This window comes from Streptomyces sp. NBC_01717, from assembly GCF_036248255.1.
In the GTDB taxonomy this organism is placed as follows: Bacteria; Actinomycetota; Actinomycetes; order Streptomycetales; family Streptomycetaceae; genus Streptomyces.
The window spans coordinates 6,774,308-6,889,650 of the sequence record NZ_CP109178.1; the positions used below are offsets into that span (position 1 = coordinate 6,774,308).

The 115,343-nt window shown below is 70.7% G+C and carries 107 protein-coding genes (1 of these 107 cut by a window edge); 76 read left to right on the forward strand and 31 right to left on the reverse strand.

The features are described 5' to 3' along the window. The first annotated feature begins 97 nt into the window (after window positions 1-97). From rsmH to OHB49_RS30745, 16 genes are all read left to right on the forward strand, one after another. Entirely contained in the window at window positions 98-1,063 is a 966-nt protein-coding gene (gene rsmH, locus OHB49_RS30670) for a 16S rRNA (cytosine(1402)-N(4))-methyltransferase RsmH (protein WP_329164167.1), read from the forward strand. A gap of 40 nt (window positions 1,064-1,103) precedes the next feature. Further along, window positions 1,104-1,724: an FtsB family cell division protein gene (locus OHB49_RS30675; RefSeq protein ID WP_030972910.1), complete on the forward strand. Its 621-nt coding sequence runs from the start codon at window positions 1,104-1,106 to the stop codon at window positions 1,722-1,724. A gap of 4 nt (window positions 1,725-1,728) precedes the next feature. After that, window positions 1,729-3,714 (forward strand): peptidoglycan D,D-transpeptidase FtsI family protein, encoded by a 1,986-nt coding sequence (locus tag OHB49_RS30680; RefSeq protein WP_329164168.1) that lies wholly within the window; start codon window positions 1,729-1,731, stop codon window positions 3,712-3,714. Between the two features lie 18 nt (window positions 3,715-3,732). Then, a complete protein-coding gene (locus tag OHB49_RS30685; protein WP_329164170.1) occupies window positions 3,733-5,472 on the forward strand; it encodes a UDP-N-acetylmuramoyl-L-alanyl-D-glutamate--2,6-diaminopimelate ligase in 1,740 nt (579 codons plus the stop codon). Window positions 5,473-5,476: 4 nt separating this feature from the next. Further along, complete coding sequence (locus OHB49_RS30690) at window positions 5,477-6,883, forward strand: UDP-N-acetylmuramoyl-tripeptide--D-alanyl-D-alanine ligase (RefSeq protein WP_329164172.1); 1,407 nt, start codon at window positions 5,477-5,479, stop codon at window positions 6,881-6,883. Further along, the gene (gene mraY, locus OHB49_RS30695) at window positions 6,880-7,950 is read left to right on the forward strand and encodes a phospho-N-acetylmuramoyl-pentapeptide-transferase (protein WP_030972903.1); all 1,071 of its coding nucleotides are present in this window, start codon (window positions 6,880-6,882) and stop codon (window positions 7,948-7,950) included. The genes OHB49_RS30690 and mraY overlap by 4 nt, the downstream gene beginning before the upstream one ends. After that, window positions 7,947-9,374 carry a UDP-N-acetylmuramoyl-L-alanine--D-glutamate ligase gene (gene murD, locus OHB49_RS30700; protein ID WP_329164173.1) on the forward strand — a complete coding sequence of 476 codons (1,428 nt, stop codon included), beginning with the start codon at window positions 7,947-7,949 and terminating at the stop codon, window positions 9,372-9,374. The genes mraY and murD overlap by 4 nt, the downstream gene beginning before the upstream one ends. A gap of 113 nt (window positions 9,375-9,487) precedes the next feature. Further along, window positions 9,488-10,951 carry a putative lipid II flippase FtsW gene (gene ftsW, locus OHB49_RS30705; RefSeq protein ID WP_329164175.1) on the forward strand — a complete coding sequence of 488 codons (1,464 nt, stop codon included), beginning with the start codon at window positions 9,488-9,490 and terminating at the stop codon, window positions 10,949-10,951. Window positions 10,952-10,957: 6 nt separating this feature from the next. After that, window positions 10,958-12,052, forward strand: coding sequence for an undecaprenyldiphospho-muramoylpentapeptide beta-N-acetylglucosaminyltransferase (murG, locus tag OHB49_RS30710; protein WP_329164176.1), 1,095 nt, complete (start codon window positions 10,958-10,960; stop codon window positions 12,050-12,052). 50 nt (window positions 12,053-12,102) lie between these two features. Then, on the forward strand, window positions 12,103-12,891 hold the full coding sequence (locus OHB49_RS30715) for a cell division protein FtsQ/DivIB (RefSeq protein ID WP_329164177.1): 789 nt from the start codon (window positions 12,103-12,105) through the stop codon (window positions 12,889-12,891). 275 nt (window positions 12,892-13,166) lie between these two features. Beyond that, the gene (ftsZ, locus tag OHB49_RS30720; protein ID WP_030972891.1) at window positions 13,167-14,384 is read left to right on the forward strand and encodes a cell division protein FtsZ; all 1,218 of its coding nucleotides are present in this window, start codon (window positions 13,167-13,169) and stop codon (window positions 14,382-14,384) included. After that, a complete protein-coding gene (pgeF, locus tag OHB49_RS30725) occupies window positions 14,381-15,139 on the forward strand; it encodes a peptidoglycan editing factor PgeF (RefSeq protein WP_329164179.1) in 759 nt (252 codons plus the stop codon). Before ftsZ ends, pgeF begins: the two co-directional genes overlap by 4 nt. A 6-nt stretch (window positions 15,140-15,145) precedes the next feature. Next, window positions 15,146-15,865, forward strand: a complete 720-nt coding sequence (locus OHB49_RS30730; RefSeq protein WP_329164180.1) for a YggS family pyridoxal phosphate-dependent enzyme — start codon at window positions 15,146-15,148, stop codon at window positions 15,863-15,865. Window positions 15,866-15,990: 125 nt separating this feature from the next. Next, on the forward strand, window positions 15,991-16,596 hold the full coding sequence (locus tag OHB49_RS30735) for a cell division protein SepF (RefSeq protein ID WP_329164181.1): 606 nt from the start codon (window positions 15,991-15,993) through the stop codon (window positions 16,594-16,596). A gap of 71 nt (window positions 16,597-16,667) precedes the next feature. Further along, complete coding sequence (locus OHB49_RS30740) at window positions 16,668-16,952, forward strand: YggT family protein (protein ID WP_030919359.1); 285 nt, start codon at window positions 16,668-16,670, stop codon at window positions 16,950-16,952. A 49-nt stretch (window positions 16,953-17,001) separates the two neighbouring features. Beyond that, window positions 17,002-18,126 carry a DivIVA domain-containing protein gene (locus OHB49_RS30745; protein ID WP_030972884.1) on the forward strand — a complete coding sequence of 375 codons (1,125 nt, stop codon included), beginning with the start codon at window positions 17,002-17,004 and terminating at the stop codon, window positions 18,124-18,126. 278 nt (window positions 18,127-18,404) lie between these two features. Here the strand turns inward: OHB49_RS30745 and ileS are convergent, their stop codons facing one another. After that, entirely contained in the window at window positions 18,405-21,554 is a 3,150-nt protein-coding gene (gene ileS / locus OHB49_RS30750; RefSeq protein WP_329164182.1) for an isoleucine--tRNA ligase, read from the reverse strand. Between the two features lie 538 nt (window positions 21,555-22,092). On the opposite strand from ileS, the gene OHB49_RS30755 reads away from it, so the two are divergent. From OHB49_RS30755 to OHB49_RS30780, 6 genes are all read left to right on the forward strand, one after another. Beyond that, complete coding sequence (locus tag OHB49_RS30755; protein WP_329164183.1) at window positions 22,093-22,872, forward strand: TraR/DksA family transcriptional regulator; 780 nt, start codon at window positions 22,093-22,095, stop codon at window positions 22,870-22,872. 59 nt (window positions 22,873-22,931) lie between these two features. After that, entirely contained in the window at window positions 22,932-23,516 is a 585-nt protein-coding gene (lspA, locus tag OHB49_RS30760) for a signal peptidase II (RefSeq protein WP_327124466.1), read from the forward strand. 23 nt (window positions 23,517-23,539) lie between these two features. Then, window positions 23,540-24,481 (forward strand): RluA family pseudouridine synthase, encoded by a 942-nt coding sequence (locus OHB49_RS30765; RefSeq protein ID WP_313936854.1) that lies wholly within the window; start codon window positions 23,540-23,542, stop codon window positions 24,479-24,481. After that, on the forward strand, window positions 24,478-24,957 hold the full coding sequence (locus OHB49_RS30770; RefSeq protein ID WP_329164187.1) for a GNAT family N-acetyltransferase: 480 nt from the start codon (window positions 24,478-24,480) through the stop codon (window positions 24,955-24,957). Before OHB49_RS30765 ends, OHB49_RS30770 begins: the two co-directional genes overlap by 4 nt. Before the next feature lie 115 nt (window positions 24,958-25,072). After that, a complete protein-coding gene (locus OHB49_RS30775) occupies window positions 25,073-26,659 on the forward strand; it encodes a Na+/H+ antiporter (RefSeq protein WP_329164189.1) in 1,587 nt (528 codons plus the stop codon). A gap of 87 nt (window positions 26,660-26,746) precedes the next feature. Continuing rightward, on the forward strand, window positions 26,747-27,316 hold the full coding sequence (locus OHB49_RS30780) for a dienelactone hydrolase family protein (RefSeq protein WP_313936851.1): 570 nt from the start codon (window positions 26,747-26,749) through the stop codon (window positions 27,314-27,316). A gap of 60 nt (window positions 27,317-27,376) precedes the next feature. On the opposite strand, the gene OHB49_RS30785 is transcribed toward OHB49_RS30780, so the two are convergent. The 5 genes from OHB49_RS30785 to OHB49_RS30805 all read right to left on the reverse strand — a co-directional run bounded on the left by OHB49_RS30785 (window position 27,377) and on the right by OHB49_RS30805 (window position 33,439). After that, on the reverse strand, window positions 27,377-28,360 hold the full coding sequence (locus OHB49_RS30785) for a zinc metalloprotease (protein WP_329164191.1): 984 nt from the start codon (window positions 28,358-28,360) through the stop codon (window positions 27,377-27,379). A 286-nt stretch (window positions 28,361-28,646) separates the two neighbouring features. After that, window positions 28,647-30,308: an alkaline phosphatase D family protein gene (locus OHB49_RS30790; RefSeq protein WP_329164193.1), complete on the reverse strand. Its 1,662-nt coding sequence runs from the start codon at window positions 30,306-30,308 to the stop codon at window positions 28,647-28,649. Window positions 30,309-30,448: 140 nt separating this feature from the next. Further along, entirely contained in the window at window positions 30,449-31,264 is an 816-nt protein-coding gene (locus OHB49_RS30795) for a DsbA family protein (RefSeq protein ID WP_329164195.1), read from the reverse strand. 51 nt (window positions 31,265-31,315) lie between these two features. Continuing rightward, the gene (locus OHB49_RS30800) at window positions 31,316-32,047 is read right to left on the reverse strand and encodes a hypothetical protein (protein ID WP_329164197.1); all 732 of its coding nucleotides are present in this window, start codon (window positions 32,045-32,047) and stop codon (window positions 31,316-31,318) included. Window positions 32,048-32,113: 66 nt separating this feature from the next. Continuing rightward, window positions 32,114-33,439: a DUF2252 domain-containing protein gene (locus OHB49_RS30805; RefSeq protein ID WP_326603158.1), complete on the reverse strand. Its 1,326-nt coding sequence runs from the start codon at window positions 33,437-33,439 to the stop codon at window positions 32,114-32,116. A 169-nt stretch (window positions 33,440-33,608) separates the two neighbouring features. Between OHB49_RS30805 and dnaE the strand changes: the two genes are divergently transcribed. After that, window positions 33,609-37,145 carry a DNA polymerase III subunit alpha gene (dnaE, locus tag OHB49_RS30810; RefSeq protein WP_329164199.1) on the forward strand — a complete coding sequence of 1,179 codons (3,537 nt, stop codon included), beginning with the start codon at window positions 33,609-33,611 and terminating at the stop codon, window positions 37,143-37,145. A gap of 102 nt (window positions 37,146-37,247) precedes the next feature. Here the strand turns inward: dnaE and OHB49_RS30815 are convergent, their stop codons facing one another. Beyond that, window positions 37,248-37,427: a hypothetical protein gene (locus OHB49_RS30815; protein ID WP_030972857.1), complete on the reverse strand. Its 180-nt coding sequence runs from the start codon at window positions 37,425-37,427 to the stop codon at window positions 37,248-37,250. Between the two features lie 223 nt (window positions 37,428-37,650). On the opposite strand from OHB49_RS30815, the gene OHB49_RS30820 reads away from it, so the two are divergent. The 4 genes from OHB49_RS30820 (at window position 37,651) to OHB49_RS30835 (ending at window position 41,581) form a co-directional block, all read left to right on the forward strand. Beyond that, window positions 37,651-38,907 carry an NYN domain-containing protein gene (locus OHB49_RS30820; RefSeq protein ID WP_030972855.1) on the forward strand — a complete coding sequence of 419 codons (1,257 nt, stop codon included), beginning with the start codon at window positions 37,651-37,653 and terminating at the stop codon, window positions 38,905-38,907. 95 nt (window positions 38,908-39,002) lie between these two features. Next, window positions 39,003-39,977: an ABC transporter ATP-binding protein gene (locus OHB49_RS30825; protein ID WP_030972853.1), complete on the forward strand. Its 975-nt coding sequence runs from the start codon at window positions 39,003-39,005 to the stop codon at window positions 39,975-39,977. Between the two features lie 58 nt (window positions 39,978-40,035). Beyond that, entirely contained in the window at window positions 40,036-40,878 is an 843-nt protein-coding gene (locus tag OHB49_RS30830; RefSeq protein ID WP_443079582.1) for an ABC transporter permease, read from the forward strand. Window positions 40,879-40,912: 34 nt separating this feature from the next. Then, on the forward strand, window positions 40,913-41,581 hold the full coding sequence (locus OHB49_RS30835) for a hypothetical protein (protein WP_030972849.1): 669 nt from the start codon (window positions 40,913-40,915) through the stop codon (window positions 41,579-41,581). Window positions 41,582-41,670: 89 nt separating this feature from the next. On the opposite strand, the gene ybaK is transcribed toward OHB49_RS30835, so the two are convergent. From ybaK to OHB49_RS30855, 4 genes are all read right to left on the reverse strand, one after another. After that, window positions 41,671-42,177, reverse strand: coding sequence for a Cys-tRNA(Pro) deacylase (ybaK, locus tag OHB49_RS30840; protein ID WP_329164204.1), 507 nt, complete (start codon window positions 42,175-42,177; stop codon window positions 41,671-41,673). A 26-nt stretch (window positions 42,178-42,203) separates the two neighbouring features. Then, window positions 42,204-42,953 (reverse strand): LON peptidase substrate-binding domain-containing protein, encoded by a 750-nt coding sequence (locus tag OHB49_RS30845; protein WP_030972845.1) that lies wholly within the window; start codon window positions 42,951-42,953, stop codon window positions 42,204-42,206. A 5-nt stretch (window positions 42,954-42,958) separates the two neighbouring features. Next, entirely contained in the window at window positions 42,959-43,996 is a 1,038-nt protein-coding gene (locus OHB49_RS30850; RefSeq protein ID WP_329164208.1) for a hypothetical protein, read from the reverse strand. A gap of 278 nt (window positions 43,997-44,274) precedes the next feature. After that, complete coding sequence (locus OHB49_RS30855) at window positions 44,275-45,876, reverse strand: oxidoreductase (RefSeq protein WP_329164211.1); 1,602 nt, start codon at window positions 45,874-45,876, stop codon at window positions 44,275-44,277. A gap of 169 nt (window positions 45,877-46,045) precedes the next feature. Here OHB49_RS30855 and hisD point away from each other — a divergent pair, with 169 nt between their 5' ends. The 10 genes from hisD to OHB49_RS30905 all read left to right on the forward strand — a co-directional run bounded on the left by hisD (window position 46,046) and on the right by OHB49_RS30905 (window position 53,825). Next, a complete protein-coding gene (hisD, locus tag OHB49_RS30860) occupies window positions 46,046-47,395 on the forward strand; it encodes a histidinol dehydrogenase (RefSeq protein WP_030972839.1) in 1,350 nt (449 codons plus the stop codon). Next, on the forward strand, window positions 47,392-48,513 hold the full coding sequence (locus OHB49_RS30865; RefSeq protein ID WP_030972837.1) for a histidinol-phosphate transaminase: 1,122 nt from the start codon (window positions 47,392-47,394) through the stop codon (window positions 48,511-48,513). The genes hisD and OHB49_RS30865 overlap by 4 nt, the downstream gene beginning before the upstream one ends. Continuing rightward, window positions 48,510-49,106: an imidazoleglycerol-phosphate dehydratase HisB gene (gene hisB / locus OHB49_RS30870; protein WP_030919430.1), complete on the forward strand. Its 597-nt coding sequence runs from the start codon at window positions 48,510-48,512 to the stop codon at window positions 49,104-49,106. Before OHB49_RS30865 ends, hisB begins: the two co-directional genes overlap by 4 nt. Next, a complete protein-coding gene (locus OHB49_RS30875; RefSeq protein WP_030919433.1) occupies window positions 49,103-49,270 on the forward strand; it encodes a hypothetical protein in 168 nt (55 codons plus the stop codon). The genes hisB and OHB49_RS30875 overlap by 4 nt, the downstream gene beginning before the upstream one ends. A gap of 11 nt (window positions 49,271-49,281) precedes the next feature. Continuing rightward, window positions 49,282-49,923 carry an imidazole glycerol phosphate synthase subunit HisH gene (gene hisH, locus OHB49_RS30880; RefSeq protein WP_329164216.1) on the forward strand — a complete coding sequence of 214 codons (642 nt, stop codon included), beginning with the start codon at window positions 49,282-49,284 and terminating at the stop codon, window positions 49,921-49,923. Next, a complete protein-coding gene (gene priA, locus OHB49_RS30885) occupies window positions 49,923-50,651 on the forward strand; it encodes a bifunctional 1-(5-phosphoribosyl)-5-((5-phosphoribosylamino)methylideneamino)imidazole-4-carboxamide isomerase/phosphoribosylanthranilate isomerase PriA (RefSeq protein ID WP_030972833.1) in 729 nt (242 codons plus the stop codon). Before hisH ends, priA begins: the two co-directional genes overlap by 1 nt. Beyond that, the gene (locus OHB49_RS30890; RefSeq protein WP_030919442.1) at window positions 50,648-51,046 is read left to right on the forward strand and encodes a RidA family protein; all 399 of its coding nucleotides are present in this window, start codon (window positions 50,648-50,650) and stop codon (window positions 51,044-51,046) included. Before priA ends, OHB49_RS30890 begins: the two co-directional genes overlap by 4 nt. Beyond that, window positions 51,043-51,798: an imidazole glycerol phosphate synthase subunit HisF gene (gene hisF / locus OHB49_RS30895; protein ID WP_030972831.1), complete on the forward strand. Its 756-nt coding sequence runs from the start codon at window positions 51,043-51,045 to the stop codon at window positions 51,796-51,798. Before OHB49_RS30890 ends, hisF begins: the two co-directional genes overlap by 4 nt. A 168-nt stretch (window positions 51,799-51,966) precedes the next feature. Continuing rightward, on the forward strand, window positions 51,967-52,554 hold the full coding sequence (locus tag OHB49_RS30900; RefSeq protein WP_329164219.1) for a helix-turn-helix domain-containing protein: 588 nt from the start codon (window positions 51,967-51,969) through the stop codon (window positions 52,552-52,554). Window positions 52,555-52,580: 26 nt separating this feature from the next. Further along, window positions 52,581-53,825 carry an MFS transporter gene (locus OHB49_RS30905; protein ID WP_030972827.1) on the forward strand — a complete coding sequence of 415 codons (1,245 nt, stop codon included), beginning with the start codon at window positions 52,581-52,583 and terminating at the stop codon, window positions 53,823-53,825. A gap of 16 nt (window positions 53,826-53,841) precedes the next feature. Here the strand turns inward: OHB49_RS30905 and OHB49_RS30910 are convergent, their stop codons facing one another. Then, on the reverse strand, window positions 53,842-54,474 hold the full coding sequence (locus OHB49_RS30910; protein WP_030972824.1) for a TIGR03085 family metal-binding protein: 633 nt from the start codon (window positions 54,472-54,474) through the stop codon (window positions 53,842-53,844). A gap of 84 nt (window positions 54,475-54,558) precedes the next feature. On the opposite strand from OHB49_RS30910, the gene hisI reads away from it, so the two are divergent. From hisI to lgt, 11 genes are all read left to right on the forward strand, one after another. Further along, window positions 54,559-54,939, forward strand: a complete 381-nt coding sequence (hisI, locus tag OHB49_RS30915) for a phosphoribosyl-AMP cyclohydrolase (protein ID WP_030972822.1) — start codon at window positions 54,559-54,561, stop codon at window positions 54,937-54,939. An 11-nt stretch (window positions 54,940-54,950) separates the two neighbouring features. Then, window positions 54,951-56,438: an anthranilate synthase component I gene (locus OHB49_RS30920; RefSeq protein WP_030972820.1), complete on the forward strand. Its 1,488-nt coding sequence runs from the start codon at window positions 54,951-54,953 to the stop codon at window positions 56,436-56,438. Window positions 56,439-56,452: 14 nt separating this feature from the next. After that, complete coding sequence (locus OHB49_RS30925; protein WP_329164224.1) at window positions 56,453-57,112, forward strand: TIGR02234 family membrane protein; 660 nt, start codon at window positions 56,453-56,455, stop codon at window positions 57,110-57,112. A 136-nt stretch (window positions 57,113-57,248) separates the two neighbouring features. After that, window positions 57,249-57,500, forward strand: coding sequence for an HGxxPAAW family protein (locus OHB49_RS30930; protein ID WP_030972817.1), 252 nt, complete (start codon window positions 57,249-57,251; stop codon window positions 57,498-57,500). Between the two features lie 76 nt (window positions 57,501-57,576). Further along, window positions 57,577-58,059, forward strand: coding sequence for a DUF2752 domain-containing protein (locus OHB49_RS30935; RefSeq protein WP_030972815.1), 483 nt, complete (start codon window positions 57,577-57,579; stop codon window positions 58,057-58,059). 115 nt (window positions 58,060-58,174) lie between these two features. Next, window positions 58,175-58,984, forward strand: coding sequence for an indole-3-glycerol phosphate synthase TrpC (gene trpC / locus OHB49_RS30940; RefSeq protein ID WP_030972813.1), 810 nt, complete (start codon window positions 58,175-58,177; stop codon window positions 58,982-58,984). Between the two features lie 26 nt (window positions 58,985-59,010). After that, a complete protein-coding gene (trpM, locus tag OHB49_RS30945) occupies window positions 59,011-59,211 on the forward strand; it encodes a tryptophan biosynthesis modulator TrpM (protein ID WP_356325647.1) in 201 nt (66 codons plus the stop codon). Window positions 59,212-59,346: 135 nt separating this feature from the next. Then, complete coding sequence (gene trpB, locus OHB49_RS30950; protein WP_329164228.1) at window positions 59,347-60,633, forward strand: tryptophan synthase subunit beta; 1,287 nt, start codon at window positions 59,347-59,349, stop codon at window positions 60,631-60,633. Beyond that, entirely contained in the window at window positions 60,630-61,442 is an 813-nt protein-coding gene (gene trpA, locus OHB49_RS30955) for a tryptophan synthase subunit alpha (RefSeq protein ID WP_030972807.1), read from the forward strand. Before trpB ends, trpA begins: the two co-directional genes overlap by 4 nt. Before the next feature lie 76 nt (window positions 61,443-61,518). Next, window positions 61,519-62,346, forward strand: a complete 828-nt coding sequence (locus tag OHB49_RS30960) for a DsbA family protein (RefSeq protein ID WP_329164231.1) — start codon at window positions 61,519-61,521, stop codon at window positions 62,344-62,346. A gap of 108 nt (window positions 62,347-62,454) precedes the next feature. Next, complete coding sequence (gene lgt / locus OHB49_RS30965; protein WP_329164232.1) at window positions 62,455-63,417, forward strand: prolipoprotein diacylglyceryl transferase; 963 nt, start codon at window positions 62,455-62,457, stop codon at window positions 63,415-63,417. A 165-nt stretch (window positions 63,418-63,582) separates the two neighbouring features. Here the strand turns inward: lgt and OHB49_RS30970 are convergent, their stop codons facing one another. The 7 genes from OHB49_RS30970 to OHB49_RS31000 are packed head-to-tail and all read right to left on the reverse strand — an operon-like array spanning window position 63,583 to window position 71,528. Next, on the reverse strand, window positions 63,583-64,401 hold the full coding sequence (locus tag OHB49_RS30970) for an HpcH/HpaI aldolase/citrate lyase family protein (protein ID WP_329164233.1): 819 nt from the start codon (window positions 64,399-64,401) through the stop codon (window positions 63,583-63,585). Then, window positions 64,398-65,597 (reverse strand): CaiB/BaiF CoA transferase family protein, encoded by a 1,200-nt coding sequence (locus tag OHB49_RS30975; protein ID WP_329164234.1) that lies wholly within the window; start codon window positions 65,595-65,597, stop codon window positions 64,398-64,400. Before OHB49_RS30975 ends, OHB49_RS30970 begins: the two co-directional genes overlap by 4 nt. Further along, window positions 65,594-66,478: a ribokinase gene (gene rbsK, locus OHB49_RS30980; RefSeq protein WP_329164235.1), complete on the reverse strand. Its 885-nt coding sequence runs from the start codon at window positions 66,476-66,478 to the stop codon at window positions 65,594-65,596. The genes OHB49_RS30975 and rbsK overlap by 4 nt, the downstream gene beginning before the upstream one ends. Further along, entirely contained in the window at window positions 66,475-67,839 is a 1,365-nt protein-coding gene (locus tag OHB49_RS30985) for an ADP-ribosylglycohydrolase family protein (protein WP_329164236.1), read from the reverse strand. The genes rbsK and OHB49_RS30985 overlap by 4 nt, the downstream gene beginning before the upstream one ends. Further along, window positions 67,836-69,011: an ADP-ribosylglycohydrolase family protein gene (locus OHB49_RS30990; RefSeq protein ID WP_329164239.1), complete on the reverse strand. Its 1,176-nt coding sequence runs from the start codon at window positions 69,009-69,011 to the stop codon at window positions 67,836-67,838. Before OHB49_RS30990 ends, OHB49_RS30985 begins: the two co-directional genes overlap by 4 nt. Then, on the reverse strand, window positions 68,965-70,230 hold the full coding sequence (locus tag OHB49_RS30995; protein WP_443079583.1) for an ADP-ribosylglycohydrolase family protein: 1,266 nt from the start codon (window positions 70,228-70,230) through the stop codon (window positions 68,965-68,967). The genes OHB49_RS30990 and OHB49_RS30995 overlap by 47 nt, the downstream gene beginning before the upstream one ends. Next, complete coding sequence (locus OHB49_RS31000) at window positions 70,227-71,528, reverse strand: ADP-ribosylglycohydrolase family protein (protein WP_329164241.1); 1,302 nt, start codon at window positions 71,526-71,528, stop codon at window positions 70,227-70,229. The genes OHB49_RS30995 and OHB49_RS31000 overlap by 4 nt, the downstream gene beginning before the upstream one ends. A 263-nt stretch (window positions 71,529-71,791) precedes the next feature. On the opposite strand from OHB49_RS31000, the gene OHB49_RS31005 reads away from it, so the two are divergent. From OHB49_RS31005 to OHB49_RS31015, 3 genes are all read left to right on the forward strand, one after another. Then, window positions 71,792-72,526, forward strand: coding sequence for a VIT1/CCC1 transporter family protein (locus OHB49_RS31005; protein WP_030972787.1), 735 nt, complete (start codon window positions 71,792-71,794; stop codon window positions 72,524-72,526). A gap of 400 nt (window positions 72,527-72,926) precedes the next feature. Beyond that, the gene (gene gltB / locus OHB49_RS31010) at window positions 72,927-77,486 is read left to right on the forward strand and encodes a glutamate synthase large subunit (RefSeq protein WP_030972785.1); all 4,560 of its coding nucleotides are present in this window, start codon (window positions 72,927-72,929) and stop codon (window positions 77,484-77,486) included. After that, the gene (locus OHB49_RS31015) at window positions 77,479-78,939 is read left to right on the forward strand and encodes a glutamate synthase subunit beta (RefSeq protein WP_329164243.1); all 1,461 of its coding nucleotides are present in this window, start codon (window positions 77,479-77,481) and stop codon (window positions 78,937-78,939) included. Before gltB ends, OHB49_RS31015 begins: the two co-directional genes overlap by 8 nt. Window positions 78,940-79,079: 140 nt before the next feature. Here OHB49_RS31015 and OHB49_RS31020 read toward each other — a convergent pair whose 3' ends face one another. Further along, complete coding sequence (locus OHB49_RS31020; protein ID WP_329164244.1) at window positions 79,080-80,015, reverse strand: rhomboid family intramembrane serine protease; 936 nt, start codon at window positions 80,013-80,015, stop codon at window positions 79,080-79,082. Between the two features lie 162 nt (window positions 80,016-80,177). On the opposite strand from OHB49_RS31020, the gene OHB49_RS31025 reads away from it, so the two are divergent. Then, entirely contained in the window at window positions 80,178-80,897 is a 720-nt protein-coding gene (locus tag OHB49_RS31025; RefSeq protein ID WP_329164245.1) for a VWA domain-containing protein, read from the forward strand. Continuing rightward, entirely contained in the window at window positions 80,894-81,457 is a 564-nt protein-coding gene (locus tag OHB49_RS31030) for a HutD/Ves family protein (RefSeq protein ID WP_030972775.1), read from the forward strand. Before OHB49_RS31025 ends, OHB49_RS31030 begins: the two co-directional genes overlap by 4 nt. Before the next feature lie 7 nt (window positions 81,458-81,464). On the opposite strand, the gene OHB49_RS31035 is transcribed toward OHB49_RS31030, so the two are convergent. After that, entirely contained in the window at window positions 81,465-81,752 is a 288-nt protein-coding gene (locus OHB49_RS31035) for a hypothetical protein (protein ID WP_030972774.1), read from the reverse strand. A 161-nt stretch (window positions 81,753-81,913) separates the two neighbouring features. Between OHB49_RS31035 and OHB49_RS31040 the strand changes: the two genes are divergently transcribed. Then, window positions 81,914-82,417, forward strand: coding sequence for a pyridoxamine 5'-phosphate oxidase family protein (locus OHB49_RS31040; protein WP_030972772.1), 504 nt, complete (start codon window positions 81,914-81,916; stop codon window positions 82,415-82,417). Between the two features lie 130 nt (window positions 82,418-82,547). Here OHB49_RS31040 and OHB49_RS31045 read toward each other — a convergent pair whose 3' ends face one another. After that, window positions 82,548-83,555, reverse strand: a complete 1,008-nt coding sequence (locus OHB49_RS31045; protein ID WP_329164246.1) for an acyl-CoA dehydrogenase — start codon at window positions 83,553-83,555, stop codon at window positions 82,548-82,550. Next, complete coding sequence (locus OHB49_RS31050) at window positions 83,555-84,736, reverse strand: acyl-CoA dehydrogenase family protein (RefSeq protein ID WP_329164248.1); 1,182 nt, start codon at window positions 84,734-84,736, stop codon at window positions 83,555-83,557. Before OHB49_RS31050 ends, OHB49_RS31045 begins: the two co-directional genes overlap by 1 nt. A gap of 114 nt (window positions 84,737-84,850) precedes the next feature. Here OHB49_RS31050 and OHB49_RS31055 point away from each other — a divergent pair, with 114 nt between their 5' ends. The 5 genes from OHB49_RS31055 (at window position 84,851) to OHB49_RS31075 (ending at window position 89,751) form a co-directional block, all read left to right on the forward strand. After that, complete coding sequence (locus OHB49_RS31055; protein ID WP_329164250.1) at window positions 84,851-85,633, forward strand: SDR family oxidoreductase; 783 nt, start codon at window positions 84,851-84,853, stop codon at window positions 85,631-85,633. Window positions 85,634-85,688: 55 nt separating this feature from the next. After that, window positions 85,689-86,300 carry a TetR/AcrR family transcriptional regulator gene (locus OHB49_RS31060; protein WP_313936804.1) on the forward strand — a complete coding sequence of 204 codons (612 nt, stop codon included), beginning with the start codon at window positions 85,689-85,691 and terminating at the stop codon, window positions 86,298-86,300. A gap of 31 nt (window positions 86,301-86,331) precedes the next feature. Continuing rightward, complete coding sequence (locus OHB49_RS31065; protein ID WP_329164251.1) at window positions 86,332-87,489, forward strand: acetyl-CoA C-acetyltransferase; 1,158 nt, start codon at window positions 86,332-86,334, stop codon at window positions 87,487-87,489. A gap of 248 nt (window positions 87,490-87,737) precedes the next feature. Next, a complete protein-coding gene (locus OHB49_RS31070; RefSeq protein ID WP_003969786.1) occupies window positions 87,738-87,941 on the forward strand; it encodes a cold-shock protein in 204 nt (67 codons plus the stop codon). A gap of 136 nt (window positions 87,942-88,077) precedes the next feature. After that, on the forward strand, window positions 88,078-89,751 hold the full coding sequence (locus tag OHB49_RS31075) for a DEAD/DEAH box helicase (protein WP_030972759.1): 1,674 nt from the start codon (window positions 88,078-88,080) through the stop codon (window positions 89,749-89,751). 70 nt (window positions 89,752-89,821) lie between these two features. Here the strand turns inward: OHB49_RS31075 and OHB49_RS31080 are convergent, their stop codons facing one another. The 4 genes from OHB49_RS31080 to OHB49_RS31095 are packed head-to-tail and all read right to left on the reverse strand — an operon-like array spanning window position 89,822 to window position 93,292. Next, on the reverse strand, window positions 89,822-90,904 hold the full coding sequence (locus tag OHB49_RS31080; RefSeq protein WP_329164252.1) for an NAD(P)H-dependent flavin oxidoreductase: 1,083 nt from the start codon (window positions 90,902-90,904) through the stop codon (window positions 89,822-89,824). 8 nt (window positions 90,905-90,912) lie between these two features. Continuing rightward, window positions 90,913-91,680, reverse strand: coding sequence for a CoA-transferase subunit beta (locus OHB49_RS31085; protein WP_030972754.1), 768 nt, complete (start codon window positions 91,678-91,680; stop codon window positions 90,913-90,915). Continuing rightward, the gene (locus OHB49_RS31090) at window positions 91,677-92,531 is read right to left on the reverse strand and encodes a CoA transferase subunit A (RefSeq protein WP_392757719.1); all 855 of its coding nucleotides are present in this window, start codon (window positions 92,529-92,531) and stop codon (window positions 91,677-91,679) included. The genes OHB49_RS31085 and OHB49_RS31090 overlap by 4 nt, the downstream gene beginning before the upstream one ends. 17 nt (window positions 92,532-92,548) lie before the next feature. Beyond that, window positions 92,549-93,292 (reverse strand): enoyl-CoA hydratase family protein, encoded by a 744-nt coding sequence (locus OHB49_RS31095; protein ID WP_329164256.1) that lies wholly within the window; start codon window positions 93,290-93,292, stop codon window positions 92,549-92,551. Between the two features lie 86 nt (window positions 93,293-93,378). Here OHB49_RS31095 and OHB49_RS31100 point away from each other — a divergent pair, with 86 nt between their 5' ends. Next, window positions 93,379-94,323: an SDR family oxidoreductase gene (locus OHB49_RS31100; RefSeq protein ID WP_329164257.1), complete on the forward strand. Its 945-nt coding sequence runs from the start codon at window positions 93,379-93,381 to the stop codon at window positions 94,321-94,323. A 144-nt stretch (window positions 94,324-94,467) separates the two neighbouring features. Here OHB49_RS31100 and OHB49_RS31105 read toward each other — a convergent pair whose 3' ends face one another. Next, entirely contained in the window at window positions 94,468-95,367 is a 900-nt protein-coding gene (locus OHB49_RS31105; RefSeq protein ID WP_329164258.1) for a hypothetical protein, read from the reverse strand. Between the two features lie 240 nt (window positions 95,368-95,607). On the opposite strand from OHB49_RS31105, the gene OHB49_RS31110 reads away from it, so the two are divergent. Beyond that, on the forward strand, window positions 95,608-96,384 hold the full coding sequence (locus tag OHB49_RS31110; RefSeq protein WP_329164260.1) for a S1 family peptidase: 777 nt from the start codon (window positions 95,608-95,610) through the stop codon (window positions 96,382-96,384). 10 nt (window positions 96,385-96,394) lie between these two features. Here the strand turns inward: OHB49_RS31110 and OHB49_RS31115 are convergent, their stop codons facing one another. Continuing rightward, window positions 96,395-98,197: a glycoside hydrolase family 35 protein gene (locus tag OHB49_RS31115; protein ID WP_329164261.1), complete on the reverse strand. Its 1,803-nt coding sequence runs from the start codon at window positions 98,195-98,197 to the stop codon at window positions 96,395-96,397. 217 nt (window positions 98,198-98,414) lie between these two features. Between OHB49_RS31115 and OHB49_RS31120 the strand changes: the two genes are divergently transcribed. The 3 genes from OHB49_RS31120 (at window position 98,415) to OHB49_RS31130 (ending at window position 100,533) form a co-directional block, all read left to right on the forward strand. Beyond that, window positions 98,415-99,299: a helix-turn-helix domain-containing protein gene (locus OHB49_RS31120; protein ID WP_030972741.1), complete on the forward strand. Its 885-nt coding sequence runs from the start codon at window positions 98,415-98,417 to the stop codon at window positions 99,297-99,299. Window positions 99,300-99,349: 50 nt separating this feature from the next. Then, window positions 99,350-99,685 (forward strand): chorismate mutase, encoded by a 336-nt coding sequence (locus OHB49_RS31125; protein ID WP_030972739.1) that lies wholly within the window; start codon window positions 99,350-99,352, stop codon window positions 99,683-99,685. A 263-nt stretch (window positions 99,686-99,948) separates the two neighbouring features. Beyond that, complete coding sequence (locus OHB49_RS31130) at window positions 99,949-100,533, forward strand: dihydrofolate reductase family protein (protein WP_030972737.1); 585 nt, start codon at window positions 99,949-99,951, stop codon at window positions 100,531-100,533. 124 nt (window positions 100,534-100,657) lie between these two features. Here the strand turns inward: OHB49_RS31130 and OHB49_RS31135 are convergent, their stop codons facing one another. Beyond that, entirely contained in the window at window positions 100,658-102,085 is a 1,428-nt protein-coding gene (locus OHB49_RS31135; RefSeq protein ID WP_329164264.1) for an MFS transporter, read from the reverse strand. A 322-nt stretch (window positions 102,086-102,407) separates the two neighbouring features. Between OHB49_RS31135 and OHB49_RS31140 the strand changes: the two genes are divergently transcribed. The 11 genes from OHB49_RS31140 (at window position 102,408) to OHB49_RS31190 (ending at window position 112,745) form a co-directional block, all read left to right on the forward strand. Beyond that, window positions 102,408-103,889: an aldehyde dehydrogenase gene (locus OHB49_RS31140; protein ID WP_329164265.1), complete on the forward strand. Its 1,482-nt coding sequence runs from the start codon at window positions 102,408-102,410 to the stop codon at window positions 103,887-103,889. 29 nt (window positions 103,890-103,918) lie between these two features. Further along, window positions 103,919-104,905, forward strand: a complete 987-nt coding sequence (locus OHB49_RS31145; protein ID WP_052189655.1) for a VOC family protein — start codon at window positions 103,919-103,921, stop codon at window positions 104,903-104,905. A gap of 38 nt (window positions 104,906-104,943) precedes the next feature. Beyond that, on the forward strand, window positions 104,944-105,738 hold the full coding sequence (locus tag OHB49_RS31150; RefSeq protein ID WP_392757720.1) for an aspartate dehydrogenase domain-containing protein: 795 nt from the start codon (window positions 104,944-104,946) through the stop codon (window positions 105,736-105,738). Then, complete coding sequence (locus OHB49_RS31155) at window positions 105,735-106,535, forward strand: alpha/beta fold hydrolase (RefSeq protein WP_329164267.1); 801 nt, start codon at window positions 105,735-105,737, stop codon at window positions 106,533-106,535. The genes OHB49_RS31150 and OHB49_RS31155 overlap by 4 nt, the downstream gene beginning before the upstream one ends. Before the next feature lie 44 nt (window positions 106,536-106,579). Continuing rightward, window positions 106,580-107,101 carry a cupin domain-containing protein gene (locus tag OHB49_RS31160; protein WP_392754410.1) on the forward strand — a complete coding sequence of 174 codons (522 nt, stop codon included), beginning with the start codon at window positions 106,580-106,582 and terminating at the stop codon, window positions 107,099-107,101. Beyond that, entirely contained in the window at window positions 107,101-107,877 is a 777-nt protein-coding gene (locus tag OHB49_RS31165; protein ID WP_329164269.1) for an SDR family NAD(P)-dependent oxidoreductase, read from the forward strand. The genes OHB49_RS31160 and OHB49_RS31165 overlap by 1 nt, the downstream gene beginning before the upstream one ends. Before the next feature lie 88 nt (window positions 107,878-107,965). After that, window positions 107,966-108,751, forward strand: a complete 786-nt coding sequence (locus OHB49_RS31170) for an SDR family oxidoreductase (protein ID WP_030972719.1) — start codon at window positions 107,966-107,968, stop codon at window positions 108,749-108,751. A 45-nt stretch (window positions 108,752-108,796) separates the two neighbouring features. Continuing rightward, complete coding sequence (locus OHB49_RS31175; protein ID WP_329164272.1) at window positions 108,797-110,458, forward strand: thiamine pyrophosphate-binding protein; 1,662 nt, start codon at window positions 108,797-108,799, stop codon at window positions 110,456-110,458. Next, window positions 110,455-111,420 (forward strand): PDR/VanB family oxidoreductase, encoded by a 966-nt coding sequence (locus tag OHB49_RS31180; RefSeq protein ID WP_329164273.1) that lies wholly within the window; start codon window positions 110,455-110,457, stop codon window positions 111,418-111,420. The genes OHB49_RS31175 and OHB49_RS31180 overlap by 4 nt, the downstream gene beginning before the upstream one ends. A gap of 22 nt (window positions 111,421-111,442) precedes the next feature. Beyond that, window positions 111,443-111,664 (forward strand): recombinase-like helix-turn-helix domain-containing protein, encoded by a 222-nt coding sequence (locus OHB49_RS31185; protein ID WP_030972714.1) that lies wholly within the window; start codon window positions 111,443-111,445, stop codon window positions 111,662-111,664. Window positions 111,665-111,671: 7 nt separating this feature from the next. Beyond that, window positions 111,672-112,745 (forward strand): aromatic ring-hydroxylating oxygenase subunit alpha, encoded by a 1,074-nt coding sequence (locus tag OHB49_RS31190; protein WP_030972713.1) that lies wholly within the window; start codon window positions 111,672-111,674, stop codon window positions 112,743-112,745. A gap of 165 nt (window positions 112,746-112,910) precedes the next feature. Here the strand turns inward: OHB49_RS31190 and OHB49_RS31195 are convergent, their stop codons facing one another. After that, on the reverse strand, window positions 112,911-113,453 hold the full coding sequence (locus OHB49_RS31195; RefSeq protein WP_030972712.1) for a MarR family winged helix-turn-helix transcriptional regulator: 543 nt from the start codon (window positions 113,451-113,453) through the stop codon (window positions 112,911-112,913). A 163-nt stretch (window positions 113,454-113,616) separates the two neighbouring features. Between OHB49_RS31195 and pepN the strand changes: the two genes are divergently transcribed. Beyond that, a protein-coding gene (gene pepN / locus OHB49_RS31200; RefSeq protein WP_329164277.1) for an aminopeptidase N crosses the window boundary here: on the forward strand, window positions 113,617-115,343 show its 5' portion. Its footprint extends 778 nt past the window's final position; 1,727 of the gene's 2,505 nt are visible here — the first part of the coding sequence; it begins with the start codon at window positions 113,617-113,619; the stop codon falls past the right edge of the window.

Here is a 115,343-nt window from a genome sequence, read left to right on the forward strand (position 1 = left end):
CCGACGCCACTTCCCCGGCGCCGGCGGACCTCCCCTTCCGAGCGGGCGGGGACCAGGCCGTACGTGCAGCCACACGGGACTGAGCCTGAGAGGGCGCATGAGCCAGACCCGACACGTCCCGGTGATGCTCCAGCGATGCCTGGACCTGTTGGCCCCGGCTCTGGAGGTGCCGAGTCCGCAACAGCCCGTGGTCGTCGACTGCACCCTCGGTCTCGGAGGCCACAGCGAGGCCCTCCTCGCCGCCTTCCCGTCGGCCCGGCTGATCGCGCTGGACCGGGACAAGGAGGCGCTGCGGCTCTCCGGCCAGCGGCTCGCCCCGTACGGTGACCGGGCCACACTGGTGCACGCCGTCTACGACGAGCTGCCCGAGGTGCTCGCCCGGCTCGGCGTCCCCAAGGTCCAGGGAGTCCTGTTCGACCTCGGTGTCTCCTCCATGCAGCTGGACGAGGCCGACCGCGGCTTCGCGTACGCCCAGGATGCCCCGCTCGACATGCGGATGGACCAGACGACCGGCATCAGCGCGGCCGAGGTCCTCAACACGTACCCGCCGGGCGAACTCGTCCGGATCCTGCGTGCGTACGGCGAGGAGAAGCAGGCCAAGCGGATCGTCTCCGCGATCGCGCGCGAGCGCGAGAAGGAACCGTTCAGCAACAGCGCCCGGCTGGTCGAGCTGATCCGTGACTCACTGCCGCAGGCGGCCAAGCGCACCGGCGGTAATCCCGCCAAACGGACCTTCCAGGCGCTGCGCATCGAGGTGAACGGCGAGCTCTCCGTCCTGGAGCGGGCGATCCCGGCCGCCGTGGAGGCCCTCGCCGTGGGCGGCCGGATCGCCGTCCTCTCGTACCACTCGTTGGAGGACCGGCTGGTCAAGCAGGTCTTCGCGGCAGGCGCGGCCAATACGGCGCCGCCCGGACTGCCCGTCGTCCCCGAGCGCTACCAGCCGCGGTTGAAGCTCCTGACCCGCGGCGCGGAGCTGCCCACGGAGGAGGAGGTCGCCGAGAACCGGCGCGCGGCCCCCGCCCGTCTGCGCGGTGCCCAGCGGATCCGCGAGGAGGAGCGATGAGCGCAGCCGGTACGGCACCGGGAGAGGCCGAGGTGACGCCGTGAGCGGACCGGCCGGACAGCTCAAGGGGCGGGCCGCGAGACTCGCCCGGCTGATGCCCTCCGGGTCCAGCAGTGCGGCCCGTACGCCCTTCGTCCTGCTGGTCGTGCTGCTCCTCGGCGGCGGCCTGATCACCCTGCTGCTGCTGAACTCCGCGCTCAACGAGGGATCGTTCAGGCTGAGCGAACTGAAGAAGCGGACCACCGATCTCACCGACGAGGAGCAGGCCCTCCAGCGCGACGTCGACGGCCGCTCCGAGCCGGACGCACTGGAGCGGCGCGCCCGCGAACTCGGCATGGTGCCCGGCGGCAGTCCCGCCTTCCTCAACCCGGACGGCACGGTCCGTGGCGTCCCCTCCGAGGCCGTCGCCCAGCGGACCCGGGCACCCGCGGCCGCACCGCCTGCCGGCGCCTCGCCGTCGAAATCCGCACCGCCCCCGGCCCCGCCGTCCGCCTCCGCCAAGTCCCCGGCCGTGGCCGCCACGAAACCCAGCACCTCAGCAGCCCCGCCCGCACAACCGTCCACCCCGGCGCTGCCCGCCACGAAGCCCAGCACCTCGGCAGCTCCGCCCGCGCAACCGCCTACCCCGGCACACCAGTCCTCGACCAGTCCCGGCAGGTGACGCAGTGCCCTCGAAGGAACCGCCGCGCCGCCGGGTCCCCGGCCCCGCGCGCCCCCGCAGCGCCGCAGCCGGCTCGGGCCGCCCCCGGCCCGCCGCCCGCCGCCCGTCGTCGCAGGTCCCGCGCGGCCGCGCCCCGCGGGGGCCGTCGGCGCGCCCCCTGCGCCTCGGCAGCCCGCGCCCCAGGCTCCGCCTGGTCAGCCTGGCGCTGACGCTCGTCATGCTTGCGTTCGTCGTCCGGCTCCTCCAGGTCCAGGCCGTCGACGCCAGCGCGTACGCGGCCAAGGCCGAGGAGAACCGCTACCTCGAGTACACGATCTCCGCCGAGCGCGGCGAGATCACCGACCGCAGCGGCATCGCTCTGGCCATCAGCGTCGACGCGTACGACATCACCGCCGACCCCAAGATGTTCACGCCCGAGGACAGCAAGGCCCCGGACGCACCGCAGCAGGCCGCGGCCCTCCTCGCCCCCATCCTCGGCGTCGACGCCGGGGAGCTGACGAAGAAGCTGTCGAAGCCGAAGAGCCGGTACGCCGTCCTGGCGCGTCGCCAGACCCCACAGGTCTGGAAGCAGATCAAGGACCTCAAGTCCGTCTTCGCCGAGAAGGCCCAGAAGGACAGGGCGAACGGCGGACCCGGAGCCAATGTGCTGGCCGGCGTCTTCCAGGAGTCGACCACCAAACGGGTCTACCCCAACGGTGGGCTGGCCGCCGGGATACTGGGCTACGTCAACGCGGAGGGCAAGGGCGCGGGCGGCCTCGAATCGCAGCTGGACAAGAAGCTCGCGGGCGAGGACGGCAAGATCAAGTACGCCCAGTCCGGCGGCCGCCGCGTGCCCACCGCGGGCACCAAGGAGGTTCCGGCCGTCGCCGGTTCCGACATCGAGCTGACCATCGACCGGGACATCCAGTGGGCCGCCCAGAAGGCCATCTCGGACCAGGTGAAGAAGTCCAAGGCGGACCGTGGCTATGTGATCGTGCAGAACACCAGGACCGGCGAGGTCCTCGCCATGGCCAACGCCCCGGGCTTCGACCCCAACGACCTCTCGCAGGCCGACGCGGCGACGCTGGGAAACGCGGCCGTGCAGGACGTGTACGAACCCGGCTCCACCAGCAAGGTCATGTCCATGGCCGCCGTCCTGGAGGAGGGGGTGGCCACCCCCGGTACCCATGTCACCGTCCCCAACCGGCTCCACCGCGGCGACCGGCTCTTCAAGGACGACATCGACCACGCCACCTGGTACCTGACGCTCAACGGCGTACTCGCCAAGTCCAGCAACATCGGCACCATCCTGGCCACCGGACAGCTCGGCAAGACGCAGGCGGAGGCCAACAAGGCCCTCTACTCGTACCTGCGCAAATTCGGCATCGGCAGCCCGACCGGACTGGACTACCCGGGCGAGACGCCCGGCATCCTCGCCAAGCCGCAGGACTGGTCGACCTCGCAGCAGTACACGATCCCGTTCGGCCAGGGACTCTCGCTCAACGCCATGCAGGCCGCCTCGGTCTACTCGACGATCGCCAACGGCGGTGTCCGGATCCAGCCCACCCTGGTACGCGGCACCAAGGGCGCCGACGGCCGCTTCACCCCCGCGCCCACCCCCGAACAGACCCGGGTGATCAGCGCGAAGACCGCGAAATCGCTCGCGGGCATGCTGGAGTCGGTGGTCGGTGACGAGGAGGGCACCGGTACCAAGGCCCGTATCCCCGGTTACCGGGTCGCGGGCAAGACCGGCACGGCCAACCGGGTCGATCCGGTCCGCGGCGGATACCACGGCTACACCGCGTCCTTCGCGGGCTTCGCGCCCGCCGACAAGCCGCAGATCACTGTCTACTGCGCCATCCAGAACCCGACGAAGGGCAGCTACTTCGGCGGCCAGATCTGCGGTCCCATCTACAAACAGGTCATGGAGTTCGCGCTGAAGACGCTCCAGACTGCACCGTCCGGCAGCGGGTCCGCCCGCCTGCCGGTGTCCTTCCAGCCCGGCGAGTGAACTCGGGGTAACCAGCCAGTGACAACCATCACCCCCGATCCCGGGAACCGGAACGGGAGCGACCGGGGAGCGGCCCCCTCACCTCGCGAGAGGCCGGGTGCGCCCGGTACGCTCACCGCCGTGCCCCACGCTGAACAGTCCCAAACCATCCAGAAGGACGCCCCTGTGAACTACCCGGGAGCGCCCCGCCCGGATCGGCTCCGGCCGACCACCCTCGGCGAGCTGGCAGCCCGGCTGGGAGTCGAATCGCCCGGATCCGGTGAGGTCACCGGCATCACCCATGACTCGCGGGCGGTACGGCCCGGCGATGTGTACGCGGCGCTGCCCGGCGCCCGCCTCCACGGCGCCGACTTCGTCGCCCAGGCGGCCGGCCTCGGTGCGGCGGCGGTCCTCACCGACCCGGCGGGTGCCGAGCGCGCCGCCGCCACCGGACTGCCGGTGCTGGTCACCGAGAACCCGCGCGGCCGGATGGGCGAACTCGCCGCGGAGATCTACGGGCGGCCCGGCGCCGACCTCCTGCAGATCGGCATCACCGGAACGTCCGGGAAGACCACCACCGCGTATCTCATCGAGGGCGGCTTCCGGGGCGCCGGACGCAGCACCGGGCTGATCGGCACCGTCGAGACGCGGATCGGTGACGAGCGCATCAAGTCCGAGCGCACCACCCCTGAAGCGACCGACCTCCAGGCCCTGTTCGCCGTCATGCGCGAGCGCGGCGTCGACGCGGTCGCCATGGAGGTCTCCAGCCACGCGCTGGTGCTCGGCCGGGTCGACGGCTGTGTCTTCGACGTCGCCGTCTTCAACAACCTCAGCCCGGAGCACATGGAGTTCCACTCCGGCATGGAGGACTACTTCGCTGCCAAGGCTCAGCTGTTCACCCCGGAGCGCAGCCGGCGGGGTGTCGTCAACTTCGACGACGAGTACGGCCGCCGACTGATCACCGGGGCGTCCGTTCCGGTCGTCACCTTCTCCGCCGAGGGCCACCTGGACGCCGACTGGCGCGCCGAGGACGTCGAAATCGGCCCGCTGGGCTCCACCTTCACCGTTGTCGGCCCCAAGGACGAGCGGATCACCGCCAGGGCTCCGCTGCCCGGCCCGTTCAACGTCGCCAACACCCTCGCCGCGATCGTCACCCTGGCCGTCGCGGGCGTCGACCCGCAGACCGCGGCCGACGGGGTCGCCGCCGTCCCCGGAGTCCCCGGCCGGCTGGAACGCGTCGACGCCGGACAGCCGTACCTCGCGCTCGTCGACTACGCGCACAAGACCGACGCCGTCGAGTCCGTCCTGCGCTCCCTGAACAAGGTCACCGAGGGCAAACTGCACATCGTGCTCGGCTGCGGCGGCGACCGCGACACGACAAAACGCGGACCGATGGGGGCGGCAGCTGCCCGGCTCGCCGACACCGCCGTGCTGACCTCCGACAACCCCCGCTCCGAGGACCCTCTGGCCATCCTCGCCGCGATGCTCTCGGGCGCCGCCGAGGTGCCCGTCCACGAGCGCGGCGAGGTCCTGGTCGACGCCGACCGGGCCTCCGCCATCGCCGCCGCGGTCGCCCGCGCCCGGCCCGGTGACACCGTGCTGATCGCCGGCAAGGGCCACGAACAGGGCCAGGACATCCACGGAGTGGTACGCCCCTTCGACGACCGTACGGTGCTGCGCGCGGTCATCGCCCGGTCCCTGGGGCAAGAGAGCGCCGACGACGCCCCCGAGAACACCCCGGACCTCGCCCACACCCACGAGAACAACAGTCAGGGATGACCAAGTGATCGCCCTTACCCTCGCCGAGATCGCCGATATCGTCGGCGGGCAGTCGTACGACATACCGGATCCGGCAGCGACCGTCAGCGGACCTGTCGTCATCGACTCCCGAGCGGTGGAGCAAGGCAGCCTGTTCGTCGCGTTCGCCGGCGAGCGGGTCGACGGCCACGACTACGCGCAGCGCGCCGTCGAGGTGGGCGCGACCGCCGTACTGGCCACCCGCCCGGTCGGCGTCCCGGCGATCGTCGTCGACGACGTCGTCGCCGCGCTCGGCGCCCTCGCCCGGGCCGTCGTCGGACGGCTCGGCACCGCCGTCGTCGCCCTCACCGGCTCCGCGGGCAAGACCTCCACCAAGGACCTGATCGCCCAGCTCCTGGAGCGCAAGGGGCCCACCGTCTTCCCCGCGGGCAACCTCAACAACGAGATCGGACTGCCGCTCACCGCCCTGCGCGCCACCGAGAGCACCGAACACCTCGTCCTCGAGATGGGTGCGCGCTACATCGGCGACATCCGCTACCTCACCGGCCTGGTCCCGCCGCGGATCGGCCTCGTCCTCAATGTCGGCACCGCGCACATCGGCGAGTTCGGCGGCCGCGAGCAGATCGCCATCGCCAAGGGCGAGATGGTCGAGTCGCTCCCCGAGGACGGAGTCGCCGTCCTCAACGCCGACGACCCGCTCGTGCGCGCCATGTCCTCCCGTACGAAGGCCCGGGTGCTGCTCTTCGGCGAAGCCGCGGATGCGGACGTACGGGGAGAGAAGGTCCGTCTCACCGACGACGGCCGCCCCGCTTTCACGCTCCACACACCCACCGGGTGCAGCGATGTGACCATGCGCCTGTACGGTGAGCACCACGTGTCGAACGCGCTCGCCGCGGCCGCCGTCGCCCATGAGTTGGGCCTGTCCGCAGACGAGATCGCCGAAGCGCTCTCCGAGGCGGGCACCCTCTCCCGCTGGCGCATGGAGGTCACCGAGCGTCCGGACGGCGTGACGTTCGTCAATGACGCCTACAACGCGAACCCCGAATCCATGCGAGCAGCGCTGCGCGCGCTGGTCGCCATGGGGAAGGGCCGGCGTACGTGGGCGGTGCTCGGCCCCATGGCTGAGCTCGGCGACGCCTCGCTCGCCGAGCACGACGCGGTCGGACGGCTCGCCGTCCGGCTCAACGTCAGCAAGCTCGTCGCGGTCGGGGGCAGAGAAGCCTCCTGGCTGCAACTGGGCGCATACAACGAGGGTTCGTGGGGTGAGGAGTCGGTGCACGTGTCCGACGCACAGGCTGCCGTCGACCTGTTGCGCAGTGAACTGCGCGCGGGAGACGTCGTGCTGGTGAAGGCGTCCCGGTCGGCCGGCCTGGAAATGGTCGTCCAGGCACTGCTGGAGAACTCGACCGAGGGCGAGGTCACCGGCCGATGAGGCAGATCCTCTTCGCGGGGGCCATCGGGCTCTTCCTGACCCTGGTCGGTACCCCGCTGCTGATCAAGCTGCTGGCCCGCAAGGGATACGGGCAGTTCATCCGCGACGACGGCCCGCGCAGCCACGGCAGCAAGAAGGGCACGCCCACCATGGGCGGCATCGCCTTCATCCTGGCCACGCTGATGGCGTACGTCCTGGCGAAGGTGATCACCGGTGAGCAGATGCGCTTCTCCGGTGTGCTGGTCCTGTTCCTGATGACCGGCATGGGTCTTGTCGGGTTCCTCGACGACTACATCAAGATCGTCAAGCAGCGTTCGCTCGGTCTGCGTGCCAAGGCGAAGATGGCCGGCCAGCTGATCGTCGGCATCGCCTTCGCGGTGCTGTCGCTCCAGTTCGCCGACGGCCGCGGCAACACCCCGGCTTCCACCAAGCTGTCGTTCGTCACGGACTTCGGCTGGTCGATCGGCCCGGTGCTGTTCGTCGTCTGGGCGCTGTTCATGATCCTCGCCATGTCCAACGGCGTGAATCTGACGGACGGTCTGGACGGTCTGGCCACCGGCGCCTCCGTGATGGTCTTCGGCGCGTACACCTTCATCGGGCTGTGGCAGTTCCAGGAGTCCTGCGCCAACGCGGTCACCCTGACCAACCCCAACGCCTGCTTCGAGGTCCGCGACCCGCTCGACCTCGCGGTCGTCGCCTCCGCGCTGATGGGCGCCTGCTTCGGCTTCCTGTGGTGGAACACCTCGCCAGCCAAGATCTTCATGGGTGACACCGGTTCGCTGGCACTCGGCGGCGCGCTCGCGGGTCTCGCGATCTGCTCCCGCACCGAGTTCCTGATGGCCATCCTCGGCGGCCTCTTCGTGATGATCACCATGTCCGTGGTCATCCAGGTCGGCTCCTTCAAGATGACCGGCAAGCGGGTCTTCCGGATGGCGCCGCTCCAGCACCACTTCGAACTCAAGGGCTGGTCCGAAGTCCTTGTCGTGGTCCGTTTCTGGATCATCCAGGGCATGTGCGTGATCGTCGGGCTCGGTCTCTTCTACGCAGGGTGGGCAGCCGCCAAGTGAGCAACCAGGACTGGCAGGGCAAGCACGTCACCGTCGCGGGACTCGGTGTCAGCGGTATCCCCGCCGCCCGTGTCCTGAACGGCCTCGGCGCCGTCGTCACCGTGGTCAACGACGGGGACGACGAGCGTTCCCGTGCGCAGGCCGCCGAGCTGGAGGCGCAGGGAATCACCGTGCGCCTCGGCGACGGGGCGACCCTGCCCGAGTCCACCGAGCTCATCGTCACCACCCCCGGCTGGCAGCCCGACAAGCCGCTTTTCGCAGCAGCCGACGAGGCGGGCGTCCCGGTCTGGGGCGACGTCGAGCTCGCCTGGCGGCTGCGCGGCCACGACGGCAGGGAACCGGCCCCCTGGCTCGCGGTCACCGGCACCAACGGCAAGACCACGACCGTACGGATGCTCGCCTCGATCCTGGAGGCGGCCGGGCTGCGCACGGCGGCCGTCGGCAACATCGGGGTCTCCCTGCTGGACGCGGTGCTCGGCGACGAGACGTACGATGTACTCGCCGTCGAGCTCTCCAGCTACCAGCTGCACTGGGCGCCCTCGCTGCGCGCCCACTCCGCGGTCGTCCTCAACCTGGCGCCCGACCACCTCGACTGGCACGGCTCCATGGAGGCGTACGTCGCGGACAAGGGCCGGATCTACGAGGGCAACCGGATCGCCTGCGTCTACAACGCGGCCGACAAGGCCACCGAGGACCTGGTCCGGCAGGCGGACGTCGAGGAGGGCTGCCGCGCCATCGGCTTCACCCTCGGGACCCCTGGACCGTCCCAGCTGGGCGTCGTCGACGGCATCCTCGTCGACCGGGCCTTCGTGACCAACCGGCAGAAGCAGGCCCAGGAGCTCGCCGAGGTCGGGGACGTCAACCCGCCGGCCCCGCACAACATCGCCAACGCGCTGGCGGCCGCGGCGCTGGCCCGCGCGTTCGGCGTCGAGCCCAGGGCGGTACGGGACGGGTTGCGGGCCTTCCGCCCCGACGCACACCGCATCGAGCATGTCGCGGACGTCGCCGAAGTCGCGTACATCGACGACTCCAAGGCCACCAACACGCATGCCGCGGAGGCCTCCCTCGCGGCGTACGACCCGATCGTCTGGATCGCCGGCGGCCTCGCCAAGGGCGCCACCTTCGACGAGCTGGTGAGCGGGGCGGCGAAGCGGCTGCGCGGCGTTGTGCTGATGGGCCGCGACCGGGAACTGATCCACGAAGCCCTCACGCGACACGCCCCCGAGGTCCCGGTCGTCGACCTCGACCGGACCGACACTGGGGCGATGTCCGAGGCGGTCCGCGAGGCGGCACGGCTCGCCCGGCCGGGAGACACCGTACTGATGGCCCCGGCCTGCGCCTCGATGGACATGTTCGCCAATTACAACAAGCGGGGCGAGGCATTCGCGGACGCGGTCCGCGCACTCGCCGACGAGAGCGCCTGACGGGCCCGGCCGCCGCGCCGTACTGTCCCGGAGAACCGGGTACGGGCGGCTCCGCCGCGCGCCCCGGCCCTCGGCAGCAGCCCCGGGCACGAGCAGTGGAGGGGACAGCGACAATGCCGGCCGACGAGAGCTCCGCCGCGCGCGGCACAGGCCGCTCACAGGCGACCGCGGCGATCAGCCGGGCGCTCGCCCCACCCCTGCTGGCCTCCGCCCGTCCGGCAGGGCCCCCGGCGCCCGCCGGGCTCGCTCTGCGCGGCAGGCTGGCGGCGGGAGCCGGGCGGCGGCCCGCGGTGCCGCGCTCCAGGGGCCACGACGGCTCCGGCCCGCGCACCCCCCGCAGCAGCAGCGGTGTGCGGCGGATGTACGAGCAGGCACGCCGGGCCTGGGACCGCCCGCTGACCGCGTACTACCTGATCCTCGGCGCCGGCCTGCTGATCACCGCGCTCGGCCTGGTGATGGTCTACTCCGCTTCGATGATCAAGGCGCTGGAGCTGGACAAGCCCGGCACGTATTTCTTCCGTAAACAGTTCCTCGCCGCCGTCATCGGCTCCGTACTGCTGGTGGTCGCCTCCCGGATGCCCGTCAAGCTCCACCGGGCGCTCGCCTACCCGCTGCTCATGGGCACGGTCTTCCTGATGGTGCTGGTCCAGGTGCCGGGGATAGGGATGTCGGTCAACGGCAACCAGAACTGGCTCTATCTGGGCGGCCCCTTCCAGCTCCAGCCCAGCGAGTTCGGCAAGCTGGCCCTGATCCTCTGGAGCGCCGATCTGCTCGCCCGCAAACAGGACAGGCGGCTGCTGACGCAGTGGAAGCACATGCTGGTGCCGCTCGTCCCGGTCGCCTTCATGCTCCTCGGGCTGATCATGCTCGGCGGCGACATGGGAACTGCGATCATTCTCACCGCGATCCTCTTCGGCCTGCTCTGGCTGGCCGGGGCGCCCACCCGGCTCTTCGCCGGGGTGCTCGCCGTCGCGGGAGTCCTCGCCTTCCTGCTGATCAAGACCAGTCCGAACCGGATGTCACGCCTCAGTTGCATGGGGGTCAGCGAACCCGGCCCCGACGGCTCGTGCTGGCAGGCCGTGCACGGCATCTATGCTCTGGCGTCCGGCGGATGGTTCGGATCCGGGCTGGGTGCGAGTGTGGAAAAATGGGGCCAACTACCCGAACCTCACACCGACTTCATCTTCGCCATCACCGGGGAGGAACTGGGGTTGGCGGGGACGCTGTCGGTGCTCGCCCTCTTCGCGGCTCTAGGCTATGCGGGTATCCGCGTGGCCGGACGCACGGAGGACCCCTTCGTGAGGTACGCCGCGGGAGGTGTGACCACCTGGATCACGGTCCAGGCCGTGATCAATATCGGTGCGGTGCTCGGCCTGCTGCCGATCGCCGGGGTCCCTCTCCCGCTGTTCTCCTACGGAGGATCGGCCCTGCTGCCGACCATGTTCGCTGTCGGGCTGCTGATCGCGTTCGCGCGAGAGGAACCCGCCGCGAAGGCGGCCCTGGCCATGCGGAGGCCCGGGGTGAGATGGAAGACGATGAGACGGCGCGTCAAGAAGCGTCCGTCCGGAGAGCGGTGAATTTCGGTGCATGTCGTACTCGCCGGTGGGGGGACCGCCGGCCACATCGAGCCCGCGCTTGCCCTCGCGGATGCCCTGCGCAGGCAGGACCCGAGCGTGGGAATCACTGCCCTGGGCACGGAGCGCGGACTCGAGACCAGGCTCGTACCCGAGCGGGGGTACGAACTGGCGCTGATCCCGGCCGTTCCGCTGCCGCGCAAGCCCACCCCCGAGCTGATCACGGTCCCGGGGCGGCTGCGCGGCACCATCAAGGCCGCCGAGCAGATCCTGGAGCGCACCAAGGCGGACTGCGTGGTCGGCTTCGGCGGCTATGTCGCCCTGCCCGGCTACCTGGCCGCCAAGCGGGTCGGGGTGCCGATCGTCGTCCATGAGGCGAACGCCCGGCCGGGCCTGGCGAACAAGATCGGTTCCCGGTACGCGCACGGGGTCGCCGTGTCCACTCCGGACAGCAAGCTGCGCGGTGCCCGCTACATCGGCATCCCGCTGCGCCGTACCATCGCCACCCTGGACCGGGCCCGGGTCCGCCCGGAGGCGCGCGACGCGTTCGGCCTCGATCCCAACCTGCCGACGCTGCTGGTCTCCGGCGGTTCGCAGGGCGCCCGCCACCTCAACGAGGTGATCCAGCGGGTCGCCCCGCTGCTGCAGCGCTCCGGGATCCAGATCCTGCACGTGGTCGGCCCGAAGAACGAATTGCCGCGCATCGACAACATGCCCGGGATGCCGCCCTACGTCCCGGTACCGTACGTGGACCGGATGGATCTCGCGTACGCCGCGGCCGACATGATGCTCTGCCGTGCGGGCGCGATGACCGTCGCCGAACTCTCCGCCGTCGGGCTTCCCGCCGCCTACGTCCCGCTGCCGATCGGCAACGGCGAACAGCGGCTCAACGCCCAGCCGGTGGTCAACGCCGGCGGTGGTCTGCTGGTGGACGACGCGGCGCTCACCCCCGAGTGGGTGCAGAGCAACGTCCTCCCGGTGCTTGCGGATCCGCACCGTTTGTATGAAATGTCCCGCGCCGCCGCCGAGTTCGGCCGCAGGGATGCCGACGACCTGCTCGTCGGCATGGTGTACGAGGCGATTGCCGCACGCCGCAAGGCGTGAGGCGGGCGGGTCCGGGGGCGACGCCCCCGGACCCGGCATAAGGAGCGAGCGTGGCCGGACCGACGACCGCCCGGCGCGGTGCAGGGCAGCAGCAGGACGACCCGGCCCGCCCGCCGCGCCCCACCGGGCGCAGACTGCCCAGCCGCAGACTGCTGATCGTGATCGCCGTCGGCGTCCTGCTGCTCGCTTCGGGCTCCGTATGGGCGCTGTACGGCTCGTCCTGGCTCCGGGCCGAACAGGTCACGACCACCGGTGTCGACGTACTGACCCCGGCCGAGGTGGAGGCCGCCGCCGCGGTGCCGATCGGGGCCCCGATGGTCTCCGTGGACACGGACGCCATCGCGGACCGGTTGCGCCAGAAGTTGCCTCGTATCGACTCGGTGGATGTCGTACGGTCATGGCCGCACGGCATCGGACTTAAAGTGACCGAACGCAAACCGGTCCTGTTGATGAAAAAGGACACAAAGTTCATTGAAGTGGACGTGAAAGGCGTCCGTTTCGCCACGGTGGACAGGGCGCCGAAGCGCGTACCGCTGCTGGAGCTGACGCCCGATCAGTCGGCGAGTCTGCGCCGCTTCGGCAGCGGCCGACTGGTGCGGGAAGCGGTCCGGGTCGCGGGCGAACTCCCGGGTGCGGTCGCCAAGGACACCAAGGTCGTGCGGGTCACCTCGTACGATTCGATCTCCCTGGAGCTGACCGGTCGGCGCACGGTGGTCTGGGGCAGCGGCGAAGAGGGGCCGGTGAAGGCAAGAGTCCTCACCGCTCTCATGAAAGCGGCTCCCAAAGCGGGACACTTCGACGTGAGTGCACCCACCGCTCCTGCAGTGTCGGGCAGTTGACGCGCATTTGGCCTGGCCAGCACCCTGGTTGGTCAGCGCTACGGGTGATCACATAGGGTGAAAAGAAAAACGGGAGGTTCGGCGTGTTCGTTGAACGTGCGCCACTTGTCGACTTAGTGTCCTGTTCGGAAGAGTCCAAGAAGCAGACACACTGGTAACCCTAAACTTCAACGTTAGGGTTTGGGTCGGCGTTCGGACCGTCCCAATCGGCATCAGTCGTCGCCGCGGGATCCCGCGAAGCGACGACACGTAACTCGAGGCGAGAGGCCTTCGACGTGGCAGCACCGCAGAACTACCTCGCAGTCATCAAGGTCATCGGTGTCGGCGGCGGTGGTGTCAATGCCATCAACCGAATGATCGAGGTCGGTCTCAAGGGCGTCGAGTTCATCGCGATCAACACTGATGCGCAAGCCCTGTTGATGAGCGACGCCGACGTCAAGCTCGACGTCGGCCGTGAACTCACCCGCGGCCTCGGCGCCGGGGCCAACCCGGCCGTCGGTCGTAAGGCGGCAGAGGACCACCGTGAGGAGATCGAGGAGGTCCTCAAGGGGGCCGACATGGTCTTCGTCACCGCCGGAGAGGGCGGCGGCACCGGCACCGGCGGCGCACCCGTCGTCGCCAACATCGCGCGCTCGCTCGGCGCCCTCACGATCGGTGTGGTCACCCGCCCGTTCACCTTCGAGGGCCGGCGCCGCGCGAACCAGGCGGAGGACGGCATCGCCGAGCTCCGCGAAGAGGTCGACACCCTCATCGTCATCCCCAACGACCGACTGCTGTCCATCTCGGACCGCCAGGTCAGCGTGCTCGACGCGTTCAAGTCGGCCGACCAGGTACTGCTCTCGGGTGTCCAGGGCATCACCGACCTCATTACCACCCCGGGCCTGATCAACCTCGACTTCGCCGACGTCAAGTCGGTCATGTCCGAGGCCGGATCGGCGCTCATGGGTATCGGCTCGGCCCGCGGCGACGACCGTGCGGTGGCCGCGGCCGAGATGGCGATCTCCTCGCCGCTCCTGGAGGCGTCCATCGACGGCGCCCGTGGTGTCCTGCTCTCCATCTCCGGCGGCAGCGACCTCGGTCTCTTCGAGATCAACGAGGCCGCCCAGCTGGTGAGTGAGGCGGCCCACCCGGAGGCGAACATCATCTTCGGTGCGGTCATCGACGACGCACTGGGCGACGAGGTGCGGGTCACCGTGATCGCCGCGGGCTTCGACGGCGGACAGCCGCCGGCCCGTCGCGAGAACGTCCTCGGCGCGGGCGCCGGCAAGCGCGAGGAGCAGGCTCCGCCGGCCCGGTCCGCCGAGCCGGTGCGCCAGTCCGGCGGGCTCGGTTCCGTGCCTGTGCGCGAGGAGACCCAGGCCCCGGCAGAGTCCGTACCGGTGGCGAACGAGACCTCGATGTCGCCGGTCTCCCAGCCGCACGTCCCGCCGGCCCGTCCCTCCTACCAGGACACCCAGGCCGAAGAGCTGGATGTCCCGGACTTCTTGAAGTGATAGGCCGGCACCACGCAGTGACCGCAGTGTCCCCCGTGTCCTCGGGGGGTGGCGCTCACTTCGCCTTCACCGACAGGTGGGGTGGGGTGAGCGCCGCTCCGTACGGGGAGCTCAACCTCGGCGGCGCGGTCGGGGACGACTCCGCCGCCGTCCTCGCCAATCGCGAGCGCGCCGCCCGCAGCCTCGGTCTCGACCCGGCGCAGGTCGTCTGGATGAACCAGGTGCACGGGCGGGATGTGGCGGTGGTCGACGGGCCCTGGCCGGACGGTTCCGAGATTCCCGCGGTGGACGCGGTGGTGACCGCGCGACGCGGACTCCCGCTCGCCGTGCTCACCGCCGACTGCACCCCCGTACTCCTCGCCGACCCGGTCGCCGGGATCGCGGCGGCGGCACATGCCGGCCGCCCCGGCCTGGTCGCCGGAGTCGTCCCCGCCGTGGTCGAGGCCATGGTGACGCTCGGTGCGGAGCCCTCCCGGATCACCGCGCACACCGGCCCGGCCGTCTGCGGACGGTGTTACGAGGTCCCGGCGGAGATGCGGTCCGAGGTCGCCGAGGCAGTTCCCGGATCGTGGTCCGAGACCAGCTGGGGGACGCCGGCCGTGGATGTCACCGCCGGGGTCCATGCCCAGCTCGAAGCCCTCGGGGTGCGGGACCGGCACAAGTCGCCCGCATGCACCCTGGAATCGGGCGACCACTTCTCGTACCGCCGCGACCGCACCACCGGGCGGCTCGCCGGATATGTCTGGTTGGACTGATAGGGCATGACGGACCGTAAGACTCAACTCGCCGAAAATCTGGCACAGGTGGAGCAACGTATTGCTTCCGCCTGTGTCGCCGCCGGCCGCAAAAGGGAAGAAGTGACCCTCATCGTGGTCACGAAGACCTATCCCGCGAGCGATGTGCGAATCCTGCATGAACTCGGTGTGCGTCATGTCGCGGAGAATCGTGACCAGGATGCGGCACCCAAGGCGGCCGATTGTGCGGATCTGTCGCTCACGTGGCACTTTGTCGGACAGCTGCAGACGAACAAGGTTCGTTCTGTGGCGAGTTATGCCGATGTCGTGCAGTCGGCCGACCGGACCAAGTTGGTCACGGCGCTCTCGGCCGCCGCCGTGCGCGGTGGGCGCGAACTCGGGTGTCTCATCCAGGTCGCGCTCGACGCGGAGAGCGGTGAGCGCGGTGACCGGGGCGGCGTCGCGCCGGACGGGATCGAGGAGTTGGCCGACGCGGTGGCCGTCGCGCCGGGGCTCCGGCTCGACGGTCTGATGACCGTGGCCCCGCTCGCCGGACCGTACGCCGGGCGGCAACGCGCGGCATTCGACCGGCTGATGGAATTCTCATCCCGCCTGCGCGGGAACCATCCGGCTGCGAACATGGTCTCTGCAGGGATGAGCGCGGACCTCGAGGATGCGGTTGCGGCCGGAGCGACACATGTGCGCGTCGGTACTGCGGTACTCGGAGTCCGACCCGGGCTCGGGTAACGTCGCCAAGCAAGTCGGACCACAGCAGAAAATATGGTCATTCCCGCCTTTGGCGGGCAGGCCTGAGTGGATCGCGGGCACTTGGTGACAGGTTCCGATCCACCACAGAGCGGAGGACTCAGAGCATGGCCGGCGCGATGCGCAAGATGGCGGTCTACCTCGGCCTCGTGGAGGACGATGGGTACGACGGTCCGGGGTTCGACCCCGACGACGAATTCGAACCCGAGCCGGAGCCGGAGCGTGACCGGCGGCGGCACCAGCCCGCGCATCAGGTGGAGCGGGACGAACCGGTACGAGTGGTGCAGCCGCCCGCGCAGCGGGAGCCCGTCCAGATCCCGGCGGAGAGCGTGCGACCCGCCCGAATCGCGCCCGTGGCATCCATCACACCTGAACGCCCCAACATGGAGAAGAACGCACCGGTGATCATGCCCAAGGTCGTGTCCGAGCGGGAGCCCTACCGGATCACCACGCTGCACCCCCGGACCTACAACGAGGCCCGTACCATCGGGGAACACTTCCGTGAGGGCACTCCGGTGATCATGAATCTCACGGAGATGGACGATACGGATGCGAAGCGACTTGTCGACTTTGCCGCAGGACTCGTCTTCGGTCTCCATGGCAGCATTGAACGGGTGACGCAGAAGGTGTTCCTGTTGTCGCCTGCTAACGTCGATGTCACGGCGGAGGACAAGGCCCGCATCGCTGAGGGCGGATTCTTCAACCAGAGCTGAGAACACGACACCGGGAACGACCCCGGCCGAGAGGCCGGAGCTACGAGAGCCAGGGGAGAGGGAAGCGCGAAATGGGCGTCGCACTGCAGGTTGTCTATATCGCGCTGATGTGTTTCCTCATCGTGCTGATCTTCCGGCTGGTCATGGACTACGTCTTCCAGTTCGCACGTTCATGGCAGCCCGGCAAGCCGATGGTGGTGCTTCTCGAGGCCACCTACACTGTCACCGATCCACCGCTCAAGCTTCTGCGGCGGTTCATTCCGCCGCTGCGTCTCGGGGGCGTGGCACTCGACCTGTCCTTCTTCGTTCTGATGATCATCGTCTACATCCTGATCGCGATTGTGACCAGGCTGTGAACGATACGGTCTTGCCGACTGCCGACGACTACGTAGAGGTGAAGAAGAGATGCCGCTGACCCCCGAGGACGTGCGGAACAAGCAGTTCACGACCGTCCGTCTCCGAGAAGGCTATGACGAGGACGAGGTCGATGCCTTCCTGGACGAGGTCGAGTCCGAGCTGACCCGCCTGCTCCGTGAGAACGAGGACCTGCGCGCCAAGCTGGCCGCCGCCACGCGTGCCGCCGCGCAGAACCAGCAGCAGGGCATGCGGAAGCCGGAGCCGCAGGACCGGCCCGGGGCACCCGTGCCCGCCGCCATATCGGGTCCGCCGGTCCAGCAGCAGCAGCCCCCGCAGATGGGTCCCCCCCAGCTGCCCGGTGGTGCTCCGCAGCTGCCCGCCGGTCCCAGCGGTCACGGTCCGGGTCAGCACGGCCCCGGCCCTCAGGGTCAGCACGGCCCCGGCCCGATGCAGGGCGGCCCCATGGGCGGTCCCATGGGTCACGCGCCGCAGCAGATGCAGCAGATGCAGCAGATGCAGCCGCCGCAGATGCAGCAGCCCGGTCAGGGCCCCGGTGGCGACAGCGCCGCCCGTGTCCTCTCGCTCGCACAGCAGACCGCCGACCAGGCGATCGCGGAGGCCCGTTCCGAGGCCAACAAGATCGTTGGCGAGGCGCGGAGCCGTGCCGAGGGCCTGGAGCGCGACGCGCGTGCCAAGGCGGACGCGCTGGAGCGGGACGCGCAGGAGAAGCACCGCGTGGCGATGGGCTCGCTGGAGTCGGCCCGCGCGACGCTGGAGCGCAAGGTCGAGGACCTGCGTGGCTTCGAGCGCGAGTACCGGACCAGGCTGAAGTCCTACCTGGAGAGCCAGCTGCGTCAGCTGGAGACCCAGGCCGACGACTCGCTGGCCCCGCCGCGGACCCCGGCTGCCGCTTCGCTGCCGCCGTCGCCCTCGCTGGCTCCGGCCGGTGCGGGTGCCATGGGTCACACCATGGGTGGCAACCACGGTGGTCACGGTGGCCCGCAGATGGGCGGCAACCCGTCCATGGGCGCCGGACCGTCCTACGGTGGCCAGCAGCAGATGTCGCCGGCCATGACGCAGCCGATGGCACCGGTGCGGCCGCAGGCGCCGCAGCCGATGCAGCAGGCTCCGTCGCCGATGCGTGGGTTCCTGATCGACGAGGACGACAACTGAGCGGGTTGCGCGCGCTGAGCGCGTAGCCGTCGGCAGGCTGAGGGCCGGGCCCCGGGGATTTCCCCGGGGCCCGGCCCTTTTGCCGTGTGCAGAGGCTGCGGGTGCGCCCGTGGCGGTCCTTGTCACCTACCCGCTCCTCCCGGACCGGGGTGCCACCCCGGACCCCGCGCCGCAGTCGCCGACGAGGCGGGAAGATCAGGCCCCTCCGGCGATCGCGGGCAGCAAAAGGGCCCGGCCGGAATCGTTCCGGCCGGGCCCTTTTGCTGCTCCGGTGCGGGCTACTGCTCCGTCTTGCGGAGGCGGAACGTGAGGGACAGGCCCTCGTCCTCGAACGGGGCGCCGTACGCCTCGTCCGCCTCGCCCTCCGCGTAGTCCAGCGCCAGCACCTCGTCCGCGATCAGCGGCGCATGCTCGGTCAGGGCCTCCACCGTCGCCGGCGACGTGGACGTCCAGCGGACTGCGATGCGGTCCGCGACGTCCAGGCCGCTGTTCTTGCGGGCCTCCTGGATCAGCCGGATCGCGTCACGGGCCAGCCCCGCGCGCCGCAGTTCCGGGGTGATCTCCAGGTCCAGAGCGACCGTCGCGCCCGAGTCCGAGGCCACCGACCAGCCCTCGCGCGGCGTCTCGGTGATGATCACCTCGTCGGGGGAGAGGGTGACCTGCTCACCGTCCACCTCGACCGATGCCGTGCCCTCGCGCAGGGCCAGCGAGAGCGCCGCCGCGTCGGCGTTCGCCACAGCCTTCGCGACCGCCTGGACGCCCTTGCCGAACCGCTTGCCCAGCGCCCGGAAGTTCGCCTTCGCCGTCGTGTCGACCAGTGAGCCGCCGACCTCCGAGAGGGAGGCCAGCGAGGAGACGTTCAGCTCCTCCGTGATCTGGGCGTGCAGGTCGGGGGAGAGCGCGTCGAAGCCCGACGCCGCGACCAGGGCCCGGGAGAGCGGCTGGCGGGTCTTGACGCCCGACTCCGCGCGCGTGGCCCGACCGAGCTCGACCAGGCGGCGTACCAGTGCCATCTGGGTGGAGAGGGCCGGGTCGATGGCCGTGAGGTCCGCCTTCGGCCAGCTTGAGAGGTGGACCGACTCGGGGGCGTCCACGGTGACCGGGACGACCAGGTCCTGCCAGACCCGCTCGGTGAGGAACGGGGTCAGCGGAGCCATCAGCCGGGTGACCGTCTCGACGACGTCGTGCAGGGTGCGCAGCGCCGCCTTGTCGCCCTGCCAGAAGCGGCGGCGGGAACGGCGTACGTACCAGTTGGACAGGTCGTCCACGAATGCGGAGAGGAGCTTGCCGGCGCGCTGGGTGTCGTAGCCCTCCAGTGCCTGCGTGACCTGGTCGACCAGTGCGTTCAGCTCGCTGAGCAGCCAGCGGTCCAGGACCGTGCGGTCCGCCGGGGCCGGGTCGGCCGCGGACGGTGCCCAGTTCGACGTACGGGCGTACAGGGCCTGGAAGGCAACCGTGTTCCAGTACGTGAGGAGGGTCTTGCGCACGACCTCCTGGATCGTGCCGTGGCCCACGCGCCGCGCCGCCCAGGGGGAGCCGCCCGCCGCCATGAACCAGCGGACCGCGTCCGCGCCGTGCTGATCCATCAGCGGGATCGGCTGGAGGATGTTGCCCAGGTGCTTGGACATCTTCCGGCCGTCCTCGGCGAGGATGTGGCCCAGGCAGACCACGTTCTCGTACGACGACTTGTCGAAGACCAGCGTGCCGACGGCCATCAATGTGTAGAACCAGCCGCGGGTCTGGTCGATGGCCTCGGAGATGAACTGCGCCGGGTAGCGGCTCTCGAAGAGCTCCTTGTTCTTGTACGGGTAGCCCCACTGGGCGAACGGCATCGAACCCGAGTCGTACCAGGCGTCGATGACCTCCGGGACGCGGTACGCCTCCAGCTGGCAGTTCTCGTGCGTGCAGGTGAACGTGATCGCGTCGATGAACGGACGGTGCGGGTCCAGGTCCGACTGGTCGGCGCCGGTGAGGTCGGTGAGCTCGGCGCGGGAGCCGACGCAGGTGAGGTGATTGTCCTCGCAGCGCCAGATGGGCAGCGGGGTGCCCCAGTAGCGGTTGCGGGACAGCGCCCAGTCGACGTTGTTGTTCAGCCAGTCGCCGAAGCGGCCGCTCTTGACCGAGTCCGGGAACCAGTTGGTCTTCTCGTTCTCTTCGAGGAGCCGGTCCTTGATGGCGGTCGTGCGGATGTACCAGGACGGCTGCGCGTAGTAGAGCAGCGCGGTGTGGCAGCGCCAGCAGTGCGGGTAGCTGTGCTCGTACGGGACGTGGCGGAAGAGTTTGCCGCGCGCGGCCAGGTCCTCGGTGAGCGCCTCGTCGGCCTTCTTGAAGAAGATGCCGCCGACCAGCGGCAGGTTCTCCTCGAATGTGCCGTCGGGGCGGACCGGGTTCACGACCGGCAGACCGTAGGCGCGGCAGACCTTGAGGTCGTCCTCACCGAACGCGGGGGACTGGTGGACCAGACCCGTACCGTCCTCGGTCGTCACGTACTCGGCGTTGACGACGTAGTGCGCCGGGGCCGGGAAGTCGACCAGGGCGAAGGGGCGCTCGTACTCCCATCGCTCCATCTCGCGGCCGGTGAAGGACTGGCCGGTGACCTCCCAGCCCTCGCCGAGTGCCTTCTCCAGGAGAGGCTGGGCGACGACGAGTTTCTCCTCGCCGTCAGTCGCGACGACGTAGGTGACGTCGGGGTGCGCGGCGACCGCGGTGTTGGAGACCAGCGTCCACGGGGTGGTCGTCCAGACCAACAGGGCGGCCTCGCCGGCCAACGGGCCGGAGGTGAGCGGGAAGCGTACGAAGACCGAGGGGTCGACGACCGTCTCGTAACCCTGCGCCAGCTCGTGGTCCGAGAGACCGGTGCCGCAGCGCGGGCACCACGGGGCGACGCGGTGGTCCTGGACCAGCAGGTCCTTGTTGAAGATCTCCTTCAGGGACCACCAGACGGAGTCGACGTACGACGGGTCCATCGTGCGGTACGCGTCGTCCAGGTCGACCCAGTAGCCCATTCGGGTCGTCAGCTCGCTGAACGCGTCGGTGTGGCGGGTCACGGACTCGCGGCACCTGGCGTTGAACTCGGCGATGCCGTACGCCTCGATGTCCTTCTTGCCGTTGAAGCCCAGCTCCTTCTCGACCGCGAGCTCGACCGGCAGTCCGTGGCAGTCCCAGCCGGCCTTGCGGCCCACGTGGTAGCCCTGCATGGTGCGGAAGCGGGGGAAGACGTCCTTGAAGACGCGGGCCTCGATGTGGTGGGCGCCGGGCATGCCGTTGGCGGTCGGCGGGCCCTCGTAGAAGACCCACTCGGGGCGGCCCTCGGACTGTTCGAGGCTCTTGGCGAAGACCTTGCTCTCGCGCCAGAAGTCGAGCACGGCGTGCTCCAGCGCGGGAAGGTCGACCTGGGCGGGTACCTGGCGGTACTGCGGCGATGTCATGGGCGAGATTCCTCCGGCGGACGTTTTCCACTTCCGTCGGAGGGACGAGAACCGTGCCGGCTCCCGCGGTACCACCCTCCTTGGCCCCGGGTGTGCGCCCGTGGCCCCCTCATTGGGGTCGCGATGCCGGTTCTACTTGCCTTGCGGCGTTCTTCCGACGGCTCCGGGTGATTTTCACGACGCGCTCGCCCCCGGGCTCCCACCGTCCCCGGGTCGCTCCTGGCTGCCTACGACGCTACTCGTCCCATCCATGCCTCTCGCTGGGGCCAGTGTACGGGCCCGTACGGGCGACGGCCGACCGGTTTATCCAGGGGTCGCGACCGTGACCCGAATGGCGCGACGGGTCGTACGGAGTCCTGGCGGGGGCCGGGAGCCGGATTACCGGGCGGGGAGCTGGGCACAACGGTTTCAGGCGCGCGGTGATCCGGCACGAGGAGGGGCGATCCGGCGGCGTGCCCCGTTGCCGCGGGGCTGGGGTCGATTTATCGTCCCAGCACGATTCGCGTGCAAGATCACAATATGTGAAGGGGCCGCGGCCATGGTGGCGAAGAAGACCGCCGAACAGAAGTCGGCGTCAGCGAGATCCACGGGCGCGGCGGCCGAGGCGACGACCGAGGAGGCCGGCTCGCAGACCGCTGCGGATGCGGCTCCGAGGAAGGCCGTGGCGAAGAGCACGGCGACCAAGAAGGCGGCAGCGAAGAAGGCCGTGGCGAAGAAGGCTCCGGCCAAGAAGGCCACTGCGAAGAAGAGCGCGGTCAAGAAGGCTTCGAAGAAGGCCGCTGCGGCGGACACGGGGGCGGCCGAGGCCGCCGAGGAGACGGGAGCCCACACGGTGGTAGCCAAGAAGAGCGCAGCCCGGACCCGCACGGCCGGCAAGGGCGCAGCGCCCGTACCGCCTGCCCGGGCCGCCGCGACAGAACCCGGGGAGCTGGCCGTACGGCCGGGCGAGGACCCCTGGACGCCGGAGGAGGTCTCCGAGGCGCGGGCCGAACTGACCAGCGAGATCATGCGGCTGCGCAGTGAGCTGGAGGCCTCCGGGGTCGCGCTCGCCGGGTTGATGAGGGACTCCGGCAACGGGGCCGGTGACGACGAGGCGGACACCGGCACGAAGAACATCACCCGTGAGCACGAAATGGCGCTCGCCGCCAATGCCACGGAGATGCTGGAGCAGACCGAGCGGGCGCTGGCCCGGCTCGACGCGGGGACGTACGGACTGTGCGAGATCTGCGGCAAGCCGATCGGCAAGGCGCGGATGCAGGCGTTCCCCCGGGCCACTCTCTGTGTCGAGGACAAACAGAAGCAGGAGCGCCGCAGCTGATCCGCGGGTGGCGTGTCGTACTCTCGTCTTCGGTCAGGAACCTAGGTTGAGGGACTCACGTGGCAGAGGCGGAGCGCATCATCGGTACGCCGGACATCCCTGGAGCTGAGGGGACCGAGGGCGCCGGGGACAAGGTCCAGGGCGAGGTCCCGGGCAAGGGCAAGCGGAAGATCATGGTGCTCTTCGCCGTGGCCGTTTTCGCCTATTTGCTCGACCTGATCAGCAAGATGATCGTGGTCGCGAAGCTGGAGCACCACGAGCCCGTCGAGGTGCTCGGCGACTGGCTGCGGTTCGACGCGATCCGGAACGCCGGCGCCGCGTTCGGCATCGGCGAGGCATTCACGGTGATCTTCACCGTCATCGCGGCGACTGTGATCGTGGTCATCGCCAGGCTTGCCCGCAAGCTCTACAGCCTGCCGTGGGCCGTCGCCCTCGGTCTGCTGCTCGGCGGAGCGCTCGGCAACCTCACCGACCGGATCTTCCGCTCGCCCGGCGTCTTCAAGGGCGCGGTGGTGGACTTCATCGCCCCCGCGCATTTCGCCGTCTTCAACCTCGCGGACTCCGCCATCGTCTGCGGCGGCATCCTGATCGTGATCCTTTCCTTCAAGGGCCTGGACCCCGACGGCACCGTGCACAAGGACTAGCGGGGGCAAGGCATACTCGACAGGTGAGTACGTATCCCGAGGTCCGCACCCTGCCCGTACCCGACGGTCTGGAAGGTGAGCGTGTCGACGCCGCCATTTCCCGGATGTTCGGCTTCTCCCGCACCAAGGCCGCCGAGCTGGCCGCTGCCGGGAAGGTGCAGGTGGACGGGGCCGTGGTCGGGAAGTCCGAGCGCGTGCAGGGCGGCGCCTGGCTGGAAGTGGAGATGCCGCAGGCGCCCGCTCCGGTGCAGATCGTCGCCGAGCCCGTCGAGGGCATGGAGATCGTGCACGACGACGACGACATAGTCGTGATCATGAAGCCCGTCGGGGTGGCCGCCCACCCGAGCCCGGGCTGGACCGGCACCACCGTGATCGGCGGTCTCGCCGCGGCCGGGTACCGGATCTCGACGTCCGGCGCCGCCGAGCGCCAGGGCATCGTGCACCGTCTCGACGTCGGCACCTCCGGCCTGATGGTCGTCGCCAAGTCCGAGCGGGCCTACACGGTGCTGAAGGGCCAGTTCCGCGACCGGGTCGTCGAGAAGAAGTACCACGCGCTGGTCCAGGGCCACCCGGACCCGATGAGCGGCACCATCGACGCCCCCATCGGGCGTCACCCCAACCTCGACTACAAGTGGGCGGTCACGGCCGAGGGCAAGCCCTCCGTGACGCACTACGACCTCATCGAGGCGTACCGGGCGGCCAGCCTCCTCGACATCAAGCTGGAGACCGGCCGCACCCACCAGATCCGCGTGCACATGTCCGCCCACCGTCACCCCTGCGTGGGCGACCTGACCTACGGTGCCGACCCGACGATGGCCAAGCGTCTCGGGCTGACCAGGCAGTGGCTGCACGCGGTCCGGCTCGGCTTCGAGCACCCGGCGGACGGCAGCTGGGTGGAGTTCGCCAGCAGCTACCCGGACGACCTGCAGAACGCGTTGGACAAGATCGCGGCGGAGAGCGAATGACCACCGGCACCCCGGCCCCGTACACCACCCGCATAGCCGTCGACGAGAGCGACCTCGCGGCCTGCTTCCAGGTCCGCAAGGAAGTCTTCGTCGGCGAGCAGAGCGTGCCCGAGGAGATCGAGTACGACGCCTACGACGCGGACGCGGTGCATGTCGTCGCCGTCGCGGCGGACGGTTCGGTGCTCGGTACAGGACGGCTGCTGCACGGCGCGGGGGTGGCCGCCAAGACAGGTGGCGACCTCACCGTCGGCTCGCTCGGCCGGCTCGCGGTGGCCAAGCGGGCGCGCGGCCTCGGGGTCGGCGTGGCGCTGGTCGGGGCCATCGAGGACGCGGCCCGCGGGCTCGGTCTCGTCGCCGTGGACCTGCACGCCCAGACCCACGCGCTCGGCTTCTACGAGCGGCTCGGGTATGCGGCGTACGGCCCCGAGTTCGCGGATGCGGGGATCGCCCACCGGGCGATGCGCCGCACTCTCTGACAGCAGGCACCGCCCCGGTCGTACGGACCGGAGCGGCACCCCGGCACACGTCCGCGTCAGCCCGGCAGACCCCAGCGCGCTCCGCGTCCACCAGGAACGCTCCGGAAGGCACATCGTGGACCAGATGGCACTGCTCCTGCTGCTGTTGCTCGGAGCCGTGGTCACGGTGCCGCTGGGGGAGCGTCTGGGGCTGCCGGCGCCGGTGCTGATGACGCTCGCCGGAGTGGCCATGGCGTTCATCGGTTTCGTGCCGAAAGTGGACATCCCGCCGGAGATCATTCTTCCCGCCTTGCTGCCGCCGCTGCTCTACGCCTCCGCGCAGCGCACCTCCTGGCGGCAGTTCGCCGCCAACAGGCGCCCGATCTTTCTGCTGGCCGTGGCCCTGGTCTTCGTGACGACGGCCACCGTCGCCGCCGTGGCCAACGCGATCGTCCCCGGGCTGCCCATCGCCGCGGCCGTGGCGCTCGGCGCGCTCGTCGCCCCGCCCGACCCGGTCGCCGCGACCGCCGTCGCGGGATCGCTCGGGCTGCCGCGCAGGCTCGTCTCCGTCCTGGAGGGCGAGGGGCTGTTCAACGACGTGACCGCGATCGTGCTCTATCACGTGGCGATCGCCGCAGCGGTGAGCGGCACCTTCTCGCTGCCGCACGCCTTCGGGCTGCTGGTCCTGTCCGCGGTGGTCGCCGTGGCGGTCGGTCTCGCGCTCGGCTGGCTGACCATCAAACTCATGGGCCTGCTCGGCGATGCGACTCTCCAGGTGGGGCTGACGCTGCTGGTGCCGTTCGTGAGTTACGTCCTCGCGGAGGAGCTGCAGGGGTCGGGCGTGCTCGCCGTGCTGACCACCGCGCTCTTCCTCGCCGAACACACCGCCGACGCGGACGACGTGCTGGGCCGGCTCACCGGCCGCACCTTCTGGGAGATCGTCGACACCCTTGTCACCGGGGTGGCTTTCGGCCTGATCGGCCTCGAACTGCGCAACGTCTTCGGTATGTCGGCCGGCCGCGCCTGGCAGATGACCGGCTGGGGACTGGTGATCGTCGCGGTCGTCGTCGGCGTACGGCTGCTCTGGCTGCTGCCCGCCACCTGGCTCGCCAAGCGGCTGCACACCCGCCGCGACTACAGCGAGGAGCTCCCCGCCAGCTGGCGCGAGACCGTCGTCATGTGGTGGGCCGGGATGCGCGGCGTGGCCACGGTCGCGCTGGCCCTCGCGATCCCGCTGAAGACGGACGACGGGAAGCCCTTCCCCGGCCGCGACGAGATCGTCTTCATCGCCTTCGCCGTGATCATGGCGACCCTGGTCTTCCAGGGGCTCACCCTGCCGTGGCTGGTGCGCAGGCTACGCGTCCGCGCGGACACGGAGGCGCAGGCGGCACTGGAACGGGACCTGGCGATCCGCGCCGCGAAGGCCGCGCGGCAGCGGCTCAGGGAGATCCAGGAGGTCGAGGAGTTCCCGCAGGAGGTCGTGGAGCGGCTGTTGCGACTGGCTTACGACGTGGGGGCGCGGATCAGCCCCGAGATGGTCGACGAGGACCGGCGTGAGGCGTATGCGCAGCGTGCCGAGCGGCTCCGGGCGGTCAGCCGGATCCAGAGCGAGATGATGTCCGCGGCCCGCCATGCGGTGCTGTCGGCGCGCAGCGAGACGGGGACGGATCCGGAGGTGGTCGACCGGGTGCTGCGTCAGCTGGACGTTCGGAGCCTGCGCTGACGACAGGGCCTGCCGTAGTGCCGGGGGCCGGCGGCCGTGGTGTTGTCGGTCACCGTGCTGTCGGCCGCAACTGGCACCATTGCTCCCATGAACATCATGCTTTTCCACTCGACGTACGGCCTGCGCCCCGCGGTGCACGCGGCCGCCGCCCGGCTTCGTGCAGCCGGGCACGAGGTGTACGTGCCCGACCTCTTCGACGGGCGCACGTTCGAGACCGTCGAGGAGGGCATGGCCTTCAAGGACGAGGTGGGCAAGGACGAACTCCTCCGGCGCGCCGTGCTGGCCGCCGCGCCCTACTCCGAGCGCGGCCTGGTCTACGCGGGCTTCTCCTTCGGCGCGTCAACCGCCCAGACCTTGGCGCTCGGTGACGAGAAGGCGCGCGGACTGCTGCTGCTCCACGGCACGTCGGACATCGCCGAGAACGCGTCGGTCGACGAGCTGCCCGTACAGCTGCATGTCGCCGACCCGGACCCGTTCGAGACACACGACTGGCTGAACTCCTGGTATCTGCAGATGCAGCGGACCGGCGCCGATGTCGAGGTCTACCGCTACCCCGGGGCCGGCCACCTCTTCACGGACCCGGATCTGCCGGACTACGACGCGGCGGCGGCCGAGCTGACCTGGAAGGTCGCGCTCGGCTTCCTCGCCACCCTGTAGACGGACCCGGGGCCCCGCCACCGTGACGGTGTACGGGGCCCCGGCGGCGTCGACCGTGGATCAGGCGCGGTACGCGGCCCAGCTGTCACTCATCCGCTGCACCTGGCCCGGGGTGAACTGGTACATGCAGGAGTCGTACGTGTAGTCCATGAAGTTGTGGATCGGGTCGACCCCGGTCTTGTTGGTGCAGGTGTCGCGTCCGGTCGGGCACTCGAACGCGGCGCTCTTCTCCGCAGGCGTGTCGGAGACGTAGTCGCCGTTGCCGTTACAGCCGCCCTGGAAGGTGTGGTAGAGCCCCATCCAGTGGCCGACCTCGTGGGTGGCGGTGTCGCCCTCGTCGTAGTTGGCGGCCGAGCCACCCGGCAGCGAGGCATCGAGGATCACCACGCCGTCCATGCTCGGGCTGGAGTTGTACGAGCTGGGGAAGGTGGCCCAGCCGAGCAGCCCGCCACCGAGGTTGGCCGTGTAGACGTTGAGCGCGTTCTTGCCGCCCTTGCGCAGCGCCGTCTTCATCGCCCTCTCGGCGGACGAGCCCGAGGAGAGGTTGTACCAGGCGGCGTTGTCCGTGTAGTCGGTGCCGGCCAGCGAGAACTGGAAGCCGGTGTCGGTGTTGCCGGTGCCCTGGCCGCTGTAGGCCGCGTTCAGCACGTTCATCTGGCTGCTGATGTCGCCGGTGGTGAGCTTGCCGGTGGTACCGGAGTGGATGATGTGGAAGTAGACCGGGATGGTCGCTCCGGCGGCCAGCGTGGTTCCGCTGACCCGGCGGTCCGCGAGTCTCTCCTTCAACTGCGTGTCCATGGCCTTGGCCTGGGTCGCGGTGAGCTCGTTGGGCTCCGCGGCGTGCTTGGTGCCGGAGGGGCGGGCCTGGCGCGCGGTGGCGTCGGTGCTCGCGCACTTCTCGGCCGATGCGGATGCGGAGGACACCTTGGCGGCGGCTGAGCCGGTGGGCGCGGAGAGTGGTGCCAGGACCAGGGTTCCGGCCAGGACGACGGTGCCGATCGCACGGTTACGTATACGCGGCGATATACGGGCAAGAGTGCGCACAGAAACTCCTCGCGGATGTGTGGGGGTAGGAATTTCCTCACCCGCCGCCGGGAGATTACGTGTGCATGTCACATGTTGAGGAGAATCGATCAGGCCCAATCAATCGTCGGGCAAACCGGGGATACGGGAAGAAATATTTCTGTGCGTTCCGGAGTTTGAGATGCGGACGTAACGTCGCGCGTCACCCCGGCGGGTGGTGTGTCCCCATTGGGACAAGGGAACGCGCCACCCGCCGTGGCGATGTAATGCGCCGTCAACACGGCCTGGCATGGCTGGAAATGGACGTTCAGCGCACCGGGCGGTCCACCCGCTCGACCTTCTGGGTGCCGCTGAGCGTCCGGTACGAACGCGTCCAGGCCGCGGTCGCGTCCCGCTTCGTCTTGTCGGAGACCACGTAGTAGTCCATCTGCGAGCGCTCGGCGGTCACATCGAGGACGCCGTAGCCGTGCGAGTCCATGTCCACCCACTTCACATGGCGGTTGGCGGCCTTGACCGCCGCCGCGGCGAGCACGGAGACCGTCTGCGGTGCGACGTGCAGGATGTCGTCGAGGTTGTCCGAGGTCACGGACGTCACCACGAACTCCGTGGCGGCCGACGCCGAGAGCGGGTACGTCGCGGCCTTCACCGGCACGTCGTTGGCCCACGCCATGTGGATGTCGCCGGTCAGGAAGACCGTGTTGGTGATCGACCGGTCCCGCAGATGCGTGATCAGTTCCTTGCGGTCGTCCGTGTAGCCGTCCCACTGATCGACGTTGACCGCGAGCCCCTCCTTGGGCAGACCCAGCAACCCTGCCAGCGGCTCCAGCAGATGGGCGGGCACGGAACCGAACGCGACCGGCGAGATCATCACCGACGTGCCGACCAGCTTCCAGGTGGCGTCCGAACCGGCCAGGCCCGACTTCAGCCAGTCCAGTTGCGCCCGGCCGGTGATCGTGCGGTCCGGGTCGTCGACCGAACCGTTGCCGATCGTCGACTGCTGGGAGCGGAAGGTGCGCAGATCGAGGAGGTGGAGATCGGCCAGGTTGCCGAAGCGCAGCCGCCGGTAGACCGTGCCCTCGGTGGATGCGCGGACCGGCATCCACTCGAAGTACGCCTGCTTGGCGCCGGCCGCCCGGTCGGCCCAGGCGCCCTCCGTGCCCGGCGTGTGGTTCTCGGCCCCGCCCGACCAGGCGTCGTTGGCGAACTCGTGGTCGTCCCAGATCGCGATCACCGGATGCGTGGCGTGCAGGGTCTGCAGATCGGCGTCGGTCTTGTAGTGGCCGTGCCGGGTCCGGTAGTCGGCGAGGGTGAGGATCTCGTTCCGCGGCTCGTGCGGCCGTACGACGTACTTCGCTTCCGGGTAACTGCCCGACGCGTACTCGTATATGTAGTCGCCGAGATGGAGGACCGCGTCGAGGTCGGCGCGGGCGGCGAGATGACGGTACGGGGAGAAGTAGCCGGACTCCCAGTTGGCGCACGACACCACCCCGAAGCGCACTCCCGGGGTGGCGGCTCCGGCCGCCGGAGCCGTACGGGTGCGGCCGGCCGGGGACCGTACCGCCCCGCCGTCGCCCGCCGAGAATCGGAACCAGTACGTGGTTGCCGGGGCCAGGCCCCGGACGTCGGCCTTGACGGTGTGGTCGGATGCGGCCCTCGCGACGGTGGAGCCCTGCGCGACGATCCGGGCGAACTCCTTGTCCTCGGCGACCTCCCACCGCACCGCCGTGTCGGCGCCGCGGCCGGAGCCGGGCACGGCGTCGGGGGTGGGGGTGACGCGGGTCCACAGGAGGATGCCGTCGGGCAGCGGGTCGCCGGAGGCGACGCCGTGCAGGAAGGCGGGTCCGTCGGCGGCGCGGGCGCCGGTGGCGGCGCCGAGCACGGGAGCCGCGACGGCGGTGGCGGCAGCGGCCTTCACGAGCGTGCGGCGGCTGGGAGCGGAGAGAGACGAAGAAAGGTGTCGACTGGTCACGGAGCAGAACCCTACTGACCAGTACGCCGAACGGGTGGGCGAACAAAGGAAGTTCGCCCACCCGTCGGGAAGCCGCCGCCCGGAATTGGACCGACCGGCACGTGGGGGACGGCGTCGCCGCCCCCCTGTGCTGGTCGGTCTCAGCCCTTCAGGGCCTTGGTGATCGCGGTGTTGAAGTCGGCGACGGTCATGGGGGCGTTCTTGGTGCCCTCGCCGGTGAGCGTCTTGCCGTCCATCTTCAGCGTCGGGGTGCCCTGGACGCCGCTCTTGTCGAACGTCTCGGACATCTTGATCGCCCAGTTGTCGTACGTGCCGTCGTTGACGTCCTTCTGGAACGCCTTGTTGTCCTTCAGTTCGGGCACGGTGTTCGCGACCTCGATGAGGTACGAGTCCTTGGCGAACTTGTCGTCGGCCTCCTCCGGGTGGTACTTCGCGGAGTAGAGCGCGTACTTGTAGTCGAGGAACGCCTGGGGGCTGATGTCGAGAGCCGCACCCAGCGCGCTGAGCGCGTTCTTCGAACCCTCGCCGTTGTCGCTGTTGTCGATGAACGTCGCGCCGACGTACTTGATCTTGTACTTGCCGGCGTCGACGTCCTTGTGGACCGTCTCACCGACGGTCTGCTCGAACTGGGCGCAGATCGGGCAGCGGGAGTCCTCGTACAGTTCGAGGGTCTTCTTCGCCGTCGACTTGCCGACGACGACGGTTGTGCCGTCGGTGCCCGACGTGTTCTTCGGCGCGGTGACGTTCTTCGCGTCCTTGGCCGCCTCCCAGTGGGAGGGCTTGTTCAGCTGCATCACGCCGTAGCCGACGCCGCCGGCCACCGCCAGCACGGCGACGACCGAGAGGCCGACGACGACCTGCTTGCGGACCTTGTCCTTCTTGGCCTGGCGCTCGCGCTCGGCGCGCAGTCGCTCACGGGCGGCTGCCTTGTTGGCCTGGCTGTTGCGCTTGCTCATGGTTGTTCTCTCCGTGGTGTGTGGGGCGTACGTCGTCAGGGACTTGCGCGCTCAGGCGGTGGCGCAGGCCGAGAGCGGCGGTCCCCTCCGTCCCACGGAGTGCACGAGGAGACGGACGTGCGCGAGGAGGTGCGGACCGTACGGCGCGGGCCGGGCCGCGCGGCGCACGGAGCGGAAGGCTGTGCCGACCACGGCGACCGCGATCAGCAGTGGCCGGAACGCCGTGGCGGCGACCGCCCGCAGCAGACCGGCGAGCGCGGACTCGCCGCGCCGCAGCCAGGCCGCGGCCAGCAGACCGACCGTCACATGGGCGGCCAGCAGCAGCCACGGCACGGCGGGGCCCGGTGAGGCCAGCAGGGCGGCCGCACCGTGCCCGGGTCCGGTCACCGAGGCCAGCGGGGTGCCCACCGCGCCGACGCGGCCGAGCTGTGCGGACCCGGCACCGACATCGCCGCCGCCGCACAGGACGTCCACACCGACCGAACGCAACGGGCCTGCGATCGGGCCGCCCGCCGCGCCGTAACAGAGGTGCTGGCCCGTGGTGAAGACGGTGTCGGCGGTCAGCTCCAGCGGCACCAGCAGTCCGGCGATCGCACCGAAGCCGCGCTCCCGGCCGGCCAGTGCGTACGCCACGGCGAAGACCAGGCCGGCCAGTGCGCCGACGACCGTCAGAGGCAGCGGGACCTGGGACAGCAGCACATGGGACGCAGCGGAGAGCGTCACGACGAGCGCTGTGAAAAGCGCCGCGCGAACGACTCTGAGCTGCGTCCCCGATATGTCCATCGCCCGAGAGTGTGCCATGTGAACCTGTAAGCGACCCCTAAAGGGGGCACCGCTCGGTGAGGAGGCTCACAGCCCCGGGATGCGGCCGTTGCGGAAGAGGTCCACGAAGATCTGGTGGTCGGCGCGAGCCCGGGCCCCGTAGCTGTGCGCGAAGTCCACCAGCAGCCCGGCGAAGCCCTCCTCGTCCGCCGCGATCGCCGCGTCGATCGCCCGCTCGGTGGAGAACGGCACCAGCGAGTGGCCGCTCTCGTCGTCCGCCGCGGAGTGCATCGTCGCCGTAGCCCGGCCGAGGTCGGCGATGACCGCCGCGATCTCCTCCGGCTCGTCGATGTCGGACCAGTCCAGATCGACCGCGTACGGCGAGACCTCGGCGACCAGCTGCCCGGAGCCGTCCAGCTCGGTCCAGCCGAGCCACGGGTCGGCGTGGGCCTGCAGGGCGCGCTGCGAGATGACCGTGCGGTGCCCCTCGTGCTGGAAGTAGTCGCGCACGGCCGCGTCGGTGATGTGCCGGGAGACCGCCGGGGTCTGCGCCTGCTTGATGTAGATCACCACATCGTTCTCCAGGGCGTCGCTGTTGCCCTCCAGAAGGATGTTGTACGAGGGCAGGCCGGCCGAGCCGATGCCGATGCCGCGACGGCCGACGACGTCCTTCACCCGGTACGAGTCGGGGCGGGTCAGGCTCGACTCGGGCAGCGTCTCCAGATAGCCGTCGAACGCGGCCAGCACCTTGTAGCGCGTCGCCGCGTCCAGATCGATCGCGCCGCCGCCCGCCGCGAACCGGCGTTCGAAGTCCCGGATCTCCGTCATCGAGTCGAGCAGCGAGAACCGGGTCAGCGACCGGGCGTCGCGCAGCGCTCCCAGCAGCGGGCCCTCGGCGGTGTCCAGCGTGAACGGGGGCACCTCGTCGTTCTTCGCGCCTGTCGCGAGCGCGTGGATCCGCTCGCGGTAGGCCGCCGCGTAGACCCGGACGAGCTCACTGATCTGGTCGTCGCCCAGCGCCTTCGCGTACCCGATCAGGGCGACGGAGGCGGCGAACCGCTTGAGGTCCCAGGTGAACGGGCCGACGTACGCCTCGTCGAAGTCGTTCACATTGAAGATCAGCCGGCCGTTGGCATCCATGTAGGTGCCGAAGTTCTCCGCGTGCAGATCGCCGTGGATCCACACCCGGCCGGTCCGGTCGTCCAGGTACGGGCCGCCGTGCCGCTCCCGCTCCAGGTCGTTGTAGAACAGGCACGCCGTGCCCCGGTAGAAGGCGAACGCCGAGCCCGCCATCTTGCGGAACTTGACCCGGAAGGCCGCCGGGTCCGCGGCCAGGAGCTGGCCGAAAGCGGTGTCGAAAACCTCGAGAATCTGCTCCCCGCGCTGCGCTGCGCCGGTCTGCGCTTCCGACATTTCTGGGTGCCTCCTGGTACCTGGCGTTCATGACAAATGGGACGGGCGTCTCCGTCCCCTCAACGCGTGACGGTACTCGGGAGTGCCCCTCGGCTGTCAGTCCGGAGACGTAGACTTCCACGCTGTCCCCCCAGTCCGTCATTGCTTGTTTCCCCGGAGGCCCGACGCCGTGACCAAGCCGCCTTTTACGCACCTTCACGTCCACACCCAGTACTCGCTGCTGGACGGTGCCGCGCGGCTCAAGGACATGTTCGCGGCCTGCAATGAAATGGGCATGTCGCACATCGCGATGACCGACCACGGCAACCTGCACGGGGCGTACGACTTCTTCCATCAGGCGAAGAAGGCCGAGGTGACGCCGATCATCGGCATCGAGGCGTACGTCGCCCCGGAGTCGCGCAAGCACAAGCGGAAGATCCAGTGGGGCCAGCCGCACCAGAAGCGCGACGACGTCTCGGGTTCCGGTGGTTACACCCACAAGACGATCTGGGCGGCGAACAGCACCGGGCTGCACAACCTCTTCCGGCTGTCCTCGGACGCGTACGCCGAGGGCTGGCTGCAGAAGTGGCCGCGGATGGACAAGGAGACCATCTCCCAGTGGTCCGAGGGCCTGATCGCGTCCACCGGCTGCCCGTCCGGCGAGGTGCAGACCCGCCTGCGGCTCGGCCAGTTCGACGAGGCGGTCCAGGCGGCATCCGACTACAAGGACATCTTCGGCGAGGGCAAGTACTTCCTGGAGCTGATGGACCACGGCATCGAGATCGAGCGCCGGGTCCGTGACGGGCTCCTCGAAATCGGCAAGAAGCTGAACATCCCGCCGCTCGTGACGAACGACTCGCACTACACGTACGCCGGCGAGGCCGCCGCGCACGACGCGCTGCTCTGCATCCAGACCGGCAAGAACCTCTCCGACCCGGACCGCTTCCGGTTCGACGGCACGGGCTACTACCTCAAGACGACGGACGAGATGTACGCCGTCGACTCCTCCGACGCCTGGCAGCAGGGATGCGCCAACACCCTGCTGGTCGCCGAGCAGATCGACACCAGCGGGATGTTCGAGAAGCGCGACCTGATGCCGAAGTTCGACATCCCGGACGGCTTCACCGAGATCACCTGGTTCCAGGAAGAGGTCCGGGTCGGCATGAACCGCCGCTACCCCGGCGGCGTCCCCGAGGACCGGCAGAAGCAGGCCGAGTACGAGATGGACATCATCATCCAGATGGGGTTCCCGGGGTACTTCCTCGTCGTCGCCGACTTCATCATGTGGGCCAAGAACAACGGCATCGCGGTGGGCCCCGGCCGAGGCTCCGCCGCCGGTTCGATCGTCGCGTACGCCATGGGCATCACCGACCTCGACCCGATCACGCACGGGCTGATCTTCGAGCGGTTCCTCAACCCCGAGCGTGTCTCCATGCCCGATGTCGACATCGACTTCGACGAGCGCCGGCGCGTCGAAGTGATCAGGTACGTGACCGAGAAGTACGGCGCCGACAAGGTCGCCATGATCGGTACGTACGGCAAGATCAAGGCCAAGAACGCGATCAAGGACTCCGCCCGCGTCCTCGGCTACCCGTACGCGATGGGCGACCGGCTCACCAAGGCCATGCCCGCCGATGTCCTCGGCAAGGGCATCGACCTCTCCGGGATCACCGACCCCAAGCACCCGCGCTACAGCGAGGCGGGCGAGATCCGGGGGATGTACGAGAACGAGCCGGACGTCCAGAAGGTCATCGACACCGCCAAGGGCGTCGAGGGACTGGTCCGGCAGATGGGCGTGCACGCCGCCGGCGTCATCATGTCCAGCGAGCCCATCGTCGACCACGCCCCGGTCTGGGTGCGGCACACCGACGGCGTCACCATCACGCAGTGGGACTACCCGCAGTGCGAGTCGCTCGGCCTGCTGAAGATGGACTTCCTAGGCCTGCGCAACCTCACGATCATGGACGACGCCATCAAGATGGTGAAGGCCAACAAGGGCATCGATCTGGAGATGCTCGCTCTTCCGCTGGACGACCCCAAGACGTACGAGCTGCTGTGCCGCGGTGACACGCTCGGTGTCTTCCAGTTCGACGGCGGTCCGATGCGTTCGCTGCTGCGCCAGATGCAGCCCGACAACTTCGAGGACATTTCCGCCGTCTCGGCCCTGTACCGGCCGGGCCCGATGGGCATGAACTCGCACACGAACTACGCCGAGCGCAAGAACGGCCGCCAGGAGATCACCCCGATCCACCCGGAGCTGGAGGAGCCGCTCAAGGAGACGCTCGGCCTGACCTACGGCCTGATCGTCTACCAGGAGCAGGTGCAGAAGGCCGCCCAGATCATCGCCGGGTACTCGCTCGGCGAGGCCGACATCCTGCGCCGCGTGATGGGCAAGAAGAAGGCCGACGAGCTGGCCAAGAACTTCGTGCTCTTCCAGGCGGGCGCGAAGAAGAACGGCTTCTCCGACGCGGCGATCCAGGCCCTGTGGGACGTGCTGGTCCCGTTCGCCGGGTACGCGTTCAACAAGGCGCACTCCTCCGCGTACGGCCTGGTCACCTACTGGACGGCGTACCTCAAGGCGAACTACCCCGCCGAGTACATGGCGGCGCTGCTGACCTCGGTCAAGGACGACAAGGACAAGTCCGCGGTCTACCTCAACGAGTGCCGCCGCATGGGCATCAAGGTGCTCCCGCCGAACGTCAACGAGTCCGAGTCGAATTTCGCCGCCCAGGGCGACGACGTCATCCTCTTCGGGCTGACGGCCATCCGTAACGTCGGACAGAACGTCGTCGACTCGATCATCCGGTGCCGCAAGGCGAAGGGGAAGTACAGCACCTTCCCCGACTTCCTCGACAAGGTCGAAGCGGTCGTCTGCAACAAGCGGACCGTCGAATCACTGATCAAGGCCGGCGCCTTCGACGAGATGGGCCACACGCGCAAGGGCCTCGTCGCCCACCACGAGCCGATGATCGACAACGTGGTACAGGTCAAGCGCAAGGAGGCCGAGGGGCAGTTCGACCTCTTCGGTGGCGGTGAGGAGGACAGCGACGAGCCGGGCTTCGGGCTCGACGTCGAGTTCTCCGACATCGAGTGGGAGAAGTCGTATCTGCTGGCCCAGGAGCGCGAGATGCTCGGGCTGTACGTCTCCGACCACCCCCTCTTCGGCATCGAGCACGTCCTGTCCGACAAGTCCGACGCGGCGATCTCCCAGCTGACCGGCGGCGAGCACGCCGACGGCGCGATCGTCACCATCGGCGGCATCATCTCGGGGCTCCAGCGCAAGATGACCAAGCAGGGCAACGCCTGGGCCATCGCCACCGTCGAGGACCTCGCCGGTTCCATCGAGTGCATGTTCTTCCCCGCCACGTACCAGCTGGTCTCCACCCAACTCGTCGAGGACACCGTCGTCTTCGTCAAGGGGAGGCTCGACAAGCGCGAGGACATCCCGCGGCTGGTCGCGATGGAGATGCAGGTCCCCGACCTCTCGTCCGCGGGGACCAACGCACCGGTGGTGCTCACCATCCCCACGGTCAAGATCACGCCGCCGATGGTCGCCCGCCTCGGCGAGGTGCTCAGCAACCACCGTGGCAACACCGAGGTGCGGATCAAGCTCCAAGGCCCCCGGAAGACCACCGTCCTGCGGCTGGACCGGCACCGGGTCCAGCCGGACCCGGCGCTCTTCGGCGACCTGAAGGTGCTGCTCGGACCGTCCTGCCTGGCCGGCTGAGCGACCACCGCACACGCACCGCACACACAGGAGGGGCGCCCCGCGAGAGCGGGAGCGCCCCTCTCCGGTTACCGGCTACAGGCCGGACCGGGGGAAGACAGGTCAGTTGTGGCCGAATCGCCGCTGGTGCTTACGGGCAACATCAGCAGGGCTGCCCTGGGCCTGCGACTGAGGCTTCATCTGCGACTCGTAAGCAGTCGACTTCGCCTCCTCCGCACCGCGCTCCGCGGCGGACACGCGGTCCTGCTGGCTGCTCTGCTTGCGGTTCTTGTTCTTGGCCATGGTGTTCCTCCTGTGCGGAATCTCGGGGCCAGGACCGCTGTCAGACTCACATATCAGGATATAGCCCGCATGTTGGATCATTACCGTGCGTAGTAAAGGGGTATCATGCGCCGATTTACCGATCCGCCACGCCGATGATCGAGTTCCGGCCGTCAAGCCCCTTGCCGTCGGGCAGACTCGAAGGAAACCCTGAGCAGAACCCGTTCCCGATTTCTGGAAGAGGGTGGAACGCGTGGACCGTTGCGTCGTCCTGGTGGACGCCGGCTATCTGCTGGGAGCAGCCGCGAGTCTGCTGGCCGGAGAGCCCGCCCGTTCCCGAATCACCGTCGACCATGCGGCGCTGATCCAGGGCCTGCGTGAGCGAGCCGAGGCCGATACGGCGCAGCCGCTGCTGCGGATCTACTGGTTCGACGGCGCCCCCGATCGCGTACCCCAGCCCGAACACCGCAGGCTGCGGGTCATGCCCCGGGTGACCGTGAGACTGGGGGCGCTCACCCGCAGTGACGGGCGGTGGGCACAGAAGGGCGTCGACGCCGCGATGCACGCCGAACTCACCGAGCTGGCCAGAAACCGCGCATGCTCCGATGTGGTCCTGGTGACCGGCGACGGCGATCTGCTGCCCGGCCTGATGTCCGCCAAGGAACACGGCGTCGCCGTCCATCTGTGGGCCGTCCAGGCTGCCGACGGCGACTACAACCAGTCCGAGGACCTGGTCGCCGAGGCCGACGAACGCCGGGTGCTCGACCGGGCCTGGATCACCCAGGCCGTACGGGCCAAGGACAACGGCGGCAGTTGCGCCCCGCCGCCCGCCCCCCGTCCCGAGATCGCCGCGATCCTCTCCGCACCGCTGCCCGAGGCGGCCCTCGCAGCCTCCGCCGAGCGGGCCTCGGAGGCCCAGGCGGCCGCCGCCCGCAACGGCACGGCGGAGCCGGTCGTCAACGACACCGCGCACGCCCCGGCCGCGCAAGGCGGCAGGGGTGTCCCCACCCCGAAGGACCTGGCGGGCAGCCTCCGCGGCCCCGGCGCCCTGCCGGGCCACGCCGCACCGCCCCCGGCGAGCGCCACCCTGCGCTGGTCCTCCGAAAAGGGCTGGGTGGAGCGCGGCGGCCAGCTCGGCGAACCCGCCGAGACCGCCTCGCTGCCCACCCTCGCCCAGCTCACCTCCGCAGAGCAGCGCTGGGCGGACCGCGAGGAGGACATCACCACCGTCGGCGGCGACCCTTTCGAAGTGGGCCAGGTCTTTGCCCGGCGCTGGATGGAACGGCTGCCTGAGACCGTCCATCTGCAGAAGCTGTCGACCATGTACCCGCGCATCCCGCACCGCATCGACGGCGAGCTGCTGCGGTACGCGGCACGGTTCGGCCTGCTCGCTCACAAGGACGACCAGATCGACGAGCACGACCGGTACGCGATCCGGGCGGGTTTCTGGCGCGAGATCGACGTACGCGCGGCGGCCGAACACGCCCCCGCGGCGGAGTAGTCCGGCAGCCCCGGGCGCAATACGGGGCATCCGACCCCGTACCCTCATACCTCGTGAGTACGGGCACAGCACAGGCGCAGACGGCGACCGGGACCGTGTGCGCGGTGCGTGATCTGGTCAAGACCTATCCCGCCGCCCGCGGCCGCCGCGGCGCACCCGCCACCCCTGAGGTGCGCGCCACCGACGGGATCAGCCTCGACGTCCGGCGCGGCGAGATCTTCGGACTGCTCGGGCCCAACGGAGCCGGCAAGTCCACTCTCGTCCGGCAGCTCACCGGGCTGATGCGGCCCGACTCCGGCAGCGTCGAGATGCTCGGTCACGACCTCGTACGCCACCCCGAGCGGGCCTCCCGGCTGATCGGCTACCTCGGGCAGGAGTCCACCGCCCTCGACGAGCTGACCGTCTCGCTCGCCGCCGAGACCACCGGCCGGCTGCGCGGACTCGCGGTACGCGACGCCCGCGCCGCACGCGACGCCGTACTCGACGAACTCGGCCTCACCGACATCGCCGCGCGCCCCCTGAAGAAGCTCTCCGGCGGGCAGCGACGGCTCGCCTGCTTTGCGGCGGCGCTGGTCGGGGAGCGCCCGGTGCTCGTCCTCGACGAGCCGACGACCGGGATGGACCCCGTCGCCCGGCGCGCGGTCTGGGCCGCCGTCGACCGGCGGCGCGCCGAGCGCGGTGTGACGGTGCTGCTGGTCACCCACAACGTGATCGAGGCCGAGACCGTCCTCGACCGGGTCGCCGTCATCGAACGCGGCAAGGTCATCGCCTGCGACACCCCGACCGGGCTCAAGGAGCGCGTCGCCGGCGAGGTCCGGGTCGAACTCGTGTGGCGCGAACGCGCTCCCCTGGACGTACCCGAAGTGGCCGCTCTGCGCTCCCTGGCCCAGGAGTCCGGGCGCCGCTGGGTGCTGCGGCTCGGGCCGGACGAGGCGCGCGCGGCGGTCGCGGCGGTGACGGGAGGGGCGGCGTTCGCCGCACTGGACGACTTCACGTTGGCGACGCCGAGCCTGGAGGATGTCTATCTGGCGCTCGGCGGGAATACGACGCAGGGGCTGGTGAAGGCGTGACCCGCGTGATCGGGTACGGATGCAGGGCCGGGCAGGGACCGAACAGGAGCAGCGCCAGGTGACGAGCATTGTTCCTGCAGAGGTGGCCGGTGCCGAGCCGGTGACCGGAAGACTTTCCGCTGCCGGGGTCGGCGCGGGCGCCGTCGTCGCGCAGCTCGCGCCGCGCGCCAAGCTGTTCCCCTCGCTCGCCGCGGTCTACCGCGCCCAGCTGTCCAGGGCCAGGGTCGCCCGGATCCCGCTGCTCTTCGTGGCGACCTTCCAGTCCATCGGGATCATGATCCTGATGCGCGGGGTCGTCGACGGCGGTTCGGAGGCACGGGCCGTGGTCGCCGGATCCAGCGTCCTCGTCGTCGCCTTCGTCGCGCTCAATCTGCTCGCCCAGTACTTCGGGCAGCTGCGGGCCAGCGGCGGGCTCGACCACTACGCCACCCTGCCGGTGCCGCCCGCCGCGGTGGTGCTCGGTGCGGCCGGGGCGTACGCCTCCTTCACCGTGCCCGGCACGATCGTCACCGCGGTCACCGGGAGCGTGCTCTTCCAGTTGCCGATGACCCATCTGTGGGTGCTGGTCGCCGTCATCCCGCTCTCCGGGGCCGCGCTCTCCGGGCTCGGCGCCGCACTCGGACTGCTCGCACCCCGGCAGGAGCTGGCCACGCTGCTCGGGCAGCTGGGCATGTCGGCGGCGCTGCTGCTCGGGGTACTGCCCGCCGGCCGGATGCCCGCGCCGATCGGCTGGGCCCGCGATCTGCTGCCGTCGACGTACGGGGTGGAGGCCCTGTCCCGGTCGTTCGGCGTCCATCCCGACTGGGCGGTCATCGCCCTCGATCTCGGCGTCTGCGCGGTCGTCGGCGTTCTCTCGCTGGCCGTGGCGACCTGGGCGTACCGCAGGGCAGCGGTCCGGTGAGGCGCGACACAGGGACGCCTGGCACGATGGCACGGTGACCGCACCTCTGACGCCGCCCCACCGGCCCTCGCCCAACGATCCCTGGCAGATCCCGCCGAAGGGCGGTGGCTCGCACCCCGGGATGCTCCCGGAGTCGCAGGAGGAGCACGACCTTCGGGCCGACCTGCGGCGGGCTGCCCTGATCACCGTCCTGATGACGGTGGCCGGCGTCGCGCTCGGACTGCTGTGGCTGTGGCTGGCGCCGCGCGTCCCGCTGGTCTCCGACAATCAGGCGGTCTTCCTCAGCGACAGCGAGGGCGAGCAGGCGATCGGGGCCGACGGCACGTTCGTGCTGCTTGCGCTCGCGTTCGGTGCGGTGGCTGCGGCGCTCGTCTTCTGGTTCTTCCGGCGGGGCGGGATCGCGCCCGTGGCCGGCCTCGCGCTGGGCGGGCTGCTCGGGTCGCTGGTCGCCTGGGGGGTCGGCGTCTGGTTCGGGCCGGGACGGGACGTGGTCGCCCACGCGCGTGAGGTCGGTAAGGGCGTGGTGTTCGATGCGCCGCTCGAGCTGCATGCGAAGGGCGCGTTGCTGGCGTGGGCGCTGGCGGCGATGGTCGTACACCTGGCGCTGACGGCGCTGTTCGGGCCGCGGGATCCGGAGCCGGAGTGGGGGAGCTGGGGAGCGCAGGCGCCCGGCGCGCCGCCGGGGCCTCCCACGAAGCCGTAGGGGCGGCCGGAGCGGGGTGGGGGCCGCTGCGCGCGTCCTTCTCCCCGCCGTACGGGCTCGATTGTGCCGGGCGGCGGGCTCGTGGGCGCCTACGGCCGGCCGATCGGCGCGAACAGCGCCCCCGTCAGCGACGCCAGATCCGCCGGGGACAGTTCGACCTCCAGGCCGCGGCGGCCGGCCGATACGCAGATCGTCTCGTGGGTCTGCGCCGACGCGTCCAGCACCGTCGGCAGCCGCTTGCGCTGGCCCAGGGGTGAGATGCCGCCCCGCACATAGCCCGTCGTACGTTCCGCCGCCGCCGGGTCGGCCATCGCTGCCCGCTTGCCGCCGACCGCCGAGGCCAGGGCCTTCAGGTCCAGGGAGCCGGCCACCGGGACGACCGCCACGGTCAGGTTGCCGTCCACATCGGCCACCAGCGTCTTGAACACGCGGTCCGGGGAGACACCGAGCGCCTCGGCGGCCTCCTCGCCGTACGAAGGGGATGCCGGGTCGTGGTCGTACGCATGGGTGGTGAACGGCGTGCCCGCCGCGGTCAGGGCGACCGTCGCCGGGGTACCGCCGGTGCCGGACTGCTGCTTCTTCGACTTCTTCGCCACGGGGCAGGGTCCTCGGGTGGTGGAGGTCAGTTGGGGTGGGTGGGGGCCCTGGTCAGGTCCACCGCGGGCAGCGACGGCAGATGGCGGATGACCGCCGTCTCGGACCGCAGCAGCGTCAGCTCTTCACGCAGCCGCGTCGCCGTGTCCGGTGCCTGCAGCAGCCGCTGCTTGGTGGGGATGTCCAGGACGGCCGCGGCAGCCACCAGATAGGAGACGACCGACGGATCGTCCGGCAGGTCCGCGCCCGTCGTCAGTGAGCGTTCGCTTGCTCCGGCCAGCCGCTTCTGGTAGCTGCGGAACGCCCGCAGCACGCCCTCCGCGAGCGCACCGGCCTCCTCCCCGGAGTCCTCGTCGAGCTCTTCGAGTTCGGCCGTCAGATACGGACCGCTCGCGTCGACCGAGAGCAGCTTGACCCGGGTCGTGCCGGTCGCCAGGACCTCGAAGCTGCCGTCCGCCCGCTCCCGGATCTTCGCCGCGTCGGCGATACAGCCGACCCGGTGGAAGGTCTGCACGGGGTCGGGGCCGAAGCCGTCCGAGGGGCCGCGGTCGGTGGCGGCGGGCGCCGTGGCGGTGTCCGGCATGCCGACGGACGTCGGGGCGGTCTCGCGGCCGTCGCGGATGGCGACCACGGCGAAGCGGCGCGGTTCGTCCTCATCGGCCTTCAGCAGCTCACGCATCATGGCGCGATAGCGCTCCTCGAAGACGTTGAGCGGCAGCACAAGGCCGGGGAACAGCACCGCGTTCAGCGGGAAGAGGGGCAGACGAGCGGTGGTCACAACGGTCAAGCGTAATGGCCGTGCGACCGGCTGTGGTCGGCCCGGTTCCACAAGGGCGTCGCGGAGGCCACTTGGAGCCGCGCCCCGTCCCGCGCATCCAGGAACTGGCCGAGCGGATCGTCGGAGACCAACGACCATGGGAACGACGCCGCATGGGGTCCGATCAGCCGGAACTGTTCCAGTGCCTCGTCCCATCGGCCCCGCACGACCAGTACGTACGCCAGCAGATTGCGGACCTCGGCCGGCCAGGGATCGCCCGGCTCGAACGCGGCGGAGAGCGTGATCGCCAGATCGGCGGCCGTGTCGATCCGCTCCTCCAGCACCGACGTCGTCTTCACGTCCGGACCGGCGATCAGCAGCGCGAACGCGGCCCGCACCGGCAGCGCCTGCACCAGCGAGCTGGGCAGCGAGTCCTCGGCGGCCCGTTCGGCGAAGTCGAAGCACTCGCGGTGCGAGCCGTACCAGGCGGCGGAGAGGTACTGCAGCGCCGCGACATGGCAGCCGTAGTGGTGCGACGAGCGCCGGATCGCCTGCTCCCACAGCGCCTCGAAGGTGGTGTGCGAGGCATGCGTGCCGCGCGCGTGGTCCAGGGCGAGCCGCCAGGGCACCGGGTCGCGCGGATCGCTCTCGGCCGCCGCGGTGATCAGCGGCCCCACGTCGCGCAGCCGCTCCGCGCGGGCGGGCGACTCCCAGGCCCGGCGGACCGCCAGCTCGGCCTTGACGAGCAGGGCGTCCGGGTCGTGCGGAGCGGTGGCGAGCCAGTCGTTCAGCCAGCCGTCGCGGTTGCGGGCGAAGCTGACGAGCCGGCTGAGGTAGCGGTCCCGGTTCTCCCACTCGGCCGCCTCCCGGGTGGTGGCGAGGAGCTTGGCGGCCGGCTCGTACTCCCCGAGGGCGGCGGCTACGAGGGCCGGGGAGAGCCGTTCGTCCGGGGCGTCGAGCAGCACCGCATCGTCCGCCGACAGTCCCGTGGACAGCCGCGGCGAGTGCCGGATCATGCGCGCGGTACGGAGCAGAGCGCGAAGGAATGACATGGTGCAGACCATTGAAAAGCGCTGGTCGGGGCAGCGCCAGAGGGGCGCTGTGAAGCTTTGGTGCCGAGTACATGGGTTGCCCCGAAGGCGGTCAAGAAAAAGTAAAGGAATGCATGGAATCTGGCTTGATCCTGTTGTTCCGGCGGTGGGTGTCCGTCTTTTCGGCCGCCGGTCGGCCGGTCGTTCGAGTGTCCCGGTGAAGGCTGCCGGGACGCGTGTCGGCCGGGCGGCGGAAGGGGCCGGGGCGGTGGGGCGGAGCGGGTCTGCCGCCCGGACCCGGCGAAGGTCGGTCAGCCCCGGCGGAGCAGCCGGGACGCGCCCGCCGCCACGGTGGTGGCCAGTATCCAACCGAGCAGCACCAGGGCGGCCGACGCCCACTGCCAGCCGTCCTCCATCCGCCAGTACCCGTCCTGCCCGAGGTTGATCACGGGCACCAGCAGATCCAGTGCGTACAGCGCCGCGTTCCACTCCGGATGCTCGTCCCGCTTGATCGACGCCGGGTCGTACTGCGAGAAGGCCACCGCCCCCGCAGCCCAGAGCACCGCCATCCACACCGCTGCCCGCCCCGGCCGGTAGCCGTACGCCACCGTCCAGTCCTGCAGGATCCCCCACAGCTTCGCGGCGGGTGGCAGCGTCTCGCGCCGCCGCCGCTGTTTGGCGAGCAGCACCTCACGGGCGTCCGCGTCCTCGCCGCAGTTGCGGAGCACGGCGGCCAGCCGCTCGTACGGCTCCGGCACGTACTCGGGGGTCGCCGCCGCCACCCACTCCAGGCGCCGGGAGAGCGGGAAGTGCCCGTACGGGACGAGGTTCTCGTACACGAAGCCGCCCATCGCGAGCCCGCCTGGCCCCGGCCAGCTGGTCGACACGTCGATCAGCGTGACGACCTTCGCGCCGTTCAGCACGACCCGGCCCTCCTCCGGCCGCTCCGCGTTGAACCGCAGCTCCGGAGCCACGATCCGGCGCAGCGACAGCTCCTCGTGGGGCGCCAGCACGAACCGCGCCTTGTGCAGATCGACCGCGTCACCGAACCGCCCGTCGTCCAGCCGCACCCCGCCGCGGCACTCGAAGATCTGCGAACGGCTGCCGTGCGCCGGGGTCGGGGCCATGACGGTGCCGTACGGGGGAGTGGTGCCCTGGTCCCCCGTGTCGACGCTCACCCAGGCCTCGGTCATGTACAGCGTGCGCTCCACGGTCAGCTGCGGGGCGTTCAGCGCGCGCCGCCCCCGCCCGGCCCGCAGCCGGCTGCCGCGCAGGCTCATCGAACCGCCGACCTTCGCCCCGCGCAGACTCAGCTCACCGCGTGCCTCCACCATCTCGGCCTGCAGGTCCTGCGCGACCGTGAGCCCGTCCCCGGCCAGGGCGCGGCCCTGCCGGTCGGCGCCCAGCTCGATCTGGTTGAGCAGCAGATCCGTGCCTATGTGGGCGTCGGTGAGCCGGATCCCGCGCTCGATCCGGCAGCGCGGCAGATGCAGATCGCCCTCGGTGCGCAGCCGGGCCGCCTCCAGCCGGGGCACCGCGCAGCCGACCATCCGTAACGTCGTGAAATGGCACTCGGGCAGCACCACCTCGTTCTCCAGACGGCAGCCCGTCAGCTCCACGTACGGCGCTACGCGCCCGCCCGCGAGATCCAGCGTCCCGGTGATCCGTACGCCCCTGAGCTTCAGCGCGGCGACACGCCCGGGCCGGGCCCGCGGACCGCTCAGCAGCAGCCGGGCGACGACCCCGGCGTCCACACTGCGCTCAGCTCCCCAGACCGTCGGCGCGAACGGATCGTCCCTGAGCGGATCGCGGGCGCGCAGATCGTAGGTGCTGCCGCTTCGGAAGGCCTGCCACATGCCCAGCTCGGCCGCGGTGAGAGTGTCCGGAATGTCGCCGTTCTGCGGTTCGGCCACCGTGGCCCCCTCTGCTTGCAGTTGTTATTCCCTCTCTGTTCCCTCTGTGTGACGCCGTGAACGCCGGTGGTCAGCAGTGGCCGGGAGTAGTCGGCTGTGACCGCCGGGGCATGTATCAGTCAGTGATACGGGCGAACTGTCGCCGAGGGCGGTCTGAGAGAATTGCGGTGTGATCTCTCGAATCGATCTGCGCGGCGGTGCCCTCCCCGAGGGCGGCGACCTGCGCGACCTGCTGCCCCGAGCCGAGTTCGACGTGGAGGCCGCGCTGGAGACGGTGCGCCCCATCTGCGAGGACGTACGCCATCGTGGCTCAGCGGCAGTGATCGAGTGGGGGGAGAAATTCGACGGCGTACGGATCGACTCGATCCGGGTCCCGGCCTCGGCGATCGCCGAGGCGCTGGAGCGGCTGGATCCCGCCGTACGGGCCGCCCTCGAGGAGTCGATCCGCCGCGCCCGCCTCGTCCACCACGAGCAGCGCCGCACCACGCACACCACTCAGGTCGTCCCCGGCGGCACGGTCACCGAGAAGTGGGTGCCCGTCGAGCGCGTCGGTCTGTACGTGCCGGGCGGGCGCTCCGTCTACCCGTCGTCCGTGGTCATGAACGTCGTACCGGCCCAGGAGGCGGGTGTCGAGGGCATCGCCGTCGCCTCCCCGCCGCAGAAGGAGTTCGGCGGCCTGCCGCACCCCACCATCCTCGCCGCCTGCGCCCTGCTCGGTGTCGACGAGGTGTACGCGGCCGGTGGCGCCCAGGCCATTGCGATGTTTGCGTACGGAACGGCCGAATGTCTTCCGGTGAACCTCGTCACCGGTCCCGGCAACATCTATGTCGCCGCCGCCAAGCGCCTCCTCAAGGGCCGCATCGGCATCGACGCCGAGGCCGGCCCCACCGAGATCGCGATCCTCGCCGACTCCACCGCCGACCCGGTACACGTCGCCGCAGACCTGATCAGCCAGGCCGAGCACGACCCGATGGCCGCCGCGGTCCTCGTCACCGACTCCGTGGAGCTGGCCGCCGCCACCGAGGCCGAGCTGAAGCCGCAGGTCGCCGCGACCAAGCACATCACCGACCGGATCGAACCCGCGCTGGCCGGCCGCCAGTCCGCGATCGTCCTGGTCAACGATCTCGAGGACGGTCTCAAGGTCGTCGACGCGTACGCCGCGGAGCACCTGGAGATCCAGACCGCCGACGCCGCCGCCGTCGCCGACCGCGTCCGTAACGCCGGAGCGATCTTCGTCGGCCCGTGGGCCCCGGTCTCGCTGGGCGACTACTGCGCGGGCTCCAACCACGTCCTGCCGACCGGTGGCTGCGCCTGCCACTCCTCGGGCCTGTCCGTGCAGTCCTTCCTGCGCGGCATCCACATCGTCGACTACACGCGCGACGCGCTCGCCGAGGTCGCCCACCATGTCGTGACCCTCGCCGAGGCGGAGGACCTCCCCGCCCACGGCGCCGCAATCAAGGCCCGTTTCGCCGAAGGCGAGCCGGACGAGCACAGTGGCCGGAAGGTTCCGCAGCAGTGACCAACAGCAAGTCGATCCGGATCGACGATCTTCCGATCCGGGACGAGCTCCGTGGCCAGTCCCCGTACGGTGCCCCGCAGCTCGACGTTGCGGTACGGCTGAACACCAACGAGAACCCCTACCCGCTCCCCGAGGCGCTCGTCGACCGGATCGCCGAGCGCGTACGCGAGGCGGCCCGCGACCTCAACCGCTACCCCGACCGGGACGCCGTCGAGCTCCGTACCGAGCTGGCCCGCTACCTCACCCGCACCGCCGGGTACGAAGTCGCTCTCGCCAACGTCTGGGCGGCCAACGGCTCCAACGAGGTGCTGCAGCAGCTGCTGCAGACCTTCGGCGGCCCCGGACGCACCGCGATCGGCTTCGAGCCCTCGTACTCGATGCACGCCCTCATCGCCCGGGGGACCGGCACCGGGTGGATCTCCGGACCGCGCAAGGACGACTTCACCATCGATGTCGCGGCGGCCTGTGAGGCCATCGCCGAGCGACGCCCGGACATCGTCTTCATCACCTCGCCCAACAACCCCACCGGTACGGCCGTCGACGCCGAGACCGTGCGCACGCTGTACGACGCCGCGCAGGCAGCCAGGCCGTCGATGGTCGTGGTCGACGAGGCGTACGGCGAATTCAGCCACCACCCCTCGCTGCTCCCGCTGATCGAGGGCCGGCCCAACATGGTGCTCTCGCGCACCATGTCGAAGGCGTTCGGCGCCGCCGGACTGAGGCTCGGCTATCTCGCCGCCGACCCGGCCGTCGTGGACGCCGTGCAGCTGGTGCGGCTGCCGTACCACCTGTCCTCCGTCACCCAGGCCACCGCGCTCGCCGCCCTGGAGCACACCGATACGCTCCTCGGGTACGTCGCCCAGCTGAAGAGCGAGCGCGACCGGATCGTCACCGAACTGCGCGCCCTCGGCTTCGACGTGACGGACTCGGACGCCAACTTCGTCCAGTTCGGCCGCTTCGCCGACAGCCACACCGCCTGGCAGCAGATCCTCGACCGGGGCGTCCTGGTCCGGGACAACGGCGTACCGGGATGGCTGCGGGTCTCCGCAGGAACCCCGGCAGAGAACGACGCGTTCCTCGATGCGGTACGCGAACTCAAGAAGGAGCACGACGCATGAGCCCCCGCGTAGGCCGCGTGGAACGCACCACCAAGGAGACGTCCGTGCTCGTCGAGGTCAACCTCGACGGCACCGGCAAGGTCGACGTGTCGACCGGGGTCGGCTTCTACGACCACATGCTCGACCAGCTCGGCCGCCACGGCCTCTTCGACCTCACGGTGAAGACCGAGGGCGACCTGCACATCGACACGCACCACACCATCGAGGACACCGCCCTCGCGCTCGGCGCCGCCTTCAAGCAGGCTCTCGGCGACAAGGTCGGCATCTACCGTTTCGGCAACTGCACCGTCCCGCTGGACGAGTCGCTCGCCCAGGTCACCGTCGACCTCTCCGGCCGCCCCTACCTGGTGCACACCGAGCCGGAGAACATCGCGCCGATGATCGGCTCCTACGACACGACGATGACCCGGCACATCCTGGAGTCGTTCGTCGCCCAGGCGCAGATCGCCCTGCACGTCCACGTCCCGTACGGCCGCAACGCCCACCACATCGTGGAGTGCCAGTTCAAGGCGCTCGCCCGCGCCCTGCGGTACGCCTGTGAGCACGACCCGCGCGCTGCCGGAATCCTCCCCTCCACGAAGGGCGCGCTGTGACAGGCCTCAACACCGTACTGATCGTCGTCGGCCTCTTCCTGGCCGGCGGCGTCTACTCCTTCTCGAAGCAGAAGATGCCCAAGGGCGTCATCGTGCTGCTCGGGATCGCCTCCGTGATGTGCCTGGTCGCAGGCGTCATGCGGATCCAGGGACTCTGGGACTGAGGGAGCGACCTGTGAGTGACCAGAAGAAGGTCGTCGTCTTCGACTACGGCTTCGGCAACGTCCGTTCCGCCGAGCGCGCCCTCGCCCACGTCGGCGCGGACGTCGAGATCACCCGCGACTACGAGAAGGCGATGAACGCCGATGGGCTGCTGGTGCCCGGCGTCGGCGCGTTCTCCGCGTGCATGGAGGGGCTGAAGAAGGCCCGCGGCGAATGGATCATCGACCGCAGGCTCTCCGGCGGCCGGCCCGTGATGGGCATCTGCGTCGGCATGCAGATCCTCTTCGAACGCGGGATCGAGCACGGCGTGGAGACGGAGGGCCTCGACGAGTGGCCCGGTACCGTCGCCCCGTTGAAGGCCCCGATCGTCCCGCACATGGGCTGGAACACCGTGCAGTCCCCTGAGGACTCCGCGCTCTTCGCCGGTCTCGACCCCGAGGCCCGGTTCTACTTCGTGCACTCCTACGCCGTGCACGACTGGAACCTCGAAGTCACCAACGCCAGGATCCGTGCCCCCCGGGTCACCTGGGCCACCCACGGCGAACCGTTCGTCGCCGCAGTGGAGAACGGCGCCCTGTGGGCCACCCAGTTCCACCCCGAGAAGTCCGGCGATGCCGGCGCCCAGCTGCTGACCAACTGGATCGGAACACTCTGATGTCCACCAAGCTTGAGCTCCTCCCCGCCGTCGACGTCCGCGACGGCCAGGCCGTCCGCCTCGTGCACGGCGAGTCCGGCTCCGAGACCTCGTACGGCGACCCCTTGCAGGCCGCCCTCGCCTGGCAGCAGGCAGGCGCCGAATGGCTGCATCTCGTCGACCTGGACGCCGCGTTCGGCACCGGTGACAACCGGGCGCAGATCGCCGAGGTCGCCCGCTCCATGGACATCAAGGTCGAGCTGTCCGGCGGCATCCGTGACGACGCCTCGCTGGCCGCGGCCCTTGCCACCGGCTGCACCCGGGTCAACCTCGGCACCGCCGCCCTGGAGACCCCCGAGTGGGTCGCGAAGGTCATCGCCGAATACGGCGACAAGATCGCCGTCGGCCTCGACGTCCGAGGCACGACGCTCCGCGGCCGCGGCTGGACCCGCGACGGCGGTGACCTCTACGAGACGCTCGCCCGCCTCGACTCCGAGGGCTGCGCCCGCTACGTCGTCACCGACATCGCCAAGGACGGCACGCTGCAGGGCCCCAACCTGGAGCTCCTGAAGAACGTCTGCGCCGCCACCGACAAGCCCGTCGTCGCCTCCGGCGGTGTCTCCTCGCTGGACGACCTGCGGGCGATCTCCTCGCTCGTGCCCGACGGGGTCGAGGGCGCGATCGTCGGCAAGGCGCTGTACGCGAAGGCGTTCACCCTGGAAGAGGCGCTGCAGGTGGTCTCCGCATGACCGACTCCGTCCGCCGCGTCTCCTCCGGGGCCCCCTGGGAGGAGAAGTTCGGCTACTCCCGAGCGGTGGAGCTCTCCAACGGGCTCGTCCTGGTTGCCGGCTGCACATCGGTGGTCAAGGGACAGATCTCCGCGGGCGGCCCGTACGAGCAGGCCGTCGCCTCCTTCAATGTCGCCTTCGACGCCCTGAAGCAGGTGGGACTCGGCCGTGAGGACGTGGTCCGTACCCGGATGTACATCACGCACGCCCGGGACGTGGACGAGGTCGGCCGCGCCCACAAGGAGCTGTTCGACGACGTCCGCCCTGCCGCTTCCATGATCATCGTGTCCGGCTTCGTCGACCCCAGCCTGGTCGTCGAGGTCGAGATCGAGGCCTACCGGGCGGGTGCGCAATGAGTCTCGCGGTACGAGTCATCCCGTGCCTGGACGTCGACAACGGCCGGGTCGTCAAGGGCGTCAACTTCCAGAACCTGCGCGACGCGGGTGACCCCGTCGAGATGGCGAAGCTGTACGACGCCGAGGGCGCGGACGAGCTGACCTTCCTCGACATCACCGCGTCCAGCGGCGACCGGGAGACGACATACGACGTGGTGCGCCGCACCGCCGAGCAGGTCTTCATCCCGCTCACCGTCGGCGGCGGCGTCCGTACCGCCGACGATGTCGACAAGCTGCTGCGGGCCGGCGCCGACAAGGTCGGCGTCAACACCGCGGCCATCGCCCGCCCGGACCTCATCCGGGAGATCGCCGAGCGGTTCGGCCGGCAGGTCCTCGTGCTGTCCGTGGACGCCCGCCGTACCCCCGAAGGCACCTTCGAGGTCACCACGCACGGCGGCCGCAGGGGCACCGGCATGGACGCCGTCGAGTGGGCGCACCGGGCCGCCGAGCTGGGTGCGGGCGAGATCCTGCTCAACTCGATGGACGCGGACGGCACGAAGGACGGCTACGACACCGAGATGATCGCGGCGGTCCGGGGACATGTGACCGTCCCGGTCATCGCCTCCGGCGGCGCGGGCCGGCTCGCGGACTTCGCGCCGGCCATCGCGGCGGGCGCCGACGCGGTGCTGGCCGCGTCCGTCTTCCACTTCGGTGATCTGCGGATCTCCGAGGTCAAGGGCGCACTGCGGGAGGCCGGGCACCCGGTCCGCTGACCGCGGAGTCATCGATCGCCGGACGGAACCGATATGTGGTTCCGTCCGGCGATCGGCGTTCTGCGGTCCGTCACCTGTCCGATCGCGGCAGTCATGCACCGAAACCATGCAACTTTTATTGCGCAATAAATATTGTGCAAGTTTTCTTTCCTATCTACGGTGGGGGTCATGGCAAGCAAAGAACCGCGCCGGGTCTCGGATCTGGAGACCTTGAAGGCGTTCGGGCACCCCCTGCGGATGAAGCTGTACCGAGCGCTCTACATCTCCCGGAAGGCCACCGCCTCCCAGCTCGCCGAACTGGTCGACGAGGCGGTCTCCCTGGTCAGCTACCACCTGCGCAAGCTCGCCGACCACGGCCTGATCGAGGAGGCCGAGCAGCAGGGCAAGGACGGACGCGAGCGCTGGTGGCAGCCCGCGTCGAAGGGGCTGAACTTCCACGACGAAGACTTCAGCGACGCGCCCGAGAAGGTCGCCACGCATGCCGCTGTCGGCAGGCTCTCCTTCGACCAGCACATCGAGCTGTACCGCCGTTACCTCGACTCGGCCCAGAGCTGGTCGCCGAAGTGGCGCAGCGCCGCCTCCAGCTCCGAGTACCTGGCCCGGCTCACCGCCGACGAACTGGCCGCGCTCAACCGCGAAGTGCACGAGGTGATCGACCGGTACGAGGAGGCCGGCCGGGCCCGCGACGAGGCGGGGGACACCGAAGGGCGCGAGAACGTCGCCATGCACCTGTACTCATTCCCGTTCCGCACCTGAGCCGGTCACCCGAGAGGACGCCCCTCATGACTGTCGCCGTCACGGCCACGAGAGCTCCCGAACGCCCCGCCCACCGCGACGGCAACGTCCTGCGCTGGCTCGGCGCATACACCGCGTCGATGGTCGGCGACAGCGTCTACTACATGGCGCTCGCCTGGGCAGCCACCCGCACCGGCACCGCATCGCAGGCCGGATTCGTCCTCGCCGCCGGATCCGTACCCCGGGCCGTGCTGATGCTCGGCGGGGGAGTCCTGGCAGACCGGTTCGGGCCCCGTCGTCTCGTCATCGGCAGCGACGCCGCGCGCTGCCTGGTCGTCCTGGGCCTGGCCGGCGCCCTGATGTTCACCTCGCCCGCCCTGTGGATGCTGATCGCCGTCGCGCTCGTCTTCGGCGCGGTCGACGCGCTCTTCCTGCCCGCCGTGGGAGCTCTGCCGCCCAGGATCACCACCGCCGGACAGTTGGCCCGGATCCAGGGACTGCGCGGACTCGCCACCCGTACCGCCAATGTGGTCGGCGCACCGCTGGGCGGGGTCGCGGTGGCCCTCGGTGGACCCGTGCTCGCATTCGCCGCGGCCGGGGTGCTCTTCGCCGTCTCGCTGCCCCTGCTCGTCTGCGTACGGATAGCGCCCCTGCCCGACCAGGCCGGTGCCGAATCTCCCGGCACCGCATGGCGCGAACTGGCCGACGGGGTGCGCCACATCCGGCGCCATCCACTGCTCGGGCCGCTCGTGCTCGTCCTCGCCGTCAGCGAGCTGGGTTTCGCGGGCCCGCTCAACCTCGGGCTGATCCTGCTTGCGAAGGAGCGCGGATGGGGTGCCTCCGGCATGGGCTGGATCGTCGCCGCGTTCGGTGTCGGAGCCGGCGCCGCCGCCCTGCTGCTCGCGATCCGCGGGCGGCTGCCCCGGGCCGGGCTGATCATGTGCCTGACCGTGCTCGTCGGCGCGGTCGCCGCCGGGGCACTCGCGTACGTCCCGTCGTTGCCCCTCGCCGCCGCGGTCGGCGCCGCGGTCGGGCTCTTCGCCGGACTGGGCGGGGCGCTGTGCGGGGCGCTGATGCAGTCCGCCACCGATCCCGCCTATCTGGGGCGGGTCACCTCGGTCTCGACGCTCTTCACCCATGCGGTCGCACCGCTCAGCTACCCGGTGACCGGCGCGGCCGTCGCCACCTGGGGGACCGCGCCGGTCTTCGCCGCCGGCGCGGCGCTGGGCGGGGCGGGGGCCGTGACCGGTCTGATCGTCACCCGACTGCGTCGCGCGGAACTCCCGCGCTGACCCGGCCCCGTACGCCCTACATGCCCAGCTCGGCCGTGCTCACCCGGGCCACCGCCTCCTTGTCGCCCTCCAGCTCCACCCGCGCCGCATCCTGCCGCCCCGACGCGAAGAGCAGCAGCTCGCCCGGCTCCCCGGTCACGGTCACCACCGGAGTGCCCTTGTGTGCCACGGCCGTCTGTCCGTCCGGGCGCCGTAGCACCAGCCCCACCGGGGCCTTGCGCCCCATCAGCCGCGCCGCCTTCTCCATGCGCGACCACAGGGCGTCGGCGAAGACCGGGTCCAGATCCCGCTGCGACCAGTCGGGCTGTGCCCGGCGCACGTCCTCCGCGTGGATGTAGAACTCCACCGTGTTGGCCGCCTCGTCCAGCTGCTTCAGCCCGAACGGTGACATCCGGGGCGGTCCCGTGCGGATGAGCTGGATCAGCTCCTCGTACGGCTTCTCGGCGAATTCGGACTGCACCCGGTCGAGCCGGTTCTTCAGCGGGCTCAGCAGCACCCCGGCCGCCGCGTCCGGCCTGCGCTCGCGCACCACCACATGGGCGGCGAGGTCGCGGGTCGTCCAGCCGTGGCACAGGGTCGGGGCTTCGGGGCCCGCCGCCTCCAACAGGTCGGCGAGCAGAAGTCGTTCACGCTTTGCATGGGTCGACATGCTGGCCAGCGTACGACCGGCGTACGCAGTCCGCCCAGTGGACGTCCTGCCGGACGGCCTCCGCGGCCACGGCACAATGGGCACATGACCAGCACGCCCGCGCCCAGCACCCCACCCGCCAGCAGCCTGGACCCCGCCATCGCCGCCCGCCTGAAGCGCGGTGCCGACGGACTGGTTCCGGCCATCGCCCAGCAGTACGACACCGGTGAGGTGCTGATGCTCGGCTGGATGGACGACGAGGCGCTGCACCGCACCCTGACCACCGGCCGCTGCACCTACTGGTCCCGCAGCCGTCAGGAGTACTGGGTCAAGGGCGACACCTCCGGCCATATCCAGCTGGTCAAGTCCGTCGCCCTCGACTGCGACGCGGACACCGTCCTCGTCAAGGTCGACCAGACGGGTGCCGCCTGTCACACCGGCGACCGCACCTGCTTCGACGCCGACGTACTCCCGCTCGGGCAGTAGGGTCAGCCGCCATGGATCTCGAGACCTTCCGCAAGCTGGCCGCCGACCGGCGTGTCATCCCCGTCAGCCGCCGGCTTCTCGCGGACGGCGACACCCCGGTCGCGCTCTACCGCAAACTCGCGGGCGAGCGCACCGGCACGTTCCTCCTCGAATCCGCGGAGAACGGCCGTACCTGGTCCCGCTACTCCTTCATCGGGGTACGCAGCGCCGCCACCCTCACCACCCGCGACGGCCGGGCCCATTGGCTCGGCACCCCGCCCGTCGGCGTCCCCGCCGACGGCGACCCGCTGGTGGCCCTGCGCGCCACCATCGACGCCCTGCACACCCCGCGCGACCTGCACTCCGGCATGCCGCCCTTCACCGGCGGCATGGTCGGCTATCTGGGTTACGACGTCGTGCGCAGGCTGGAGAGGATCGGCGAGCACGGTGGCGACGATCTGAAGCTCCCCGAGCTGACCATGCTGCTCACCTCGGACCTCGCCGTCCTCGACCACTGGGACGGCAGCGTCCTGCTGATCGCCAACGCGATCAACCACAACGATCTGGAGACCGGCGTCGACGAGGCGTACGCCGACGCCGTCGCCCGCCTCGACGCCATGGAGGCCGATCTCTCCCGCCCGGTCGAGAGCGCCCCCGTCACCCTCCCGCCGTCCGAACTCCCGCCGTACAGCGCACTCTGGGGCGGCCAGGCCTTCCAGGACGCCGTCGAGGACGTGAAGGAGCGGATCAGGGCCGGCGAGGCGTTCCAGGTCGTCCCCTCCCAGCGCTTCGAGACCCCGTGCACGGCCGGCGCGCTGGACGTCTACCGGGTGCTGCGCGCCACCAACCCGTCGCCGTACATGTACCTCTTCCGGTTCGACGGCTTCGACGTCGTGGGCTCCAGCCCGGAAGCCCTCGTCAAGGTCGAGGACGGGCGCGCCATGGTCCACCCGATCGCCGGTACCCGGCCCCGCGGCATCACCCCGCAGGAGGACCAGGCCCTCGCCGACGAGCTCCTCGCCGACCCGAAGGAACGCGCCGAGCACCTGATGCTCGTCGACCTCGGCCGCAACGACCTGGGCCGGGTCTGCGTGCCCGGCAGCGTCGAGGTCGTCGACTTCATGTCGATCGAGCGGTACTCGCACGTCATGCACATCGTCTCCACCGTCACCGGCCGCGTCGCCGAAGGCCGTACCGCCTTCGACGTCCTCACCGCCTGCTTCCCGGCCGGCACCCTCTCCGGCGCCCCCAAGCCGCGCGCCATGCAGATCATCGAGGAGCTCGAACCCACCCGCCGCGGACTGTACGGCGGCTGCGTCGGCTACCTGGACTTCGCCGGGGACTCCGACACCGCCATCGCCATCCGTACGGCGCTGCTGCGGGACGGCACGGCATACGTCCAGGCCGGGGCGGGAATCGTCGCCGACTCCGACCCGGTCGCCGAGGACACCGAGTGCCGCAACAAGGCCGCCGCGGTCCTGCGCGCCGTCCATACCGCCAACCGCCTCCACGAACGCTGACGAGGTAAGGGATAGTGGGGTACGTGAGTGCTGTCCCCGTACCCCAGCCCCGTGCCCAAGTCGCCACCGCGCCCGACGCCACGGGAAGCCGCCGCAGCCTGGCCGCCGGCCTGCTTCTCGGGGCGGTCGGCGCCACCGTCGTGCTCCTCGCCTCCGGCCAGACCTGGGCGGAGGGCAACGCCGCGGTCGGCGGCGGCTCCCTGCCGCTGACCGTCGACGGCCAGGATGTCACCGGTCTCCCGGCGGCCCTAGCCATCGTCGGCCTGGCCGCCCTCGTCGCCGTCTTCGCCGTCCGCAGCGCCGGCCGGCTGCTCGTTGCCGGGCTGCTCGCCCTCAGCGGCCTCGGGGCCGGTGTCAGCGCCTACCTCGGCGCCTCCGACAGCGCGGCCCTCGACGAGAAGGCGGCGCAGTCCACCGGCGACGCCTCCGCCACCATCGACGCCCTCAGCCACACCGCGTGGCCGTACGTCACCGCCGTCGGCGGCCTGCTGATCCTCCTCGCCGGGCTGCTCGCCCTGCGGTTCGGGAAGCAGTGGCCCACCATGTCGGGACGGTACGAACGCGACGGCACCCCGCGGCCTCGCAAGGCCCCCCGGGCAGCCCCGGACCCGGACCGGCCCGAGGACCTGTGGAAGGCCCTGGACCGCGGTGAGGACCCGACGCGCGAGGTATGACCCCCCGCTCACGTCGTACCCGCACGTACGGGACAATGATGGTGAGCTTTCTGCACAGCGGCAGCGCAGCGCACCACAGCGGCACCAGCTTTGCGTACAGCGATACCAACAGCGCAACACCAACGAGGAGCAACTCATGGCGGGCAGCAGCCACGGACACACCCCGGCCGCCTGGACCGGTGTCATCATCTCGTTCATCGGCTTCTGCATCGCAGGCGTCTTCATGGTCGCGGCCAACCCGCTCGGCTTCTGGGCCGGTATCGCGGTCATCTTCATCGGTGGGCTCGTCGGTCTCGCGATGAAGGCCGCCGGCCTCGGCATGCCGAAGGAGTCGGCCGAGATGGCCGCAGCCAGGGCGCGGGCCGGACAGGCCCAGGTCTCCTCCTGACCCCGGTCGGACCCATCGTGCGAGGCGCAGCCCGGACCGGGCTGCGCCTTTCCGTGTGACCGGGGACAATCACCGCGTGGACGCCTCCCCTTCTCCCGCAGCCGCACCGGGCCCGCACGGTCAACCGCCCGTGCCGGTCTTTCCGCCCGCGCCCGTGCCCCGGTCGGCCGTCCGACGGCTCGCCACTCCCCTCGGGGTGATGGCCGCCGTCATCGCGGCGTTCGGCTACGTCGGCGCCGTCGACCCCAACCAGCCGGGCCACTACCCGGTCTGCCCGTTGCTCCGGTTCACCGGCTTGTACTGCCCGGGCTGCGGAGGGCTGCGCAGCGCCCACGCCGTCGCCCACGGGGATATCGCCGCGGCCTTGGGCTCCAACGCCCTCGCGGTCGTCGGATACGCGATCTTCGCCGTCGTGTGGGTGGTCTGGATGGTCCGCGCGAGCAGGGGACTGCCCCTACGGATCAATCTGCCACCGGTCTACTGGTGGGGGATCGGTGCCGTGCTCCTGATCTTCGCCGTCGTCCGGAATCTGCCGTTCGGATCGATGTTGGCGCCGTGAATGCCCAGGTAGTGGGACATCCGTCGGCCGGATGTGAGTCCGGGGCCCTCCTGCGGATACCATCGAGATGGCTGATCCTGTTCCCTCATCACCGTCCCGGAAGGGGGCCGCTCGCGTGAGTGTGCTCGACGAGATCATCGACGGCGTTCGCGCCGACCTCGCAGAGCGGCAGGCGCGCGTCAGCCTCGACGAGCTCAAGGAGCGCGCGGCGCGCGCTCCGGCGGCCAAGGACGGAGTCGCCGCCCTGCGCGGCGAGGGCGTGACCGTCATCTGCGAGGTCAAGCGCTCCAGCCCCTCCAAGGGGGCCCTGGCCGCGATCGCCGACCCGGCCGCGCTCGCCGCGGACTACGAGGCCGGTGGCGCGTCCGTCATCTCCGTCCTCACCGAGGAGCGACGCTTCGGCGGTTCGCTCGCCGACCTGGAAGCCGTTCGCGCCAAGGTCGACATCCCGATCCTGCGCAAGGACTTCATCGTCACCTCCTACCAGCTCTGGGAGGCCCGCGCCTACGGCGCCGACCTCGCGCTGCTGATCGTCGCCGCCCTCGACCAGGAGGCACTCGTCTCGCTGATCGAGCGCGCCGAGTCCATCGGTCTGACGCCGCTGGTCGAGGCGCACGACGAGGAGGAGGCGGAGCGTGCCGTGGCCGCCGGAGCGAAGATCATCGGTGTCAACGCGCGCAACCTGAAGGACCTCAAGGTCGACCGCTCGACGTTCGAGCGCGTCGCCCCGGAGATCCCGGCGGGCATCGTCAAGGTCGCCGAGTCCGGCGTCCGAGGCCCGCACGACCTCATCGCCTACGCCAACGCCGGCGCCGACGCCGTGCTCGTCGGCGAATCCCTGGTCACCGGCCGCGACCCGCGGGCCGCAGTCGCCGACCTGGTCGCCGCGGGCGCCCACCCGGCCTTGCGGCACGGACGGAGCTGACCCGCACCGTGTCCGCCGACCGTCCCGTGTTCCGCACCCGGCCAGGCCTGCGCCTCGCCGGTGTGACGGCTGTCCGGGACCCGCACGCGCCGCTGGCGCGCGGCTGCCGCCCCCGCGGCTGCCGCGCCCCCGCGCGCCGGGTGCACGGCCGGCGTGTGCGGTACGTGATCGGAGACGAGCCCGGCCAGGTCAACGGCATGCGATGGCGCCCGGGGACCGCGCTGTAGCGAGCCCCGGCCACGTACCCGCACCACACCTCTCGTACGTACGACCGCACCGCCCGACCGCCCTCGGTCGCGGCGGCGTCTCGCTCACGACGCATACGGTGAACCCACCCGTTGCCATGACGAGGAGCACGTCGGATGTCATCTGACTTCTTCATTCCGGACCCCGAGGGTCTGATCCCCAGCGCCGAGGGCTACTTCGGTGCGTTCGGCGGCAAGTTCATCCCGGAGGCGCTCGTCGCCGCCGTGGACGAGGTCGCCGCCGAGTACGACAAGGCCAAGGCCGACCCGGCCTTCGCCGCCGAGCTCAATGAGCTCATGGTCGACTACACCGGCCGGCCCAGCGCGCTGACCGAGGTGCCGCGCTTCGCCGAGCACGCGGGCGGTGCCCGGGTCTTCCTCAAGCGCGAGGACCTCAACCACACCGGCTCGCACAAGATCAACAACGTGCTGGGCCAGGCGCTGCTCACCAAGCGCATGGGCAAGACCCGGGTCATCGCCGAAACCGGTGCCGGCCAGCACGGTGTGGCCACCGCGACGGCCTGTGCCCTCTTCGGTCTCGAATGCACCATCTACATGGGCGAGATCGACACCGAGCGGCAGGCGCTGAACGTGGCGCGGATGCGGATGCTCGGCGCCGAGGTCATCGCCGTGAAGTCCGGCTCCCGCACGCTCAAGGACGCCATCAACGAGGCGTTCCGCGACTGGGTCGCCAACGTCGACCGCACGCACTACCTCTTCGGTACGGTCGCGGGCCCGCACCCCTTCCCGGCGATGGTCCGTGACTTCCACCGTGTCATCGGCGTCGAGGCCCGCCGGCAGATCCTGGAGCGGACCGGCCGGCTGCCGGACGCCGCGATCGCCTGTGTCGGCGGCGGCTCCAACGCCATCGGGCTGTTCCATGCGTTCATCCCGGACGCGCGCGTCCGGCTGATCGGCTGCGAGCCCGCCGGACACGGCGTGGAGACCGGCGAGCACGCGGCGACCCTGACCGCCGGCGAGCCCGGCATCCTGCACGGCTCGCGCAGTTACGTCCTCCAGGACGACGAGGGCCAGATCACCGAGCCGTACTCCATCTCGGCCGGTCTCGACTACCCGGGCATCGGCCCGGAGCACGCGTACCTCAAGGACATCGGCCGCGGCGAGTACCGTGCGGTCACCGACGCCGCCGCCATGGAGGCGCTGCGTCTGCTCTCCCGTACCGAGGGGATCATCCCGGCCATCGAGAGCGCCCATGCGCTGGCCGGCGCCCTGGAGGTCGGCAAGGAGCTCGGCAAGGACGCACTGCTCCTGGTCAACCTGTCCGGCCGCGGCGACAAGGACATGGACACGGCAGCCCGTTACTTCGGGCTGTACGACACGGACGCGACCGTCGAGGCGGACGCGGACAACAACGGCGCCGAGATCGAGGGGGACGTCAAGTGAGCGGCAACATCGAGCTGTTGAGTGCCACCCTCGCCGCCGCCAAGGCCGAGGACCGGGCCGCGCTGATCGCCTATCTGCCGGCCGGGTTCCCGTCGGTCGACGGCGGTATCGAGGCCGTCAAGGCCGTCGTCGCCGGTGGCGCCGACGTCGTCGAGGTGGGCCTGCCGCACAGTGACCCGGTGCTCGACGGACCGGTCATCCAGACCGCCGACGACATCGCCCTGCGCGGTGGCGTGAAGATCGCCGACGTGATGCGTACGGTCCGCGAGGCCTACGAGGCGACCGGCGTCCCGATCCTCGTCATGACGTACTGGAACCCCATCGACCGGTACGGCATCGAGCGCTTCACCGCCGAGCTCGCCGATGCGGGCGGCGCCGGGTGCATCCTGCCCGACCTGCCGGTCCAGGAGTCCTCCGTGTGGCGTGAGCACGCCGACAAGCACGGTCTGGCGACCGTCTTCGTCGTCGCGCCGAGCAGCAAGGACGAGCGCCTCGCCACCATCACTGCGGCCGGCTCCGGCTTCGTCTACGCGGCCTCGCTGATGGGCGTCACCGGCACCCGCGAATCGGTCGGCGAGCAGGCCCAGGACCTGGTGCGGCGCACCCGTGCCACCACCACCCTTCCGGTCTGCGTCGGTCTGGGCGTCTCCAACGCCCAGCAGGCCGCCGAGGTCGCCGCCTTCGCCGACGGAGTGATCGTCGGCTCCGCCTTCGTCAAGCGGATGCTGGACGCCCCCGACGAGGAGTCCGGACTGGCCGCAGTCCGCTCACTTGCGGGCGAACTGGCCGAAGGTGTTCGAAAGCGCTGAGATCGGGCATCGCCCGAACGGGTGGACCTGGGACCGGGGAGGCACGTACGTGCCTCCCCGGTTCGTTGCTGCGGGTGTGAGTGACAAGAACGAAGAGGGAAAAAGGGCCGCGCGCGACCGGCTCGTACAGCAGCGTGAGCGGGAGAAGGCGCGCGAGCGCCGCCGGCGCACGCTGATCGTCTCCACCGCCGTGGTGGGTGTGCTGGCGCTGGCCGCCGTCATCGGCGTGATTGCCGCGAATTCGGGCGGCAAGGGCGAGAAGGCGACCGGGGCGGGGACCGTCGTCGCGCCGTCCGGTGCGACCGGCAAGGACAACCTGGCCATCCCGGTGGGTGCGGACAAAGCCCCGTCCACGCTCACGATCTGGGAGGACTTCCGCTGCCCGGTCTGCGCGCAGTTCGAGAACGCGTTCCGGGACACGATCCACCAGCTGGAGAGCAGCGGACAGCTGAAGGTCGAGTACCACCTGGCCACGATCATCGACGGCAATCTCGGCGGCAGCGGATCGCTGGACGCGGCCAATGCGGCGGCCTGCGCGCAGAGCGTCGGCAAGTTCTCCGCGTACCACGACGTCCTCTACCGCAACCAGCCGCCGGAGACCGACGACGCCTTCGGCAAGAGCAGCAAGCTGATCGGGCTGGCGGGCAAGGTCGAAGGCCTCGACACCCCCGCCTTCCGCAGCTGCGTGGAGGACGGCACGCACAACACCTGGGTCCAGAAGTCCAACACCGCGTTCCAGAACGGCGGCTTCCGGGGCACGCCGACCGCGCTGCTCAACGGCGAATCGATCTTCCCGAAGAAGGGGAACGAACCGATCACCGTGGCCAACCTGAAGAAGTGGGTCACCGAGGCGAACAAGGGGAAGCAGCCGGCGAAGGTAACCCCGTCGCCGACCGGTTCCTGACCCGGACCGGGGCCTGCCGGGGCGGGGATCCGACGATCGGCTCGTTACCCATACGTTGTCGGGCGGGTTGCCGTACGTCCCGCCCGGCAGGGTAGCGTCGACCCTGCCATGGACCTTGCCTACATTCCCAGCCCGTCGACCGGCGTGATCGATCTCGGACCGATCCCGCTCCGCGGCTACGCGTTCTGCATCATCATCGGTGTGTTTGTCGCCGTCTGGTTCGGCAACAAGCGCTGGATCGCCCGGGGCGGCAGAGCCGGCACAGTGGCCGACATCGCCGTCTGGGCCGTGCCCTTCGGCCTCGTCGGAGGCCGGCTCTACCACGTCATCACCGACTACCAGCTGTACTTCAGTGACGGCGAGAACTGGGTCGACGCCTTCAAGATCTGGCAGGGCGGCCTCGGCATCTGGGGTGCGATCGCGCTCGGTGCGGTCGGTGCCTGGATCGGCTGCCGCCGCCGCGGGATCCCGCTGCCCGCCTGGGCCGACGCGCTCGCCCCCGGGATCGCCTTCGCCCAGGCGATCGGCCGCTGGGGCAACTGGTTCAACCAGGAGCTGTACGGCAAGCCGACGGATCTGCCGTGGGCCCTGAAGATCAGCGAAGGCCCCAACCGGGTCGCGGGCACGTACCACCCCACGTTCCTGTACGAGTCGCTGTGGTGCGTGGGCGTCGCGCTGCTGGTGATCTGGGCGGACCGCCGCTTCAAGCTCGGACACGGACGGGCGTTCGCGTTGTACGTCGCGGCGTACTGCACGGGGCGGGCGTGGATCGAGTACATGCGGGTCGACGAGGCCCACCACATTCTGGGTCTGCGCCTGAATGTGTGGACCGCGGTGATCGTCTTCGTCCTGGCGGTGACGTACATCGTGATCTCGGCGAAGGTGCGGCCGGGGCGCGAGGAGGTCGTCGAGCCGGGGGCCGCGGAGCCCGCCGAGGGCGCGGAGGACGCAACCGAGGGCGCGGAGGACACGGAGGACTCGACCTCGGACGCCGATGGTGACGTCGAGCGTGACGACGAGGCCCGGGCGCCGGGGAAGAACGGCACCGCAGAGGCGGCGAAGAACGGCTGACGCCACCCACCTGTACGAGGGGCCCGAACCGGACGGTTCGGGCCCCTCGCCGTTCCCCTCACCGGAGGCTCCGCCCGCGAACGCCCACTCCTCAATCGCCGGAGGGTCTCGATCGAGTGAATTTGCCCCCCGCCCCGATCGCCGGAGGGGCTGGAGTCCTCGTCGTCAGCTCACCCGTTCTGCCAGCGCAAGCGTCCGGTGGGCCGCTGCGACTACCGCCGCGTCCACGAAACGGCCGTCCGGCAGTGCCAGTGCGCCTGCCTCGGTGAGGGCTGCCGCCACGATTTCCTGGGCCGAGTCGATCTCCTCCGAAGTGGGCCGGAACGCCCTCTCGATCACCGGTAGCTGCCGGGGGTGGATGGCCGCCCGGCCGATGAATCCCAGCGCGCGGCCGTGCGCGCAGGAGTGCCGCAGGCCGTCCAGGTCCCGTACGTCCGGGAACACCGACTGGGTCGGAGGGGCGAGGCCGGCCGCGCGGGCGGCGACCACCACCCGGCTGCGTGACCAGTCGAGGCCCCGGTCGTCCCGCACCCCCAGATCGGCCCGGAGATCGGCCTCGCCGAGGGCGATCGAGCGGACCTGGGGGTGGGAGGCCGCGACCGTGTACGCGTGCTCGATGCCGAGCGCCGACTCCAGCAGCGGACAGAGCACCACGCCGGGTGCGAGCGCCGCGATGTGGTGGACGGTCGCGGCATGCGTGATCTTCGGCAGGCGGAGTTCGGCGAGGCCCGGCAGCCCGGCCAGGGCCAGGACGTCGGCCTCTGTGTGGACCCGGACATGCACCGGCGTGGCCGTGTCGGCGGCCGGCTCGGTGAGGAGTTCGGCGGTGGCTGACCGGGCGTACTCCTTACGGTCCGGTGCGACCGCGTCCTCCAGGTCGACGATCACCACGTCCGCGCCCGAGTCGCGTGCCTTGCGCACCACGTCCGGCCGGTCCCCGGGAACGTACAGCCACGTCAGATGCACCTCTTCGGCCGCGGTCACAGGACGCCTTCCGCCCGTAGCGCGGCAATGTCCGGTCCTGACAGGCCGAGCCCGGTCAGGATCTCCTCGGTGTCCGCGCCGTGCGGACGGCCCGCCCAGCGGATCGAGCCCGGGGTCCGGGAGAGCCGGAAGAGGACGTTCTGCATCCGCAGCGGGCCCAGTTCGGGATCGGGGACCTCGGCGACGGAGCCCAGGGCCCGGTACTGCGGATCCTCCATCACGTCCCGGATGTCGTGGATGGGGGCGATGGCCGCCTCCGCCTTCTCGAACGCGGAGATCGCGTCGTCGCGGGTGTGCCGGGCCATCCAGGTGCCGACCGCCTCGTCGAGTTCGTCGGAGTGTTCGGCGCGGGTGGTGCCGGAGGCGAACCACGGCTCGTCGATCAGCTCCGCCCGGCCGACCAGACGCATCACACGTTCGGCGATGGACTGGGCGGAGGTGGAGACGGCGACCCACTGGTCGTCGGACGTGCGGTACGTATTGCGCGGGGCGTTGTTGCGCGAGCGGTTGCCGGTGCGTTCCTGGACGTAGCCGAGCTGGTCGTACCAGAGCGGCTGCGGGCCGAGCACGGTAAGGATCGGCTCGATGATCGCCAGATCGACGACCTGGCCCTCCCCGGTGCGGTCCCGCCCGGCCAGCGCCGCCATCACGGCGTACGCGGTGGCGAGTGCCGCGATCGAGTCGGCGAGACCGAAGGGAGGCAGGGTAGGCGGCCCGTCCGGCTCGCCGGTGATCGCGGCGAAACCGCTCATGGCCTCGGCGAGTGTGCCGAAACCGGGGCGGCTCGCGTACGGGCCGAACTGGCCGAAGCCGGTGACGCGGGTCAGCACCAGGCGCGGGTTGACGGCGCTCAGCTCCTCCCAGCCGATGCCCCACCGCTCCAGCGTCCCCGGCCGGAAGTTCTCGATGATCACATCGCTGGAGGCGGCCAGCCGGAGGAGGACGTCGCGCCCGCCGGGAGTGGAGAGGTCGAGGGTGAGATTGCGTTTGTTGCGGCCGAGCAGCTTCCACCACAGGCCGATGCCGTCCTTCGTCGGGCCGTGGCCACGCGACGGGTCGGGCTTGCGCGGATGCTCGACCTTGACCACCTCGGCGCCGAAGTCGCCGAGCATGGTGGCCGCGAGAGGGCCCGCGAAGAGCGTGGCGAGGTCGAGGACCCGCAGACCGGAGAGGGGTGCTTCCGTGGGCGCGGTCATGCGGCGTCGATCTCGCTGCGGTACGGCATGGAGGTCGAGGCGCCAGGCTTCTGTACGCAGAGCGCCGCGGCGATCGACGCCCAGGCCAGGGCCTCCGGTACGGCCCGCCCTTCGCCGAGGGCCACGGCGAGCGCCCCGACGAAGGTGTCCCCGGCAGCGGTGGTGTCGACGGCGGTCACCTCCGGGGCGGGGAAGTGCACCGTTTCGCTGCCCCGGGCCGCGTACAGGCAGCCCTTCGAACCGAGGGTGATGACGACCTCGGGGACGTGTCGGAGCAGGATCTCTGCCGCCGCGTGGGGTTCGGTCTTCCCGGAGAGTGCGGCCGCCTCGTGCTCATTGGGGATCAACAGGTCGACGTTGCCGAAGAGCTCGTCCGGCAGGGGTTGTACGGGGGAGGGGGTGAGGATCGTCCGTACGCCCTGCGCGTGGGCCATCCGGGCACCTTCGACCACGGCCGACAGGGGCAGTTCCAGCTGGAGGAGCAGCAGATCCGCTTCCGCGATGGCGGCCATCTCGCCGGGGCCGAGCGTGTGGACGGTGCCATTGGCGCCGGGGATCACCACGATGGCGTTGCCGCCCGTGTCGTCGACGACGATGTGTGCCGTGCCGCTGGGGCCCTCGGCGGTGTGCAGCAGATCGGTTTCGACGCCGGCGTGCTCCAGTTCGGCCCGGAGCCGTACGCCGTAGACGTCGTCGCCGACCGCGCCGATCATCAGCACGTCGCCACCCGCGCGGGCGGCGGCGATGGCCTGGTTGGCGCCCTTGCCGCCGGGGATGGTGCGGAACTCCGTTCCGGTGACGGTCTCCCCGCGCTCCGGGGCCCGTGCGACATAGGCGACAAGGTCCATATTGGTGCTGCCGAGCACCGCGATGGCGGTCATGGGCGGAGTGCCTCCTGGTAGGTCAGTTCAGCGAGTGCGTCGAAGCCGACGGAGTCGAAACCCGGGACGGATGTGGCGAGACGGTTCTTGAGCGGGGTGGTCCACCGGACGGGCAACGCGTCGGGCCGGCCGGCCAGCAGACCGGCCAGCGAGCCGGCGGTCGCACCGTTCGAGTCCGTGTCCCAACCACCTGAGACCGCACGGCAGATGGAGCCGGAGAAGTCGCCGTCCGCGTGCGTGAGAGCGGCGGCGAGCAGCGCGGCGTTGGGCAGCACATGGACCCAGTGGTACGCGCCGAACGCGGCGTGCAACCGGTCGGCGACCGCGTCGAAGTCCGGCTCCCCGCGGGCCGCGTCGATCCCGGTGCGGACAGCGTGCGCGAACCGCGAGCGCGGCGGTACGACGCGCAGCCCGGTCGCGAGGCAGCCGTGCACATCGGTCTCTCCACCGGCCGCCTCGGCGAGCGCTGCAGCGGTGAACATCGCCCCGTACACGCCGTTGCCGGTGTGGGTGAGGACCGCGTCCCGGTGGGCCTGCTCGGCGGCGGCAGCGGGGTCGCCGGGATGTGTCCAGCCGTGCACATCGGCGCGGATCTGGGCGCCGATCCACTCCCGGAACGGGTTGCGGTACCGGGCGGTGTCCGGCGGCTCGATGCCGTCGAGCAGATTGCGGTACGCCACCCGCTCGGCGGTGAAGGTCCGGCCGGCGGGGAGTTCGTCGAGCCAGAGCCGGGCGAGATCGGCGGTGGAGAAGGACGGTCCGTACCGCTGGATCAACAGCAGGGTGAGGAGCGGGTAATTGAGATCGTCGTCCTCCGGCATCCCGTCGATGTTCTCGGCGAGCGAGGTGGCGGCGGAGCGGCGGTTCCAGGGGTATGCGGCGGTCAGCTCGGCGGGCAGGCCCCTGGCGGTGAACCAGGTGGCGAGCGGCCAGTTCCCGGTGGCCCGGGCCAGTGCGCGGATCCCCGCGAGAGGCAGTTTCTCGACGGGCTTGCCGAGCAGACAGCCGGCGGCGCGGCCCAGCCAGGCCGCCTCCAGCCGGGCCTTGCCGACCGTCGGAAGCTCCGCACGGGGAGCCGGCCAGTGCGGGCAGGCCGCCCGGATCGCGGCCAGATCCGTCGGCTCGTCGACGGCCGCCGTCGAGTCGAGCCCCGCGAGTTCGTCGAGCAGCAGCTCGGCGAGCGCGCGGAGTGCGGGCGGCGCGGGGGGCGTCGACGCGCCCGCGCGCTCCGGGGCGGGAGTGCCGCCCGCCGCGAACCAGCGGCGCTCGATGTCCCGCACGTCCCGGCCGTCCTCGGCCGCCTGGCGCAGTTCGTGCCCGATCAGATCCTCCGGCTGCACCCAGGTGACCCGCACGGTCACGGCGTACCCGCCAGCGTCGTGAACGCCGCCTCGTGCGCACGTCGTCGGGCGGTGTCCTGCACGAACACCTCGCGGGCGACGTCCGTCAGTGTCCGCGCCGGTGCGTGCAGATCGAGGCGGCTGGCCTCGGCGACCGTTTTCACCCAGGTGGCGGGGATCGCCGCCTCGCCGTGCAGAGCGCCGGCGAGCGCACCGCTCATCGTGGCGATCGAGTCGCAGTCCCGGCCGTAGTTGACCGAGCCGAGCACCGCGTGCCGGTAGTCGCCGTCCGCGACGAGCAGCATCCCGAGGGCGATCGGCAGCTCCTCGATGGCGTGCAGCCGGGACGGGCGGCGGGCGCCGAGGGAGGGTGTGCGGTAGTCGGGCCCGACGGTGTCGAAGGGGGCGACGGCGGTACGCAGCGGTGTCAGTGCCGTCTCGAAGTCCCGGTACCGCACGGCCACTTCACAGACCGCTTCGATGGCGGCCCGGGTCCCGTCCTTGGCGAGCGACAGACAGGCGTCGACGACGGTTGCGGGCGTCGCGTCCGGCGCGCAGGCGGCGGCGACGGCCGCCGCGAAGACTCCGGCGGCCTCCCTCCCGTACGACGACTGATGGGCGCCCGCGACATCCAGCGCCTCGGCGTACGCCGCCTGCGGATGGGCGGCGTTGACCAGACCGACCGGCGCCATGTACATCGCGGCCCCGCAGTTCACGATGTTCCCGGAGCCCGCCTCGCGCGGATCGACATGGCCGTAGTGCAGTCGGGCGACGATCCATTTCTCGGCGAGGAAGATCCGCTGCAGCGGCAGCGCCTCGGCCTCCAGCTCCGGGATCCAGCGGGGGGTCGAGATCAGCTCCGGTACGAGATGGTCGGCGACGCAGTACGCGTCGAGATGGTCCCGCACGGTGCCGTACACCCTTACCAGCGCATGGGTCATCAAGGTGTCGTCGGTGACGTGGCCGTCGCCCTTGTGGTAGGGGGCGATGGGGCGGGCGGTGCGCCAGTCGTCGCCGTCCCACGGGCCCACGATGCCGGTGATCCGGCCGCCGTGGCGCTCGACGATCTGCTCGGGGGGCCGGCCCTCGACCGGCCCGCCGAGCGCGTCGCCGACGGCGGCGCCGACGAGGGCGCCGGTGATCCGGTCATCGAGACCGAGCGCGGTGGGTGTTTTGTTCTGAATCGGCGTCATGCCGGGATTGTCCACCCGAAGGGGTCGGTTCCGTGTCTGTCAGCAGCCCGGCGAGTTCGATGAGATCGGTGCCCGCGAGACGGGGCAGCGCGCATCCCGCGAGGGTGCGGCAGGCCTCGCGCCAGCCGTCCGGGACGGCGGCGATGCCGCCGAGCGCACCGGTCAGCGCGCCGGCCAGGGCGGGCGCCGAGTCCGCGACCCGTGACAGGCAGGCGGCCGCGGGAACGGCCTGGGCGATCTCGCCGCGGGCCGCGGTGGTCAGAGCCAGGGCGACCGGTACGGTCTCGGCCGCGGCGATCCCGTAGCTGTAGACATGGTCGACGATCTGATGCTCCAGCACGGGTACGAGCGCGAAGGCGCCGGCTGCCTCGCCGACGAAGTCGCGGGCGATCCGGACGGCGTGAGCGGCGTTGCGGGCGATCTCGGTGCCCTCGGGGAGCTGGACGAGCGCGGCGTTCACCGCGGTGTCGACGTCGGCTCCGCCCAGCGCCTCGGCGATCGCGGCGGCCATCGCGCGGGCGCCGTGCACACCGTCGCCGTCCTGGGTGTAACGGGCATCGAACTCGGCGAGTTCGGCGGCGGCCCAGGGCCGGCCGGGGTGGACGACCGCCAGCACGGCAGCCCGTACGCAGGCCGCGTCGTCGAAGTAGTGCGGGTTGTCGTGGCCGGTGGCGGGCGGCCGCAGTCCGGCGGCGAGATTGCCGAGCCCGGCCCGGACCGAGATCCGGGCGCGCAGCGGGAGAACCGCCGACTCGACCTCGGGCGCCCGTGCGGCGGCCGCGGCGACCTCGGCGGCCAGCGCGTTCCATGCGACGTCGATGGCGGCCCGCATCCGGCGGTCGGGGGAGAGCCCGTGCAGCGGACCGGCCGCCGAAGCCAGCACGGTCCCGGCGGCGAACGCGGCCCACTCGGCGTCGTCGGAGGGACCGAGCCGCAGTGGCTCGGGCGGCTGGTTGAGTGCGATGGGCACGGGGAGGGTGGTGGTGGCGTTCTGCTCGGCGAAGGTGTCGAGCTCCCGGGTGAGCCGACGCGTCCATTCGGGCATCCGGGCCGCCCGGTGACGCGCCGCCGGCCATCCGGCGGCATCCCCCGAGGCCAGCCCGAGCAGCAGCCCCTCGATCCGGGCCCGGCGCCCCGGCAGGGGCCGGTTCAGGGGCTGCTTCAGGGGCAGGGTGGAACGATTCTCCGGGCGGGGCTCGGTGTCCCGCGCGGTAGTCATGACACCACCGCCGCGGGTCCGTCCGCGGCGGACGGACCCGACGGACCGTCGGCGAGAACGGCGGTGTGCCGGGCTGTGGCGGCCGGAGGCCGGGCGCCGGCGGGGCTGCCGCCGGCCTCGCGGGGCCTGCCGCCTGTGCCGGATGTGCCGGTCCCGTTGCCGGTCCCGCTGTCCCTGCCGTCCCCGCAGCTCCCCGCGCCGTCCGGCTCGTCCGTCTCGTCCGGGGTGAGCAACTCCGCGATGTCCAGGACGTGGTGCCCCCGCATCGACGGCAGGCAGCTGCCTCGGACCGGCCCGATCGCCCGCCCCCAGTTCCGGGGGATCGCGGATACCCCGCCCAGCGCACCGGCCAGCGCACCCGCGACCGCTGCCGTGGTGTCCGCGTCGCGGCCCATGTTGACCGCCGTCAGCACCGCCGTACGGAAGTCGCCGCGCGCCGCCGCGAACGCGCCGAACGCCAGGCCCACCGCCTCCGGTGCCAGGTCCGTCCACGGGTAGCCGCCCACCACGACCGCGGAGCGCACCGCGCGTTCCCTCGTGAGGCGGTCCGGGTGCCTGTGCTGCGCGGCCGTCACCGCCCGCCGCAGCGAGCGCGCGGTCCAGGAGTCCATCGGTACGACGGACAGGGCGGCCGCGATCACGGACGTGACCCCCGCTCCCGCCATCGCGGCGGCCACCCCGGCCGCCACCGCCTGGCCGCCGTAGATGCCCTCCCCGTCATGGCTGACCTGCCCGTCGATCGCGACCAGGCGCGCGGCCTCCGCGGGCCGGCCTGCCGCGAAGACCCCGAACGGGGCCGCGCGCATAGCGAGTCCGTCGCTCCAGGCGTGCCGGTGCTGGGCGGAGATCGGGGCGGCGAGGCCCCGGCGCAGATTCTCCAGGGTGCCGCGCTCGCTGAACCCGGCGCCGCGGAACGGCCCCTCGTCCAGGTCGGCGATCCACAGGTGCCAGGCCCGCTCGACATGGGTGACAGTCAGCGCCGAACCGTGCCGGGCGAGCAGCAGCCCGGAGAAGATCGCGTACTCCGTGTCGTCGGTACCGGCCGGGTCGTCGCTGACGAAGCCTTCAATCCGGCCCCAGCGGCGGCGGATCTCGGAGGGTCGCAGGTTCTCCGCGGGTGCGCCCAGCGCATCGCCCACGGCAAGGCCGAGGAGCGCACCCCTGGCCCGGTCGGCCCGGTCCAGGCGGCCGGGACCGTCGGCGTGGCTCGCGTCGAGGCGGTGCGCGTCGTTCCGGGCTGCCTCCGCCGTGCCCCCGCCCGTGCGCGGTTCTGCCGGATTGCCTGCAATCAACTCCATCGCGTCGACCCTTCGCTCGTACCGAGCCAGTTCTCGTACCTGTCCGATCTGTGCCACGCGGAGCACCGACAGAGGCCGATAAACGCAACAAAAGGGCCACTCGGATGACGGGATCCCCTACGTAAGGCAGGCCGTACTTACCTGGTCAGAGGGCAGGTAAGTACGGCCTGGCTTGCTGGCGGGGGATTCCTTTCGTGCGTACTTTCGGAGGTGTTGAGCGGAGGTGGGGCGAGCAGAACCCGCTGCCGGAGAAGGGGAGAGCTGTGGCCATCATCGAGACCGACGCCGTACTGCACGAGGCGCACCGCGACAACCACACCCACCGGGATGTGAACGGTGGCTGGCTGCGTCCGGCGGTCTTCGGCGCGATGGACGGGCTGGTCTCGAACCTGGCGCTGATGACCGGCGTCGCGGGTGGCTCGGTCTCCCAGCAGACCCTCGTGATCACCGGTCTGGCGGGTCTGGCCGCCGGTGCGTTCTCCATGGCGGCCGGCGAATACACCTCCGTGGCCTCGCAGCGCGAGCTCGTCGAGGCCGAACTCGACGTCGAGCGACGCGAGTTGCGCAAGCACCCGACGGACGAGATGGAAGAACTCGCCGCGCTCTACGAGTCCCGCGGTGTCGAGCCCGGGCTCGCCCGCGAGGTCGCCCGGCAGTTGTCCCGCGACCCCGAGCAGGCCTTGGAGATACACGCCCGCGAGGAGCTGGGCATCGACCCGGGCGACCTGCCGTCGCCGCTCGTCGCAGCCGTCTCGTCGTTCGGTGCCTTCGCGATGGGTGCGCTGCTGCCGGTACTGCCGTATCTGCTCGGTGCGAGCGCGATGTGGCCTGCGGTGCTGCTCGCGCTGGTCGGCCTCTTCGGCTGCGGAGCGGTGGTGGCAAGGGTGACGGCCCGCAGCTGGTGGTTCAGCGGCCTGCGGCAGCTGGTGCTCGGCGGGACGGCCGCCGCGATCACGTACGGCCTGGGCACCCTGTTCGGTGTGGCCGTCGGCGGCTGACCGTGCCCGCGCCGCCCCGCGCAACCCACCTGCAAGCAATCTGCCTGCAATCCGTGTGACGTACGTCTTGGGCTCCGCCCCTGGGCGGAACCACCCCGACGGACGTAAAATGAGTCTCTATACAAGGCTCCACATAAGTAGCCGTTACTCGGCGGTTTCGTTTCCTTTACCACTGGGCATGAGCCGTAGACACCGCAGGCAACGACGCCTGCTCTCTGTGGTCCCCCGGGCGCCGATCCTCCGACTGCGACCCGCTCCACCGCTCCGTGCGGTGTCCGCATGTTGGAACGGACTATCCGCTTCTTGAGAAGCGGCCCATCATGTAACCTGCACGAAATTTCGCAGAGGGCCAACGTCGTCCCTCGGCACTGCATATGCCACGACGACGACGGGAGAGCCAATGCGTTCCGACGCCTGGTCGCCCATGGACGGTCGCCCCGCCCAGCAGGGGATGTACGACCCCCGTAACGAGCACGACGCCTGTGGTGTCGGGTTCGTGGCCACTCTTACCGGTGTGGCCAGCCATGAGCTGGTCGAGCAGGCGCTGACCGTACTGCGCAACCTCGAGCACCGCGGCGCCACCGGATCCGAGCCCGACTCGGGCGACGGCGCCGGGATCCTGCTCCAGGTACCGGACGCCTTCCTCCGCGCAGAGGTCCCCTTCGACCTCCCGGAGGCCGGTGGCTACGCCGTCGGAATCGCCTTCCTGCCCGCGGACGAGTCCACCGAGGCCGTCCAGAAGCTCGAGAAGATCGCCGCCGAGGAGGGCCTGAAGGTTCTCGGCTGGCGTGAGGTCCCGGTCAGTCCCGACCTCCTCGGCAGCGGCGCCCGCGCCACCATGCCCGAGTTCCGTCAGCTCTTCGTCGCGGACGGTGAGAGCGCAGGCATCGCGCTCGACCGCAAGGCCTTCGTGCTGCGCAAGCGCGCCGAGCGTGAGGCCGGGGTGTACTTCCCCTCGCTCTCCGCCCGCACGATCGTCTACAAGGGCATGCTCACCACCGGGCAGCTGGAGCCGTTCTTCCCGGACCTCTCCGACCGCCGTCTCGCCACCACGGTCGCGCTGGTCCACTCGCGCTTCTCCACGAACACGTTCCCGAGCTGGCCGCTCGCCCACCCGTACCGCTTCGTCGCGCACAACGGCGAGATCAACACGGTCAAGGGCAACCGCAACTGGATGAAGGCCCGCGAGTCCCAGCTCGCGTCGAGCCTCTTCGGTACGGAGCAGCTGGACCGGATCTTCCCCGTCTGCACTCCGGACGCCTCCGACTCCGCCTCCTTCGACGAGGTCCTGGAGCTGCTCCACCTCGGCGGCCGCTCGCTGCCGCACTCGGTGCTGATGATGGTCCCCGAGGCGTGGGAGAACCACGACTCGATGGACCCGGCCCGGCGCGCCTTCTACCAGTACCACTCCACGATGATGGAGCCCTGGGACGGCCCGGCCTGCGTCACCTTCACCGACGGCACCCAGGTCGGCGCGGTCCTCGACCGCAACGGTCTGCGCCCCGGTCGTTACTGGGTCACCGACGACGGGCTCGTCGTCCTCTCCTCCGAGGTCGGTGTCCTGGACATCGCCCCCGCGAAGGTCGTCCGCAAGGGCCGGCTCCAGCCCGGCAAGATGTTCCTCGTCGACACCGCCGAGGGCCGCATCATCGAGGACGACGAGATCAAGGCGGGCCTCGCCGCCGAGAAGCCGTACCAGGAGTGGCTGGAGACCGGCGAGATCGAGCTGGAGGATCTCCCCGAGCGCGAGCACATCGTGCACACGCACGCCTCCGTCACCCGCCGTCAGCAGACCTTCGGCTACACCGAGGAAGAGCTCCGCGTCATCCTCGCGCCGATGGCCCGCACCGCCGGCGAGCCGCTCGGCTCCATGGGCACGGACTCGCCGATCGCGGCCCTGTCCCAGCGCCCCCGGCTGCTCTTCGACTACTTCACCCAGCTGTTCGCGCAGGTCACCAACCCGCCGCTGGACGCCATCCGCGAGGAGCTCGTCACCTCGCTGCGCTCCACGCTCGGCCCGCAGGGCAACCTGCTGGAGCCGACCGCCGCGTCGTGCCGCAGTGTCACGCTGCCGTTCCCGGTGATCGACAACGACGAGCTGGCCAAGCTGATACACATCAATGCCGACGGCGACATGCCGGGCATGAAGGCCGCCACGCTCTCCGGTCTCTACCGGGTCAGCGGCAGCGGTGAGGCCCTCGCCGCCCGGATCGAGCAGATCTGTACCGAGGTCGACGCCGCCATAGAGGACGGCGCCCGCCTGATCGTCCTGTCCGACCGGCACTCCGACGCCGAACACGCGCCGATCCCGTCGCTGCTGCTCACCTCGGCCGTCCACCACCACCTCATCCGTACCAAGCAGCGAACCCAGGTGGGTCTGCTGGTCGAGGCCGGGGACGTCCGCGAGGTCCATCACGTCGCGCTGCTGATCGGTTACGGCGCCGCCGCGGTCAACCCGTACCTGGCGATGGAGTCCGTCGAGGACCTGGTCCGGGCCGGCACGTTCATCGAGGACATCGAGCCCGAGCAGGCCATCCGGAACCTGATCTACGCGCTCGGCAAGGGCGTCCTGAAGGTCATGTCCAAGATGGGCATCTCGACCGTCGCCTCCTACCGCGGCGCCCAGGTCTTCGAGGCCGTCGGCCTCGACGAGGCCTTCGTCGCGAAGTATTTCAACGGCACCGCGACCAAGATCGGCGGCGCCGGACTCGACGTCGTCGCCAAGGAGGTCGCCGCCCGGCACGCCAAGGGCTACCCCGCCTCCGGCATCTCCGCCTCGCACCGTGCGCTGGAGATCGGCGGCGAGTACCAGTGGCGCCGCGAGGGCGAGCCGCACCTGTTCGACCCGGAGACGGTCTTCCGCCTCCAGCACGCCACCCGCAACCGCCGGTACGACATCTTCAAGAAGTACACCGACCGGGTGAACGAGCAGTCCGAGCGCCTGATGACGCTCCGCGGGCTGTTCGGCTTCAAGTCGGACCGCGAGGCGATCCCGGTCGACGAGGTCGAGTCCGTCTCCGACATCGTCAAGCGGTTCTCCACCGGCGCCATGTCGTACGGCTCGATCTCCCGCGAGGCGCACGAGACCCTCGCCATCGCCATGAACCAGCTGGGCGGCAAGTCCAACACCGGTGAGGGCGGCGAGGACGCCGACCGGCTCTACGACCCGGCGCGCCGCTCGTCCATCAAGCAGGTCGCCTCCGGCCGCTTCGGTGTGACCAGCGAGTACCTGGTCAACGCGGACGACATCCAGATCAAGATGGCGCAGGGTGCCAAGCCCGGCGAAGGCGGCCAGCTGCCCGGCCACAAGGTCTACCCGTGGGTCGCCAAGACCCGGCACTCCACCCCGGGTGTCGGTCTGATCTCCCCGCCGCCGCACCACGACATCTACTCCATCGAGGACCTGGCTCAGCTGATCCACGACCTCAAGAACGCCAACCCCGCGGCCCGCATCCACGTGAAGCTGGTCTCCGAGGTCGGCGTCGGCACGGTCGCCGCGGGCGTCTCCAAGGCGCACGCGGACGTCGTCCTGATCTCCGGCCACGACGGCGGAACGGGCGCCTCGCCGCTCACCTCGCTGAAGCACGCGGGCGGCCCCTGGGAGCTCGGCCTCGCCGAGACCCAGCAGACCCTGCTGCTCAACGGCCTGCGCGACCGCATCGTGGTGCAGACCGACGGCCAGCTGAAGACCGGCCGTGACGTCGTCATCGCCGCGCTGCTGGGCGCCGAGGAGTTCGGTTTCGCGACCGCGCCGCTCGTCGTCTCGGGCTGCGTCATGATGCGCGTCTGCCACCTCGACACCTGCCCGGTCGGCATCGCCACCCAGAACCCGGTCCTGCGCGACCGGTTCTCCGGCAAGGCCGAGTACGTCGTCAACTTCTTCGAGTTCATCGCCCAGGAAGTCCGCGAGCTCCTCGCCGAGCTCGGCTTCCGTACGATCGAGGAGGCCGTCGGCCACGCCGAGCTGCTGGACACCGACCGTGCGGTCACGCACTGGAAGGCGCAGGGCCTCGACCTGCAGCCCCTGTTCTACGTCCCGGAGCTGCCCGAGGGTGCGGTCCGCCACCAGCAGATCGAGCAGGACCACGGTCTCGCCAAGGCCCTCGACAACGAGCTGATCAAGCTCGCCGCCGACGCCCTGAACGCGGACAGCGCCGAGGACGCCCAGCCGGTCCGGGCCCAGATCGCGATCCGGAACATCAACCGGACCGTCGGCACCATGCTGGGCCACGAGGTGACGAAGAAGTTCGGCGGTGCCGGTCTGCCGCAGGACACCATCGACATCACCTTCACCGGCTCCGCCGGCCAGTCGTTCGGCGCGTTCGTGCCGAGCGGTGTGACGCTGCGCCTGGAGGGCGACGCCAACGACTACGTCGGCAAGGGACTCTCCGGCGGCCGCGTCATCGTCCGCCCGGACCGCGGCGCCGACCACCTCGCCGAGTACTCCACCATCGCGGGCAACACCATCGCCTACGGTGCGACCGGCGGCGAGCTGTTCCTGCGCGGCCGCACCGGTGAGCGGTTCTGCGTCCGCAACTCCGGCGCGACCGTCGTCTCGGAAGGCGTGGGCGACCACGGCTGCGAGTACATGACCGGGGGTCACGCCGTCGTCCTCGGCGAGACCGGACGCAACTTCGCCGCCGGTATGTCGGGCGGTGTCGCGTACGTCGTCGACCTGGACCGCGACAACGTCAACGTCGGCAACCTCGGTGCGATCGAGGAACTCTCCGACACCGACAAGCAGTGGCTGCACGACGTCGTGCGCCGCCACCAGGAGGAGACGGGCTCCACCGTCGCCGAGAAGCTGCTTGCCGAGTGGGACACCGCGGTGGCCCGCTTCAGCAAGATCATCCCGTCCACCTACAAGGCAGTGCTCGCCGCCAAGGACGCCGCTGAGCTCGCCGGTCTCTCCGAGCAGGAGACCACCGAGAAGATGATGGAGGCGGCGACCAATGGCTGACCCCAAGGGCTTCCTGACCACCGGGCGCGAGGCCGCCAAGACCCGTCCCGTGGGCGAGCGCGTCAAGGACTGGAACGAGGTCTACGTTCCGGGCTCGCTGCTCCCGATCATCAGCAAGCAGGCCGGCCGCTGCATGGACTGCGGCATCCCGTTCTGCCACAACGGCTGTCCGCTGGGGAACCTCATCCCCGAGTGGAACGACTACGCCTACCGCGAGGACTGGACGGCCGCGTCCGAGCGCCTGCACGCGACGAACAACTTCCCGGAGTTCACGGGCCGCCTGTGCCCCGCTCCGTGCGAGTCGGCGTGCGTGCTCGGCATCAACCAGCCGGCCGTCACCATCAAGAACGTCGAAGTCTCGATCATCGACAAGGCATGGGACAGCGGCGACGTCACCCCGCAGCCGCCGGAGCGCCTGTCCGGCAAGACCGTCGCGGTCATCGGCTCGGGCCCGGCGGGTCTCGCCGCCGCCCAGCAGCTGACCCGGGCTGGTCACACGGTCGCCGTCTACGAGCGTGCGGACCGCATCGGAGGCCTTCTCCGGTACGGCATCCCCGAGTTCAAGATGGAGAAGTCGCACATCAACCGCCGCATCGAGCAGATGCGCGCGGAAGGCACCAAGTTCCGTACGGAGGTGGAGATCGGCAAGGACCTCGATGCCGCCAAGCTCCGCCGCCGGTACGACGCGGTCGTCATCGCCGCCGGTGCCACCGTCTCCCGCGACCTGCCCGTCCCGGGCCGTGAGCTGAACGGCGTGCACTTCGCGATGGAGTACCTGCCGCTCGCCAACAAGGTGCAGGAGGGCGACCTGACGGTCTCTCCGATCTCCGCCGAGGGCAAGCACGTCGTCGTCATCGGCGGCGGCGACACCGGCGCCGACTGCGTGGGTACCGCCCACCGGCAGGGCGCGGCCTCCGTCACCCAGCTGGAGATCATGTCGAAGCCGGGCGAGGAGCGGAACGCCAACCAGCCCTGGCCGACCTTCCCGATGCTGTACAAGGTCACCTCGGCGCACGAGGAGGGCGGCGAGCGGGTCTACTCCGTCTCCACCACCCACTTCGAGGGCGACGAGAACGGCAACGTCCAGGCGCTGCACCTCGTCGAGGTGGAGTTCAAGGACGGCAAGCTGGAGCAGAAGCCCGGCACCGAGCGGCGGATCCCGGCGCAGCTGGTCACGCTCGCCATGGGCTTCACCGGTACCGACCAGTCCAACGGCCTCGTCCAGCAGTTCGGTGTGAAGCTCGACGAGCGCGGTAATGTCGCGCGCGACGCGGACTACGCCACCGACGTCGAAGGTGTCTTCGTCGCCGGTGACGCGGGCCGCGGCCAGTCCCTCATCGTGTGGGCCATCGCCGAGGGCCGCTCCGCGGCGCGCGGTGTGGACCGCTTCCTGACCGGGGCCAGCGCACTGCCGGCCCCGATCCGCCCGACGGACCGTTCCCTCACGGTCTGAGCACCACCAGCAGCACAACCAACAGACGTCCCGTACAACGGCGTACGGAACTGAACGCGGCGCCTGCCCGTCCCCGACCGGACGATTCGGCAGGCGCCGTGGCGCGTCCGGGGACGTCTCGTACCCGCCGGCCGGACGGCTCAGGCCACCGCCCCACCGGTCAGCTGTGATGTCTTGAGCGCCACCAGGGCGACCAGCAGCACGAACAGCACCGCACACCCGGCGATCTGCACGGCGGTACGGCGCTTCGCCGGAGCGTAGGCGAGCACGGCCATGACGATGCCGCCCGTGAGAAGGCCGCCCAGATGCCCCTGCCACGAGGTGAACCCTGCGGAGATCAGCATCCAGATCAGGAACCCGGCCAGGAACCGGTTGACCGCCTGCATGTCCCTTCCGAGCCGCCGGTTGATGACGTAGAAAGCCGCCGCGAGCCCGAAGATCGCCCCCGATGCGCCCACCGCGGTGTCGCCCGGCGCGATCAGATACACCAGCACCGAACCGCCCAGCGCGGAAAGCAGATACAGCGCGAGATAACGCCCCCGGCCGAGCTGCTCCTCGACGACCCGGCCCAGATTCCACAGCCCGTACATGTTGAAGAGGATGTGCAGCACCCCGAACGGCATGGAACCGAACGACGAGCCGCCCGGCGGAAGGTGAAGGAAGGCTCCGGTCAGCAGCCGGTACCACTCGCCGTCCACCACACCGACCGCGTCGAACCCGGGGATGTTCCCGCTCTCGTACACGTACTGACTGCCGTCCGAACCGTTCAGGCCCGCGCCGAGCATCCCGAACCTGTCGACGATGTCCGGACGGATCAGCTCGCCCAGATACGCCAGTACGTTCAGGCCTATCAGTACGTACGTCACGACGGGCACCGCCGTCCTCGACACCGCGCCGCCGAAAACCGTGCGCGCCTGCCGGACCGAGCGCTGCCCCTCCTTCACACACTCCACGCAGTGGTGGCCGACAGCGGCCTCACGCATGCAGTCGGGGCAGATGTAGCGGTCGCAGCGGGTACAGCGCACATACGTCTCGTACGACGGATGGCGATAGCACGTGGTGACGGCGGCCTCCATGGCCGGCTCCTTCACTGGTGGGCGGTCACAAGGGCCGGTGGGGCGGCGGCGATCAAGATAGCGAACACCGCGAAGGGCGCCGCAGCCGGGTACGAGCGGACAAGGGCAGGTCGGCCAGGGTGACGTAACCTCTTGACCCCCGTACCAGGAACGGAGTCCCGGATGGCAGCCATCAGCCTGCGCAAGGTCGAGGAGACGGCGCCCGCGCTGGTCAGCCTCTACAAGAGCGCGGGGGTCTCGCTGCAGAAGCACGGGCTGAGCGGGGAGCGCGCGGCGGTCTATCTCGTCCTCGACTACTCCGGCTCCATGAAGGAGTACTACAAGGACGGCAGCGTCCAGGCGCTCGCCGACCGGGTGCTCGGTCTGTCGGCCCACTTCGACGACGACGGCCGTGTGCCTGTCGTCTTCTTCTCCACGGACATCGACGCGGTCACCGAGATAGCCCTGGACAACCACCGCGGGCGCGTCGACGAGATCGTGGCAGGCCTCGGCCACATGGGGAAGACGAGCTATCACCTGGCCATGGACGCGGTCATCGACCATTACATCGACAGTGGCTCGACCGCGCCCGCACTCGTCGTCTTCCAGACCGACGGCGGTCCGATCAACAAGATGGCGGCCGAGCGCTATCTCTGCAAGGCGGCGAAACTGCCGATGTTCTGGCAGTTCATCGGCTTCGGCAACAAGCGCAGTTCGCAGTTCAACTTCCTGCACAAGCTCGACGAACTGGCCGTTCCCGCACAGCGTCCCGTCGACAACGCAGGCTTCTTCCACGCCGGACTCGACCCGCGGCAGGTCCCGGACGCCGATCTGTACGACCGGCTCGTCGCCGAATTCCCGCACTGGCTGGCCGCGGCCCGAGCGCAGAGGATCGTCAAGTGACGCCACGAGTGCTGAGGGCGGCCGACCGTACGGCCGTGCCCTGGAAGAACGGTGGGGGAGTCACCCGGGAGATCGCCGCGTCCCCCGAGGGCGCACCGCTGGACGACTTCGACTGGCGCGTCAGTCTCGCCGATGTGTCCGCGGACGGGCCGTTCTCCTCGTTCCCGGGAGTCGACCGCACGCTGACCGTGGTCGAGGGCGCCGGAATGGATCTGATGGTGGGCGGCGAACACCACATCGTCGACGAGCAGTACTGGCCGCACGACTTCCCCGGAGACCTGGAGACGGTCGGCCGGCTGCTCGGCGGCCCGGTCGTGAACCTCAATGTGATGTACCGCAGAGAACGTACGACGGCGGAGGTGGCGGTAGTACGCGGCACCGTCCGGCTGCAGGCGCCGCAGAGCGGTGCGGTCCTGGCCGTCGCGCTGGAGGACGGTGCGGTGCTCGAAGGCCAGGACATCGAACTCGACCGCTACGACGCACTGGTGGCCGACAGCGCGTCGCCCGGAGTGCTCCGGACCCTGGGCTGGGCGCTCCTGGTCACGCTGTCCGCCAGGTGAGCCGCGGTCACGCGCCGGGAACCCGGTAGCGGTGCGCCTGCGACATCTTCGGCGGTCCGGACGTCATGGGCAGGCCCAGCTTCTCGGCGACCGGCAGCATCACGCTGCCGAACTTCTCCGCGGCCTCCGAGGACTCCCACAGGTCGAAGAGCTCCACGCCCGAATCGGTCACTGTGCAGACCTGCGACAGGCATCCGGCGAAGGGGTCTCCGGGCAGTGCCTGAAGTTCCCTCTGGAGAGCGTCGTACTGGTCGGCCGTGACGCCCGACAGAGTGGCATGCACCAAGATCGCCATCGTCAATCCCCTCGGGTTCACGGGATCAGTCCCTCCCCGCCGCCACGCTGACGGCCAGGTGCCTCGTACAGCAGAACACGATCGACCCAGGACGGCATCCGATCGGGTGGCCACCGGAAAACCGGACAGAAGATGTCGGGATTCGAGGGTTCGATGGAGTCATGACATCGACTTCCTGGGCAGCGTTCCAGTCGGCGGAGCCGGACTTCGCCGAGACCGTTCAGGCCCGCTTCGGGCTGTACAAGCACCACGTCCTGGCCACCCTGCGCAAGGACGGCTCGCCGCGTGTGACCGGACTGGAGGTGGACTTCCGCTTCGGTGAGCTGTGGCTCGGCATGATGCCGAACTCGCGCAAGGCACTGGACCTGCGGCGCGATCCGCGGTTCGCGGTGCAGGCCAACCCGGGACCGGACGACACGATGGCCGACGCCGACGTCCGGATCTCCGGCCGCGCGGTGGAGGAGACCGACCCCGACGTCCTGGCCCGCTTCGTCGAGGAGGCAAAGCCGCCGGAGCCGTTCCACCTGTTCCGCACGGAACTGACGGAGGTGGTCCGCACGGGGTTGAAAGGCGAGGAACTCGTCGTCCAGACCTGGCGCCCGGGCACTCCACTGCGCACGCTCCAACGGGGCAATGACGACAGCACCCCGCGCGAGGCAACCTGAATCGACCGGGCGGGGGGCGGGGCCGGGCCGGGCGGGGTCGCCGGCCCGGGCCATGTCACGTCCGCCGAGCGGGAAACCGAGCCCGTCGAGGAGGTCCCGAGCGCTTCGGACTGCGGGCCATGGGGGGAGATCACGGGCGAAGCGGCCACCGGGCGCCCCCGGTCACCAGCCGCTCCCGGCAATCCCCCCGCGCCCCCCAGGCATCCCGCAACGGTCCCGCCTTCCGCACCCACACCGAGAGATCCAGCTCCTCCGTATACCCCACCGCCCCATGCAGCTGCAGCGCCGCCCGCGCCGCCGCGTATGCCGCTTCGCCCGCCACGACCTTCGCCGCCGCCACATCGGCTCCCGCGCACGGCGCCCCTTCGGCGAGCGCCGCCGCAGCCGCGTACAGCAGCGGCCGGGCGAACTCCAGGCCGATCAGCGTGTCCGCCAGCCGATGCTTGACCGCCTGGAACGATCCGATCGCCACCCCGAACTGGGTGCGCTGCTTCACGTACGCGACCGTGGCCCGCAGCAGCGCCTCGCCCGTCCCGAGTGCCTGCGCCGCCGTGGCGAAAGCCGCCCAGTCCGCGGCCGCACCGGCCGCCTCCACCACCCGCGGTCCCGAGGCGAGCACCTGTCCGCCGGGCTCGACCCGGAACAGCCGCCGCGCCGGATCGGACGAAGCGCGGAGCGGGCCATGTCCGGACGCGAGCCGCAGCTCGTCCCCCGACACCGCGAACACCGCGTCCACCGCGTCCGCGTCCAGCGCGAACGCCCCGTCGTCGAGCAGGAGCGTCGCCGACACCGCCCCCGACGCCATCCGGGGCAGCCACTCCTTCGCCACCGGACCCCCCACCCCGCTCAGCAGCACCCCCGCCGCCACCGTCTCCACCACCGGTCCCGGCACCGCGTGCCGCCCGAGCTCCAGGAAAGCCACCGCGAGTTCCACCGGAAGCGGTCCGAGACCCTCGTACGCCTCCGGTATAGCGAGCGCGAACACCCCCGCCTCCGCGAGCCGCGCCCACAGGGCCCGCCCCGGTCCGTGGTCCCCGGCGCCCCACGCCCGGACGGCCGCGGGCGTCTGTGCGGACGACAGCATCGAGTCCAGCGAGCGGGCGAAATCCTGCTGCCCGTCGTCGAGGAGGAATCGCATCAGCGCCGTCCCTTCGGCAGGCCGAGCAGCCGCTCGGCGATGATGTCCCGCTGGATCTCGTTCGTGCCGGCGTAGATCGGGCCCGCGAGGGAGAAGACGTATCCCTGCGCCCACTCGCCCTCCGCGAGTTCGCCGTCAGGGCCGAGCAGATCGAGCGCCGTCTCGTGCAGCGCGATGTCGTACTCCGACCAGAACACCTTGTTCAGACTCGACTCGGCGCCGGTGCCCCCCGCTTTCGGCTCCGTCCGAGCGGGGGGACCCGCTTCACCCGCCGCGAAGCGCGACGCATGGGCGTAGGTGAACAGCTGGTACGCACGCGCCCCGATCACCGCGTCCGCGACCCGGTCCCGCATCGCCGTGTCCGACGGGTCACCGTGGGTACGCCACAGCTCGGCCAGCCGGTCCGCGGCGGCCAGGAAGCGGCCGGGGGAGCGCAGCGTCAGCCCGCGCTCGTCACCCGTGGCCGACATGGCGATGCGCCAGCCCTGGCCCGGCTCGCCGATGATGTCCTCGTCCGGTACGAACACCTCGTCCAGGAAGAGTTCGGCGAAGGCCGGCTTGCCGTCGAGCCTTCCGATCGGCCGGACAAGGACCCCTGGCGCCGACAGGTCGAACATCAGATAGGTCAGCCCGTGGTGCGGCTTCGCGGCCTCGGGGTCCGTACGGAAGATCCCGAACGCCCGGTCCGCGAACGCGGCCCGTGAGGACCAGGTCTTCTGCCCCGACAGCAGCCAGCCGCCGTCGGTGCGCACCGCGCGCGACCGCAGCGAGGCCAGGTCCGAGCCCGACTCCGGCTCGGACCAGGCCTGCGCCCAGATCACCTCACCACTGGCCATCGGCGGCAGGACCCGGGCCCGCTGTTCGTCCGTCGCGTGGTCGAAGAGTGTCGGGGCGAGCAGGTTGATGCCGTTCTGCGAGACCCGGCCGGGGCCGCCCGCCGCGTAGTACTCCTCCTCGAAGATCAGCCACTTGAAGATGTCGGCGCCCCGGCCGCCGTACGCGGCCGGCCAGGAGACGACCGACCAGCGGTCCGCGTACAGCCGCGCCTCCCATTCCCGGTGCGCGGCGAACCCTTCCGCGGTCTCCAGGGAGGGCAGCGGTTCGGTGGGCACATGGGCCCGGAGCCACTGCCGGGCCTCGGCCCGGAACGCGTCCTGATCGGGGGTGAAGGTCAGATCCATCGGACGCTCGCCCTCTCTGTCGTCATCGGGCCCATTCTTCCCTAACAAGTGTTTGGTAGGTTAACGTACGGGCATGAGGCCGTCGAGGAGCCGGGCACCCGAGGAGGCAGGGGCGTGAGCGCACCGCAGTACATACCGGGACACCAGCTGCTGACCGGCCGCACCGCCGTCATCACCGCGGCCGCCGGCGCCGGGATCGGCGGCGCCACCGCCCGCAAATTCCTGGAGGAAGGCGCCCGCATCGTCATCGGCGACGCCCACGCCCGCCGGCTCAAGGAGACCGAGCAGGCGCTCGCCGAGGAGTTCGGCGCCGCGAACGTCACCTCACTGCCCTGCGACGTCACCGACGAGACCCAGGTCCAGGCCCTCTTCGCGCACGCCGAACAGGCCCACGGCAGCCTCGACATCGTCGTCAACAACGCCGGACTCGGTGGAACCGCCGAGCTCATCGAGATGACCGACGCACAGTGGTCCAAGGTCCTCGACGTCACCCTGACCGGCACCTTCCGCTGCACCCGCGCCGCCCTGCGCTCCCTCAGGTCTGCGGGCCGCGGCGGCGTCGTCGTCAACAACGCCTCGGTCGTCGGCTGGCGTGCCCAAGCCGGCCAGGCCCACTACGCGGCCGCGAAGGCAGGCGTCATGGCGCTCACCCGGTGCGCCGCCGTCGAGGCCGCCGCGTATGGCGTGCGGGTCAACGCCGTCGCCCCCAGCCTCGCCATGCACCCCCACCTGGTGAAGGTCACCTCCGCCGAACTCCTCGACGAACTGACCCGCAAGGAGGCTTTCGGCCGGTATGCCGAACCCTGGGAGGTCGCCAATGTCATCGTCTTCCTGGCCAGCGGCTACTCCTCGTACATGACGGGCGAAGTGGTTTCCGTCAGCAGCCGACATGCCTGACCGGGCACCCGCCGGGGCGTCCGCACGAGGCAGCGCACGGGCGGAGAATGGCCGGGTGCCTACCAAGAAGAAGCCCCAGGTGACCCCCTCGCCCGAGCGGCGCCGCGAACTGCTCGACACCGCCGCCGAGGTCTTCGCCGCGCAGGGATACAACGCCACCACCGTCCGCAGGATCGCGGACGAGGCGGGCATGCTCGCGGGCAGCCTCTACTACCACTTCGATTCCAAGGAATCGATGATCGACGAGATCCTCTCGACCTTCCTCACCGAACTCTGGGCGGGGTACGACGCGGTGCTCGCCGCCGACCTCGGCCCCCGCGAGACGATCGAGGCCCTCGTCACCGAGTCCTTCCGGGAGATCGACCGGCACCGCGCAGCCGTCGCCATCTACCAGAAGGAGTCCAAGCACCTCGCCACCCAGCCGCGCTTCGCCTATCTCGTCGACTCCCAGCAGAAGTTCGAGAAGGCCTGGCTCGGCACGCTGGAACGCGGCGTCGCCGCCGAGGTCTTCCGTGCCGACCTCGACATCCGGCTCACGTACCGGTTCGTCCGCGACACCGTCTGGGTCGCGGCCTCCTGGTACCGGCCGGGCGGACAGCACAGCCCCGAGGAGATCGCCCGCCAGTACCTCTCGATGGTCCTGGACGGCATCGCCCTCGACACCTGACCCCACCCGAGCTCACCGAGGAGCGGCAGCCATGGCCGAGGCCTACATAGTCGAAGCGGTACGCACCCCCGTCGGCCGCCGCAAGGGTGGCCTCGGGACCGTCCACCCCGCCGACCTCGGCGCCCATGTCCTGCGGGCCCTCGTCGAGCGCACCGGCATCGACCCGGCGGCCGTCGAGGACGTCGTCTTCGGCTGCCTCGACACCGTCGGCCCGCAGGCCGGCGACATCGCCCGGACCTGCTGGCTGGCCGCCGGACTGCCCGAAGAGGTCCCCGGCGTCACCATCGACCGTCAGTGCGGCTCCTCGCAGCAGGCCGTCCACTTCGCCGCCCAGGGCGTCCTCTCCGGCACCCAGGACCTGGTCGTCGCGGGCGGCACCCAGAACATGACGCAGATCCCGATCGCTTTCGCCTCCCGTAGGGCCGCCGAACCCCTCGGCCTCACCGAAGGCCCGTACGCGGGCAGCGAGGGCTGGCGCGCCCGGTACGGGGACCAGCCGGTCAACCAGTTCCACGGCGCCCAGCTGATCGCCGAGAAGTGGGCCATCAGCCGCCGCGACATGGAGGAGTTCGCGCTCCGCTCCCACCGGCGGGCGATCCGCGCGGTCGACGAGGGCCGCTTCGCGCGCGAGACCGTCGCGTACGCGGACGTCACCGTCGACGAGGGCCCGCGCCGCGACACCACCCTGGAGAAGATGGCCGCACTCCCGCCGGTCCTGGACGGCGGCACGATCACCGCGGCCTGCTCCTCCCAGGTCTCCGACGGGGCCGCCGCGATGCTCATCGCCTCCGAACGCGCCGTCGTCGAACACGGCCTCACCCCGCGCGCCCGTATCCACCACCTCTCGGTGCGCGGTGAGGACCCGATCCGGATGCTGTCGGCGCCCATCCCGGCCACCGCGTACGCGCTGAAGAAGGCCGGCATGACCATCGACGACATCGACCTGGTCGAGATCAACGAGGCGTTCGCGCCGGTGGTGCTGGCCTGGCTGAAGGAGACCGGCGCCGACCCGGACAAGGTCAACGTCAACGGCGGGGCGATCGCGCTCGGTCACCCACTCGGCGCCACCGGCACCCGACTGATGACGACGCTGCTGCACGAGCTGGAGCGCACGGGCGGCCGCTACGGCCTGCAGACCATGTGCGAGGGCGGCGGACAGGCGAACGTGACGATCATCGAAAGGCTCTGAGCCGGGCGTGCCAAGGCTCCCGGGCGACCGCGCCGCGCGGCGGTGGGGCGGATCACACCGCGGATCTGCAGAACGTGCTACGGTTGCCGAGTTGCAGTTTTGGTACCCATGAACTTTATGTGCGCCTGACGGGAATGCTTCCTCAGGCGCATTATTGTTTTCCGGCTTTCTCCGGATGGGGCTCAATGCGGCGACTTGGAATTCGTAAAGTGCGGATTTCCGGCACTGCACCTCTTTAGGAGAATGACATGGCTACTGGAACCGTGAAGTGGTTCAACTCGGAAAAGGGCTTCGGCTTCATCGAGCAGGACGGCGGCGGCGCCGACGTCTTCGCCCACTACTCCAACATCGCCACCTCGGGCTTCCGTGAGCTCCAGGAGGGCCAGAAGGTCTCCTTCGACGTCACGCAGGGCCAGAAGGGCCCGCAGGCGGAGAACATCGTCCCGGCCTAATTGCCGCGACGCGTACCTCGCAGCCGGGGCCCGCACCGTGAAGGTGCGGGTCCCGGCTTGTGCTGTCCCGGGGGTGCGCCGAAAGTCCCGGACAGTCCCCAGTAGTTCCCAGGAATCCCCAGGAGGGCAATTCCGTATGACCCGCTCCGAACGCCAGGACCGACCCGCCCGCACTCGCCCGTCGAGGGGGCGCGGCACGGCCCCGGCACAGGCAACCGCCAAGGGTTCCGGCAAGGGATCCGGCAAGGCGTCGCCCCGTCGCAGGGCCACGCCGCCGCAGGGCGAATTCGCCCTGCCCGAATCCATGACCCCCGCACTGCCCGCCGTCGAGGCGTTCGCCGAGCTGGACATGCCCGCCGCCCTGCTGAAGACCCTTGCCGCGCAGGGCGTCACCGACCCGTTCCCGATCCAGGGCGCCACCCTGCCGAACTCGCTCGCAGGCCGGGACATCCTCGGCCGCGGCCGCACCGGCTCCGGCAAGACCCTGGCTTTCGGTCTCGCGCTCCTCGCCCGTACCGCCGGCCGGCGCTCCGAGCCGCGCGCCCCGCTGGCGCTCGTCCTCGTCCCGACCCGCGAGCTCGCCCAGCAGGTCACCGACGCGCTGACGCCGTACGCGACGTCCGTGAACCTGCGCCTCGCCACCGTCGTCGGCGGCATGTCGATCACCAAGCAGTCAGGCACGCTGCGACGCGGCGCCGAGGTGCTCGTCGCCACGCCCGGCCGGCTGAAGGACCTCATCGAGCGCGGCGACTGCCGGCTCGACCAGGTCTCCATCACCGTCCTCGACGAGGCCGACCAGATGGCCGACATGGGCTTCATGCCGCAGGTCGTCGCGCTGCTCAAGCAGGTCGAGCCGGACGGTCAGCGGATGCTGTTCTCCGCGACCCTGGACAAGAACATCGACCGGCTGGTCAAGATGTTCCTGACCGACCCGGTCGTGCACTCGGTCGACCCGTCCGCCGGCGCCGTCACCACCATGGAGCACCACGTGCTCCATGTGGCCGACGAGACGGACAAGAAGGCCGTCGCCACCAGGATCGCCGCCCGCGAGGGCCGGGTGATCATGTTCGTGGACACCAAGCGGGCTGCCGACCGCTTCGCCAAGCGGCTGCTGGCCAGCGGTGTACGGGCTGCCGCCCTGCACGGCGGACGGTCCCAGCCGCAACGCAACCGGACGCTCGACCAGTTCAAGAACGGCCAGGTCACCGCGCTCGTGGCGACCAACGTCGCGGCCCGTGGCATCCACGTCGACGACCTCGACCTGGTCGTGAACGTGGACCCGCCGACGGACCACAAGGACTACCTCCACCGCGGTGGGCGCACGGCGCGCGCCGGGGAGTCCGGCAGCGTCGTGACGCTGGTGCTGCCGGAGGAGAAGCGGGAGATGACCCGGCTGATGGCCGACGCGGGCATCGCGCCGCGGACCACCCGGATCAAGTCCAGCGACGAGGAACTCACCCGGATCACCGGGGCCCGTGAGCCGTCCGGCATCGCGATCGTGGTCGAGGTCCCCCAGCCGACGCAGCCGAAGCCGCGCACGCGGTCGGGCGGTGCGGGTGGCGGTGCCGGCGGTACGTTCCGCGCGGGCAGCCGGGGCCGTGGCCGTCGCGGCGGAGCCGGTGCCGGCACCGGCTCCGGGTCCGCTCAGGGCGGCGGCGAGATGCGCTCGGGCGGTGCGGCTCGGGCCGGCGGAGCGGTTCGGGCCGGCGGTTCGGGCCGTGGTAACGGTTCGGGCGCGGGTGCGGGGCGTGCGGGTGGCTCCGGGCGAAGCAACGGCAGCGCGGCCGCGCGAGGCCGCAGGGCGGCGTAGCAGCGTACGCGGTGCGGTGACAGGTCGACGACCGGGTCACCGCACCGGGGCGCTGCCCCGGACGCCGCTCTCAATCGCCGGACAGGCTTGACGTATCCGCCTGTCCGGCGATCGAGGCCAATGCCTCCAAGGTCCGCCGGGCCTCCTTCATCAACCGGCCCACCAGCTCCTCGCAGCTCGGCAGGTCCTCGATGACGCCCGCCACCTGGCCCGACGCCATCACCCCCAGGTCCGTCCGGCCGTCGATCATGGATGCCTTCAGCAGCATCGGGGTGTTGGCCGCCAGCAGCACCTGGCTCCAGGACAGGTCCTTGCCGTGCCTCATCGCGAGGCCGTCGCGCACCATCCGGGACCAGCTCAGCCCCGAGATCCGCTTGAAGCCCGCCGCCCGGCGCACTGCCTGGACCAGGGCCCTGGTGCGGCCCGCGTGCTCCAGCGCGGCGACCATCTCCGTACGCAGCATCCGGTGCGGCAGCCCGTCCACCGCCGTGGTGACCGTGACGTCCCTGACACCCGCCGCCAGATAGCGGGCCTTCACCGCGTCCGGGACCGTCGAGTCCGATGTCAGCAGGAACCGCGTGCCCATCGCGATGCCCGCCGCCCCGTACGCCAGCGCCGCGACGAGCCCGCGGCCGTCGTGGAAGCCGCCCGCCGCGATCACCGGGATGTCCACCGCGTCCACCACCTGCGGCAGCAGCACCGTCGTCGCCACCTCGCCCGTGTGCCCGCCGCCCTCGCCGCCCTGCACGATCACCGCGTCCGCGCCCCACGCCGCGACCTTCTCGGCATGACGCCGCGCGCCGACCGAAGGAACCACGACCACCCCCGCGTCCTTCAGCTCGGCGATCAGCTCCTTCGACGGGGCCAGCGCGAACGACGCGACCTTCACACCCTCGTCGACGACGATCCGTACGCGCTCGCGCGCATCACCGGCGTCGGCGCGCAGATTGACCCCGAACGGCGCCTGCGTACGGGACTTGACCTCCCGTACCGCCGCGCGCAGCTGCTCCACGGTCATCGTCGCGGAAGCCAGAATGCCCAGCGCACCGGCCTCGGCGGTGGCGGAGACCAGCCGGGGCCCGGCGACCCAGCCCATGCCGGTCTGCACGATCGGGTACCGGACGCCGACCAGCTCGGTGAGGGGCGTGCGCATCGGATCCATCAGGCCCTGACCTCGCGGTCACGGGCGCCCTCCGGGTCGATGACCTCGCGGATCAGCCGGAGCTCCTCGGGGGTCGGCTCGCGGGTGCAGGGCACGTCGTCCGCGATCGTCAGCGTGAAGCCGGTGGCCTCGCGGACCTGGTCGGCGGTGACACCCGGGTGCAGCGAGGCGAGGCGCATCGAGCGGTCCGCGGTCGCGAAGTCGAGGACGCCGAGGTCGGTGACGACACACGGGATGCGGTGGTAGCGGGTCGCCGACGGGCCGGCGGCCGCCGCGCTGTCGTAGCCGACCCCGCTGATCATGTCGACGCGTTCGACGAACACCCGGGGGGAATGCTTGGGGATCCAGTAACTGACCGGGTTGTTCAGGGTGTTGACCGGGGCGCCGCGTACGCCGAGCAGCTGGCGGGCGGGCTGTTCCCAGTCGCCGATGCAGGAGATGTTCTGGTTGCCGAACCGGTCGATCTGGCCGGCGCCCATCATCACGTGGCGCCTGCCGCCGGTGACCATGGCGAGGTGCAGGCGGTACGGCAGCCAGCCCTCGGGTGTGCCGTCGAGGCCGACGATCATCGCCTCGCCGTCGGTCAGCAGCAGATCGGGCGAGAAGGTGCGCTTGGCGAGGCGGGCGCCGACGGACGGGATCAGGCCCATCGGGCTGGCGAGTACCTCGCCGTTGTCGCGCCAGGCGTCGGCGCAGGCGATCACGCAGTACTCGGCACGGGTGGCGGTCCGGGTGGCCGGGGGCGGCGTGGTCTCAGAGGTCGTCATTTCTGCTCCTCGTGCCAGGTCCGGACGGCCGACCGGTAGCTCTTCTCGCTGCCGTCGGCGGGCAGGAAGCGGGCGGTGAACGCCGCCCAGGCGGCCGGGTCGGCGGCCGCGGTGGCGTACGCCTTCTGGAACGCCTCGTCGCGCGGGTAGTCGGGGACGCAGGAGGTGAAGTGCGCGCCGTTCGGGGTCTCGACGACGCCGGTGACCGAGTGCCGTTTGACGAGCAGGGTCTGCGGGGCGGCCCGCGCGGTCAGTTCGGCCGTCTCGACGAGCCGTTCGCAGGAGACGTACGCGGTATCGGCCGCCTCGCAGAACAGGTCGTCGAAGTACGGGTCGGGCCCGAGGTACTGGCCGTTGCCGGACCGGTCGGCGCGGTTCAGGTGGACCAGCGCCGCGTCCATCCGCAGGGCCGGCATCGCGACGAACTCCTCGCCGTCCGCGTACGGCGAACGCACCGTCCGCAGACCGGGGTTGACCCGCATGACGTCCGATCCGATGCCGGCCCGGACGGGCAGGAACGGCAGCCGGTTCGCAGCGGCGTGCAGCCCCCACATGAACATCGCCTCGTCCACCTCGGTCAGTTCGAGGCCGCCGCGCTGGCGGGCCGCTCTGAAGTGCGGTTCGAGCGGGATCGAGTCGAGAGTGGCGAAGGCCGCGACCAGTTTGCGGATCCGGCCGGCGGCGGCGAGCAGTCCGACGTCGGGGCCGCCGTACGAGACCACGGTGAGATCGGTGATCCGGGACCGGAGCAGCGCACGCACCAGCGCCATCGGCTTGCGGCGCGAGCCCCAGCCGCCGATGCCGATCGTCATGCCGCTGCTGAGCCGGGAGACGACCTCGTCGGCCGTCATGGTCTTGTCGGTCACCGTCATGCCTCCTTGCCGAAGGTGTTACGGACGCGGTCGGCGGCTCCGCTGAGGTCGGCCTCGAAGGTGAAGCCCTGCTCGAAGCGGTAGCTGCGGCGGACGTCCACCGGGTCGATGCCGTTGATGGCGGCCTTGGCGAGCCGGATCAGATACCCGTCCTTCCGGGCGATCTCGCCCGCCAGCTCCAGGGCGGCGTCCTGGAGTTCGGCGCGTGGGACGACCTTCCAGACCGAACCGTGGGCGTGCAGCTCGGCGGCCGTTGCGGTGCGCGAGGTGTAGTACAGCGTGCGCATCAGATGCTGCGGGACGAGCCGGGCGAGATGCGTCGCGGCGCCGAGTGCGCCCCGGTCCAGCTCGGGCAGGCCGAACGTGGCGTCGTCGCTCGCCACGATCGCGTCGGCGTTGCCGGCCAGGCCGATGCCGCCGCCGAGGCAGAAGCCGTGCACTGCGGCGACGACCGGCACCTCGCACTCGTACACCGCGGCGAACGCCTCGAAGCAGCCGCGGTTGGCGCCGATCAGGGTTTCGTGCCCGGAGTCGCGCTGCATCTCCTTGATGTCGACGCCCGCGTTGAACCCGCGCCCGGCGGCGGTCAGGACGACACAGCGGACCTCGGGGTCGCGGCCCGCCGCGCGGAGTGCGTCCGCGAGGTCGTACCAGCCCTGTACGGGCAGGGCGTTGACGGGTGGGTGGTCGACGGTGACGACGGATACGCCCTTGACGGGGCTTGCGGTGGAGACACCCATGAGCGGATCAGCTACCTTTCCACCAAACATTTGTTAGGTGTGGAAGGTAGCAGCCTGCCCCCGCATCGCCAACAAGGAGATGTGAGATGACCGCAAGCAGCGACGGACACGGCACGGGGCTCTGCGCGGGCCGCGTGGTGATCGTGACGGGGGCCGGGCGTGGGCTCGGCCGGGCCCACGCCCTCGCGTTCGCCGCCGAGGGGGCGAAGGTCGTGGTCAACGACCTGGGTGTCGGACTCGACGGGGCCGGCGGGTCGTCCCCGGGACCGGCCCGGCAGGTGGTCGACGAGATCGAGGCGGCGGGCGGCGAGGCGGTGGCCCACGACGGCGACATCGCGACCGGGGCGGGCGCGGCCTCGCTGATCGGGGTCGCGCTGGACACCTACGGGCGGCTGGACACGCTGGTCAACAACGCGGGCTTCCTGCGCGACCGGATGCTCGTCAACCTGGACGAGGACGACTGGGACGCGGTGCTGCGCGTCCACCTCAAGGGCCACTTCCTCACGCTGAAGCACGCGGCGGCGCACTGGCGCGCCGAGACCAAGGCGGGCCGCACCACCGTCGCCCGGGTGATCAACACCAGCTCGGGTGCGGGGCTGCTCGGCAGCGTCGGCCAGGGCAACTACTCCGCCGCGAAAGCCGGGATCGTCGGCCTGACACTGGTCGCCGCGGCGGAGCTGGGCCGGTACGGGGTCCAGGTCAACGCGATCGCCCCGGCGGCCCGCACCCGGATGACCGAGCAGACCTTCGCGGAGACGATGGCGGCACCGGGGGAGGGGACGGGGGCGTTCGACGCGATGGCGCCCGAGAACGTGTCACCGCTGGTGGTGTGGCTGGGCTCGGCCGCGAGTGACGGGGTGACCGGACGGGTCTTCGAGGCGGAGGCGGGTCGGATCACGGTGATGGAGGGCTGGCACCCGGGACCTTCCGTGGACCGGGGCGCCCGGTGGACGCCGGCGGAGGCGGGGGAGGCCGCACGGAAACTGCTGGCGGAGGCGGGGACGGGGCGGCCGGTGTACGGGGCGCGGTGACGGGCGGGAAGGTGCCGGCAACGGCGGGGAAACCAGCTTCTCCGGCGATTGACGAGCGGGTTCCGGGGCGGCGCGACCCGGCTTCGGGAAGGGGCGGGTAGGGAACACCGCCCACTGCGGGCGCGCCGACCCCACCGCCCACGCTCAGGTGTCGCAGTTCAGCACCGTGCGGCAGAGCGCACACCGCACCCGCACCCGCCCCCGCACCGCAACCCGGATCCGCTGAAGGCACGTCGGGCACGCGAACGAGACCCGCAGCCCGTCCGGACCGCCCTCGAAGGCGTACGGAACACCGGAGGCGGGCACCGCGGCCGTGCCCGGATGGTCCTGGGCGTACCGGCGGACCTTCGCGTAGCGCCGCCGGCCCGCCCACCCCGCCGCCACGAGCGGTGGCTGCCGGGCGTCCTGCTCCGCCCGCGCCCGCCCCGCCGCGTACGCCTCGTAGGCCTGCGGGCTGGTGAACCACGGTGAGGGATCCTCGTCGAAGGCGAACGCCCGCTTGGCCAGGATGTATCCGAACTCTTCCGGGGTGAGGTAGCCGAGTTTCTGGCTGGACGTGCCGTCCTCCCGGAACGCGTCGAGCAGCAGCCAGCCCGCGCCCAGATACGTCGCCGCGGTGTCGGTGAGGATCTCGTTGTCGCGTGTACCGGGAAACTCCAGGCCGAGCCGGTGCAGCAGCACATGCATGACCTCGTGCGAGAGCGCGGCGCCGATGTCCCTGCGGTGGGTGCGGAAGCGGTCGTTGAGCTCGATGAAGTACTCGGGACCCGCCGCGAGTTCGACACTTCCCGCATGCTCCATCGCCCGGAACGCGACGATCATGCGGGCGTCCGGCAGATGCAGGTGCTGGACCATGGCCCGCGCCACCCGCTGCGCGCCGAGATGCAGATCGTCCTGGTCGGAGAAGGCCGCGTCGGCGGGCACGAAGCTCGGGGCGTAACTGCGGACACCGTCGTACGACAGTCTCCGGTACAGCGCGGTGATCGCGGACCGGACGGTGTCGAGATGAGGGAAGCCGTGTACCACCGGACTGTCGTTTGTCACGTCCGCACCCCCTCCGTGACGCTCAACCGGCCTCCACTGTAAGCGGATGCGGGCCGATCGGTGGCGAGGACGGGAGCGAGGGCCGTCCGCGACATTGGCCGAAAAGTGGACCTTGTGGGGTCGGTGATCGCTTCCCGATAATCCGGCTCATGCCCTTGTCGGGTGCATGGCGACCTCGGGCACGTGTCGACCCACCCCCCACCCACCCCCCACGCACCCCCCACGAAAGAAGGCACTTCGTTGAAGCAGCTTCTGCGCACCCTGAAGAGATGTTCCGTCATAGCCGCGGTGGTCCTCGCCGCCGTCAGCCTGCAGCCCGCCGGAGCGTCCGCCGCCCCGACACCCGTCGTCGGCGGAACCCGCGCCGCCCAGGGTGAGTTCCCCTTCATGGTCCGGCTCTCCATGGGCTGTGGCGGCGCCCTCTACACCAAGAGCATCGTGCTCACCGCCGCACACTGTGTGAACGGCTCGGGCAACAACACCTCCATCACCGCCACGGCCGGCGTCGTCGACCTGCAGTCCTCCGGCGCCATCAAGGTCAAGTCCACCAAGGTCCTGCAGGCCCCCGGCTACAACGGCACGGGCAAGGACTGGGCGCTGATCAAGCTCGCCAAGCCCATCGAGCTGCCCACCCTGAAGATCGCCACCAACACCACGTACAACAACGGCACCTTCACCATCGCCGGCTGGGGCGCCGCCACCGAGGGCGGCGGTCAGCAGCGCTACCTGCTGAAGGCCACCGTGCCGTTCGTCTCCGACGCCGACTGCCAGGACGCGTACGGCAGCGACCTCGTCCCCGGCGACGAGCTCTGCGCCGGCTACGTCGACACCGGCGGTGTGGACACCTGCCAGGGCGACTCGGGCGGCCCCATGTTCCGCAAGGACAACGCCGGAGCCTGGATCCAGGTGGGCATCGTCAGCTGGGGCCAGGGCTGCGCCGAGCCCGGCTACCCCGGTGTGTACAGCGAGGTCTCGACCTTCGCCGCCAATATCGCCTCCGCGGCAGCCACACTCTGACGCCGCGGTATCAGCTCTGATCACCCCCGGGTGTGCCCATGTCGACGGGCACACCCGGGCCCAGCTCCACGTACGGGGCCCCCGCACCCTCCACCTCCAGCACCCACACCTCGTTGGCGCCCTCCCGCAGCACCGGACCCGGCACGTACAGCGTCCGCTGCGGGCCCGCCGACCAGTAGCGGCCCAGGCAGAAGCCGTTCACCCAGACGAACCCGCGTGTCCAGCCCGGCAGTTCGAGACCCGCGTGATCCGCGTGGCCAGGCTCCGTCAGCTCGAACGACCCCCGGTACAGCCCGGCGCGCCCCTCCACGACATCCCCGAACGGCACACCGGCCACCGCGCCCGGCTCCTCGAACGAGGCCAGCCGCAGCGCCCTGGCCCGTACACCGTGCAGGTACTGCCGCTCGTGCAGCACCCCGCCCGTGATTCCCTTCGGCTCACCCAGCCGCGGCCCGTAGTTGACCCGGCCCAGCGACTCCACCCACAGCTCGACGGACGCGGGCCCGGCCACGGGCGTGTCGAGGGTGGCACTCCCTTCGCCCAGCACGCCCTCCCGGACGCCGTTCACGTACACCACAGCCCGGTCCCGGAGCCCCGTCACCCCCAGCGTGTAAGGCTGCCGCGGACCCGGAACATCCACCTGATAGCGCACCAGGCCCCGGTCGACGCCCAGTTCCTCGAAGGTCGGCGGAACACCGGACTCCGCCGGTTCCGGGTCGCCCAGTGCCTCCAGCGCGCCGGACAGCGGCACCCACCCGGTCAGCTCCGCCCGCACCGGCGCCGCGAGTCCCGCCGGCTCCGGCGGCAGATCAGGTAGCGGACCGTCCGAGAACTCGGCGAGGACCTCCCGGAACAGCCAGAACTTCTCCGTGGGCCGCCCGTACTCGTCGATCGGGGCGCCGTAGTCGTACGACGTCACCGTCGGCAGGAAGTCCTCGTCCTGCAGCGAACCGGACCGGTTGGCCCCCGCCCAGCCCGCGAAGTTCGTCCCCCCGTGCGCCATGTAGATGTTCACGGACGCCCCGCACTCCAGGATCTCCCGCAGCGCGCCGGCGGCCTGCGCCGGTTCCCGGACGACCGGTGGAGCACCCCAGTGCCCGAACCAGCCGCACCAGAACTCCATGCACATCAGCGGACCCTTCGGCTGATGCCTGCGCAGCACCTCGAACGCCTCACGCGCCCCCGACCCGAAGTTCGCCGTGGCGAGCAGACCGGGCACGGATCCGCCCGTCAGCATGTGGTCCTCCGGCCCGTCGGACGTGAACAGCGGCACACTCACCCCCTGTTCGCCCAGCATGTCCGCGAGTCGTCGCAGATAGACCGCGTCGGTGCCGTAGCTGCCGTACTCGTTCTCCACCTGGACCATGATCACCGGGCCGCCGCGGTCGATCTGCCGTTCCACCACCTGCGGCAGCAGTTGCGCGAACCACCGCTCGACCGCCCCCAGATACCCGGCATCACGGCTTCGCACACGACGCCCGAACCGCCCCGTCACCCAGACCGGCAGCCCGCCGTTCTCCCACTCGGCGCAGATGTACGGTCCCGGACGGACGATCGCCCACAGCCCGGCCCGTTCCGCCGCGTCCAGGAACCGGCCCAGTGCCGCCACGTCCCGGAACACACCGGGCTCCGGCTCATGGACGTTCCACGGAACGTACGTCTCGACACAGTTCAGGCCCATGGCCCGAAGCATCGAAAGCCGGTGATCCCACTGTGCCTCGTGCACCCGGAAATAGTGCAGGGCCCCCGACAGCAGGCGTACGGGGTTCCCGTCGAGCCGGAAGTGGTCGTCCCCCACGGTGAAGTCAGCCATCGTGCTCGTACTCTCCTGTTGCGCCGGTCCCACCCCCGAGCCGCGCGCCCCGAGGCCGCACGACGGTACGCACCACGGAGCGGGCGGACCCGGGAGGAATGCTGCAGCCACCCTCACCCCCTGGCGTGCGGCCGGTCCATGGACAAAGATCGCTGCTGTTTGGACACAATGCGCGGATCACCGGACCGACCCCGGCCGAACGGAGGAAGGAAAGCCGATGTCGACGTACCACACCTGGATGCGCTTCTTCACGCCCAGCCCGCTCCACCACCGGCTGGGCCTCGTCTGTCTGGGCGTCGGCCTGCAGCACGGCGCGCTGCCCACGGTCGGCCCCCGCACCCTGGACCACCATGTGGCCGTCGTGGTCCACTCCGGCAGTGGCTGGTTCGGCAGCCCCGACGGCCGCCGGCTGCCCGTCACCGCCCCCAGCCTGATCTGGCTGACCCCCGGCACCCCGCACCACTACGGCGCCGACCCGGGCACCGGCTGGGACGAGAGTTTCGTCGACTTCACCGGCCCCGCCACCGCCACGTACACCGAACTCGGCTACATCGAACCGGACCGCCCCCTCGTCCCCCTCGCCGACACGGCGGGCCCGCGCGCCGCGGTGAGCCGGATCGTCCGCGCGGCCCGACGCGGCAACCCGCTGCTGGAGGTCGAGACCGGCGCCGCCGTCCATGAACTCCTCGTCGCCCTGCGCCGGGCCCGCGCCGATGTCAGCCCCGACGGCGACCCGGTCCTGAAGGCCCTCGCCCGCGATGCGTTCCAGCCGCTCTCGGTCGCCGAACACGCCGCCCGGCACAACATGACGCCCGCCGAACTGCGCACCGCGGTACGACGCGGCGCCGGATGCAGCCCCAAGGACTACCTCCTGGGCATCCGACTCGGCCGCGCCAAGGAACTCCTCGCCGCGACCGAACTGCCCGTCGCCGCGGTCGCCCGCCGCGTCGGCTACGACGACCCCGCCTACTTCTCCCGCCTGTTCGCCCGCCGCGTCGGCACCGCCCCGGTCCGCTTCCGCGAACAGCAGGGCCGCGCCGTACCGGGCGGCTGGAGCGACACGATCCCCGACCCGGACCACCCACCGATGATCAGCCCCTGAGGGCTGTCCCGTAGCAGGGCCCCGGAACCGGCCGTCTAAGCTCGTCGACCATGACCACCAGCGACACCGACGAGTCCGTACGCGCGGAACTGAACCGGCTCCGCGAAAGCATCGACAACATCGACGCTGCTGTTGTCCACATGCTCGCCGAGCGCTTCAAGTGCACCCAGCAGGTCGGCCATCTCAAGGCGAACCACAAGCTGCCCCCGGCCGACCCCGACCGCGAAGCCGAACAGATCGCCCGCCTGCGTCGCCTCGCGGAGAACGCGAAACTGGACCCGGCCTTCGCGGAGAAGCTCCTCAACTTCATCATCGCTGAAGTGATCAGGCACCACGAGCGGATCGCCGGCGACCCTCCGGCCGGCGACGCAGCCTCCGACGGGTGATCCCTCGCCTCCGTCCGCTCCCCGCCGGCCTCCACCGACCGGGTGGCGTTCGGCGCTCTCGCCGTCCCGGTGCGTAGGTTGGGGAGTGCCGTCGGGGGCTTGTGCTGACGGTGTTCGTCGCGTACGACAAGGAACGGGCCGCCGAGGCTGTCGAGCGGGGCCTTCCCGTCGAGGCACCCGGCAGCCGACTGCCTCTCGACAGGGCCCGGTCGGCGTACCTGCGGCCCTACCCGTTGCCCCCGATGGCGTTGGCGAGGACCGTGATGAGAAAAGTCATCCTGATGATGTCGGTGTCCCTCGACGGATTCATCGAGGGGCCGGACCGCGACATCGGCTGGCACCTGGTCGACGACGAGCTGCACACGCATTTCAACGACGAACTCGCAGCGATGGGCGGCTTTCTGAGCGGTCGTGTCACCCATGAGCTGATGGCCGAGTTCTGGCCGACGGCCGACGCGGACCCCTCGAATGCCGGGCCGATGGCGGAGTTCGCCGGTATCTGGCGGGACATGCCCAAGCTGGTGTTCTCCAGGACCCTGGAGCGGGCGGACTGGAACACCACCGTGGTGCGGGACGTCGTCCCCGAGGAGATCATGGCGCTCAAGGCGCAGCCGGGCGGGGACCTGTCCCTCGGTGGCGCCGATCTCGCCGCGGCCTTCAGGGAGCACGATCTGATCGACGAGTACCGCGTCTACGTCCATCCGGTCCTCATCGGCCGGGGCAAACCGCTGTTCCGGCCGACGGACGCGAAGAGCGATCTGCGACTTGCCGGGACCCGGAGCTTCGGCAACGGGGTCGTCCTGCTCCAGTACCGGCGTCCCGAGGAGATCTCCGCGGCAGGGCGATGACCTCCCGCGCGAACTTCCGTCTGCGGGGCGACACCGGGTGCCGGCACCGCGGTCCGGGCGCCGATCGCACCGCACAGCACCGGGTCGGCCGCCGACGACGCCGCGAGGCCGGTGCGCGGGGCGGTCAGGGGGAGATCTCCTCCAGCGGCCGGTTGGCCGTCTCCTCGGCGAGGGTGCCCGCCACCACCGCACCGGCCAGCGCCACCGCACCGAGCATCACGAAGACCGTGGCGACGTTGTTCCCGGCGGCGTAGACCGCGCCGACCAGGATCGGGCCGAGGATCACGCCGAGGCGATTGACCGCGCCGCCGACACTGCAGCCGAGGGCGCGCATCCGGGTCGGGTACAGCTCCGGCGTGTACAGATACAGGCAGATGTTGGAGCCGAAGAAGCCGACGGCCGACAGCGAGGTCCAGATCAGCACCTGGACGGGGGTGTCGGCGCCGAGCGCGGCCAGGGTCAGCAGGAGCGCGGCCGAGCCCCCCAGGAAGATCGCGAAGATCTTGCGGCGGCCGAGGACGTCCACGGTCAGCGCCACCAGCAGGCAGCCGAGCAGTCCGGCCACCGAGGTGACCGTGGAGTAGAGCAGGGCGTCGGAGAGCGTGAGGCCGTACCCGTCCTTGTAGATGCTGGGCAGCCAGGACGTCACGCCGTAGTTGACGAAGTAGCCGGTGAACCAGATCGCGCCCACCACCAGGGTGCGCCGGCGGTAGCGGCCGGTGAACAGGGAACGCAGCCCGGTGGCGGTGCGCTCCGCGTCGGTGGCCGCCTTCGCCGTCGGGGACCCGGGGTGCACCGGGGGTCCGGGGGAGTACCGGACCGGCGGCAGCGGTTCGCCCGTGGCGGCCGACACCTTCGCCTCGATCTCGTCCATGACCGCCTCGGCCTCCGCCGTGCGTCCCCGGTCCGCCAGCCAGCGCGGCGATTCGGGAACCGTGCGCTGGACGAGGAACGCCAGCAGTCCGGGGACGGCCGCGACCGCGAACATCACGCGCCAGCCGGCTGCGGGCACCAGCCACGCGGCGACCAGTGCGCCGACGGTCAGTCCGGCCGGGAAGACGAGTTCGTACAGCAGGACGAAGCGGCCCCGCTTGAAGCTCCGGGTGATCTCGCTGATGAACGCGGCGGCCACGGGCACCTCGCCGCCGATCGCGAGCCCCTGCACGAAGCGCAGCGCCAGGAACGGGGTGAGCGACGTGCAGGCGACGAGAGCGAGGCCTGCGAGTCCCGAGGCGGCCACGCAGTACGCGATCACCCGGACCCGTCCGAACCTGTCGGCCAGCCGGCCCGACAGCAGCGCGCCGATGAGCATGCCGACCGAGCCGACGGTGAGCACCGACGTGGCATCGCCGTCGGTCAGGTGCCACTCCTGCCGGAGCTCGGGCAGTGCGTACGCGATCAGCAGCTGGTCGAAGGCCTCGAAGAAGGTGACGACGCCGACGATGAGGCGGACGGTGACGTGCCAGCGGGAGGCCGGCAGCCGCTCGAAGCGGGCGGCTATGGCGTCACGGGCGGTGACGGCTTCGCGGGTGGCGGCGGTGGGCCGGGTCATCGAGGGTTCCTCCTGCTCCGGGTGGGGGCGGAGCGGTTGGGGAGCCAGGTGTGCGGAGAGCAGGGGTGTACGGGAGTGAGCTGAGCGTACGGGGACGGCGTGGCGTTGCGGGGCTCGTGAGCTTGTGAGACCGCCCACCACTGCCGTCGGCTGCTCTCTAAGGCGCCTAGCTTCTTAGGGCTTAAGTTTTATCGGTCCGGGGGTGGAGGTCGTCAAGACCTCCAGGGCAAAAGAGTTTTTACGAAGGGGTCTTGCGGTGAATTACTTAAGCGCTTAGATTTTTAGCTCTGAGGTAACCGTATCGACTGCAGGAGGCCAACTGATGCTTGCCGACGAAGTGTTGGTCGCAGGGCAGTGGCGGCAGGGCCGCGGTGCCCCCATCGAGACCGTCGACCCCGCCACCGGCCAGGTCATCGCCACCGTGCACGCCGCATCCCTCGACGACGTCGAGGACGCCGTGACCGCCGCCGTCCACGCGGCCCACGACCCCGCTTGGCGTGAGCTGCCCGCCCATCTGCGGGCCCGGCTGCTGCACCGCATCGCCGACCTCGTCGAGCGCGACGCCGACCGGCTCTCCGCCCTGCAGACCGCCGACACCGGCAAGTGCCGTACCGAGACCCGTGCCCTCGTACTGAGCGCTGCGGGCACCTTCCGCTACACCGCCGCCGCACTGGAGACGGCCGAGGACGCGATCACCCCGTCCCGCGGCCCGTACGTCACGATGAGCGTCCACGAGCCCATCGGCGTCGTCGGCGCGATCACCCCGTGGAACTCGCCCATCGCCAGCGACGCCCAGAAGCTCGCCCCCGCACTCGCCGCGGGCAACGCGGTCGTCCTCAAGCCGGCGGAGTGGACCCCGCTCGTCGCCCTCGCCCTCGGCCGCCTCGTCCACCAGGCACTGACGGAGGCCGCACTGCCCACCGCACTGCTCTCCGTGCTGCCCGGCCGCGGCAGCGTCATCGGCGACGCGATCGTCCGCCACCCGGCCGTCGGAAAGATCACCTTCACCGGTGGCACGAACACCGGCCGCACTCTCGCGCACGCCGCCGCCGACAAGCTGATCCCCGTATCGCTGGAGCTCGGCGGCAAGTCCCCGACGATCGTGTTCGACGACGCCGACCTCGAGCAGGCCCTGGCGGGCGTCATGTACGGCGTCTTCTCCTCCAGCGGCCAGAGCTGCATCGCCGGATCGCGGCTCTTCGTCGCCCGCTCGCGGTACGAGGAATTCGTCGGCGAACTCGTCGCCCGGACCGAGAAGCTGCGCGTCGGACCCGGCACCGACCCGGACACCCAGGTCGCCCCGCTCGTCCACCACAAGCACCGTGACAGCGTCGCCGCCTACGTCGACCTGGCCCGCGAAGAAGGCGCCACCGTCCGGTGCGGGGGAGCGGCCCCCGAAGGCGACTCCTACCGTGACGGCGCCTACTACCTCCCCACCGTCCTCGACGGCCTCCCCAACACCGCCAGGGTCTGCCAGGAGGAGATCTTCGGACCCGTGCTCGTCGCCCTGCCCTTCGACGACGAGGACCACCTCGTCGCCCAGGCCAACGACAGCGTGTACGGCCTCGCCTGCGGACTGTGGACCCGGGACCACGCCAAGGCCTGGCGGGTCGCCCGCCGTATCGACGCCGGAACGGTCTGGATCAACACGTACAAGCAGTTCAGCATCTCCACCCCGTTCGGCGGGCTGAAGGACAGCGGGATCGGCACCGAGAAGGGCCGCGACCTGATCCGCGGCTACCAGCGGCAGAAGTCCCTCTACTGGGGCACCGGCACCGCCCCACTGCCCTGGGCCGCCAACTGATGCCGACAGACGAGGAGCCGGAGAACCACATGACTCACGAGAACCGCACGGCGTACGAGAACCTCCACGCCCGCCCCGCCACTGTCCCGCTCGAACCCGTCGCCCGGCTGCGAGCCCTGCGCTCCGTCGAGCTGCACACCCCCGCCTTCACCGAGTCCACCGACTTCTACACCGAGGTGTGGGGGCTGGAACCGGTCGAGCAGGACCGCGACGCCGCCTGGCTGCGCGGCACCGGCGAAGAACACCACGTCCTCGCCCTCACCCGCGGCGAACGCAACGGCCTCGGCCGCATCACCTTCGCCGTGGCCACCCCCGCCGAGATCGACGAGGCCGCCCGCCGCCTCCTCGCCAGGGGCATCGTCCCCGTCGCCGGTCCCGGCCCCCTCGACCAGGTCGGCGGCGGATACGGACTCCGCTTCACCGACCCCGAGGGCCGGCTCATCGAACTCAGCGCCCAGACGCACGCCGTCACCCCGCGCGGCCGGGACGCCGCCGTCCCCGTCGGCGTCACCCACACCGTCCTCAACACCACGGACATCGACGCCGCCGTCGCCTTCTACACCTCGGTCCTCGGGCTGCGCGTCTCCGACTGGTCCGAGCACCAGATGGCCTTCCTGCGCTGCAACGCCGACCACCACTGCATCGCCTTCAACCAGGCCGCATGGGCGTCGCTGAACCACGTCGCGTACGAGATGACGTCGGTGGACCACTTCATGCGCGGCCTCGGCCGGCTCCGCCACCACGGCATCAACCCCCAGTGGGGGCCCGGCCGGCACGGACCCGGCAACAACACCTTCTCGTACTTCACCGACCCCGCCGGACTCGTCTGCGAATACACCTCCGAGGTCGCCCAGATCGTCGAGGACGCCTGGATCGCCAAGGTCTGGCGGCGCACCCCCGACCTCTCCGACCTGTGGGGGACAGCAGGTCCGCCGTCCCAGAAGATCCGCTGCCACATGGCGGGCGAACCCGACCCCGGGCCACTGGCCCCCGCCACCGACGAGGTGTCCGCATGACCGCCACCACCACCCGCCCCACTCCCGTCGCACGCCCCATGCGACCCGCGCGACGCATCGGACTCGTCGGCTGGGGCGCCATCGGCCGTGTCGTCGGCACCGCCCTCGTCGAGGGCCACATCCCCGGCGCCGAACTGACCTGCATCGTCGACAACCGGCCCCTCGTCGACGCCCCCGCACCCCAACTGTCCTTCGAGGACGCCCTCACCGTCTGCGACCTCATCGTCGAAGCCGCAGGCCAGGGCGTCGTACGGGAGTGGGCCGAGCGGGTCCTCGACAGCGGCGCCGACCTGCTGATCGCGTCCACCGGAGCACTCGTCGACCCCGAACTCGTCGACCGGCTGCGCGCGGCCGGCCCCGGACGCGTGTACTTCACCGGCGGCGCCGTCGGCGGACTCGACCTCCTGCAGGCCGTCACGGGGCTGGGCGCCCTCACCTCCGTACGCCTGACCACCACCAAACTGCCCGCCACCCTCCACCAGCCGTGGATGGACACCGAGCTCACCGAACGACTGCGGACCACCACCGAACCGGTGGAGGTGATGCGCGGCACCGCCCGCGACGTCCCGGTGAAGTTCCCCAAGTCCACCAACGTCGCCGCATCCGTGGCCCTCGCGACCGGGGACCCCGACCTCGTCGAGGTCGTCGTCGTCGCCGACCCGGCCGCCACCCTCACCCGGCACGTCATCGAGGCGGACGGCCCGCACGGCACCTACCGCTTCGAGGTCGCCCACCGGCCCGACGCCACGAACCCCGCCACCAGCCAGGTCGTGCCGCACGCCGTACTGCGCAGCCTCGCGGCCGTCGTCGGCCGGGCAGGACAGATCCTGTGACCGCCACCCTCACCACCGCGGCCGTCCACACCCAGGAGGCCGGGAACCCCGACGCACCGCTGCTGCTCTGCCTGCACGGCATCGGCTCCTCCTCCGCCGCCTTCGCCCCGCAGCTCGCCGGACTCTCCGACCAGGTACGGGTCGTCGCCTGGGACGCCCCCGGGTACGCGGCCTCCGCCGACCCCGGCCGGGCCCCCGGCCTCGACGGCTACGCCGACACCGCGGCCGCGCTGATCCGTGACCGCGGCGGCCGCGCCCATGTCCTCGGCGTCTCCTGGGGCGGCGTCATCGCCCTGCGCCTTGCCGCCCGCCACCCCGACCTCGTCGAGTCCCTGATCGTCGCCGACTCCAGCCGCGGCTCCGGCACCGACCCGGACAAGGCAGCCGCCATGCGCGCCCGCGCGGCACAGCTCACCGCCGAAGGCCCGGACGCCTTCGCCGCCGCCCGCGGCCCGCGCCTCGTCTCCGCCGACGCCCCCGCCGAACTCGTCGAACGCGTCGTGGCGACCATGGCCGCCTCCATCCGTACCCCCGGATACGGCTACGCCGCCGACGCGATGGCCGAGGCCGACCTCACCGACGACCTGCCCGCCATCACCGCACCGGCCCTCGTCCTCTGCGGCGAGCAGGACACCGTCACCGGAACCGAGGAGTCCCAAGCCATCGCGGGCGGCCTCGCCAAGTCCGTGTACGTGACCCTCTCCGGCGCCGGACACCTCTCCAACCAGGAACGGCCCGAGGCCTTCAACGCCTGGGTCCGCGCCCACCTCCACGTCGTCGCCCGCACCCCCGCGTGACGACGGCCCGCCCCCACCCGCACCAACGAACCGAGGAGCAACCCGTGCCCATCGACAACACCCCCTACGAGACCGACGGCGACCTCGCGAAGTACACCGACTCGCTCATCGCAACCAAGGACTCCCGCGAGCCCGACTGGAACACCCTCTCCTTCCAGGCGAAGGCCGGCGACCAGTACAAGCGCGCCCAGATCCGCTACGTCGGCTCCGGCGCCACCGGCAACCACGAGAACGACAACCGCATCATCCCGTCCGGCGGCTTCACCTTCTCCAACATGCTGCTGCCGCCCGGCGCGGAGGGCCCCGAGCACACCCACCACGACGTCGAGGAAGCCTTCTTCGTCCTCGAGGGCCAGGTCAGGGTCGGCATCCACCGCGGCGCCGACGAGGTCGAGTACCGCACCCTCGGCTACCGCGACATGATCGTCGTGCCCGCCGGAGTGGCCCGCTCGCTGAAGAACGAGGGCGACATCGACGCCCTGTTCTGCGTCATCATCGGCACGCAGAAGCCGCAGGTCCCGACGTACCCCGAGCACTCCCCGATGCACGGCATCACCCGCGACTGATGGCCGCCGACGACACCTCCCGTACAGCGGGCGGCCCCCGTACGGTCGTCGTCACCGGCGCGGGCCGCGGCCTGGGACTGGCCGCGGCCCGCCGGATCGGCGCCGACGGCTACCGAGTCGTCATCGCCGAACTCGACGAACGGACCGGCAAGCAGGCCGCCGACGACCTGCGCGCCGACGGCATCACCGCCGACTTCCACCCGCTCGACGTCGCCGACCCGGACTCCGTCGACGCCCTCGCCACCACCCTCACCGGCGACGGCACCAGGCTCCACGGCCTGGTCAACAACGCCGGTCTGGCGAACGCGGTCGGCGGGAAGCCGTTCCACGAGATCGACGTACAGGCGTGGGACCGCATCATGACGGTCAACGCCCGAGGCCCCTGGCTCGTCGCCCGCGCCCTCCTGCCGCTCATGAAGGCAGGCGGCGGCGGCCGGATCGTCAACCTCGCCTCGGACGCGGCGCTGTACGGGTCGCCCCGCCTCGCCCACTACATCGCCTCCAAGGGCGCCGTCATCTCCCTGACCCGGGCCATGGCCCGCGAGACCGGAGACCTCGGGATCACCGTCAACGCGGTCGCCCCCGGACTGACCGAGGGGGAGTCCTCCGTCGACATCCCCGCCGAACGGCACGAGCTGTACCGGCTGAACCGGGCGATCTCCCGGCCCCAGCAACCGGCGGACCTGGTCGGCCTGATCGCCTTCCTCGTCGGCGACGAGTCCGGCTACATCACCGGCCAGACCTTCGCCGTCAACGGCGGCTTCACCATGCACTGACCCCGCGGGCATCACCGCCGCACCGGACCCCGCGGGGCTCCGGTGCGGCGACCGCCCCAGGACACCCCCTCACACCAAGGAGTACGAGATGGACCTCGGCCTCGCCGACCGCAGCATCCTCGTCACCGGCGGCAGCTCCGGCGTCGGCCTCGCCACGGTCCGCATGCTGCTCGCCGAAGGCGCCCGCGTCGCCACCTGCGGCCGCCGCGCCGACGCCCTCACCACCGCCCTCGACGGACTCGCCGGACCGGACAGGCTGCACCACGCCCCCTGCGACGTACGCGACGAAGCGGCAGTCGCAGCGTTCACCGAAGAAGCCGCCGACCGCTTCGGCGGCCTCGACGGACTCGTCAACAACGCCGGCGCCTCCCGGATGAAACCCTTCGCCGAGACCACCGCCGACGACTGGCGGGACGAACTCGAACTCAAATTCTTCGGCGTCCTCAACCCCCTCCACGCCGCCCTGCCCCACCTGCGCAAGTCCGGCAACGCCTCCGTCGTCAACATCAACGCCGTACTCGCCAAACAGCCCGAGACCCGGCTCATGACCACCAGCGCCGCCCGCGCCGGCATCCTCAACCTCTCGACCTCCCTGTCGAAGGAACTCGCCCCCGACGGCATCCGCGTCAACTCCGTCTGCCTCGGCCTCGTCGACACCGGACAGTGGGAACGCCGCTACGCGGCATCCGGCAGCCCCCTCGACTACGCCGCCTGGCAGGCCGAACTCGCCGCGGACCGGGGCATCGCACTCGGCCGCCTCGGCAACGCCGACGAAGTCGCGTACGCCGTCACCACCCTGCTCTCACCCCGGGCCTCGTACATCACCGGCACCACCGTCGACGTCTGCGGCGGCGTCAACCGATCCATCGCATAACACCCAACCCCCACCCCCGTTCACGTACCTCAGGAGCGCAACGACATGACCCAACCCAACGGCGGCGACCTGCTCGTCGAGACGCTGCGCGGACTCGGCGTCGACACGGTGTTCGGCATCGTCAGCGTGCACAACCTGCCGCTCGTCGAAGCCGTGGACCGCGACCTGCGCTTCGTCCCCGTGCGCCACGAAGCCGCCGCAGTCAACGCGGCCGACGGCTACGCCCGCGCCACCGGACGCCTCGGCTGCGCCCTCACCAGCACCGGCACCGGAGCGGGCAACGCAGCCGGCTCCCTCATCGAGTCCCTCAGCTCCGGCACCCCCGTCCTCCACATCACCGGCCAGATCGACAGCGAATACCTCGGCTCCGGACGCGGCTTCATCCACGAGACCAAGGACCAGCTCGGCATGCTCCGCGCGGTCTCCACCCACGCCGTCACCGTGACCGACGCCGCCGACGCGGGCGACATCCTCCGCGACGCCGCCGCCCGCGCCCTCACCGCCCCGCACGGCCCCGTCAGCGTCGAATGGCCCATCGACCTGCAGTTCGCCCCCCAGCAGCTGACCGGCACCCCCGTACCCGTCAGTTCGCCCCCGGCCCTGCCCGACCCGGCACTCCTCGACGAGGCCGCGGCCCTCCTCGCCGCCGCACACCGCCCCCTCGTCTGGGCCGGCGGCGGAGCCAACAGCGCCCGCCCCGAACTCGCCGCACTCCTCGACGCGCTGAACGCCGGACTCGTCACCTCCAACTCCGGCCGCGGCTCCGTCCCCGAGTCCGACGAACGCGTCCTCGGCAACTACGCCACCGCCCCCGCCGGACGCGCCCTCCTCGCCGAAGCCGACGTGCTGCTCTCCATCGGCACCCACTTCCGCTCCAACGAGACCGCCGACTACAGCCTCGAACTGCCCTCGGTGCACATCCAGGTGGACCTCGACCCGGCCGCCCCCGGCCGCGTCCACCCGGCCACCTGCGCCCTGCACGGCGACGCGGCCGCCGTCCTCACGGCCCTCCTGGAACGCATCAGCAGCAGCGGTACGGAGACGCACTGGCCGGCCCGCGTACGCAAGGCCCGTAACGACGCCCGCAGCGCACAGCGTCACGCGATCGGCCCGCAGGCCGCAGTCAACGACGCGATCCGCGACGCCTGCCCGCCCGCATCCGTCATCGCCCGCGACGTCACCATCCCCTCCTCCACCTGGGGAAACCGGCTGCTGGAGATCACCGACCCGGCGACCAACGTCTTCCCCCGCGGCGGAGGCATCGGACAAGGCCTCGCCATGGGCATCGGCGCCGCACTCGGCCGCCCCGACACCCCCACCGTCGTCATCGCAGGCGACGGCGGCCTCGCCGTCCACCTCGGCGAACTCCTCACCCTCGCCCAGGAGAGGCCCCGCCTCACCCTCCTCGTCTTCAACGACGGAGGCTACGGCGTCCTGCGCAACATGCAGGACACCCACTTCCCCCGCCGCTCCGGGGTCGACCTCACCACCCCCGACTTCGCCGCGCTCGCCGCCGCCGTCGGACTCCCCTACGCCCGGATCGCCACCGAAGCCGACGCCGGCCCCGTCATCAAGGAAGCCACCGCCTCCGACGGCCCCACCCTCGTCGAGATCGACCTCGCCGCACTCGGCCCGATGAACACGCCGTTCACCCCGCCCGTCAAGCTCCCCTCGACCGCCACCGGACAAGGAGGCGACCCGCGATGACCACCACCGGACAAGAACCCCAGCTCGACCTGCTCGTCCACCGCATGACCTGGGAAGCCGACGGCGTCCTCGCAATCGAACTCACCCACCCGGACGGCACCCCCCTCCCCGCCTGGACCCCCGGCGCCCACATCGACGTACACACCGGCGGCCACATCCGCCAGTACTCCCTGTGCTCCGACCCCGCCGACCCCACCCACTGGCGCATCGGCATCCTCAAGGAACCCGCATCCCGCGGCGGCTCCGCCCACGTCCACACCCAGCTGCGGCCCGGCCAGACCCTCCGCGTCCAAGGCCCCCGCAACCACTTCGAACTCGACGCCGACAACAACGCCGGCAGCTTCCTCTTCATCGCGGGCGGCATCGGCATCACCCCGATCCTCGCCATGGCCCGCGAAGCGACCCGCCGCGCCATCCCGTGGCGCCTCGTCCACGGCGGTCGCACCCGCACCTCCATGGCCTTCGGTGCCGAACTCACCGCACTCGCCGAACTCCCCGGCGGATCAGTCGAGTTCGTACCCCAGGACGAACAGGGCCACATCGACCTCGACACCCTCCTGGGCGACCTCCCCGCAGACACCCAGGTCTACTGCTGCGGACCGGAACCCCTCCTCGCCGCGGTCGAGGAACGCTGCCCCACCGCCCGCACGGAACGCTTCGCCGCCCCGACGGCGGCCCCCCGCGACGGAGAGGACACCGGCTTCGACGTCGTCTGCTCCCGCACCGGAACCACCGTCCAGGTCGGCCCCGACACCTCGGTCCTGGACGCACTCGAAGGCGCCGGAATCTCCGTACCCTCCTCCTGCCGCGACGGCATCTGCGGCACCTGCGAGACCAAAGTCCTCGAAGGCACCCCCGACCACCGGGACTTCCTGCTCTCCGACAGCGAGAAGGCCGCCGGCGCCTCGATGATGCTCTGCGTCTCCCGCGCCTGCACCCCGCGCCTCGTCCTGGACCTCTGAACCACCCCCGAAGGGAGCCGACATGACCACCCCGCAGTACCTCAACCCCCACCAGGCACGCACCGCCGACCCCACCCCGTACGAGAAGAAACTCGCCGCGGTGATCGAGGACGTCTTCGGCAGCGGCGCCCACGACCTGCCCGGCCTCGTCGCCGGACTCAACGCCCGCGACCTGCCCGCCCCCGACGGCAACCCGTGGACCGAGGACACCTTCCGCACCGAGATGCGACGACTGGGAGCGTGAAACGACCATGACCACCGACACCGCAATACACACCGGCGAGACCACCCGGCCCTCCGAAGTCGCCCGCCCCGGCAACCGCACCGCCGACCGCCTCTTCACCACCGGCATACGCAACCAGTGGTACGCCGTCTGCCCCTCCGACTCCGTCCCCGCCGGCGGCATGAAGCGCCTCACCCTCCTCGGTGAGGAATGGCTCCTCTTCCGCCGCGCCGACGGCACCCTCCACATGCTCGAGGACCGCTGCCCCCACCGCGGCGCCCGGCTCTCCCTCGGCAAACACCTCGGCGACCGCATCGCCTGCTGGTACCACGGCGTCCAGGTCGACGGCACCGGCACCGTCGCCGCCGTACCCGGCCTGCCGGGCTGCAACCTCGAAGGCAAACAGCTCGTCGCCGCACCCCACGTCATCGAGACCGGCGGCGCGATCCTCGCCTACTTCGGCGACGACGAACACCCCGAACCGGCTCCCCTCGTCCTGCCGGAACAGCTCACCGACCCCGACGTCTCGGCCTTCCTCTGCTACGCGGAGTGGAACGTCAACTGGCGCTACGCCGTCGAGAACCTCCTCGACCCCATGCACGGATCGTTCCTGCACCGCGACTCGCACAGCATGTCCGAAGGGCAGACCACCGCCCGCTTCCGGATCCGCGAGACCGAACGCGGCTTCTTCTTCGAGAAGACCGACCAGAGCGGCGTGAACTTCGACTGGGTCGAACTCTGCCGCACCGGCATCGACTGGGTCGACCTGACCATCCCGTACCCGCCCACCGCCGGCCCCGGCGGCCCGTTCGGCATCGTCGGCATGGCCACCCCCATCGACGAGGACCGCTGCGCCGTCTTCTTCTGGCGCTACCGCCGCGTCACGGACTGGCAGCGCGACACCTGGCGCTTCCTCTACAAGACCGTGCTGGAGGACCGCCACTGGGACGTCCTCGAACAGGACCGGATCATGCTCGAAGAACTCCGCAGCGACGCCGACCAGGCCGAGAACCTGTACCAGCACGACCTGGGCGTCGTCCGCGTCCGCCGCATGTACCGCACGGAAGCAGAGGCCCAGGCCAAGGCGGACACCACCCGCTGAGCCGCCTCGAACACAAAGATGTCCCCGATCGCCGGACGGGCCCGATCACCGAGCCCGTCCGGCGATCGAGGTTCACGCACCGGCCGGACGGGCAACTCCGAGCCCGTCCGGCAGACCGAGCGCGACCGGCGATCGAGGACGAAGCGGCCACCAGGTGGCCCCGCCCTACCCCTCCTCGCCCGCCCCGTCCTCCGCCGCCAGCACGGACCGCTCCAACTTCTCCAACAACCGCGCCAACTGCCGGCACTCCGCAGGAGTGAGCCCCGCCAGCATCCGCCGCTCGTTCTCCAAATGCTCCGAGAACAACTCGTCGATCGTCGACAGACCCTCGTCCGTCAACCGCGAATGCACCACCCGGCGGTCCTGCGGATCCCGCTCCCGCAGAATCAGCCCGTCCTTCTCCAGCCGGTCGATCCGCAACGTCACACCGGCCGAACTGATCAGCCCGGAATCCGCCAGCTCACCCGCCGTACGACGAAACGGCGCACCAGCCCTGCGCAACGCGGTCAGCACATCGAACCCCGCCATCGACAGGCCCTTGCGCTCCACCGGCCGCGAAATCGCCGCGCTGTACCGCAAGAACGCCCGATGCAGCCGGCCGAACACCTCCAGCGGAGCCGTGTCCAGATCCGGCCGCTCCCGCCGCCAGTCCTCGACGATCGACGCCACCGCATCCTGCCGCGTCGCGGAAGCCGTCTTCTTCGCCATCCCGGGCACCCTCCGTGCAGGAACACAATGGGTAAGAATCTTAGCCCTCAACGGCCACCCGCAGCCGCGCAGCCACCCACCCGCACCGCACCCCGCCCACCACCCACTCAGCCCTGCGAGAACCCCACTGCGCACCCCCTACGCCATGCGGCAGCATGGATCCATGTCCGTACTGACGCGCAACGAAGCGCAGACCCGAGCCCAGCTCCTCGACGTACACCGGTACACGATCGACCTCGATCTGACCACGGGTGAAGACACCTTCGACTCCCGCACCGTCATCCAGTTCACCGCACTCGCGGCCGGAGACACCTTCGTCGAACTCAAGCCCGCCACCCTGCGCTCCATCAGCCTCGACGGACACCCCCTCGACCCCGCAGACCTCACCGAGAACCGCTACCCGCTCACCGCACTCACCGCCGGCCCGCACGAACTGCGCATCGACGCCGCCATGCGCTACTCCCGCACCGGCGAAGGCATGCACCGCTTCACCGACCCCACCGACGGCGAAACGTACCTCTACACCCAGCTCTTCATGGAAGACGTCCAACGCGTCTTCGCCGCATTCGACCAGCCCGACCTCAAATCCGTCTTCGCCCTCACCGTCACCGCCCCCGAAGCCTGGACCGTCCTAGGCAACGGCATCGCCGAACACACCGGCAACGGCCGGTGGACCATCGCCCCCACACCACTGATCTCCACCTACCTCGTCGCCGTCGCCGCAGGCCCCTGGCACTCCGTCACCACCCAGCACGCCGGACTGCCCTTCGGTATCCACTGCCGCCGCTCCCTCGCCCCCCACCTCGACGCCGACGCCGACGAAATCCTCGACATCACCCGCGCCTGCTTCGACCGCTACCACGAAAAATTCGACGAGCCCTACCCCTTCGACTCCTACGACCAGGCGTTCGTACCCGAATTCAACGCCGGCGCCATGGAGAACCCCGGGCTCGTCACCTTCCGCGACGAATTCATCTACCGCTCAGCCGTCACTGACACCGAACGCCAGACCCGCGCCATGGTCATCGCCCACGAAATGGCCCACATGTGGTTCGGCGACCTCGTCACCCTCGCCTGGTGGGACGACATCTGGCTCAACGAGTCCTTCGCCGAATACATGGGCTACCAGACCCTCACCGAAGCCACCCGCTTCACCGACACCTGGGTCGACTTCGGCGTAGCCCGCAAGGGCTGGGGATACGACGCCGACCAACGCCCCTCCACCCACCCCGTCGCCCCCGACCCCGCCGCCGTCCCCGACACCGCATCCGCCATGCTCAACTTCGACGGCATCTCCTACGCCAAGGGCGCATCAGCCCTGCGCCAACTCGTCACCTGGCTCGGCGAAAAAGACTTCCTCACCGGCATCAACACCCACTTCGCCCGACACAAATTCGCCAACGCCACCCTCGCCGACTTCATCGACAACCTCGCCTCAGCCACCGACCGCAACGTCCACGCCTGGGCCGAACAATGGCTCCGCACCACCGGCATCGACACCCTCACCCCCCACGTCGACGAATCCGACGGCGCCTGGTCCATCACCATCGACCAGCACGGCCACCGCCCCCACCGCATCGCCGTCGGCGCCTACGACCACGCCATCGAAACCCAGCCAGGACCGGACCGCCTCATCCTGCGCGACCGCTTCGAACTGGACGTCCCCCACAACAACACCGCCAAGAACCACACCGGACGCCGCCCCGCCCTCGTCGTCCCCAATGACCACGACCTCACCTACGCCAAGGTCCGCCTCGACCCCGAATCCTGGAACACCGCACTCCACACCCTCTCCGGCATCCCCGACGCCCTCACCCGAGCCGTCATCTGGAACACCGCCCGCGACATGGTCCGCGACGGCGAACTCCACCCCACCACCTACCTCCGCAC

Excerpts from the sequence above, each read along its gene's own strand:
- rsmH (WP_329164167.1), top strand. The coding sequence starts at position 98 with ATGAGCCAGACCCGACACGTCCCGGTGATGCTCCAGCGATGCCTGGAC.
- mraY (WP_030972903.1), top strand. The coding sequence starts at position 6,880 with ATGAGGCAGATCCTCTTCGCGGGGGCCATCGGGCTCTTCCTGACCCTG.
- ftsW (WP_329164175.1), top strand. The coding sequence starts at position 9,488 with ATGCCGGCCGACGAGAGCTCCGCCGCGCGCGGCACAGGCCGCTCACAG.
- OHB49_RS30730 (WP_329164180.1), top strand. The coding sequence starts at position 15,146 with ATGACGGACCGTAAGACTCAACTCGCCGAAAATCTGGCACAGGTGGAG.
- OHB49_RS30735 (WP_329164181.1), top strand. The coding sequence starts at position 15,991 with ATGGCCGGCGCGATGCGCAAGATGGCGGTCTACCTCGGCCTCGTGGAG.
- OHB49_RS30740 (WP_030919359.1), top strand. The coding sequence starts at position 16,668 with ATGGGCGTCGCACTGCAGGTTGTCTATATCGCGCTGATGTGTTTCCTC.
- OHB49_RS30745 (WP_030972884.1), top strand. The coding sequence starts at position 17,002 with ATGCCGCTGACCCCCGAGGACGTGCGGAACAAGCAGTTCACGACCGTC.
- ileS (WP_329164182.1), bottom strand. The coding sequence starts at position 21,554 with ATGACATCGCCGCAGTACCGCCAGGTACCCGCCCAGGTCGACCTTCCC.
- OHB49_RS30755 (WP_329164183.1), top strand. The coding sequence starts at position 22,093 with ATGGTGGCGAAGAAGACCGCCGAACAGAAGTCGGCGTCAGCGAGATCC.
- OHB49_RS30770 (WP_329164187.1), top strand. The coding sequence starts at position 24,478 with ATGACCACCGGCACCCCGGCCCCGTACACCACCCGCATAGCCGTCGAC.
- OHB49_RS30780 (WP_313936851.1), top strand. The coding sequence starts at position 26,747 with ATGAACATCATGCTTTTCCACTCGACGTACGGCCTGCGCCCCGCGGTG.
- OHB49_RS30795 (WP_329164195.1), bottom strand. The coding sequence starts at position 31,264 with ATGAGCAAGCGCAACAGCCAGGCCAACAAGGCAGCCGCCCGTGAGCGA.
- OHB49_RS30800 (WP_329164197.1), bottom strand. The coding sequence starts at position 32,047 with ATGGACATATCGGGGACGCAGCTCAGAGTCGTTCGCGCGGCGCTTTTC.
- OHB49_RS30805 (WP_326603158.1), bottom strand. The coding sequence starts at position 33,439 with ATGTCGGAAGCGCAGACCGGCGCAGCGCAGCGCGGGGAGCAGATTCTC.
- OHB49_RS30815 (WP_030972857.1), bottom strand. The coding sequence starts at position 37,427 with ATGGCCAAGAACAAGAACCGCAAGCAGAGCAGCCAGCAGGACCGCGTG.
- OHB49_RS30850 (WP_329164208.1), bottom strand. The coding sequence starts at position 43,996 with ATGGTCTGCACCATGTCATTCCTTCGCGCTCTGCTCCGTACCGCGCGC.
- hisB (WP_030919430.1), top strand. The coding sequence starts at position 48,510 with ATGAGCCCCCGCGTAGGCCGCGTGGAACGCACCACCAAGGAGACGTCC.
- priA (WP_030972833.1), top strand. The coding sequence starts at position 49,923 with ATGTCCACCAAGCTTGAGCTCCTCCCCGCCGTCGACGTCCGCGACGGC.
- OHB49_RS30890 (WP_030919442.1), top strand. The coding sequence starts at position 50,648 with ATGACCGACTCCGTCCGCCGCGTCTCCTCCGGGGCCCCCTGGGAGGAG.
- hisF (WP_030972831.1), top strand. The coding sequence starts at position 51,043 with ATGAGTCTCGCGGTACGAGTCATCCCGTGCCTGGACGTCGACAACGGC.
- OHB49_RS30900 (WP_329164219.1), top strand. The coding sequence starts at position 51,967 with ATGGCAAGCAAAGAACCGCGCCGGGTCTCGGATCTGGAGACCTTGAAG.
- OHB49_RS30905 (WP_030972827.1), top strand. The coding sequence starts at position 52,581 with ATGACTGTCGCCGTCACGGCCACGAGAGCTCCCGAACGCCCCGCCCAC.
- OHB49_RS30910 (WP_030972824.1), bottom strand. The coding sequence starts at position 54,474 with ATGTCGACCCATGCAAAGCGTGAACGACTTCTGCTCGCCGACCTGTTG.
- hisI (WP_030972822.1), top strand. The coding sequence starts at position 54,559 with ATGACCAGCACGCCCGCGCCCAGCACCCCACCCGCCAGCAGCCTGGAC.
- OHB49_RS30920 (WP_030972820.1), top strand. The coding sequence starts at position 54,951 with ATGGATCTCGAGACCTTCCGCAAGCTGGCCGCCGACCGGCGTGTCATC.
- OHB49_RS30930 (WP_030972817.1), top strand. The coding sequence starts at position 57,249 with ATGGCGGGCAGCAGCCACGGACACACCCCGGCCGCCTGGACCGGTGTC.
- trpB (WP_329164228.1), top strand. The coding sequence starts at position 59,347 with ATGTCATCTGACTTCTTCATTCCGGACCCCGAGGGTCTGATCCCCAGC.
- lgt (WP_329164232.1), top strand. The coding sequence starts at position 62,455 with ATGGACCTTGCCTACATTCCCAGCCCGTCGACCGGCGTGATCGATCTC.
- OHB49_RS30975 (WP_329164234.1), bottom strand. The coding sequence starts at position 65,597 with ATGACCGCGCCCACGGAAGCACCCCTCTCCGGTCTGCGGGTCCTCGAC.
- rbsK (WP_329164235.1), bottom strand. The coding sequence starts at position 66,478 with ATGACCGCCATCGCGGTGCTCGGCAGCACCAATATGGACCTTGTCGCC.
- OHB49_RS30990 (WP_329164239.1), bottom strand. The coding sequence starts at position 69,011 with ATGACGCCGATTCAGAACAAAACACCCACCGCGCTCGGTCTCGATGAC.
- OHB49_RS30995 (WP_443079583.1), bottom strand. The coding sequence starts at position 70,230 with ATGACTACCGCGCGGGACACCGAGCCCCGCCCGGAGAATCGTTCCACC.
- OHB49_RS31000 (WP_329164241.1), bottom strand. The coding sequence starts at position 71,528 with ATGGAGTTGATTGCAGGCAATCCGGCAGAACCGCGCACGGGCGGGGGC.
- gltB (WP_030972785.1), top strand. The coding sequence starts at position 72,927 with ATGCGTTCCGACGCCTGGTCGCCCATGGACGGTCGCCCCGCCCAGCAG.
- OHB49_RS31015 (WP_329164243.1), top strand. The coding sequence starts at position 77,479 with ATGGCTGACCCCAAGGGCTTCCTGACCACCGGGCGCGAGGCCGCCAAG.
- OHB49_RS31020 (WP_329164244.1), bottom strand. The coding sequence starts at position 80,015 with ATGGAGGCCGCCGTCACCACGTGCTATCGCCATCCGTCGTACGAGACG.
- OHB49_RS31025 (WP_329164245.1), top strand. The coding sequence starts at position 80,178 with ATGGCAGCCATCAGCCTGCGCAAGGTCGAGGAGACGGCGCCCGCGCTG.
- OHB49_RS31035 (WP_030972774.1), bottom strand. The coding sequence starts at position 81,752 with ATGGCGATCTTGGTGCATGCCACTCTGTCGGGCGTCACGGCCGACCAG.
- OHB49_RS31040 (WP_030972772.1), top strand. The coding sequence starts at position 81,914 with ATGACATCGACTTCCTGGGCAGCGTTCCAGTCGGCGGAGCCGGACTTC.
- OHB49_RS31045 (WP_329164246.1), bottom strand. The coding sequence starts at position 83,555 with ATGCGATTCCTCCTCGACGACGGGCAGCAGGATTTCGCCCGCTCGCTG.
- OHB49_RS31050 (WP_329164248.1), bottom strand. The coding sequence starts at position 84,736 with ATGGATCTGACCTTCACCCCCGATCAGGACGCGTTCCGGGCCGAGGCC.
- OHB49_RS31065 (WP_329164251.1), top strand. The coding sequence starts at position 86,332 with ATGGCCGAGGCCTACATAGTCGAAGCGGTACGCACCCCCGTCGGCCGC.
- OHB49_RS31070 (WP_003969786.1), top strand. The coding sequence starts at position 87,738 with ATGGCTACTGGAACCGTGAAGTGGTTCAACTCGGAAAAGGGCTTCGGC.
- OHB49_RS31075 (WP_030972759.1), top strand. The coding sequence starts at position 88,078 with ATGACCCGCTCCGAACGCCAGGACCGACCCGCCCGCACTCGCCCGTCG.
- OHB49_RS31080 (WP_329164252.1), bottom strand. The coding sequence starts at position 90,904 with ATGCGCACGCCCCTCACCGAGCTGGTCGGCGTCCGGTACCCGATCGTG.
- OHB49_RS31085 (WP_030972754.1), bottom strand. The coding sequence starts at position 91,680 with ATGACGACCTCTGAGACCACGCCGCCCCCGGCCACCCGGACCGCCACC.
- OHB49_RS31090 (WP_392757719.1), bottom strand. The coding sequence starts at position 92,531 with ATGACGGCCGACGAGGTCGTCTCCCGGCTCAGCAGCGGCATGACGATC.
- OHB49_RS31095 (WP_329164256.1), bottom strand. The coding sequence starts at position 93,292 with ATGGGTGTCTCCACCGCAAGCCCCGTCAAGGGCGTATCCGTCGTCACC.
- OHB49_RS31100 (WP_329164257.1), top strand. The coding sequence starts at position 93,379 with ATGACCGCAAGCAGCGACGGACACGGCACGGGGCTCTGCGCGGGCCGC.
- OHB49_RS31115 (WP_329164261.1), bottom strand. The coding sequence starts at position 98,197 with ATGGCTGACTTCACCGTGGGGGACGACCACTTCCGGCTCGACGGGAAC.
- OHB49_RS31120 (WP_030972741.1), top strand. The coding sequence starts at position 98,415 with ATGTCGACGTACCACACCTGGATGCGCTTCTTCACGCCCAGCCCGCTC.
- OHB49_RS31125 (WP_030972739.1), top strand. The coding sequence starts at position 99,350 with ATGACCACCAGCGACACCGACGAGTCCGTACGCGCGGAACTGAACCGG.
- OHB49_RS31130 (WP_030972737.1), top strand. The coding sequence starts at position 99,949 with ATGAGAAAAGTCATCCTGATGATGTCGGTGTCCCTCGACGGATTCATC.
- OHB49_RS31135 (WP_329164264.1), bottom strand. The coding sequence starts at position 102,085 with ATGACCCGGCCCACCGCCGCCACCCGCGAAGCCGTCACCGCCCGTGAC.
- OHB49_RS31140 (WP_329164265.1), top strand. The coding sequence starts at position 102,408 with ATGCTTGCCGACGAAGTGTTGGTCGCAGGGCAGTGGCGGCAGGGCCGC.
- OHB49_RS31145 (WP_052189655.1), top strand. The coding sequence starts at position 103,919 with ATGACTCACGAGAACCGCACGGCGTACGAGAACCTCCACGCCCGCCCC.
- OHB49_RS31150 (WP_392757720.1), top strand. The coding sequence starts at position 104,944 with ATGCGACCCGCGCGACGCATCGGACTCGTCGGCTGGGGCGCCATCGGC.
- OHB49_RS31165 (WP_329164269.1), top strand. The coding sequence starts at position 107,101 with ATGGCCGCCGACGACACCTCCCGTACAGCGGGCGGCCCCCGTACGGTC.
- OHB49_RS31170 (WP_030972719.1), top strand. The coding sequence starts at position 107,966 with ATGGACCTCGGCCTCGCCGACCGCAGCATCCTCGTCACCGGCGGCAGC.
- OHB49_RS31175 (WP_329164272.1), top strand. The coding sequence starts at position 108,797 with ATGACCCAACCCAACGGCGGCGACCTGCTCGTCGAGACGCTGCGCGGA.
- OHB49_RS31180 (WP_329164273.1), top strand. The coding sequence starts at position 110,455 with ATGACCACCACCGGACAAGAACCCCAGCTCGACCTGCTCGTCCACCGC.
- OHB49_RS31185 (WP_030972714.1), top strand. The coding sequence starts at position 111,443 with ATGACCACCCCGCAGTACCTCAACCCCCACCAGGCACGCACCGCCGAC.
- OHB49_RS31190 (WP_030972713.1), top strand. The coding sequence starts at position 111,672 with ATGACCACCGACACCGCAATACACACCGGCGAGACCACCCGGCCCTCC.
- OHB49_RS31195 (WP_030972712.1), bottom strand. The coding sequence starts at position 113,453 with ATGGCGAAGAAGACGGCTTCCGCGACGCGGCAGGATGCGGTGGCGTCG.